General features: G+C 29.6%; 108 protein-coding genes and 3 tRNA genes (2 of these 111 only partly in view). 51 read left to right on the forward strand and 60 right to left on the reverse strand.

The features are described from left to right. Positions 1–616, reverse strand: the start of a protein-coding gene (locus J0H68_00375; protein ID MBN8827146.1) for an ankyrin repeat domain-containing protein. The gene continues 704 nt to the left of window position 1, outside the view; the window shows 616 of its 1320 coding nt (coding positions 1–616); it begins with the start codon at positions 614–616; its stop codon lies off the left edge, out of view. A gap of 88 nt (positions 617–704) precedes the next feature. Continuing rightward, complete coding sequence (locus J0H68_00380; GenBank protein MBN8827147.1) at positions 705–1382, reverse strand: glutathione S-transferase family protein; 678 nt, start codon at positions 1380–1382, stop codon at positions 705–707. A gap of 93 nt (positions 1383–1475) precedes the next feature. On the opposite strand from J0H68_00380, the gene rfbA reads away from it, so the two are divergent. The 7 genes from rfbA to J0H68_00415 all read left to right on the forward strand — a co-directional run bounded on the left by rfbA (position 1476) and on the right by J0H68_00415 (position 5599). Continuing rightward, on the forward strand, positions 1476–2360 hold the full coding sequence (gene rfbA, locus J0H68_00385) for a glucose-1-phosphate thymidylyltransferase RfbA (GenBank protein MBN8827148.1): 885 nt from the start codon (positions 1476–1478) through the stop codon (positions 2358–2360). A 7-nt stretch (positions 2361–2367) separates the two neighbouring features. Then, a complete protein-coding gene (gene rfbC, locus J0H68_00390; protein MBN8827149.1) occupies positions 2368–2910 on the forward strand; it encodes a dTDP-4-dehydrorhamnose 3,5-epimerase in 543 nt (180 codons plus the stop codon). Positions 2911–3067: 157 nt separating this feature from the next. Then, entirely contained in the window at positions 3068–3352 is a 285-nt protein-coding gene (gene rpmB / locus J0H68_00395) for a 50S ribosomal protein L28 (GenBank protein ID MBN8827150.1), read from the forward strand. A gap of 16 nt (positions 3353–3368) precedes the next feature. Then, positions 3369–3456: transfer RNA gene (locus tag J0H68_00400), tRNA-Ser, on the forward strand. A 308-nt stretch (positions 3457–3764) separates the two neighbouring features. Beyond that, positions 3765–4472, forward strand: coding sequence for a peptidoglycan editing factor PgeF (pgeF, locus tag J0H68_00405; protein MBN8827151.1), 708 nt, complete (start codon positions 3765–3767; stop codon positions 4470–4472). Continuing rightward, on the forward strand, positions 4465–5196 hold the full coding sequence (gene ccsA, locus J0H68_00410; GenBank protein MBN8827152.1) for a cytochrome c biogenesis protein CcsA: 732 nt from the start codon (positions 4465–4467) through the stop codon (positions 5194–5196). Before pgeF ends, ccsA begins: the two co-directional genes overlap by 8 nt. Before the next feature lie 76 nt (positions 5197–5272). After that, a complete protein-coding gene (locus J0H68_00415) occupies positions 5273–5599 on the forward strand; it encodes a ferredoxin family protein (GenBank protein MBN8827153.1) in 327 nt (108 codons plus the stop codon). Positions 5600–6042: 443 nt separating this feature from the next. On the opposite strand, the gene J0H68_00420 is transcribed toward J0H68_00415, so the two are convergent. From J0H68_00420 to rpoN, 5 genes are all read right to left on the reverse strand, one after another. After that, positions 6043–6267: an ankyrin repeat domain-containing protein gene (locus tag J0H68_00420; GenBank protein MBN8827154.1), complete on the reverse strand. Its 225-nt coding sequence runs from the start codon at positions 6265–6267 to the stop codon at positions 6043–6045. A gap of 136 nt (positions 6268–6403) precedes the next feature. Next, positions 6404–9790 carry a transcription-repair coupling factor gene (gene mfd / locus J0H68_00425; protein ID MBN8827155.1) on the reverse strand — a complete coding sequence of 1129 codons (3387 nt, stop codon included), beginning with the start codon at positions 9788–9790 and terminating at the stop codon, positions 6404–6406. Between the two features lie 92 nt (positions 9791–9882). Further along, positions 9883–10884, reverse strand: a complete 1002-nt coding sequence (locus J0H68_00430) for a hypothetical protein (protein ID MBN8827156.1) — start codon at positions 10882–10884, stop codon at positions 9883–9885. 118 nt (positions 10885–11002) lie between these two features. Further along, positions 11003–11590 carry a ribosome-associated translation inhibitor RaiA gene (gene raiA, locus J0H68_00435; GenBank protein ID MBN8827157.1) on the reverse strand — a complete coding sequence of 196 codons (588 nt, stop codon included), beginning with the start codon at positions 11588–11590 and terminating at the stop codon, positions 11003–11005. A 48-nt stretch (positions 11591–11638) separates the two neighbouring features. After that, the gene (rpoN, locus tag J0H68_00440) at positions 11639–13015 is read right to left on the reverse strand and encodes an RNA polymerase factor sigma-54 (protein MBN8827158.1); all 1377 of its coding nucleotides are present in this window, start codon (positions 13013–13015) and stop codon (positions 11639–11641) included. Positions 13016–13245: 230 nt separating this feature from the next. Here rpoN and J0H68_00445 point away from each other — a divergent pair, with 230 nt between their 5' ends. After that, complete coding sequence (locus tag J0H68_00445; GenBank protein ID MBN8827159.1) at positions 13246–14436, forward strand: hypothetical protein; 1191 nt, start codon at positions 13246–13248, stop codon at positions 14434–14436. A gap of 92 nt (positions 14437–14528) precedes the next feature. Here the strand turns inward: J0H68_00445 and tolB are convergent, their stop codons facing one another. Beyond that, the gene (gene tolB, locus J0H68_00450) at positions 14529–15860 is read right to left on the reverse strand and encodes a Tol-Pal system protein TolB (protein ID MBN8827160.1); all 1332 of its coding nucleotides are present in this window, start codon (positions 15858–15860) and stop codon (positions 14529–14531) included. A gap of 9 nt (positions 15861–15869) precedes the next feature. Beyond that, a complete protein-coding gene (locus J0H68_00455; GenBank protein MBN8827161.1) occupies positions 15870–16829 on the reverse strand; it encodes a TonB C-terminal domain-containing protein in 960 nt (319 codons plus the stop codon). 217 nt (positions 16830–17046) lie between these two features. Here J0H68_00455 and J0H68_00460 point away from each other — a divergent pair, with 217 nt between their 5' ends. After that, positions 17047–17586, forward strand: a complete 540-nt coding sequence (locus J0H68_00460; GenBank protein MBN8827162.1) for a hypothetical protein — start codon at positions 17047–17049, stop codon at positions 17584–17586. Between the two features lie 41 nt (positions 17587–17627). Further along, positions 17628–18110 (forward strand): hypothetical protein, encoded by a 483-nt coding sequence (locus tag J0H68_00465; protein ID MBN8827163.1) that lies wholly within the window; start codon positions 17628–17630, stop codon positions 18108–18110. 35 nt (positions 18111–18145) lie between these two features. Here J0H68_00465 and J0H68_00470 read toward each other — a convergent pair whose 3' ends face one another. The 8 genes from J0H68_00470 to J0H68_00505 all read right to left on the reverse strand — a co-directional run bounded on the left by J0H68_00470 (position 18146) and on the right by J0H68_00505 (position 26100). Continuing rightward, a complete protein-coding gene (locus J0H68_00470; GenBank protein ID MBN8827164.1) occupies positions 18146–19132 on the reverse strand; it encodes a hypothetical protein in 987 nt (328 codons plus the stop codon). 138 nt (positions 19133–19270) lie between these two features. Further along, on the reverse strand, positions 19271–19783 hold the full coding sequence (locus J0H68_00475) for a GNAT family N-acetyltransferase (GenBank protein MBN8827165.1): 513 nt from the start codon (positions 19781–19783) through the stop codon (positions 19271–19273). Between the two features lie 10 nt (positions 19784–19793). Then, positions 19794–20231, reverse strand: a complete 438-nt coding sequence (gene tolR / locus J0H68_00480; protein MBN8827166.1) for a protein TolR — start codon at positions 20229–20231, stop codon at positions 19794–19796. Positions 20232–20236: 5 nt separating this feature from the next. Further along, positions 20237–20980, reverse strand: coding sequence for a protein TolQ (gene tolQ / locus J0H68_00485; GenBank protein MBN8827167.1), 744 nt, complete (start codon positions 20978–20980; stop codon positions 20237–20239). Positions 20981–21066: 86 nt separating this feature from the next. Then, on the reverse strand, positions 21067–22122 hold the full coding sequence (locus J0H68_00490) for a hypothetical protein (protein ID MBN8827168.1): 1056 nt from the start codon (positions 22120–22122) through the stop codon (positions 21067–21069). 45 nt (positions 22123–22167) lie between these two features. Continuing rightward, positions 22168–22896 carry a DUF3298 domain-containing protein gene (locus J0H68_00495; GenBank protein MBN8827169.1) on the reverse strand — a complete coding sequence of 243 codons (729 nt, stop codon included), beginning with the start codon at positions 22894–22896 and terminating at the stop codon, positions 22168–22170. A 17-nt stretch (positions 22897–22913) separates the two neighbouring features. After that, complete coding sequence (locus tag J0H68_00500; protein ID MBN8827170.1) at positions 22914–24272, reverse strand: DUF2748 family protein; 1359 nt, start codon at positions 24270–24272, stop codon at positions 22914–22916. Beyond that, complete coding sequence (locus J0H68_00505) at positions 24265–26100, reverse strand: ABC-F family ATP-binding cassette domain-containing protein (protein MBN8827171.1); 1836 nt, start codon at positions 26098–26100, stop codon at positions 24265–24267. The genes J0H68_00500 and J0H68_00505 overlap by 8 nt, the downstream gene beginning before the upstream one ends. 105 nt (positions 26101–26205) lie before the next feature. On the opposite strand from J0H68_00505, the gene J0H68_00510 reads away from it, so the two are divergent. Further along, a complete protein-coding gene (locus J0H68_00510; GenBank protein MBN8827172.1) occupies positions 26206–27468 on the forward strand; it encodes a dicarboxylate/amino acid:cation symporter in 1263 nt (420 codons plus the stop codon). Then, the gene (locus J0H68_00515) at positions 27461–28183 is read left to right on the forward strand and encodes a GNAT family N-acetyltransferase (protein ID MBN8827173.1); all 723 of its coding nucleotides are present in this window, start codon (positions 27461–27463) and stop codon (positions 28181–28183) included. The genes J0H68_00510 and J0H68_00515 overlap by 8 nt, the downstream gene beginning before the upstream one ends. A gap of 51 nt (positions 28184–28234) precedes the next feature. On the opposite strand, the gene J0H68_00520 is transcribed toward J0H68_00515, so the two are convergent. Continuing rightward, positions 28235–29053, reverse strand: coding sequence for an SDR family oxidoreductase (locus J0H68_00520; protein MBN8827174.1), 819 nt, complete (start codon positions 29051–29053; stop codon positions 28235–28237). Positions 29054–29144: 91 nt separating this feature from the next. Here J0H68_00520 and J0H68_00525 point away from each other — a divergent pair, with 91 nt between their 5' ends. After that, positions 29145–30026 (forward strand): hypothetical protein, encoded by an 882-nt coding sequence (locus J0H68_00525; protein MBN8827175.1) that lies wholly within the window; start codon positions 29145–29147, stop codon positions 30024–30026. Positions 30027–30116: 90 nt separating this feature from the next. Next, positions 30117–31856 (forward strand): hypothetical protein, encoded by a 1740-nt coding sequence (locus J0H68_00530; protein ID MBN8827176.1) that lies wholly within the window; start codon positions 30117–30119, stop codon positions 31854–31856. Positions 31857–31881: 25 nt separating this feature from the next. Here J0H68_00530 and virB11 read toward each other — a convergent pair whose 3' ends face one another. The 14 genes from virB11 to J0H68_00600 form a co-directional block, all read right to left on the reverse strand. Further along, positions 31882–32865 carry a P-type DNA transfer ATPase VirB11 gene (virB11, locus tag J0H68_00535; GenBank protein ID MBN8827177.1) on the reverse strand — a complete coding sequence of 328 codons (984 nt, stop codon included), beginning with the start codon at positions 32863–32865 and terminating at the stop codon, positions 31882–31884. A 10-nt stretch (positions 32866–32875) separates the two neighbouring features. Beyond that, the gene (locus J0H68_00540) at positions 32876–34201 is read right to left on the reverse strand and encodes a hypothetical protein (GenBank protein MBN8827178.1); all 1326 of its coding nucleotides are present in this window, start codon (positions 34199–34201) and stop codon (positions 32876–32878) included. Between the two features lie 14 nt (positions 34202–34215). After that, complete coding sequence (locus J0H68_00545) at positions 34216–34662, reverse strand: TrbG/VirB9 family P-type conjugative transfer protein (protein ID MBN8827179.1); 447 nt, start codon at positions 34660–34662, stop codon at positions 34216–34218. Next, on the reverse strand, positions 34634–35338 hold the full coding sequence (locus J0H68_00550; GenBank protein ID MBN8827180.1) for a virB8 family protein: 705 nt from the start codon (positions 35336–35338) through the stop codon (positions 34634–34636). Before J0H68_00550 ends, J0H68_00545 begins: the two co-directional genes overlap by 29 nt. An 81-nt stretch (positions 35339–35419) precedes the next feature. Continuing rightward, positions 35420–36433, reverse strand: coding sequence for a tRNA (adenosine(37)-N6)-threonylcarbamoyltransferase complex transferase subunit TsaD (tsaD, locus tag J0H68_00555; protein ID MBN8827181.1), 1014 nt, complete (start codon positions 36431–36433; stop codon positions 35420–35422). A gap of 446 nt (positions 36434–36879) precedes the next feature. Then, positions 36880–37746: a GTPase Era gene (gene era / locus J0H68_00560; protein MBN8827182.1), complete on the reverse strand. Its 867-nt coding sequence runs from the start codon at positions 37744–37746 to the stop codon at positions 36880–36882. A 103-nt stretch (positions 37747–37849) separates the two neighbouring features. Then, on the reverse strand, positions 37850–38545 hold the full coding sequence (rnc, locus tag J0H68_00565) for a ribonuclease III (protein MBN8827183.1): 696 nt from the start codon (positions 38543–38545) through the stop codon (positions 37850–37852). Positions 38546–38551: 6 nt separating this feature from the next. Further along, entirely contained in the window at positions 38552–39277 is a 726-nt protein-coding gene (gene lepB / locus J0H68_00570; GenBank protein MBN8827184.1) for a signal peptidase I, read from the reverse strand. An 8-nt stretch (positions 39278–39285) separates the two neighbouring features. After that, positions 39286–40815 (reverse strand): 2,3-bisphosphoglycerate-independent phosphoglycerate mutase, encoded by a 1530-nt coding sequence (locus J0H68_00575; GenBank protein MBN8827185.1) that lies wholly within the window; start codon positions 40813–40815, stop codon positions 39286–39288. Continuing rightward, positions 40815–41513: a phosphate signaling complex protein PhoU gene (phoU, locus tag J0H68_00580; protein MBN8827186.1), complete on the reverse strand. Its 699-nt coding sequence runs from the start codon at positions 41511–41513 to the stop codon at positions 40815–40817. The genes J0H68_00575 and phoU overlap by 1 nt, the downstream gene beginning before the upstream one ends. A 12-nt stretch (positions 41514–41525) precedes the next feature. Next, on the reverse strand, positions 41526–41978 hold the full coding sequence (locus tag J0H68_00585; GenBank protein MBN8827187.1) for a 23S rRNA (pseudouridine(1915)-N(3))-methyltransferase RlmH: 453 nt from the start codon (positions 41976–41978) through the stop codon (positions 41526–41528). A gap of 16 nt (positions 41979–41994) precedes the next feature. Then, positions 41995–42582 (reverse strand): hypothetical protein, encoded by a 588-nt coding sequence (locus tag J0H68_00590; GenBank protein MBN8827188.1) that lies wholly within the window; start codon positions 42580–42582, stop codon positions 41995–41997. Beyond that, complete coding sequence (locus tag J0H68_00595; protein MBN8827189.1) at positions 42579–43262, reverse strand: ABC transporter ATP-binding protein; 684 nt, start codon at positions 43260–43262, stop codon at positions 42579–42581. Before J0H68_00595 ends, J0H68_00590 begins: the two co-directional genes overlap by 4 nt. Beyond that, a complete protein-coding gene (locus tag J0H68_00600) occupies positions 43255–44502 on the reverse strand; it encodes a lipoprotein-releasing ABC transporter permease subunit (protein ID MBN8827190.1) in 1248 nt (415 codons plus the stop codon). Before J0H68_00600 ends, J0H68_00595 begins: the two co-directional genes overlap by 8 nt. A 254-nt stretch (positions 44503–44756) precedes the next feature. On the opposite strand from J0H68_00600, the gene J0H68_00605 reads away from it, so the two are divergent. Both J0H68_00605 and J0H68_00610 read left to right on the forward strand, forming a co-directional pair. Next, entirely contained in the window at positions 44757–45632 is an 876-nt protein-coding gene (locus J0H68_00605) for a hypothetical protein (GenBank protein ID MBN8827191.1), read from the forward strand. A 152-nt stretch (positions 45633–45784) separates the two neighbouring features. Beyond that, on the forward strand, positions 45785–47059 hold the full coding sequence (locus tag J0H68_00610; GenBank protein ID MBN8827192.1) for a hypothetical protein: 1275 nt from the start codon (positions 45785–45787) through the stop codon (positions 47057–47059). Here J0H68_00610 and J0H68_00615 read toward each other — a convergent pair. Beyond that, positions 47049–47708 (reverse strand): phosphatase PAP2 family protein, encoded by a 660-nt coding sequence (locus tag J0H68_00615; GenBank protein ID MBN8827193.1) that lies wholly within the window; start codon positions 47706–47708, stop codon positions 47049–47051. The genes J0H68_00610 and J0H68_00615 overlap by 11 nt on opposite strands. After that, complete coding sequence (locus tag J0H68_00620; protein ID MBN8827194.1) at positions 47680–49104, reverse strand: glycosyltransferase family 39 protein; 1425 nt, start codon at positions 49102–49104, stop codon at positions 47680–47682. Before J0H68_00620 ends, J0H68_00615 begins: the two co-directional genes overlap by 29 nt. A 54-nt stretch (positions 49105–49158) precedes the next feature. Here J0H68_00620 and aroQ point away from each other — a divergent pair, with 54 nt between their 5' ends. Together aroQ and J0H68_00630 are read left to right on the forward strand one after the other, a co-directional pair. Beyond that, positions 49159–49593 carry a type II 3-dehydroquinate dehydratase gene (gene aroQ, locus J0H68_00625; protein MBN8827195.1) on the forward strand — a complete coding sequence of 145 codons (435 nt, stop codon included), beginning with the start codon at positions 49159–49161 and terminating at the stop codon, positions 49591–49593. Position 49594: 1 nt separating this feature from the next. Next, positions 49595–50668, forward strand: a complete 1074-nt coding sequence (locus J0H68_00630) for an anhydro-N-acetylmuramic acid kinase (GenBank protein ID MBN8827196.1) — start codon at positions 49595–49597, stop codon at positions 50666–50668. On the opposite strand, the gene J0H68_00635 is transcribed toward J0H68_00630, so the two are convergent. After that, entirely contained in the window at positions 50625–51323 is a 699-nt protein-coding gene (locus J0H68_00635) for an alpha/beta hydrolase (protein ID MBN8827197.1), read from the reverse strand. The genes J0H68_00630 and J0H68_00635 overlap by 44 nt on opposite strands. Before the next feature lie 120 nt (positions 51324–51443). On the opposite strand from J0H68_00635, the gene J0H68_00640 reads away from it, so the two are divergent. The 11 genes from J0H68_00640 to J0H68_00690 all read left to right on the forward strand — a co-directional run bounded on the left by J0H68_00640 (position 51444) and on the right by J0H68_00690 (position 63918). Continuing rightward, positions 51444–51869, forward strand: coding sequence for an Rrf2 family transcriptional regulator (locus J0H68_00640; protein MBN8827198.1), 426 nt, complete (start codon positions 51444–51446; stop codon positions 51867–51869). Then, complete coding sequence (locus tag J0H68_00645; GenBank protein ID MBN8827199.1) at positions 51862–53001, forward strand: cysteine desulfurase; 1140 nt, start codon at positions 51862–51864, stop codon at positions 52999–53001. The genes J0H68_00640 and J0H68_00645 overlap by 8 nt, the downstream gene beginning before the upstream one ends. Before the next feature lie 11 nt (positions 53002–53012). Further along, positions 53013–54230 carry an IscS subfamily cysteine desulfurase gene (locus J0H68_00650; GenBank protein MBN8827200.1) on the forward strand — a complete coding sequence of 406 codons (1218 nt, stop codon included), beginning with the start codon at positions 53013–53015 and terminating at the stop codon, positions 54228–54230. A gap of 54 nt (positions 54231–54284) precedes the next feature. After that, positions 54285–54704, forward strand: a complete 420-nt coding sequence (gene iscU, locus J0H68_00655) for a Fe-S cluster assembly scaffold IscU (protein ID MBN8827201.1) — start codon at positions 54285–54287, stop codon at positions 54702–54704. A gap of 2 nt (positions 54705–54706) precedes the next feature. Then, on the forward strand, positions 54707–55045 hold the full coding sequence (locus J0H68_00660; protein ID MBN8827202.1) for an iron-sulfur cluster assembly accessory protein: 339 nt from the start codon (positions 54707–54709) through the stop codon (positions 55043–55045). A gap of 5 nt (positions 55046–55050) precedes the next feature. Beyond that, complete coding sequence (gene hscB / locus J0H68_00665; GenBank protein ID MBN8827203.1) at positions 55051–55548, forward strand: Fe-S protein assembly co-chaperone HscB; 498 nt, start codon at positions 55051–55053, stop codon at positions 55546–55548. A 3-nt stretch (positions 55549–55551) separates the two neighbouring features. Then, positions 55552–57348 carry a Fe-S protein assembly chaperone HscA gene (hscA, locus tag J0H68_00670; protein MBN8827204.1) on the forward strand — a complete coding sequence of 599 codons (1797 nt, stop codon included), beginning with the start codon at positions 55552–55554 and terminating at the stop codon, positions 57346–57348. A 107-nt stretch (positions 57349–57455) separates the two neighbouring features. After that, a complete protein-coding gene (locus J0H68_00675; GenBank protein ID MBN8827205.1) occupies positions 57456–57794 on the forward strand; it encodes a ferredoxin family 2Fe-2S iron-sulfur cluster binding protein in 339 nt (112 codons plus the stop codon). Position 57795: 1 nt separating this feature from the next. Beyond that, positions 57796–58968 (forward strand): hypothetical protein, encoded by a 1173-nt coding sequence (locus tag J0H68_00680; GenBank protein MBN8827206.1) that lies wholly within the window; start codon positions 57796–57798, stop codon positions 58966–58968. 15 nt (positions 58969–58983) lie between these two features. Next, positions 58984–61599, forward strand: a complete 2616-nt coding sequence (gene alaS, locus J0H68_00685; protein ID MBN8827207.1) for an alanine--tRNA ligase — start codon at positions 58984–58986, stop codon at positions 61597–61599. A gap of 105 nt (positions 61600–61704) precedes the next feature. Beyond that, the gene (locus J0H68_00690; protein ID MBN8827208.1) at positions 61705–63918 is read left to right on the forward strand and encodes a hypothetical protein; all 2214 of its coding nucleotides are present in this window, start codon (positions 61705–61707) and stop codon (positions 63916–63918) included. Between the two features lie 28 nt (positions 63919–63946). Here the strand turns inward: J0H68_00690 and J0H68_00695 are convergent, their stop codons facing one another. From J0H68_00695 to tadA, 7 genes are all read right to left on the reverse strand, one after another. Further along, positions 63947–66568 (reverse strand): hypothetical protein, encoded by a 2622-nt coding sequence (locus J0H68_00695; protein ID MBN8827209.1) that lies wholly within the window; start codon positions 66566–66568, stop codon positions 63947–63949. 10 nt (positions 66569–66578) lie between these two features. Next, positions 66579–67367, reverse strand: coding sequence for a prepilin-type N-terminal cleavage/methylation domain-containing protein (locus J0H68_00700; protein MBN8827210.1), 789 nt, complete (start codon positions 67365–67367; stop codon positions 66579–66581). A 153-nt stretch (positions 67368–67520) separates the two neighbouring features. After that, complete coding sequence (locus tag J0H68_00705) at positions 67521–69560, reverse strand: ComEC/Rec2 family competence protein (protein MBN8827211.1); 2040 nt, start codon at positions 69558–69560, stop codon at positions 67521–67523. Between the two features lie 3 nt (positions 69561–69563). Beyond that, positions 69564–70196, reverse strand: a complete 633-nt coding sequence (locus tag J0H68_00710; GenBank protein ID MBN8827212.1) for a hypothetical protein — start codon at positions 70194–70196, stop codon at positions 69564–69566. A gap of 74 nt (positions 70197–70270) precedes the next feature. Next, positions 70271–72649 carry a prepilin-type N-terminal cleavage/methylation domain-containing protein gene (locus tag J0H68_00715; GenBank protein MBN8827213.1) on the reverse strand — a complete coding sequence of 793 codons (2379 nt, stop codon included), beginning with the start codon at positions 72647–72649 and terminating at the stop codon, positions 70271–70273. Position 72650: 1 nt separating this feature from the next. Further along, positions 72651–73853, reverse strand: coding sequence for a type II secretion system F family protein (locus J0H68_00720; protein ID MBN8827214.1), 1203 nt, complete (start codon positions 73851–73853; stop codon positions 72651–72653). A 3-nt stretch (positions 73854–73856) separates the two neighbouring features. After that, positions 73857–75584, reverse strand: a complete 1728-nt coding sequence (tadA, locus tag J0H68_00725) for a Flp pilus assembly complex ATPase component TadA (GenBank protein ID MBN8827215.1) — start codon at positions 75582–75584, stop codon at positions 73857–73859. 141 nt (positions 75585–75725) lie between these two features. Between tadA and J0H68_00730 the strand changes: the two genes are divergently transcribed. From J0H68_00730 to J0H68_00750, 5 genes are all read left to right on the forward strand, one after another. Then, positions 75726–76154 carry a GNAT family N-acetyltransferase gene (locus tag J0H68_00730; protein MBN8827216.1) on the forward strand — a complete coding sequence of 143 codons (429 nt, stop codon included), beginning with the start codon at positions 75726–75728 and terminating at the stop codon, positions 76152–76154. 5 nt (positions 76155–76159) lie between these two features. Continuing rightward, a complete protein-coding gene (locus tag J0H68_00735; GenBank protein ID MBN8827217.1) occupies positions 76160–76477 on the forward strand; it encodes a divalent-cation tolerance protein CutA in 318 nt (105 codons plus the stop codon). A gap of 34 nt (positions 76478–76511) precedes the next feature. Continuing rightward, positions 76512–76586: transfer RNA gene (locus J0H68_00740), tRNA-Gln, on the forward strand. A 158-nt stretch (positions 76587–76744) separates the two neighbouring features. Further along, positions 76745–77050 carry a hypothetical protein gene (locus tag J0H68_00745; protein MBN8827218.1) on the forward strand — a complete coding sequence of 102 codons (306 nt, stop codon included), beginning with the start codon at positions 76745–76747 and terminating at the stop codon, positions 77048–77050. A gap of 143 nt (positions 77051–77193) precedes the next feature. Further along, positions 77194–78213, forward strand: a complete 1020-nt coding sequence (locus J0H68_00750) for a hypothetical protein (protein MBN8827219.1) — start codon at positions 77194–77196, stop codon at positions 78211–78213. On the opposite strand, the gene J0H68_00755 is transcribed toward J0H68_00750, so the two are convergent. Further along, complete coding sequence (locus J0H68_00755) at positions 78210–79382, reverse strand: NAD(P)/FAD-dependent oxidoreductase (GenBank protein ID MBN8827220.1); 1173 nt, start codon at positions 79380–79382, stop codon at positions 78210–78212. The genes J0H68_00750 and J0H68_00755 overlap by 4 nt on opposite strands. Before the next feature lie 103 nt (positions 79383–79485). Further along, positions 79486–80538, reverse strand: coding sequence for a prolyl aminopeptidase (pip, locus tag J0H68_00760; protein MBN8827221.1), 1053 nt, complete (start codon positions 80536–80538; stop codon positions 79486–79488). A gap of 119 nt (positions 80539–80657) precedes the next feature. Here pip and J0H68_00765 point away from each other — a divergent pair, with 119 nt between their 5' ends. Continuing rightward, on the forward strand, positions 80658–81704 hold the full coding sequence (locus tag J0H68_00765) for an acyltransferase (GenBank protein MBN8827222.1): 1047 nt from the start codon (positions 80658–80660) through the stop codon (positions 81702–81704). Here the strand turns inward: J0H68_00765 and J0H68_00770 are convergent. The 4 genes from J0H68_00770 to J0H68_00785 form a co-directional block, all read right to left on the reverse strand. Then, the gene (locus J0H68_00770; protein ID MBN8827223.1) at positions 81675–82853 is read right to left on the reverse strand and encodes a multidrug effflux MFS transporter; all 1179 of its coding nucleotides are present in this window, start codon (positions 82851–82853) and stop codon (positions 81675–81677) included. The genes J0H68_00765 and J0H68_00770 overlap by 30 nt on opposite strands. Positions 82854–82971: 118 nt before the next feature. After that, a complete protein-coding gene (locus tag J0H68_00775; GenBank protein ID MBN8827224.1) occupies positions 82972–83076 on the reverse strand; it encodes a lipoprotein in 105 nt (34 codons plus the stop codon). 41 nt (positions 83077–83117) lie between these two features. Continuing rightward, positions 83118–83366, reverse strand: coding sequence for a hypothetical protein (locus tag J0H68_00780; protein ID MBN8827225.1), 249 nt, complete (start codon positions 83364–83366; stop codon positions 83118–83120). Beyond that, positions 83367–83939, reverse strand: a complete 573-nt coding sequence (locus J0H68_00785; GenBank protein ID MBN8827226.1) for a hypothetical protein — start codon at positions 83937–83939, stop codon at positions 83367–83369. 130 nt (positions 83940–84069) lie between these two features. Between J0H68_00785 and J0H68_00790 the strand changes: the two genes are divergently transcribed. Continuing rightward, positions 84070–84564 (forward strand): DUF3576 domain-containing protein, encoded by a 495-nt coding sequence (locus J0H68_00790; protein MBN8827227.1) that lies wholly within the window; start codon positions 84070–84072, stop codon positions 84562–84564. 148 nt (positions 84565–84712) lie between these two features. Continuing rightward, the gene (locus tag J0H68_00795) at positions 84713–87220 is read left to right on the forward strand and encodes a leucine--tRNA ligase (GenBank protein MBN8827228.1); all 2508 of its coding nucleotides are present in this window, start codon (positions 84713–84715) and stop codon (positions 87218–87220) included. Between the two features lie 23 nt (positions 87221–87243). Here J0H68_00795 and J0H68_00800 read toward each other — a convergent pair whose 3' ends face one another. Next, the gene (locus J0H68_00800) at positions 87244–87960 is read right to left on the reverse strand and encodes an alpha/beta fold hydrolase (GenBank protein MBN8827229.1); all 717 of its coding nucleotides are present in this window, start codon (positions 87958–87960) and stop codon (positions 87244–87246) included. 159 nt (positions 87961–88119) lie between these two features. Here J0H68_00800 and J0H68_00805 point away from each other — a divergent pair, with 159 nt between their 5' ends. Together J0H68_00805 and holA are read left to right on the forward strand one after the other, a co-directional pair. Further along, positions 88120–88614: a hypothetical protein gene (locus tag J0H68_00805; GenBank protein ID MBN8827230.1), complete on the forward strand. Its 495-nt coding sequence runs from the start codon at positions 88120–88122 to the stop codon at positions 88612–88614. Further along, on the forward strand, positions 88611–89654 hold the full coding sequence (holA, locus tag J0H68_00810; GenBank protein ID MBN8827231.1) for a DNA polymerase III subunit delta: 1044 nt from the start codon (positions 88611–88613) through the stop codon (positions 89652–89654). The genes J0H68_00805 and holA overlap by 4 nt, the downstream gene beginning before the upstream one ends. A gap of 335 nt (positions 89655–89989) precedes the next feature. Here holA and J0H68_00815 read toward each other — a convergent pair whose 3' ends face one another. Genes J0H68_00815 through J0H68_00825 form a run of 3 tightly spaced genes read right to left on the reverse strand, consistent with a single transcriptional unit; the run spans position 89990 to position 94157 of the window. Beyond that, a complete protein-coding gene (locus J0H68_00815; GenBank protein ID MBN8827232.1) occupies positions 89990–91447 on the reverse strand; it encodes an HlyD family type I secretion periplasmic adaptor subunit in 1458 nt (485 codons plus the stop codon). Further along, on the reverse strand, positions 91440–93161 hold the full coding sequence (locus J0H68_00820) for a type I secretion system permease/ATPase (GenBank protein ID MBN8827233.1): 1722 nt from the start codon (positions 93159–93161) through the stop codon (positions 91440–91442). Before J0H68_00820 ends, J0H68_00815 begins: the two co-directional genes overlap by 8 nt. Before the next feature lie 27 nt (positions 93162–93188). Then, entirely contained in the window at positions 93189–94157 is a 969-nt protein-coding gene (locus tag J0H68_00825; protein MBN8827234.1) for a GDP-mannose 4,6-dehydratase, read from the reverse strand. 176 nt (positions 94158–94333) lie between these two features. Here J0H68_00825 and J0H68_00830 point away from each other — a divergent pair, with 176 nt between their 5' ends. The 6 genes from J0H68_00830 to J0H68_00855 all read left to right on the forward strand — a co-directional run bounded on the left by J0H68_00830 (position 94334) and on the right by J0H68_00855 (position 99661). Continuing rightward, positions 94334–95287 (forward strand): hypothetical protein, encoded by a 954-nt coding sequence (locus tag J0H68_00830; protein MBN8827235.1) that lies wholly within the window; start codon positions 94334–94336, stop codon positions 95285–95287. A gap of 118 nt (positions 95288–95405) precedes the next feature. Beyond that, complete coding sequence (locus J0H68_00835) at positions 95406–95831, forward strand: group III truncated hemoglobin (GenBank protein ID MBN8827236.1); 426 nt, start codon at positions 95406–95408, stop codon at positions 95829–95831. Positions 95832–95842: 11 nt separating this feature from the next. Beyond that, positions 95843–96472 carry an alternative oxidase gene (locus J0H68_00840; protein ID MBN8827237.1) on the forward strand — a complete coding sequence of 210 codons (630 nt, stop codon included), beginning with the start codon at positions 95843–95845 and terminating at the stop codon, positions 96470–96472. A gap of 324 nt (positions 96473–96796) precedes the next feature. Then, positions 96797–98122 carry a hypothetical protein gene (locus tag J0H68_00845; GenBank protein ID MBN8827238.1) on the forward strand — a complete coding sequence of 442 codons (1326 nt, stop codon included), beginning with the start codon at positions 96797–96799 and terminating at the stop codon, positions 98120–98122. A gap of 8 nt (positions 98123–98130) precedes the next feature. Continuing rightward, positions 98131–98832, forward strand: coding sequence for an OmpA family protein (locus J0H68_00850; GenBank protein MBN8827239.1), 702 nt, complete (start codon positions 98131–98133; stop codon positions 98830–98832). Continuing rightward, positions 98819–99661, forward strand: coding sequence for an HNH endonuclease (locus J0H68_00855; GenBank protein MBN8827240.1), 843 nt, complete (start codon positions 98819–98821; stop codon positions 99659–99661). The genes J0H68_00850 and J0H68_00855 overlap by 14 nt, the downstream gene beginning before the upstream one ends. 635 nt (positions 99662–100296) lie before the next feature. Here J0H68_00855 and J0H68_00860 read toward each other — a convergent pair. The 3 genes from J0H68_00860 to rbfA all read right to left on the reverse strand — a co-directional run bounded on the left by J0H68_00860 (position 100297) and on the right by rbfA (position 101633). Beyond that, positions 100297–100373, reverse strand: a tRNA-Arg gene (locus tag J0H68_00860). Between the two features lie 121 nt (positions 100374–100494). Further along, on the reverse strand, positions 100495–101247 hold the full coding sequence (locus tag J0H68_00865; GenBank protein MBN8827241.1) for a hypothetical protein: 753 nt from the start codon (positions 101245–101247) through the stop codon (positions 100495–100497). A gap of 14 nt (positions 101248–101261) precedes the next feature. After that, positions 101262–101633 (reverse strand): 30S ribosome-binding factor RbfA, encoded by a 372-nt coding sequence (gene rbfA, locus J0H68_00870; GenBank protein ID MBN8827242.1) that lies wholly within the window; start codon positions 101631–101633, stop codon positions 101262–101264. A 239-nt stretch (positions 101634–101872) separates the two neighbouring features. Between rbfA and J0H68_00875 the strand changes: the two genes are divergently transcribed. The 4 genes from J0H68_00875 to infB all read left to right on the forward strand — a co-directional run bounded on the left by J0H68_00875 (position 101873) and on the right by infB (position 107877). Continuing rightward, positions 101873–103345 (forward strand): sodium:solute symporter family protein, encoded by a 1473-nt coding sequence (locus J0H68_00875; GenBank protein ID MBN8827243.1) that lies wholly within the window; start codon positions 101873–101875, stop codon positions 103343–103345. A 143-nt stretch (positions 103346–103488) separates the two neighbouring features. After that, positions 103489–104739 carry a HAMP domain-containing histidine kinase gene (locus tag J0H68_00880; GenBank protein ID MBN8827244.1) on the forward strand — a complete coding sequence of 417 codons (1251 nt, stop codon included), beginning with the start codon at positions 103489–103491 and terminating at the stop codon, positions 104737–104739. A 38-nt stretch (positions 104740–104777) separates the two neighbouring features. Next, positions 104778–105227 carry a cupin domain-containing protein gene (locus J0H68_00885; protein MBN8827245.1) on the forward strand — a complete coding sequence of 150 codons (450 nt, stop codon included), beginning with the start codon at positions 104778–104780 and terminating at the stop codon, positions 105225–105227. A gap of 154 nt (positions 105228–105381) precedes the next feature. Continuing rightward, positions 105382–107877, forward strand: a complete 2496-nt coding sequence (gene infB, locus J0H68_00890; GenBank protein MBN8827246.1) for a translation initiation factor IF-2 — start codon at positions 105382–105384, stop codon at positions 107875–107877. 54 nt (positions 107878–107931) lie between these two features. Here the strand turns inward: infB and J0H68_00895 are convergent, their stop codons facing one another. The 3 genes from J0H68_00895 to J0H68_00905 form a co-directional block, all read right to left on the reverse strand. Further along, the gene (locus tag J0H68_00895; protein MBN8827247.1) at positions 107932–109515 is read right to left on the reverse strand and encodes a hypothetical protein; all 1584 of its coding nucleotides are present in this window, start codon (positions 109513–109515) and stop codon (positions 107932–107934) included. Positions 109516–109615: 100 nt separating this feature from the next. Beyond that, entirely contained in the window at positions 109616–110938 is a 1323-nt protein-coding gene (locus J0H68_00900; protein ID MBN8827248.1) for an ammonium transporter, read from the reverse strand. A gap of 129 nt (positions 110939–111067) precedes the next feature. Beyond that, a complete protein-coding gene (locus J0H68_00905) occupies positions 111068–111736 on the reverse strand; it encodes a hypothetical protein (GenBank protein ID MBN8827249.1) in 669 nt (222 codons plus the stop codon). Positions 111737–111914: 178 nt separating this feature from the next. On the opposite strand from J0H68_00905, the gene J0H68_00910 reads away from it, so the two are divergent. Then, positions 111915–112298 carry a hypothetical protein gene (locus J0H68_00910; protein MBN8827250.1) on the forward strand — a complete coding sequence of 128 codons (384 nt, stop codon included), beginning with the start codon at positions 111915–111917 and terminating at the stop codon, positions 112296–112298. A gap of 3 nt (positions 112299–112301) precedes the next feature. On the opposite strand, the gene J0H68_00915 is transcribed toward J0H68_00910, so the two are convergent. Both J0H68_00915 and ssb read right to left on the reverse strand, forming a co-directional pair. Continuing rightward, positions 112302–113687, reverse strand: a complete 1386-nt coding sequence (locus J0H68_00915) for a UDP-N-acetylmuramoyl-L-alanine--D-glutamate ligase (GenBank protein MBN8827251.1) — start codon at positions 113685–113687, stop codon at positions 112302–112304. Positions 113688–113711: 24 nt separating this feature from the next. Then, the gene (ssb, locus tag J0H68_00920) at positions 113712–114164 is read right to left on the reverse strand and encodes a single-stranded DNA-binding protein (protein ID MBN8827252.1); all 453 of its coding nucleotides are present in this window, start codon (positions 114162–114164) and stop codon (positions 113712–113714) included. Between the two features lie 177 nt (positions 114165–114341). Here ssb and uvrA point away from each other — a divergent pair, with 177 nt between their 5' ends. Next, on the forward strand, positions 114342–115343 hold the beginning of the coding sequence (gene uvrA / locus J0H68_00925) for an excinuclease ABC subunit UvrA (GenBank protein ID MBN8827253.1). Its footprint extends 1878 nt past the window's final position; the window shows 1002 of its 2880 coding nt (coding positions 1–1002); the start codon lies at positions 114342–114344; its stop codon lies off the right edge, out of view.

Below are 115343 nucleotides of genomic sequence, written 5' to 3' on the forward strand. Positions count from 1 at the left end.
TACTATTTGGGTGATTAGCTAATTTAGAAGAAATACGATGACCAATTTTTTTTACTGTATTAGTAATTGTATTATCAAGTGTTTGAATTGTTAAATCAGGAAAAGGTAATTTTAATCCTTTAGGATCAGAACTTGCTATATGATATAAAACTAATTCCAATGGTGAAATAGAGCAATCTTCAGTATTTAAGTTAGCTCCTTTAGCTTCAATTAAATATTTCATTACATCAAAGCTTCCACGGTGAGCAGCTAGATGTAAAAGCGTAAAATTTAATTTTACGCTTGCTGTAATAAGCTTTTCAGGATTTAAAATGGATAAATTAGATTTAGCTACTTTATAAAGATGCTTAATCGAACCGCGAGGAGTGTTAATTACAATAAATTCAAAAAATTGTATATCCCCTTTTTCGTCAGTATCTGGATACCACTCAAATATAGCATTAACATCTTGTGAGAAATCTAAATTTTGTAAAGTGTTTAGATCATTTTTTGCTATAGCCTTTTTAATTGGATCGGATTCCCAATATTTAAAACTACTAAGCAAATTCTGGCCAGTTTTTATATATCGCGTCACGCGATCTATGCCGATATCAGGTAAATAGCTATCTAAACTCATTATATTACCATAATTTAAATTTGGATGATATTAACCAATTGTTAAGAATTTGTCAATGTGCAACCGGCTTATAGTCTTTAAGCATTAATTAAAAATCTAATTCGGCATATAATTCAGTAGGATGGAAACCGCTAATTTTTTCATTTAAAATGTTTTTAAAGCTTGGTCTAGATTTAATAAGCATATACCAATTTTTGACAGTTTTATGATACTGCCAATTAATCTCTCCTAAGTAATCAAGTAGCGAAATATGAGAGGCGAGGGCAAGATCAGCAATTGATAAGTCATTAGAAGCTATCCAATCTTGATTTTCTAATAAAAACTTAGCGTATTCTAAATGAAATTCTAAATTATTTTTAGCTACGCGAATTAGTTGTGAGTTTGGCGAATTTTGTTTTAAGTAAAAGCATATAATTTTTTCTTGGATTATTGGCAAAGTTACTTCTTCATAAAATTTAACGTTAAACCATTCAAGTAATCTTCTTATTTCAGCATTTTCTTTAATTTCTTCGCTAAATAAAAAATGAACTCCATATTTTTCTTTTAAATATTCGATTATTGCATAAAAACCTGAAATAATAACCGGTTCATTATTTTCTTTTTCGATTAGCACAGGTAAATCACCGCTAACGTTTATTTTTAAAAAAGTTTCTCTTTTTTTCCAAAATTCTTCATTGCGTAATTCATATTCGAGTTTATATTCTTCTAAAAGAATTCTAATTAAACGCGCTTTAGGGCAAATTGTATGGTAATATAATGTTCTCATATTTGTGTAAGTTTAATTAAATTATTTACTTATTATAATGTTTATGTAATTGATACTAAAGCAAAATTTATTATTTGGCAACGTGAGGTGAAAGTGAAAGGAATTATTTTAGCGGGAGGAAGTGCAACGAGGCTTCATCCTATTACAAAAGTAGTAAATAAACATTTATTACCCATATATAATAAGCCAATGATATATTACCCCTTAGCAAGTTTAATGCTCGCAGGTATTAGAGAAGTTCTTATAATTTCGTCACCCGACGATTTAGAAGATTTTAAAAATCTTTTTGGTAGTGGGGAAGATTATGGAATAAATATTAGCTATAAAATTCAACAAAGACCTAACGGAATTGCTGAAAGCTTTATAATTGCAGAAGATTTTATAGGTGAAAGTAACGTTTGTCTGATACTTGGTGATAACATTTTTTATGGCGATAATTTTAATGTTATTTTATCTAAAGCTAATAAGGCAATGAACGAAGAAGGTAAAGCCTTAGTATTTGGTTACCACGTTAGAGACCCTGAAAGATATGGTGTAATTGAATTTGACGAAAATCTGAATGTAAAATCAATTGAAGAAAAACCTAAAAACCCTAAATCAAGTTATGCAGTTGTAGGTCTTTACTTTTTTCCAAATGATGTAATTAAAATAGCAAAAACTTTAAAACCTTCTAATAGAGGGGAATTAGAGATAACTGATGTAAATTCTAATTATCTAAAAGAAAACAGGCTTAAAGTGGAAATATTAAATAAAGGATTTGCTTGGCTTGATACAGGTACTCATGATTCATTATTACAAGCGAGTAACTTTATTCAAACAATAGAACTTAGGCAAAACCTCATGGTAGGTTCGATTGAACAAATTGCTTATGAAAAGGGATATATTACTTCAGACAAACTTATTCAGATTGCTTCCAAAATGCAAAACATTGCTTATGGCCAAAATTTAATTAAAATAGCTCAAGAAACCTTAATTTGAGATTTATATGAAAATAATTAAAACTGAAATTGAAGGACTTGTTATTATCAAACCTACAGTATTTGAAGATTCTAGAGGTTATTTTTTTGAATCATTTCGAGAAGATGAATTTAAAGAATTAAATTTTAACCCTATTCAAGATAATGAATCTTTTAATTATAATAAGGGAACATTGAGAGGTTTGCATTTACAACAACCTCCTTTTGCGCAGGCTAAATTAATAAGATGTATTAAAGGCGAAATTATTGATGTAGCAGTAGATTTAAGGCCAAATAGCCCTACTTTTGGTAAGCATTATAAAATTATTTTAAATGAAAATAATAAGTTTAGTTTTTTTATTCCTAAAGGTTTTGCCCACGGCTACATTACTTTATCTGATGAAACTATAGTATTTTATAAAGTTGATGCGCCTTATAATAAAAGCGCTGAACTTACTATTAAATGGGATGATGAAAAATTAGGAATTAATTGGGATATAGTTCCCCTTATAATTTCAGAAAAAGACCAATTAGGGATAACTTACTGGGATTATAAAAAAATAATAGAATAACTATTTAAAAGTATTATTTTTCAAATAATTAACGTAATAGATTTATTAAAACCAAAGCTTATTGCTTGACTTTATTTAATTTAAGTCTTAAAAAGATATGCTTAAAGTAAATACTCCTAGATTTGAATTAATCGTTAAATTTTTAAGGAATAAAAAAATGGCTAGACGTTGTGAATTAACAGGTAAAGGGGTTTTAAGTGGGAATTTAGTTTCGCACTCAAACCGTAAAACTAGAACTAGATTTTTACCTAACGTAAAAAAAATTACCTTTAAAAGTGATTTAACAGGTAAAACTTATGTACTTTCAGTTTGTATGAGTACTCTCCGCACTATTGAACATAATGGTGGTTTTGATAGCTTTTTATTAACTACGGCTAATACTAAGTTAACTACTCTTGCTCAAAAAATTAAAAAAGAAGTTAAAGAAGCAAAATCTGCTTAAATATTTTCTAAAAATAGGAGAGGTGGCCGAGTGGTTTAAGGCGCACGCCTGGAAAGCGTGTTTACGGAAACGTATCAGGGGTTCGAATCCCCTTCTCTCCGCCATGATAAATCAGATTATGAGTCAATGGATAAATCTAATCATTGCCATTTAATCTGATTTATCATAATTAAATCCATTATTAAAAGTTTCTATTTCTTATTATATCTCCATTTTTTGTGCAAACAATTAAAGGTTTAACGTTCTACTTAAGCAATATTAATTAAATTAATATTGCATCTAAATTACATAATATTTAATATCATTTTTGAGTTAAAAAGATAAAAGCTCTATAAAATATTTTAATGCCTTTGTTTATAGGGGATGTATTCATAAAGGTAGATATTAATAAAATATTGTTTAGAAGGTAAAAGTGAAAATAGCTAATTTAAAATTTCCAAATTTTGATTATGGTTTTATTCCAAAAGCAGCTTCCAGACCGCTTGAAGATAAGGATTGGCCAAAATTTACAGATGAAGTTGCTTATAAAATTGGCGTAAATAGCGATAAATTATCTATTTTAAGACAAATACATTCTAATAAATCTATTTATATTGATAAAGTTACTAATTTAGAATTTAAGGCTGATGGGCATCTTACTGATAAGGAAAATATACATTTAGTCATTCTTACAGCTGATTGTGTACCAATATTGTTATTAGACCCACATAATAAAATTATAGGTGCAATTCATGCTGGGTGGAGAGGGGCAAGATTTGGTGTAATAGAAAGTACTATCCAAGAAATGTTAAATAAAGGTGCAATTGCTAAAAATATAATAGCAATAATTGGACCTGCAATTTCACAAAAAAATTATGAAGTAGGTGATGAGTTTTTAGAAAGTTTTTTAGAAGAAAGTTCTAATAATCAGAAGTTTTTTAAAAAACTAACAGATAAAAATCATTTTGATAATATTTCTTATGTAAAAACTAAATTAAATAAGCTTGATATTCATCATATTTTTGATATAGGTATTGATACGTTTGAAAATCACAATTTTTATAGCTATCGTAGGCTTACAAAAGGTATTGATAAAGAATATGGAAGTAATGTTTCATATATTGTAATAAAAAATGATTAATTTAACTCCCGCTTTTTTTCATAATTACTCTAAAAAATTAGCTTCTATATTTGCTATAGTATCATCAATATTATTTGTAATTGGGACTTACATAGCTTTTTATGTTGCCCCTTTAGATTACCAGCAAGAGGATGCTGTTAGAATAATGTATATACATGTTCCCAGTGCATGGCTTGCATTAAACATATATTTTGCAATGGGAACATTAGGAATTACATACATAATCTGGCGTAATCATTTAAATATTATTATAGCTAATGGATTAGCTCAAATAGGGGCTATATTTGCTTTTATAACCCTAATTACAGGCTCGCTTTGGGGTAAACCAATGTGGGGGACTTATTGGGTATGGGATGCTCGCTTAACCTCAATGCTAATAATGTTTTTATTTTATATTGGATATAATTTATTTAACTATTACCAAAGTTTAATACATACAGATTATATGGCTCTAGCTATCTTAGCAATTGTTGGAGCAATAAATGTCCCTATTGTTAAATTTTCAGTAAATTTATGGAATAGCCTCCATCAACCTGCAAGTATATTAAGAAAAGGTGGAATAGCTATTCATAATGATATGTTAATACCATTATTTATAATGTTTATAGCATGTATTTGTCTAGTTATTACTATTAGTTTAATTTATACCGAAAAAGAACTGTTAAAGCGCAAGAAAATCAAAAATAAAATTAGATTTATAAAAAATTTAGAATCAGTTAAATAGTACTTGTATTAATACTAAAATATTATTAATTTAAACCTTGATTATAATTACAGTTCACTTTCAAATAGAGAAAATCATGACATATGTTGTAACAGATGCTTGTATAAAATGTAAATATACAGATTGCGCAGCGGTTTGCCCTGTTGATTGCTTTTATGAAGGGGAAAATATGTTGGTAATTAACCCTGATGAATGTATTGATTGTGGGGTATGTGAACCTGAATGTCCTATTGAAGCAATTAAGCCAGAATCTGAAGATTTATTAGAATGGTTAGAATTAAATAAAGAATATGCTGCTAAATGGCCAAATATTAATTCTAAAAAAGACCCATTGCCAGAAGTAGACGATTATAAATTTGTAAAAGATAAGAAAAAATTCTTTAGTCCAAATCCTGGAAAATAAGTTTAGAGAAAGTGATTAGTTTAAAGCCACCTCAAATTACTGAAGAGGTTTTTGAGCTTTAAAATACTGTTATTAAACCTAAGGCTACTTATTTTCTTCCATTTCTTGAAACACTTGAAACACTATTAAAGGTGCATTGCCAACCTCATTACGTAGGGATGAATTTCATAGGCTACTCATTATTATATTAGAAGAATCTAAGGTGTAAGGTTTATCTCGTAATTTTTTGATTATCTGAATTGCTTTATAATAATATTAATATCTGCTAATACCGCTATTAATATTAATTCCAGTTTCTTTTTTTATTATGAAAATCAATAATAGTATATCTAATTCAAATTAATTATTTTTTATCTTGAACATATTGTGAAGCTAAATATTTGTCTATTATATCTAAAACTGTTTTGCCTTCTTTATTCTTCACAGTATAATCTGCACCAGCTTCAAGTGAAACTATTAAGGTAGCCAATATTTGACATACTCCATTTTACTGCATAGTGTATAGGAGTATTACTATTTTTTGGGTTTCTAATATTTGCATTTCTACTAATAAAAAATTGCGCTATTTCAGATCTTCCGTAAATGGCACAAAGATGAAGCGCAGACAGACCACTTTTATTTATATAATTTACATCAAGATTTGAAAGTTTAGAAAAGAATTCCTTTATTCATTCTGGTAGGCCCTATGAAATTAAAATTCCAAAATGTTTTTCATGCTTATCTAGCATATAAAATTCCTTATATAGATTTAATTAAATTATTTTTAATGATTTAACATTTAAAAGCCTATATTAAAGAAAATGATCATGCAATTGCATTTATGAAATTTTTGATAACAGAAATTTTTTGTTGATCATCTTTAAATTCACGCATTAAAACCATTTTACCATCTGGCCTTAATTTAGAATTATTTGGATCTTTAGCTAAAAATTGCATTAATTTATCTGCATTTTTAGGAGTATTTTTATAAAAAGAAAATACAACACCTTTAGGTCCAGTATCAATTTTATCAATGCACGCTTTTAAACAAAGTTGTTTAAGTTCAATAATTAAAAATAGATGTTTAACACTATCTGGCATTGGACCGAAACGATCTACCATTTCAGCATAAAAACTATTTAGTTCTTGTTCATTTTCAATTGAAGCAATTCGTCTATATAAACCAAGTCGAAGGTTAATATCTTCAATATAATTATCCGGAATTAATACAGATAAACCAATATTAATTTGCGGACTATATTTTTCGCTCACAACTTCTTTAGTATCTTTTAGTTCTAAAATAGCTTCTTTTAACATTTCCTGGTAAAGCTCAACGCCAACTTCACGAATATGTCCTGATTGTTCATCGCCTAGTAAATTACCCATGCCACGAATATCCATATCATGGCTTGCAACGTTAAAACCGGCACCTAAGCTATCAAGTTTTTGCATTACTTCTAAACGCTTTTTAGCTGTTGGAGTTATCATATGATTTTTAGGAATAGTTAAATATGCAAATGCACGAATTTTACCACGACCAACTCTTCCACGTAATTGATAAAGTTGTGAAAGACCAAACATATCTGCTCTATGAATTATCATAGTATTAGCTGATTGCACATCTAAACCCGATTCTACTATTGTAGTTGATAGTAAAACATCGAATTTACCATCATAAAATCCATTCATAATATCTTCTAATTGTGTGGCAGGCATTTGACCGTGAGCAACAGCAATTTTTGCTTCTGGGACTAACTCTTTTAATTTTTCATGTACTTCATTTAAATCGCTAATTCGAGGACATACATAAAAAGTTCTGCCTCCTCTAGATTTTTCATTAATAATAGCTTCTCTAATTGTGACTGCGTCATAAGGTGTAATAAAGGTTTTAACAGTTAGCCTATCTACCGGAGGTGTGGCGATTATACTAAGCTCTCTAAGCCCCGATAAAGCCATATGTAAAGTTCTAGGAATAGGTGTTGCTGTAAGAGTAAGTACATGAATATTTGCTTTTAACTCTTTCAACTTTTCTTTCTGTTTAACTCCAAAATGTTGCTCTTCATCAATAATTAGAAGTCCTAAATTTTGGAATTTTATTCCACTTCCAAGTAAAGAATGTGTGCCAATAATAATATCAACGCTACCATTTTCTATTTCTTTTTTTACCTGTGCTGCTTCTTTAGCGGATACAAGGCGAGAAAGCATTTTAATTCTCACAGGCATATCATGAAAACGAGTTTGGAAATTATGGAAATGTTGCCTTGCAAGTAAAGTTGTAGGAACTATTACTGCAACTTGCTGTCTTGCGCCGTTTGCATCTCCTGCTCCAAAAACTGAAACGAAGGCAGCCCGCATTGCAACTTCTGTTTTACCAAATCCAACATCACCACAAACAAGCCTATCCATTGGCATGCCTGAATTTAAATCATTTATGATTTCTTCGATAGCACGTAATTGATCATCTGTTTCAACATACGGAAAACGAGCGCAAAATTCATCATAAAGACCTGCTGGAGGTACGAGGTGAGGAGCAGTTTTTAAAGCTCTTTCAGCAGCAATTTTTAAAATAGCTTCAGCTTGTAATTTAATTCTATTTTTAAGTTTAGCAGTTCTTGCTTGCCATGCGGTATGACCTAATTTATCAAGCTCTACTCCATCATCAGGACCGTAACGTGATAAAATATCAATATTTTCTACGGGTAAATAAAATTTATCATTCCCTGCGTAAAGAATTTTTAAACAATCATGATCCACGCTTTGAATTGAGAGAGTTTCTAAGTTCATGAATCTTCCAATTCCGTAATCTTTATGAACTACAAGCTCTCCTTCAATTAAATTTCCTGCTTCTTTGATAAAATTTTCGGCTTTAACTGAAGAAATAGTTTTCTTCTTACGCTTTATTTTAAAACCTAGTAAATCCTGTTCGCTTATTATTAAAATGCTATCGTATTTAAACCCTGTTTCAAGGGATAATTTTAATAATCCTATATTTTTACTTGATAACTTAGTAGTTTCAATAAATGAGTTTAATTTAAAACTGTGAAGCTCATGTGTTAGCAAAAGGTCATGCATTTTTTCAAGAGAGCCTTCACTTTCACAAGCCACTATAATTTTGATATTTTGCTGCTTTCTATAATGTTTAATATATTCAAAAGAATTATAATTTGTAGGAACTTTGAAATCACTATAATTAATTAATTGAAAGCTTTTTAAATCAGATTTAGAGGTTTCAAAACTAGATAATATAATTTGGTTAAATCTATTTAATTGATTTTCAAATTCATCTATGTCTTGCCATAATAAGTTCTTTTTAATTGGATAAAAAGGTGTTTCATCTTTCTTTAAAAAACGTAATCTAAGCTCATAATTTTCATCAATGTTTTTATGAAAACTTTCATAAACTTTATTATCTTCTTGAAATTTTATAATAGTAAAATTTTTACAATAATCGGTTAAATTTGCTAACTCATTATTATAAAAAAGTGGTAAAAAATGCTCCATTCCTGGAAATTTTTGACCATTACTAACAGCTTCATATAATGGATCTGATTTAGTTAAACCATTTGAAAGTTTTCTATAATTACTTCTAAAATTATTAAGATAATTTTCTTCTAAAATAACTTCATTTATTGGCTTAAGATATAAGTTATCGATTGTTTCGTTAGTAATTTGAGATAATGGATCAAATATTTTTATAGAATCGATTTGGTTACCAAAGAAATCTATACGAATACCTTGAGTCTCGCTTACAATAATATCTATTATGCTGCCTCTTACGGCAAAGTCACCTATCTCGCTTGCAATACTTGCTCTGTTATACCCTATTGTAATAAGAAATTTAGTAAAATTATCTCGCTCTAAATTATCATTTATCTTAATATGTTTTGTAAATTCTTTTAAAACATTCGAAGATAGAGTTTTTTGAATAATAGCCTCAGGATATGTAACGATAATATCTGATTCATTTATGTTAGCCAGCACTTCAATTCTTTGAGCTAATATGCATACATGAGGTGAGGAGCGATCATAGGGGGTGGTGTCCCAAGCTGGAAAAAGAAAAATCTTTTTTTCAGGCAATAAGGCATGGAGCTGATCTAATAATAAATCTGCTTCCTGTTCATTTTCGGTAATAACTAATAATTTTTCTTTTAAGTCTTTAATTATAAAACTTAAGCTACTCCGTGGAATAGCAGAGTAATATTCAGTGTTCATAATAGAGATTAAAGATATAATAAATAAAAATAATGCCTAAACCTAGTATGTTTCCTAAGTTTAGGCAAGAGTTTTTTAATAATTAATTAATATTAGACAGTAATTAAAGCTTCTTTAACTGCACCTTTAATAGCTGATTCCCTAAATTCACTCGCTGATTTTTCTGCTAATTCAGGGGCTTTATCTTGAGCTATTGTATAAATAGCGGTTCTTTCTTGGCTATTGGTAGCTTTTTCATTAGTTGAAGCAGTGCTGCTTAATGTAGTCATTATAATTGCTACAAGGCCTGTATTTTTTCCTATAGTGCCTGTAAACATTCCTACAAATGTAAAAGTAACATTTAACACAAGAGGTAAAAAATCATATTTTATAAATTTATGTAAATAAGGATGTTTTTCATTATCTAATAAATTACTCAACCAAGAAAGGCTTTGGTTATTTTTAGCCTCTTCCTTAATTACTTCTATAGCTTTAAGAGCTGCATCATCACCTTGTTGTTTTTCTAAAAATTCTTTTATTTCATCCGGAGTAATACTTGCGGTAGTTTGAAGTTCATCATATTTAGTTTGCTTTTGTTTTTCTCTAATCATTCCCCATGCTTCTACAGCTAAGCTTGCTAAACCTAAAACTCCATAAATTGCATAGAATGCAATTCTAGCAATACCCATTTGCGCGGCAGTTAAAATTGTAGCAATGCTTGAACCATATTCTAATAATTTTTGAATAACCGCGATATGGCGTGAAGCTAAAATTACATTAAATACATTTCTAAAAAAGTTTAAAATTTTTGAAGGATTTTCTTCTTGTTGAGCAGAAGTTTGATTAGAATCAATTATAACATCTTTATTTTCTGTTTTTTGAACCTCAGGAGTTTTTGAAAGTAAGGTTTTAGCAGAATATACTGTACTTGAAATAATACCTAAAATTGTCATCCCTTCCTTAGTAAATATATATTTACGTAGTGTATCTACTAAATTTAAAAAACTTTTTAAAAGGTCTTGATAGTTACTTAAATTGATTAATTTTGATAATCCCAAATTTCTTATAAATTCATCGATTTTCACAAAATTTAGTTTTGATAATAATGTTATCATTACGTATCCTTTTATTATTAATTGAAAAACTTTTTAACAGACGAATTAATAGTTTAAATTAACAATAAAATTTATGTAAAGCTAAATTATTATCAAAACCAACATTTTGCTTAAAAGATTAGTTTTTTGGTTCTACCCAAGAAATATTACCGTCTTTTCTGTAATATACTATATTCATTTTACCAGAAGCTTTATTAGTAAAAATAAGTGCAGGAAGATGTGCTAGATCCATTTTCATAACTGCTTCCGCTACTGTAAGTTCTTCGATATGAGTAGGTTTTTCAGCAATGATTACAGGGTTGTTATCATCCTTATGTTCTTCATCATCATATGGAGATAATACATATTTTGTAGCTGTAATAAGTTTTCTTTCTTCATCTGAAAGATCAGCATGTGATTTTTTATGGTGATTTTTAATTTTTTGTTTGTATCTTCTTAATTGTTTTTCAATTTTTGCTAAACAGAAGTCAAATGAAGAATAAATTTCATCTGATTCACAATCCGCTTGTATTAGCATATGATTGCCTGTTCCTTCGTTTACGCGTATTGTACAGCGGAATAAGTATTTAGCATTACGTTCAAAAACTACATTTGCACTAATTGCTTGATCAAAAAATTTATGAACACTTTTTTCAAGTCTTTCTTTAACGTATTCACGAAGAGATTCACCTAAAGTGATTTGGTGGCCGCCAATATTAAGTTTCATAGGTCCTCCATTAAATTAATGATTAATATATATAATTATTATTTTCAGTTATTTAAGCTTTGCTTGCAATTTATTTTTTGCTAAATTTTGTTTTCTTTCATGAGAAGATGGAATATGTAAGATATTTCGGTACTTTGCAACTGTTCTTCTTGCAATTTTTATTTTTCTTTTTGAGAGTATCTCTACTATGTCATCATCAGATAGAATATTATCTTGAGCTTCGTTATTAATTATTTCCTTAATTAAATTACTAATCATCTTATTAGAATATTCTTTTCCAGTTTCATTATTTTCAATAGCTTTTGAAAAGAAAAATTTAAATGGTAATAATCCGAAAGGAGTTAAAATAAATTTATTAGCGCATACTCTACTGATAGTACTTTCATGCAAACCAACTTGCTCTGCAAGTAATCTAATTGACATAGGTTTTAAACTGGTTATCCCATACTCAAAAAAACTAATTTGATTAATAACAATTTGACTAGCTACTTTTAATAATGTTCTTGCTCTCTGATCCAATGCTTGAATAAGTGCATTAGCATTATGATAGTAATCTGTAAAAGTTTTATATTCCTGCTTATCACTAAAATTTGTTTTAATTAAATTATAATATTTTCTATTTATAAGAATTTTAGGTAAGTAACTATTATTAAGTTCCACTACCCATTCACCTTTAAGGTTTTTATTCATAAATACATCAGGACCCACTACAAGAGTAGGTTCAGAGCTAAAATTTGCTCCTGGTTTAGGATTAAGTTTTTTAATATTTCCTATGTATTCCATTACCTTCTTTGGATCTAACGATGTTAGTTTAGAAAGTTTTGTAATCTCACCTTTTGCTACTAGTTCTAAATTGTTTAATATTATTTCATAATTGTTATTATAAAGTTTTTGATCCTTCAATTGAATTTTTAAACATTCTTGTAAGTTTCGTGCAAAAACTCCAGGCGGATCAAATGTTTGAAGCTTAGAAAATATTGTATTAATTTCAGTATTTTTAAATCCTAAAGCTCTAATATTAATAAGAATTTCTTCTTTAATGTAACCACTATCATCAATATAATCTGCTAAATTAAAAGCAATAATTTTTTCTTTTTCGCTATGAAAATTAATATAGATTTGTTCAATAATATGCTCTTTTAAAGTTTTTTCATAAGCAGGAATATTTTCAATATCAAACTCCCCTGATGTAGGAATATATCCTAATCTTTCTGTAACAAGGTTTTGCTGGGGAGAGGTATCATTTTTTTCATTTTCATCCTCATTATCTTCCTGTAAAAATGGATTATTAGCGAGTTCAGAAGATAAAAATTCACGTAATTCAATATTAGAAAATTGTAAAACCTTCAAAGAGGTTTGCATCGATTGAGTTATACTCAATGATTGTGAAACTTTTTGTACCTGTTTTTGCTCTAAATTTGGCATATGTTATAAAATAATGTATATATTAATAATTATGAATTAAGTTAATACATTAATCAAGATATAAACTAGGTAAAAAAATTATATTTTTAAATTGACTTTTCAAGAAAGTAAATAACAAGATTTTTAGATTTTTTTACTCGAATTTTCAGTAATTTATTGTAATTCCCTTTAAATTTTTTTATAAAAAGTAGATTTTTCAATTTTAAAGTTAACTTATATAGGAAAAGGAAATGCAAAGTAATTTTAGAGAGATTCGTGATCCGGCAACTTTTTTTGAGGAGATTATAAGAGATGTAATATCTTCACATTCAAATACTGAAAAAAATAATTCATTATATGAAGCTTTATCTAGCAACTTTAACAATTTTAAATTTATTATTGATGATAATAGAAACTTAAATAATAAATTGTTAATTAGTAAGCTTAAATTATCAAGCGATATTAATCTTACAATAGGAATATTAAGTATTTTAAATACAAGAAAAGTTTCTTATCCTTTTTCCCAAGGCACAATAATCAAAATTTTAGAAAATGAAGAAATTGGATTGAAAAATGAAACTTCAACTACTCGTAATCTACTTTTACATTTAATAGCAGATAGTGACCCTAAATTTTTCTATGAAACCATTAAAGAGTATAAGATTAACTTAGAAACAATTGCACCAAGTAATTTAAAGCTATTAATGGCATTAGGGGCGAGTAAAATTTCGTCTTTAAAAAATATATCTTTTACCCTCCAAAATAATATTCCCTGTTCTGAGTACGATAAATATTTATCTGATAAAGTGATTTTTAATGTGTTTTTTATGTTATTAATTATGGAAAAAGCTAATTTAGCTGATAATGCAATTAATAAAGTACAAACTGTATTAAAAGAGCAAACAATTAAAAAAATGAGTAATATAGAAAAAGCTAATCTAGCCTATGGTTATCATTTGATGTCTGAAATTGTCAGTGCAAATATTGATCAAAAAGCACGTAATGAAATAAAAGAAACTTTTGAAAATTTTATAAAAAAAATGCATCCTGAAATAGACATTAAAGCCGATAAGCAAATGGATTCATGGTTAGTAATGGAAAGAATGTTAAAACATATGCAAAACGGTTTGCACAATGAAGCTTTAGCTAATCTTAATCAAATCATTGCTCTTAGAAGCCGTGCCTTTAATCAATTTGAAAATAACAATTTAATCTCTCAATTACCATCAAATACTTCGTTAGAAAACGCTTGTGAGTTATATTCACAGGAAGAAACCAAATATTTAAAAGGTGAAGTATTGCCTACCATGTGCAAAACATTATATGCGTATGTACTTAATAAAAAAATTGAAGATAAAAAAGAAAATAATACTCATCGTAGTGAAAGAGATGCTAAAATAGCTCTTGAAGAAATTTTAGGAGGTTTACTTAATTTAAGTTAGCAATTAAGTAAATAATATTTAAGTCTTAATTTAAATAAAAAAATAGGCTACTAAACTGTAGCCTATTTTTTTTATTCAAATAAATTATTATCTTAATTTAATGAAAGTAAATTTGACCATGCTGGATCCGAACCTTCAGCAGGTGTTGGAATTTCTCTTTCATTATAACCTGTAAGATCAATTGCATAAATTTTAGCAGGTGCAATTTGGCGTCCACTAGGTGACTCTTGTTTAGCATACATAATTACTCTGCCATTAGGTGACCAAGTAGGACCTTCAACTAAATAACCACGTGCTAAAATTCTTTCGCCGCTTCCATCTAATCTCATGACACCTATAGAAAATTGCCCACTACCATCCCCCCATTTGGTGAAAGCAACTAAATCACCACGTGGTGAAACTACAGGAGTTGCATAACGGCCATTACCAAAGCTAATTCTTTTAGCTTCTCCACCCCATGCTGACATAATGTAAAGTTGCGGTTTACCACTTCTATCTGAATTGAAAACAATTTGTTGTCCATCTGGTGTATAACATGGAGAAGTATTAATTGCATTCCCTTCTGTTAGCTTCTTCATTTGGGATGTAGCAAGTTCTAAAGTATGAATTTGTGTATTACCATTACGTGCAATAGACATGATTACAGATTTTCCATCTGGTGAAAAACGAGGTGCAAATGACATTCCAGGGAAATCACCAAGCAACCTTTCTCTTCCTGTTTCTAAATCACGAATAAATACTTTTGGAATTTTTCTTGCATAAGACATGTAAAGAATATGATGTGCAGCAGGAGAAAAACGAGGAGTTAAAACTAAATTTTTACCACTAGTAAGGAATTTATGATTAGCACCATCATAATCCATAACAGCTAAACGTTTAATACGTTTTGTACCAGGACCACTTTCTGCAACATACACAATTCTTGAATCAAAGAAACCATCTTCACCTGTTAAGCGTTTATAAATTTCATCAGCAATCATATGCGCTATACGACGCCAGTTTGAATCAACGGTATTATATGATCTACCAGCGATTTGAGCGCCTGCATATACATCCCATAATCTAAAATTTACTTCAATTTGGTTGCCATTTTTTTCAATTGCACCAATGCTTAAAGCAGTTGCGTTTACTTGTCTCCAAGAGGCAAAATTGGGTACAGTATTTTTACCATCTTTAATATATTCAATAAATGCATTAGGAGGAATTGCTCTAAATAAACCTGAGCTTTCTAGATCATTAGCAATAACTTGAGCCATGTTATTACCTAATTCTTTTTCTTGAAAATTATTCCCTGTAAAATCAGGAATAGCTATCGGCATCGGATCAACGTTTCCACGATTAATTTCAATTTTAGTAATAGCGAGTGCCTGTGTTGACATGAAAACGCTAATAATAAAACCAAGTTTAACAATCCATCTTTTCATTTTTTCCTCTTAATAAAGCATTTGACTTGGGTTAAACGTAAGTTCAATTTCTTTCCAATTACTGTATTTATCAACTGGTAAATTTTTCAGTGGGCTAGCTTTATAAACTGCACGCACTGCGCTATCTACCGCTGCTTTATACATTGGAGTTCCCGAATTGTATTTATATTGATCAACTATTTTTACGTCAATAACAGATCCATTAGATTCAAGTAAAATATTGAGAATAATAAGCATATCTTTTGCATCTTTTGCGCCCGCAGGTACATTCCAATGTTTTTCTATTTGTGATTTAATAGCATCTTTTTCACTTAGACTTAAAGCTTTAGTAGGGTCAAATTCACTACTATCAGATTTATCATTTAATTCATTTTCAAGCTCGTCTAAATCTTTTTCAATTTTTGGGCTATGCTTTTTATTATGCTTTTTATCAACTGTCGAATCTTCGAGAGTTTTTAAAAGTGAATCAAAGTCAGTGTATTTCTTTTTTTTCTCTTCTTTCTTTTTATCTTTTTTCTTATCTTCCTTTTTAGCTTTTTCTTCTTGTTTTTCCTTTTTAATTTGCTCTTTTTTTACGTCTTCTTTTTTATCTTCTTTTTTAATTAAAGAATCTTTTGTATCTTTTACTGTGTCCGCTTCTTCGACCTTTGGTTTTTGTTCAGGCTTTATTTCTGTATCTTCGCTAGGTTTTTTCTTATCTTCTATACTTTCTTTTGGTTTTTCAATTTCAGGCTTAGGTTCTTTTTGTTCAGCAGCTTTTTTGACTTCTTGTGTTTTTTCAGCAGATTTTGCTTGGGTATTTACTTTTCTTTGCTTAACATTAGATTTACCTGTTACAGGTAAGATATCAACTGTAATCGCATATTCTTCTGGAGCAGGATGCCAAAGTGAAGGTAATCCAATAAATAACAATAATAATATTACAAGGTGTAATATTATAGAATATAATAATCCGCGATCAGGTCTCATTAGTTAATATTTATCTATCTAAAAAGTTAATTCCCTAAAAATTAATACTTTATCAAGTAAAAATCAATCTAAGTTTAAACTAATTAAGGTAAAAATTCTATTAAAATTTTAACTAATTATTACAAAATATTACCAAGCTTGCAGTGTTTTAATAGTTATGTATAATATATCAAATATTAATTACCTATTAAGAAATATGTAATAAAGGTTTAACTCTATGAAAAAGATAGTTGCTATCACATTAATTATAATATTATCAGCATGTAATAGTATAAATAAACAGGCTAATACGTGTACTCAAGGTACTATAATTGCAGTACAAGAAGTAGAAAAAGGAAAAAAATCCACAATTGCTAAAGGCGCGGGTATTGGTGCGGCGAGTGGGGCTGGTACTGGAGCAGTAGCAGGTTTAACATACGGCAGCCTTGCCTGTGCATCAGTTGCTATGTTTTTCTGGATTGGAGTACCTTTATGTGCTGCAGTAATTACAAGCAGCGTTGCGACAGGTGGTTTAATTGGAGCAGGGGTTGGAACCGTTGCAGGTGCAGGGACAGGGTACCATTTAAAAAAGAAAAAAGATCAAAGCAGTGAAGAAAATTTCGTTTATACAGTAAAAACATATAGTAATGAACTCTTTAGTGCGGAAAAGCCTAAAGAATTCTTTAAATTAAATGAAGAAGTGACGGTAATTTTAAAAGACAAAAAGCTGATTGATATGATCCCTTTTACAGAAAATTTTGCATGTCCACAAAATTAAAAAAATATAGCTTTAAATAATAACTATTATTTATAATCAAAATGAATAAAAAATTAAATATAGTAATCTTTACATTATTACTTTCATCATGTGTTCATAAAACCCCTCCTACAATTTGTAGGAAAGCAACAGTTATTACGGTGGAAGATGTTAAAGATGATCCTAAAAGGAAATTACTCTTAGGGTTAGAAGTTTTAGCTACAGCATTAGATGCAATAGTTGCATATGAATATGCAAGTACACCATCGCTTTTTGTACCTTTACATCAACCATACGTAATTAATACCTCTGGTTTAGCGTTGCAAGCAGAATTATATCAGCAACATCAAGATGATAAAAAGAATAAATTTGTTTATACAGTTCAAATTCTAAACGATAAAAATGCTTATAGAATCCTTAAACCTAAACATTTCTTTACATTAGGGGATTCAGTAATTGTTTTAATTAAAGGTAATACAATAATGGATGTTACATTACTTGATGAAACAAGAAATGTATGTGAAGTTTATGCATTTAATAAGTAACTATCATTAATTTTAATGATAGTTACTTTGTGTAATTAAAATCTACCTTTATCTTCTTTTTTAGATTTATTTTTGTTATCAATAGAAGATTTTTTTTTTTCTGGCTTATTTAAACCATCTAATGTGTCATTAAGTTCCTTTAATGCAGAATCAAAATCATCGTTCTTATTTGTTTTTAAATCTCTAACTTTTTCTATTTTTTTATCTTTATCTTTTGTTTTATCTAAAAAAATAGGTAAAAGTTTACTATTATTTATCACTTCAATATCAATTCCAGCTTTCATTAGAGTGTATATTGCATGGGCCATGTAATTATATTTTTCAACCATAACAGAATCATTGTTAAGAGGTGCATTACCTTTAGTAATGTAAACACCAGGTATTCCACTAACATTTTCTGTTTTGTAACAATCTTTTTCTAATAAGCGTTGTATAAATCTTTTAACCTCAGAAGCTTTATCTCTTCCAAAATCCTTTTGTATGTTATGAACCATGAAATCAGCTAAATTAAGAAGTGTTTTAGCATTATGTTCTTGTACATGAATATTGTAATTAGGAATCGATTTACCAGTGGTTATAGAATTTGCTAGATCATCAATTATTGGATCCGGTAATTTTAATTTCACATACCCATTTTCTGGAAGTTTTTTTGTATCAAAGTCCATAGTGGTTAGGAAGCTAGTCATAGCTTTACTTGTCTCTAATTTGTATGGCTCAATTCCTTTAAGTAGTAGCTCTGCCATCATATTATATCTATCTATATTAATATAATTACCTTCAGGAGAGATTTCATTTGGAGTAATGTAAATGCCACTTGGCGTAAAATGATTGGTAGGATCACTTGGAATATATTCAGTTTTGAAATCATGCATATTTAATAATTTCTCTATAAAATCACGCGCTTTTTGAGCGGAATCTGAACCATATGATTCTCGTATAGCATAATAAAAATTATCATAATTAATAAATGGTCTACCTTTCCAGTAACCAATGCTAAGTGTAGGGCTAATGTTATTTTTCATATAACTAACCAATTATTTCAATTAATCAATAGTATATTAATTATATATTAAGTTATTAACTAATGCAATGAGGATTGTTTAATATTAGTTATAGAAGATATGAATTATAAACAAAACTTTAACTATCAACTATTTACTTTAAAAACTAAAAATAAGCATAGGATGAGGGATAGGATACTCAACAGTTTTTCTGCTTTCACTGAAATTGTTATTTGTATAATCAAATATTATTTTACGCCAAAATTGAAGGGCAGGTTTGTTTTCAGGAATAACTGCAACTTCCCATTTACCTTTAAATTTATTAAAAATTTCAAAGGCTATTTTTTTTCCAATTCCTAACCCTTGAAACTTTGCTAAAATAAAAAATTCACCTATATTCCAATCTACTTCGCTTGTAGAACCAATTTTATTTAGTAAAATAAAACCTGCTTTTTCATTATTAATTTTTATTATAAAAGCGTAGCGATCAGAATCAGTTAAATAATTTTTTAAATCAAAACATTCATAAAGGCCATTTGTAGGTAATTCCCAACCTGGTAAAAAACCGCAATAGCGAGAAATATCATAAACATAGAATCTAGCCATATTTTGAATAAGTTCGTAAGAATCAAGATTAGCTGGAATTAATAAATATGAGAAAGAATCTAACATTTATAAAATGTTATTTACTTTTCGTAGTAATTTGCGTAACTAAAGCAACTTTAGTAAAGCCTGCATTATTAATTGCGCTTACAGTTTCCATAACTCTACCATAATCTACTGTTTTATCACCACGAACGAAAATACGAGCATCTTTTTTTTCTTTAGTAATAGCAAGTAATTTTGTGGTTAATTCATCAAATGGTACTCTTGAATCTTGAATGTAAACTGAACCTTCTTTGTCTACAGTAACAGATAGTGGTTCGTCATCACCTACTATAGGTGATTCACCAGTTTCTGGTAAATCAACATTTACGCCTGAAACTAACATAGGAGAAGTTACCATAAAAATGATGAGTAGCACTAACATAACATCCACAAATGGAGTAACGTTGATATTACTTACAAGCTCACCATGTTTTCTTTTCTTTTTACTACTTAATGAAATTTCAGCGCCCATTTAAATTACCTTTGATTATCAAGTTCACGTGATAAAAGAGTTTCAAGTTCTGCTGCAAAATCTTCTAATTTATCAGATAAATTATTTAACTTTGAACTTAATAAATTATAAAAAATTACTGCAGGAATAGCTGCGAATAATCCAATAGCTGTTGCAAGTAATGCTTCTGCAATACCAGGAGCAACAACTGCTAAAGTAGTATTTTTAGAAGCGGCAATTGATTGGAATGAATGCATGATTCCCCAAACTGTTCCAAATAAGCCGATAAATGGTGCAGATGAACCTACTGTTGCAAGTACTGAAAGATGTGAACCTAAATTGGTTATCTCGCGGCTTATAGCTACATTCATAGCTTGTGTAATCCTTTCTTTAATTCCTTCTTTTAAATCAGGATTAACGACTGTTGCACTTACATTGTTTTTATTCCATTCTCCCATAGCTGCGCAAAATACTACAGCATGTGGATGAGAAGGGCGTATACGTAACTTTTCATAAAGTTGATCTAAAACTTGACCAGACCAAAATTTCTTTTCAAAATTTGTAGATTTGCTATGAATATTTTTATATTTAAGCCATTTTTCAAACACGATAGCCCAACACCATATAGAAGCAATTATAAGCATAAGCATTACAAGTTGGACTACAAAGTCTGCTCTTGTAATAAGTGACATAACAGACATATCCATTTGTGCAACAGAACCTGCAACTTCTGCTGCGTTTACTACAGGCGAGTTCAAACCTTCAGCCATAATCAAAAAACCTCATGCAAAAAAATTAATATTTTATCTTTTGTAAAAATATACTTGAGATTAGAGTTTTTGCAAGGGGGATCAAGCTAAATTTCGTAGAATTTTAAAAAGGTGTGACTTATATGCTTATTCGCTAAATGAATATTATTCAGATCCATATTAAGTCTTATTTCAATTAACATATATCGTAGACTATCTTTATTGCTAATTTCATCAAATATTTCTTTAGCATCTTTAAGTAAATTTTGGTTTAAACAATAATTAACTATTAATAATCTAGCATCATCGAAGGATTTCGTTTCTTTAAAAAAATCATATAAGTTTTTTACTTTTTTTTCTAACGGTAGGTCATCTATAAGAATTAAATAAGCGTCAAAAGCTTCTTTCGTAGCTTTAATGTCAAAGCTCTTATTAATTAAATGCTCTAGTTTTTTATATTGTTTTTTATGTAAGTGAATATCAATTAATAATGGAATCAACTCTATTTCATTATAAAAATCACTATTCAAAATTACTTTTTCAGCTTGATCGAAATTAGCTAATGCAACTAGTTCTTTAGCCTTGACTATAGTTAGCCATTTCTCGATTTCTTTTATAATCTGGTATCCCTTATAATTCTTTTTAAGAAGATTATGCACTTCTTCAAGCTTTGTTACTTTTTGATTCTCATAAGCATCTTTTGCTATTTCAACAAATTTAATAATAGCGGATTCACGAAATTTATTGAAAAAATCTGGTAAGTTTTCATGATCATGAGCTAGAACAATACCATCTAAAAATTCTACAAATTCATTATTTTTATCTAATGATTTTAAAGCGTTCAAATCTTCATGAGCTTTCTTAGAATCGTTAAGTATGATGCTTGTGAATGCTTCTCTTGTTAAAGATTTTATACGGTTTTTACGAATTATTTTTATTGAGCTAAAAATTTGAGAAGGGGCTTTTAAAGCTTTAACAAAAAATTTTATGATAAAGGTAGATAGTAAAATTAAAGTGACAATTAAAATTAAAATAGCAAGAGCATTAGCTTCAATTTTATATTCTTTAAAAATCAAAATTATATTTTGATCGTAAAATGAAAAAGATACAGCTATAAGTACGCAAAGGCCATAGATTGCACTTAGTATTAGTAATCTTACCATGAGCTTTATCCTAAAATTATTTTTAAGTATTTGATTCTAACTGTTTTATTTATATTTTTTCAACAATAAATTCATAGGAAGTTTTATTTCTATTACTCCCGCATAGTAAGGTGCTATTGCATAAGGATTAAAACTAATTACTATATTATTTTTAGTTAGAAAAAATTGATAATTAACTAATTCTTTAGTATTATTAGCAGGCAATAATTGCAATTTTTTATCAGAAGATCTCTCGTAATCATAAAAATAACTATCTTTATTTTTTATAATTTGATCCCAGAGTAAATCGTTTAGTTTTGAATAATTTTCTTCTGCGATAACATCTTTAAGCTCAACTAATTTTTGTGCTTTGATATCGAAATTAAAAGTTGTTGTTGCATTGTAACCGTGAGCTCCTCCTGAATAGGTACGCTCTTGGAGAAGGACGCTTATAATATCTTTATAACCTTCTATTTTAAATTTTACATCACGCTCTGCAACTTCTCCTTCTTTTAAACAAACTTCATTTTTTTTGATATAATCAGAGATTATTTTATTAAATTCTTTTAGCGAAGGGTGTTTTATAATATCAAACTCTGGATATTCAACATCTTCTTTACATATACATTCATTATTGAGAGTTAAAAAAGCTGAGGGAATATTATTTTCATTACATACTTCTTTATTAGGTTTGCTTAATAAATTTTTCTTATCGCTAATTATTTTATAATTAAATTCGTGAGCAAAAGCTGAATTTATAAAAATATAAAATAGAGCTAAAAATATTAATTTCATAAAAATCTCCAAAATATTTACTTGTTATTATCACGAAATTTAATTTTATAGTAATATTTTTTAAATAAATTTTTAAGTGTATTTTTTAATTTTTTTAAAATCCAAAAATTTGGAAGATGAAGCTTATTAACGTACTTTTTATTACCTAAAGTTTCATAAGCTCGTACACAACCTGGAATTATTTCGCTGTAATAAACCTTATATAAGTTTGGCATAAAAACTTTTGTTTCATTTCTACCCCATTTAATAACTTGCTGAGGAACTCGAGCTAAAGCTTCTATGCAAGCAATGGCCTCTTCATGTTCGGGATTCTTTCTTTTATAAACTTCAGCTTTAGGGTCTAGGTTAAATAACATATCATTTATCATTAATTTTATATGTGAGGCAAACCATTTATGCTTACGAGAAAATTTTTCGATAAAAGGATATCCTATTGTTGCAGCTTTAAGGATAAAGGTCATTTTTTTAAAATGATAATAAATAAAATACCAAATAAGAGAAAAAAATCTTTTTTTTACTTTAAGATAGAATTTATAACTATTTTCTATTTGAATGATTTTTTCTAGACCAATTTTATTAAGTTTTTGAGCTATATTTTTGCTTGTATCTATATCATTTTTTCTACTCTCTTTAACATGAGGGGTTGCTCTTGTAGCTGTAAAGTTAGCAGAATAACGAGAAATTTGTCTTCCCAAATTATCACGTTTGATATCAGAAAAATGTCCCATTTCTTGTGCTCCAATAATCATCATGCGTGCAAGAGCTGGTTTTCCGTTACCGAAAGAAGGATTTTCTTTATCAGTTTCACCTAAAGGATCGCCCCCGCATGAAATAAATATTGCTGATTCTCTTCCATCTGTTGATTGCATACCTGAATTTGAACCAGAAGATTGCCAAGTGGGGATGTCAAGCATATCCCCTACAGAATGTCCATACGTTACAAAAATTTCTACTTCATCTATAATCATTAAATTTATAACTATAGGATGAATGGTTTGAGTAATTATTCTAGCAATTTTAATTTCAATTTCAGGCTTAAGAGGTACAAGTTTTTGCATTTCGAGGTTTAATTGGCTAAGTGTTTCGATAGCCTTTTTTTTAGCTTTTTCTTTATCGAAAACCTTATTCATCCAAAGTTTAAAAATAAAATTGAAAGTTCTTTTTTTTAATTCAGGATTAGTAAGTTCATGAGTACTTAAAGCAATGCTTATGTAAAGCTCAGGAATAGTTAAACGAATACAATTAGAAGCAGGATTGGCATCAATTCTAAGTTTTCCAGAGTTTACAATAGTATGTGCTAGTTGTTCAAGTTCAACAAATAATTCATCACCTTCAAGTATAGGATTTTTGTCAATTATGTGGTAAACACTACTCATGTAATTTTTCTTGTAACTCCAATACTTCTAACCAACGTTCTTCTAATTTATTTTTATTTTCTTTTAAATCTTCAATTTTTTTTGTATATGAAGTAAATTTATCCTTTGATTTACTATAAAGTTCAGGGTCACTTAATTCAAGTTCAAGTTGATTTATTTCATCTTCAATTGCAGTTAGTTGCTTAGGTATGTTTTCCAAATCTCTTTGATCTTTATAACTTAGCTTGTTATTTTTTTTATTTAACGAAGGTACTTCCTTTAATTTGTCTACCTTTTCAAACTGTTTTTTTATTTGTTTAAAAGATTTTTCATTATGTTTTTCATTTAAATAATCAGTGTAACCACCAATAAAATCTTCTATTGTTTTACCGTCAAGAATAATAGTTCTAGTAACAAGTTCATCTAGAAAAGCCCTATCATGGCTTACCACTAATATAGTCCCATTAAATTCAGTTAGCATTTCCTCTAACATTTCTAAAGAATCCATATCTAAATCATTAGTAGGTTCATCTAAAATAATGAAGTTTCCTGGGGTAGCTAAAGTTTTAGCCAATAATAATCTGTTAAATTCACCACCAGATAATGTAGAAGCTTTAGAATGTAACTGATCGTTTTGAAATAAAAATTGTTTCAGATATCCTGCCACATGCTTAGGTTTACCGCTAACTAAAATTGTATCACCACCATCTGGACATAAATTTTCCCAAAGAGTTTTATCAGAATCTATATCTTCTCTTTTTTGGTCAGCATATGAAATTTGAACGCTCGGTCCGATTTTAACATTACCACTTATAGGTTTTAATTGTCCTAAAAGAAGTTTAATAAAGGAAGTTTTTCCAGCACCGTTCCTTCCTATAACGCCTATTTTTTCTCCATGCATAATACGTAAGGAGGAATTTTTAAATAATATTTTAGGTGGATCAGTATCATTAAAACCGCAAGTCACATTTTCAAGTTCAAGAACAAGTTTACTAGCTTGATCTCCTGCTAAAGATGTAAGTATAATTGATTCTCCAGCTGTTTTAAAGCGGCCTTTTTCATTTTTGAGTTTTACTCTTAAATCAATTAAATCTTTTAGGCGGCGTTGATTTCTTTTTCGTCTAGCAGTAACACCATAGGCCAGCCAATGATTTTCTGCTTCGAGTTTTTTTGATAATTTACGTAATCTTTCTTCTTCTGCTTTAGTTAGTTCTTCTAAAAAATTATCGAAATCACCATATCCATTATTATGCATGTAAAATTGTCCACGATCTATATAGAAAACTTTATTAGAAATTTGCTTTAAAAATTCTCTATCATGGCTAATACATAAAATAGCTAAATTTGGTTTCGATAATATATAATTCTGTAACCACTCAATAGCTGTAATGTCTAAATGGTTAGTAGGTTCATCTAGTAGTAAAATATCTGGCTCTCCGACTAAAGCTTTTGCAAGAGCAACTCGTCTTATTTTCCCGCCTGAAAGATTAGTAAAACTTCTTTTACCATCAAGCCCAAGATGAGTTAGTATCATATCGGCTAAATATCTTTTATCTTCTTCAGGGTTTTCAATATCTGAAAGTACATATTCATATATGGTCTTATCATAAGTAAAATAATTTTCCTGAGGAAGATAACCTATTGAAAGTCCTGTTAATTTTCTTATTTCACCTTTATCTAATTGCTGTGCGTTTGCAAGTATTTTTAAAATACTTGATTTCCCAGAACCATTTCGTCCGACTAAACATATTTTATCCCCTTCATTAATATATAATGAAAGATTTTTAAATATATTTTTATTACCATATGATAGTTCTGCATCAATTAAGGATAAAAGTAATTTAGACATAACTTTGTAAATTTTTTATTATATAACTTGACTTTTTGAGTAATTTTTTAATTATTTGATTAACAATATAATATGTATCAATAAATATAAGTGTAGTAGTAGTCAATGAAATTAGGCAAAATTTTTAATTTTTTTAAACGTCCCCTTTGGCAGCAAGTCATAGTAGCTGCAGTTTTAGGTATAATAACAGGAATATTATTTGATGATAAATGCGAAAATCTAAAATATTTAGGAATGGTTTTTATTAATCTTATTAAAATGGTAATTATACCATTAATTGTATTTTCCTTAATTTCTGCTATCACAAGTTTAGAATCTTCTGAGAAAGCTTCCTATATAGGGGTAAAATCGATTTTAAGTTTTTTAGCCACTTCTTTAATTGCAGTTTTAATTGGGCTAATCAGCACCTTAGTTTTAGAGCCGGGTAAAAACGTTGTAATACCTTATGTAAGTAGTACAAAAGCTGTAAACCATGATATAAAAATATTAGACTTTTTAGTAGGGTTTATTCCGGAAAATGCTATTTCATCTATGGCGCAAGGCAATATTATTCAGGTAATAGTATTTTCAGTACTTGTAGGAATTGCTATTGTTTCAATTAAAAATAAATGTCCCACCTTAATTAACCTTGCAAATGAAGGCTCACTTGTAATATTTAGAATGATAGAAAATATTGTTAAACTTGCACCTATAGGTGTGTTTGGTTATATGGCGTGGTCAATCGGTACCCAAGGAGTAGAAGTATTAATTAGCCTTGTAAAACTTGTTGGTATAATAATCTTTTGTTGTATCCTACAATATATACTGTATGGGCTTTACATCATAATTTTTGCAAAAATGAACCCTATACCCTTCTTTGTTAAAATGTTAGAGCCGCAAGTTTTAGCTTTCTCGACAAGCAGCAGTAAAGCTACTTTAACTACTACAATGCGTGTAATGCATGAAGAAATTGGTGTGTCTAGAAATGCTACAAATTTTGTGCTTCCAATTGGCACTTCAATAAATATGAATGGCGGGGCTATATATTTAAGTGCAACTTGTATATTTTTTGCGCAAGCTTTCGGAATTGAGCTTGATATGTCAAAATTAATGGTACTCGCTTTCACTTGTACAATTGGATCGATTGGTGCTGCTGGTATTCCAAGTGGTATTCTCTTATTTTTAGGTATGTCGCTTGAAGCTGTAGGGCTTCCTACCGAACTAGTTGTACTCGTTGCAGGGGTTGATCGTATTTTAGATATGTTTACGACCATGATTAATGTTACAGGTGATGCTTGTATTACCATGATCGTTGATAAAACTGAAAATACCATGGATTTAAAAAAATATTATTCAAAAATTTCTTTTGCGAGTCAGCCAAGTGAATAATTTTATTGTTAGAGATAATTTATTAGATTTATGGGAAGAGCTTAGTAAGCTTGATAATAAATGGAAGGTTAAGAATCAGGGAGATATTATTGCTCTTAGAGCTAATGTAAAGATGCCTATTAGTTTTTGCTTTGGTGTTAAAACTGAGCAAGAATTAAAAGAAATTGAAAGTTTTTTTGAAGATTACAAATTTTGGGTAGTAACAGAAAATAATATTTCAGAATGGGAAATAATTAGAGAAAAATATATTTTAGATTCTAAAGATTCTGTAATGTATTTAGATACGAATAAATATATTTCAATTAATTATGAAAATATTGATATAAGGCCATTAACAAAAGAATGGTTAAATGATTGGGTAGAAATAGGGGCTAAAGTATTTAACCTTGATAGGCAAATGACTTATGATTTTATATCTCCTAGCTTAGACATACCAAGACAACAATTATTTATGGCTTTTGATAAAGATAAACCTGTTGGAACTTCACTTGTATATATAGATAAATTAGGTAATGCTGTTCTTCAATTTATTGCAGTTTTAGAAGAGCATAGAAATAAAAGAATTGGAAATGCATTAACTAGAGTTTGTATTGACCATGCTATAAAACATGGAATAAAAAATATTGCTCTTTATTCAAGTCATGATGGAGAAAAAATGTATACAAAGATAGGTTTTAAAACTATCCAAAAACATTATATGTACACAAATATGTAACAGGGAATTTAGCGTGTTACTCTGCTACTTTCTATATTACCTACCTTTAAACTAATAGCTTGTGGTAAAACCACCATCTATTACTAAATTTTGTCCATTGATTTGATTAGAATCATCGCTTAGTAAAAATGTAATAATTTTAGCTATTTCTTGAGGGGTTGAGTACCTACCGCTTGGTATGGCTTTTGTTTCATTTTTTAACTGTTGATCATAAGATATTTTCTTCTCTTTAGCTCTTGCTTCTACTTTGCTTTTATTTGTTTCAGTTAAAGTTACGCCTGGAGAAATTGTATTAACTGAGACATTTTTTCGCGCTAATTGGAAACTTAAATTTTTACCTTGAGCTACCCACATGCTACGTAAAATATTTGAATTAGGGTAAGATGAATTATATTGGACAGAAGTCATACCTGACATTAAAACTATTTTTGCGCCAGGTTTAAGTGATTCTTCAAGTTGTCTAATAACTTCAAAAGGATTAGAAAAACTAATTTTAAACATATAATCCCATTCATTACTATTTGGTATGTAATAACTGCTTATAACAGAGCGAGGGGGCATAAGAACTATTCCATCGATTTTCTTATTTATTTGTTTCAAAGCATTATTAACGCTTTCACTATTTCCAAAATCAATCTGAATATTTTGATAATTACCTTTATAATTTTTGCCTAAATGATTTTTAAGATCATTTAGTTTTTGCGAATTTCTGCCTAGTAAAATTAAATCATAGTTTTGTTTGGCAAGTTCTTCAGCAACGCTTTGGCCAATTCCACTGGTTGCAAGTGTTATTACAATAGTTTTTTTATTATCAGCATAAGCGCTAGTTACTAAAATTATGCAAAATAAAAACTGTAAAATAATTCTCATAATTTTCTCCTAAGCTAAATATAATAGATATTATAAAAAGATTTATATAAGCTATGTTAATTAAGTTTTAATAAATAATCTAGAGGGAATTATGCTTAATTCAAATGAAACCCAAGAATTATTAAATGAAGAATTTGCCGAAGCTATCTCTTATAGAGATTTTGAACGTGCAAAAGAACTAATCGAAAAGGGCGCAAATGTTAATACACCATCTGAGGCGGTAGGTGTTAATAGAGAAATATTTCAAGAGCCACCTTTAGCTATTTTATGCGATGCAAATTTAGAATTTGTGAAATATCTTATAAGTAAAGGCGCAGATCCGCATATACCTTATAAAGTAAAAAGAATTGAAGACGAGGATTTTGTACCAACTTCAAATTTATTACAAAGAGTAGGAGATGAGTTTAAGGCTACTTTATTTTTACTATTTAATGGATTTGATAGAAATTTAATCAACTCTAACGGACAGACACCTCTTCTTGAATCAATTCAATATATGTGTTGCTATAATAAGGCAAAAGCACTTTTATTATATAAATTACTAATCCACGATGATAATTTGCTTGATCTGGAAAAGGAGTATATTAATAAAGCGGCTATTTATAACTATGTTGAATATGCAAAAGTTTTAAAAGAAATTATAGAAACTTATGAGAAAATAAAGGAAATCATTTCTCCATGGCCATATGAATTACGTAAAGAATTGGTATTAAATTTTGATAAAGTACAAAATCAAATTAAAGCGCACCCTAATCAAGAAAAGAAGATATTAGAAACCTTTAGACGTTATAAATTATTTGGTGAAGTATGTTACTTAAGTACAGCAATTCCTCAATTTTCAGTAGAAAATGAGGAAGATAAAAAAATTATTTTACCTAAGGAATTAACTTCCAAAATTATGTCTTATAGAGCAAATTTTGAAATCTCTGAAAATGATGTAGAAAAATTTTTATACCATAAAACAAGGTACTAAACTTTATTACTGTAAAATAAATTGACGAATGATTAATATTAATATAAATTATTAACTAATTAATATATAAAGCACAATTATAGGTTGCATATGACTACTTATCAAATTTATCTGCTGGAAAATCAAACGCAAGTAATTATGAAAATAGTTGATACAGGTGAAGTAAAACTTATTATAAACATGCGCTTTGATTCTAAAAATTTTAAATTTAAGGAGTTTGTCCAAGCATTTGCAGGGCAATTTAACCTTTCGAACTCTAATATAAATGAAAATTTAGGTGAAAAAGCTTATCGGATAGCTGAATTTCTTGAGAATGAAGGAAATTTCAACAATATTTTTGTAGTTAGAGAAGAGAGTCGTCCTTATAATAATTTAGAAGAAATAGATGATTTAGTTAATGAAGTTAAATGGCCGCTTATATACTTTCTTAAAAGTTTCAAAGGTAAAACTGATGAAGAAGTAAATGTAATGGCTAATTTCATTGGCGATTTTATGGCTTTTAATAATGTCAGCAATAAAGCTATTAGCGAATCTGCTTATATATATAATACTTATTACTTAAATTTTTTAATGTATAAGGAGTATTTTGCTTCCTCAATTAATAATTATTTTAACGATAATAATACATATGGCACACTAGAAGAAATGGTGGGGAATGAATTTTTAGATAAGTTCAAAAACTTGCTAAATATTCTTAAGAATGATTTACAACTTCAATTTTTACCAAGCGATGTTAGAAAGAAAATAAAAAATGTTAATGAAACTATTTTGAACTTTTCAAATAATATTTCTAATCCAGTTAGTGTAGAAAAAAATCGTGAATCTAAGTTTGATTTTTGGGGTAATTTTTGGAATATAGTTCAATCAATAACAAAGACATCAAATCGCGCCAAGGCTAGAACTGCTGAATATCATATGCATTATCATTATCACGCTCCTTATTCTGCAGGTATAAATAATAATAATGTTGATTTAGATAATAAAAATAAAAAAGATAAAAAAGATAATAAAAATAAAAAAAGAGAGAAAGTTAAACCTACTCCGAAACAAAAGCTATCAGAGAAGGATGATAAAACTACTAATCCTGTATTCTATATAGGAGCTATTGGGATTGCTATAATACCTGCGATTTGGCAAGCTTTTAAAGCAAAAATGGCAGCAAATTTACGTGAAAAATATGAAAGTCGTATTTTACATTTAATCAATGATTTAGAGATAATAAATACCGGACTTATACAAGTTCCTTATAATTGCACTTTAAATAACAAATACAGTGTAGCTAAAGGTACGGCTGATTTTGTTAAAAGAAATACTATATTAACAGATTATTCTTTTAACCAAGTTGTTGAACTTGCTAGAACGTTAGATAATCCGCTTGATATTAAAAATATTGGCAATATGTTGCTTAACAATTTTAGTAAGCGTGTTGATTGGAAATATACATTTACTTTAATCGGATCAATAGCAGGAAGCTTCACGTTAGCATTTTTTGGTAATGTTCCATATAGTCCATTACTTGCTGCAAATTTTGTTGGAATGAGTATATTAGGAATAGGCAAGTACTTGTTTAATTTTAATAGTTTAGGTTATTTCAAATTTTTAGATGGTTATCATCATATTAAAGATATTAATATACATGCTGATAATTTAAAAAAATATAGTAAAATTGAGGCAATTTTTGATATTTTACCTATTAATCCTATAAGTTCTATTAGAAGCGGTGAATTTAGGGGTGGGTCATTTAAATATGAAAGAAGCGAACCTAAAGAGCTTAAATCAATTAGCGAAGAAGAGATAAATTCACTTTACACAACATATACAAAATCATAATCAAATGTTTATTATAGAGGGTTTATTATTCCTTAAATCCTCTGTAATAAATTTCTGAAACGTAACGTTTGCCACCTGATCCACGTTTTAATTGAACAACAACATCAATTACCGATTTAATGTATTCTTTAATTTCAGCTGGTGGCATTCCTAGACCTGCTTGCATAACCATAAGCTTTAATTGTTCCATAGCCATTTGTGGTGTGTCAGCATGTAATGTAGATATTGAACCTGGGTGACCTGTATTAATCGCTCTTAGAAAGCTAAAAGCTTCTGCACCACGAATTTCACCAACAATAATTCTATCAGGTCTAAGCCTTAAACAAGCTTCAATTAAATCTTGAGTAGTGACTTTAGCTCTACCTTGACCACCTTTTGAAGCAAGTAAATGAACACGATTTTTATGATTAGGTAACAACACCTCACGTGCATCTTCTACAGTAATTAAACGTTCTTCAGTAGGAATTTCGAGTAAAACAGCATTGGTAAAAGTTGTTTTACCGGTAGAAGTACCACCGCTAATAATAAGATTTTTCTTACCTTTAATGGCGGTAGATAAAAACTGCTTAATATTTTTTGCTTTAAGCAAATTATTTAATTCAATATCAAGCGGATCAATTTTTTCAGAAAGTTCAATTTCTTCAAAAGCCCCACGTTCTTGGTAAGTATCTAATGTATATCGTTCAGTGGAACCCTTACGAATAGAAATTGCAATAGTATTTGCTTCACAAGCAGGTGGAAATACTACCTGAATACGATAGCCATTTGGTAAAGTTGCTGAGAGAAGTGGGTTTTCTTCGCTAACTTTTTGTTCAGTTGATTGTGCAACTAATCTTGCTAAGGATTTTAAATGTTCCAAATCAAGTTCAGGAATAATTTCAAGTCGCATGTCGCCGCGCTTTTCAATCCATACTTCCTTTGGAACGTTAACTGAAATTTCCGATACCCCTTCTTCATCGAAAATTCGATTAAAAGGGGTAAGATATGTTTCAAGAGCTGTAAATGACATATAAAAATTTCTAATGTATTATTTTAGCGCCTTTATTATATTGAGCAGGGAAAAGTAAGTCTTTTCTTACAAATACTTTAATGCGAGTACCCTGATCAACTGTAATAGTTGGACGTTCGTCTAAACTGTCTTGTACCATCTTTTTAGCAGCATCGTTAATATTTTGCATTCCATCTTCAAACGCTTTTTGAACTGGAGTTTTTTGCTGCTGTTGAGTAGTAACAGATACGTTACCCTGTGTAACAGTTTGGGTTGTTGTATTGCTACCTTGGTTATTATTGAATCTTGCAAGCTCAGCTGGACTAAGTTGATTTTGAAGTTTTTGTTCTGCTTGTGCTCTAAATATTTCCCCTTGATATGTTATACCAAAAGTTACAGCACTTAAGAGAACAGCATTTGTTAAAATTTCAAAATATTTATTATCTACAACGCCGCTAACGCCAGCTCTACCTATTTGATCTACCCCAGGTGAATCTACTTGGATGTCAATTCCGTCAGGTCTTATAATTCTGTTCCAAGCAATAAGTACTCTATTTTGTCCACGTTTAATGTCAGCTGCATAAGTGCCCACTAATCTTGAACCTTTTGGGATCATAACACCTTTGCCTGATTCTGCATAAACATCGCGGCTAATGATTGCGCGTATGTATCCTTGTAAATCAGTGGTAATAGCTGTTTCTAAAATTGCATCAATAATTTTACCTTGAGCAACCACAGAAGTTAAGTCACCAATTTTTGTAGCTTGAACTTGTTCAGTAGATGTTCTTTCTGGTCTAAAATTACTTGATATAACTTGTTTTCCTAATCTTTCTTTTTCAGATTGTTGTTTTTCTTCCTTACTACCTTCACCACCTGCAATCATAATAGCAGATTTTCTTCTTTGATCTAATTGTGATCTATCAATCCTTCTAGTCGGTGCCTCTGGAATCTCTGGCACTAGCGGTATAGCTTGTACAATAGGTTGAGGAGGTAAAGAAGGTAATTCGACAACTTGAGGTTGTATAGGTGGTAATTCTGGAGCCTGAGGAGCCTCAATTTTTGGTGGTTCAGGAAGGCTTGGAGCTTGTGGTAAAGGATTTGCTACATCCTCAGCTGGCCTAATTGGCTTTAAGTTTTCGGTTACATTAGGTAAATCTTTTTTTTGCTCTTCTTTAGGACTTGAAAAGAAAAAGTTATATACCATTATTCCCATTAAAACTGAAAAGATAACTATAATAGCAATATTTTTAGCAGGGACAGAAGCTACTTTTGACAAACCATGTTCCACTTCAGGCTGATCAATATCGTCCTCAAAATCTATATTATTATTCTGGCCATTATTTTTATTTTTATCCATGGCGTTTGTCCTCTTTAATCTTCGTTAGAGAATTTTATTTTATTATCTATATCTGGATAATAAAACCTTACAACATATGCTAATTGGTCATCAATTTCATACTCAGGTTCTTTAGATAAAACTTCAAAATTATAAGTATGTTTATCTGTAATTATTGAGAAATTGGTATGAATGTTTTCTTGGTGCGGCTTTATGAATATTCTGCGACCTACTGGAGTAATTGTCCAAGCGTAGGGGCTACCAAGAGAAATTGTTTCTATTTCTTCATTTCTAGCAAGTTCAATAGTGGTTTGAAAACCTTTATGAACTACTATTTTATAAATATCACTTTCATCGTAAACAAAAGTTTTTATACGACTGTCAGCTTTTGCTGTTTGGTAACTAGCTTCCGCATTTAATGTAGCGAGGATTAGCCCAATAAATGCAAAAATACTATTTTTTATTATCGTCAAATATCTCATCGTCAACCCTATATGAAGTTACTTTAAAGCCAATCGGATTAATAAAACTTTCTTCTCTTGTTACAGACATAGTTGATAACTCAAATTGTATTGTAGCAATCTTGTTATAAATCCCGGATTTTGCGCCTTGTTCTTGTATTTTAAATCTTACTGTCGCCACATCACCTTTATCATTATATTGAATAGACCTTATTTGTAATACTGTAGTAGCAATATTACCGTATTTACTTATAGGGCTATTTTCTTTATCTCTTATACTTTTACTAAAATAATTATATACATTTTGGCTAGAAAGGAGCCTTACTATTGTATTATAATTATATTCATAATCCGCATTATTATATGTTTCACGAGCACGTAAATATTTTACAATGAAATAATTTTTAATAGATTCGTTTCTCGTAACAAAGTTTGAGTTATTAACACTATCTACTACAGTAGTAATACCTGTATTTTCTTCAACTTGAATTACAAAGGGTTTAATAGTTCTAGTTAAAGTTATTTCTTTTATAAATAACAATCCAATTATACATCCAATGGTTAAAATGAATATAAGAAGTAATAATAAATTGCGTTGCGCAAGAATAGTGGCGTAGCGATCATAATACCAGCTTCTGACCTCACTTACGACGTCATTTCCTTTTAAATTTATAACTTCTTTATTTTTATCTTCCATAAGCACCTAAGTTTTATACTATTTTTATAATATATTAAAAAATTAATATTTTCAACAAAAATTAAAATCTTAACTAAATTTTTACATAAGGGGCCAAGTTGCTTTAGGTTCTGTTACTAAATCATTAGTAAATCCTAGGCTCATTCGTTCTACTCCTACCCATGCAATCATCGCTCCATTATCCGTGCATAATTTAATAGGAGGGGATTTTATAGTTAAATTATTAGAATCAGTAATTTCTTTTAAACAACTAATAATATATTTATTTGCAGCTACACCACCTGCAATTACTAAATTTTCGATAATAATATTATTTTGTTTAACTAATTTTATAGCATTGCTAATTCTATCCTTTAAAATTTCTCCAACTGTAAATTGGAAAGAAGCGCATAAATCTACTATAATCTGCTCATTTAAATTATCAATTTTATCCAATGTTCTTTTTACTGCAGTTTTTAGACCTGAAAAGGAAAAATCACAATTATCACGTCCAACCATTGATTTGGGAAAAACATAAGCGTGTTTATTACCTTTAAGAGCGGCTTTTTCCACAGCCGGTCCGCCGGGATAACCTAATTGTAGCATCTTTGCTACTTTATCATAGGCTTCACCAACTGCATCATCAATTGTACTTCCAAGCTTAGTATAACTACCCACACCATGTACAATTAATATCTGACAATGTCCTCCAGAAACTAGAAGTAATAAGTATGGGAATTCTATTTTGTCAGTTAAACGAATTGTTAAAGCATGGCCTTCTAAATGGTTAACCGCTATTAAGGGTTTGTTTAAAGAAGCAGCTATTCCTTTTGCTGTCATTAAACCTACAAGAAGCCCACCAATTAATCCTGGGCCTGAAGTTACGGCAATTCCATCAATTTTGCTAATATCAATTTGAGCTTCAGATAAAGCTTCTTTTATAAGGTTAGGGAGATAATTAATATGAGCGCGAGCAGCAATTTCTGGCACTACACCTCCAAAGGGCGTATGTTCTTCAATTTGAGATAAAATTTTATGAGATAAAATATTTTTATTATTATCGACAATAGCTATCGATGTCTCATCACAACTTGTCTCGATTCCTAAAATATACATAATTTCCATATAAGCTAGCTTTCGTATAACATACAAAAATCACTTAAAATTGTAAAATTAATTGTTTAACTAAACAAGTAATTTGAATCCGAGTGTTGCTAAAATGTATTAATTTTATTTTAATTAATATCTGATTTATTAAATCAAAATTATAAAAATTAACTGAAATACGTGGTTATGCCTTATAAAAAATTAGATTTTGTTAGTGCAAAAAAAAGACCATATAGATAGTTAATGAAATTTATAACTAATTTATGGAGCGACTTTTAAGAATATTAATTAATATAAGTTTTTTAAGTTTAAATGTTAGAATATTTATAAAAGTACTAAAAATATAATTGCTAATTTTAATGTAAATAAGGAGTAAAATTTGCACATAATGAAATCATTATATTATATACAATTTCTTATCTATAAGTATTTATCATTTAAAAGTAAAATTTACGTTACATGCATAATTCAGGAATATCTACCCAATTCTCTTTTATTTTTACAAATAAATATAGGTGAACTTTTTTATCAAGCAGATCGGCGATATTTTTTCTAGCTTCCATACCAATCGTTTTAATCATTTCCCCACTTTTACCTACAACGATTGCTTTTTGGCTAGGTTTCATAACATAAATCACTTGATTTATCTTTAAAGAACCGTCGGGCTGTTCTTCCCAAGCTTCTGTTTCTACAGCTACATTATAAGGTATTTCTTTATGAAGTTTTAGAAATACTTGTTCACGTGTAAATTCTTGAGCTAAAAATTTTGATGGAGCATCAGTTATTTCATCTTCGCTAAAATGCCATTCACCTTCAGGCATTTTATCAAATAATATTTCACTAAGCTCTTTTACTTTTTCACCTGTTAAAGCAGAAATCATAAAAATTTCTTCAAATAAACTATAGTGAGCAAGTTTATTTGTAAGTTCTAATAATTTTGGTTTATCTACTTTATCAACTTTATTTAAAACTGCTGAGCAGGGTATTCCTTGGTTTTGTAGGTTTTTAATAATTATAATATCATTATCTGTAATTCCTTTAATAGAATCAAATAACATTAAAATATAATCAGCTTCATGAAGACCATGCCACGCAGCTTTTACAATAGATTTTTCTAATTTCCGGAAAGGCTTAAAAAGACCTGGAGTGTCAAAAAACACAATTTGCGTATCTTTAGATATTGCAATGCCTCGTATAACACTACGAGTAGTTTGTACTTTGGGAGAAACAATAGATATTTTTTCCCCTATTAAATTATTGAGCAATGTTGATTTTCCTGCGTTAGGTGATCCAACTAATGCTACTGTTCCAAATCTAGTCATACCCTTTACCCTTTACACTAATAAGAATTTATGTGTTTTACTCATAAATTTTGGTTTTCTATCTTCTAAAATTTTAGTTTAAGCCTGGTTAAATTAAAATGCATTATAATAAATTCAAAATTTTTAACATCTGCTCAGCGGCTAATCTTTCTCCTGCTTTTCGTGAGCCCGCTGAAACAACAATAGGTTCTATTCCTTCTACTTCAAGCTGAATTAAAAAAATTGGCGAGTGACCAGGACCCGTTTTTTCTTTAATTATATATAAAGGAATTTTTTTACCATTTTGTTGTGTCCATTCCTGAAGTTTACTTTTAGGATCTTTAGGTGGAGATTGCATGTTATCAAACATATCATCATAACATTCTAGAATAAATTTTTTAGCAACTTCAACACCACCATCTAAGTATATCGCACCTATTACAGCTTCAAAACAATTTTCTAAATTATTAGGCTTATTTTTTCCACCTTGAGATTCTTCACCATTAGATAATAATATTTGCTCGTTTAAATTGATTTTTAAAGCTACTTTATATAATGATTCGCTACATACTAATGCAGCTCTTCTTCTTGCTAAGTCACCCTCATTTTCATTTAAAAATTTGGTGATTAATACTTCGGAAACTACCATTGAAAGTACCGTATCGCCAAGAAATTCTAATCTTTCATAATTTTTAATTTTTTTATTATCACCAGTAACGCTTGGATGGGTAAGTGCTTTAATGATTAATTGATCATTTTTAAATTGGTATTTTAATACTTCATTGCACCACTTATGTATTTTTTGTATATCCGATTTCATAAAAAATTATAATAAATTCAATATTCTATTTATTCTAATACTATTTGGCCATTCCCAAAATTTCAAAAACGAATCTGAAATTGAGAAAAATATTACATCAGCTCTACCTACAATATTTTCCTCAGGTACGAAGCCAATATCTAATCTGCTATCATTTGAAAAGTCACGATTGTCACCCATCATAAAATAATGGTTTTCAGGAACGTTATATTTTTCAGTATTATCTAAAGCTCCGTTTTCATAGACATCCAAAACATAAAACTCTTTTCCATCAATTTTTTCAATAAATTTTGCAACGTTTTTATATTCTTCATCTGAATACACATCCTCAAATCTTTTTGGGACGGGATTATTATTAATAAATAAAACGCCACCGCGCATTTGAATTTTATCGCCTGGAAGACCTACGATTCTTTTTATATAATAGGTAGAATCATCATTTTTTTTGTGAAAAACAACGATATCTCCTCTTTTTGGCTTGCCAAACTTTAACACTCTTCCATCCCATAAATTAGGTGAAAAAGGAAGAGAATGTTTGCTAAAGCCATAAATATATTTATTTACAAATAAAAAATCCCCGATAAGCAAAGTTGGTTTCATTGAGCTTGAAGGTATTCTAAATGGTTCATAAGCAAATGATCGAATAAGTGTAGCTGCAATTAAAGCAAAAAGTAATGAATTGAGATTTTCAATTAATACTTTACGAAAATTATTATTATTTTTTTTTGTCATTTTGTTTCCTAGAATTGTTCAGTAATCAATGATTTTCCTGTCATGTCTGATGGTTGTTGTATACCCATAAATTTTAAAATGGTTGGAGCAATATCGCATAATCTACCATTGTTTAATTGTATATTGTGATATTTAGTGTTTTCTGAAATAACAATAAAAGGTACAGGATTTAATGTGTGAGCTGTATGAGGTAACCCGTTATTCTCCATTTGCTCTACATTGCCATGATCGGCAGTAATTAAGATTACATAATCTTTTTTTAAAGCTTTAGATATTACTTGAGAAAGGCAATTGTCTAATACTTCAACAGCTTTTACAGAAGCTTCGAAATTACCAGAATGACCAACCATATCACCGTTAGCATAATTTACTACAATAAACCCATATTCATCTTTTTCAATCTCATCTATAAGTCTGTCAGTTAACTCAAAAGCCGACATTTCAGGACATTGATCATAGGTCATAACTTGAGGGGAAGGTATCAAAGCTCTAGTTTCTCCATATACCGGTGCTTCAATTCCACCATTAAAAAAGAAAGTTACATGAGCATATTTCTCTGTCTCTGCAATTCTTAACTGCTTTATTCCATTCGTTGACACTATTTCTGAAATAGTATTATTAATAGGTATATTTTCAAAAATTGTATTCATTAATTTTGAAAGCTTATCAGAATATTCCATCATTCCGACTGCAATAGAAAATTTAATTTGTTTACTTCGTGGAAAATTATCAAATTCAGGTTCAAGCAAAGCTTTTAATATTTGTCTTACTCGGTCAGCTCTAAAATTACACATTAGAATGGCATCGTTATCGTTCATTCCTACATAACTTTCATGTACAGTTGGAACAATGAATTCATCAAAAATACCATTTAAGTAGCTTTCTTTTATTTCATGTAAAAAATTATTACTCTTTTTAGCATGAGCTGAGACTATGCAGTCATAGGCTGCTTGTATTCTTTCCCATCTTTTATCGCGGTCCATTCCATAGAATCTTCCCATAATGCTTGAAAGTTGTATGTTAGGTAATTCACGAATTTCATTTAATAAAATCTCAACATATTTTGTAGCGCTTTGAGGGGAAGTATCTCGTCCATCTAAAAAAGCATGAATATTTACTTTAATACCTTTTTCTGAAAGTAGTTTCGCTAAATAAATAATGTGATTTTGATGAGAGTGAACTCCTCCATCTGAGAGTAAACCTATTAAGTGGCAGGTACCATTAGTAATTTTTAATTTACTAACTAATTCCTCAATTGCTTTATTTGTTTTTAATTCATTATTTTCTATAGCTTGGTCTATTCTAGGAAGATCTTGTAATATTATTCTTCCACTTCCAATGCTCATATGACCAACTTCTGAATTTCCCATTTGACCTTCAGGTAAACCTACAGCTAAGCCTGAAGTTTCAAGAACTGAATGAGGAAAGTTTGAAAATAAATAATCAAAATATGGAGTGTTTGCTGAATGAATAGCATTATTTTGAGTAGAATGATTATGCCCAAATCCATCTAAAATGCATAACAAAACTTTTTGCATTAATGTTCCTCTACTCTAACTCTATACTGATGTTTACCTAACCTTTCGCCAGTTTTAATATAATGACATATACGGGCTATTTTAGTAATACAATCACCTACACGTTCAATATTTTTTATTGTAAATATAAAATTCATGTATATTTCTATACTTGACTTATCGGTACATGCAACCATTTTATCTTCAATTTTTTGAATAATTAATCTTGTGATCATATCAACTTCATCATCGAATTCACAGATTTGGTTGTAAGGTACGTTTTCTTTTTTTAAATTTAAATTCTGGCTTATGCTTTCATGCATACTGATAATTTTTTTCATTAAATTTTCAAAATCATTTAATAGATCAGCATCGATTTGTCTTGCGTAATTACAAGCTCTTTTAGCAGTGTTTTTAGCTAAATCGCCCATTCTTTCAATAGTAATAATTAATTTTAATGCAGAAACTATAAATCTTAAATCTATTCCCATAGGTTGTCTGAGAGCTAAAAGATTAGTTGCTCTTTGTTCAATTTGTGTATCTAATTTATTAACTGTTTTATCTATTTCTCTTGCTTCAGTTACTGCTTCTACTGTAGGCGTTTGCCAATTATTTCCTGCTATTACTAATTCTTCATGAACGTGATTCATCATTTCATTCATTGCATTCACTAAAAGATCAAGATCATGATCATATGAATGTACAGTATGTTTTACCACAAATTGCTCCGCCTAAACTCTATTGTTATTTCCACGATGGTATGGGTGATTATGTAAAATACTATAAGCTCTGTAAAGCTGTTCTGCAAGCAATATGCGAACAATTTTATGTGGCCAAGTCATTTTGCTTAATGATAAAACAAAATGCGATTTATCAATTATTGTTTGACTTAAACCGTCTGCTCCCCCTATTAGAAAGCTTATATTATTATAACTCATTTGTTTTTCATTTAAATAGTTTGCAAATTCTTTACTTGTAAGCTCCTTGCCAATTTCATCAAGAGCAATAATTAAAGAATTATTAGGTATTGCTTCTAATAAATTTTTTGCCTCTTTTTCTTTAGTTTCGTCATTAAATTCATTTATTTTAATATTCCACTTAAGTCTCTTCGTATATTCTTCAATTAAAAAATATTCTGAAGATTTTTTATTAATTTTACCTATGCAATTAATATATATATTCATTTTTTTAAATTTATTTTTATTTAGAAAGATTTTTACCTTTACGTTCTATAAACTCAATTTTTTCTTTCCCCTCTAATTCAGGAAGTTTTTTAAAATATTTTTTATCTAAAAAATAAATTTTAACTCCAAATTTTTGCATAGTTTTTAGTGTTGAAGAGAAATTTAGCTGATCTAATGGAACTACAGGAATATTAGTTGTCCATTCATAAATTCCTAGCCCTTTATTCTCATCGTAATAAAAATCTTTAGCGGGAAGTAAATAGATTGCTCCACCTTTATCCGCTTTATAAAATTTTTCTAAATCTGAAATTATTAAATATACATCGAAATCTTTATTTTCTTCATAGGATTGAATGAATTGGTGAACCCAAGAATCATCCCAACGAAATAAAAAACAGCTAGCTAGTTTTAAAGAAGGAGTAGCGAAAATAACAGCACCCTCTTTTTCATCTCTTACATAATGTGATTGTGGTTTAATAACCTCTATTTTGCGAGTATTAGAACCATGAAATAAAACATCAAAAGGAGCTTGTTTAGTTTCTGCATAAGCAATGTTAATAGCAGTAACTAATATTACTAAAAGTAAGTTATATAATATTCTCATATTATTTCTTCTAATTTACCGTTAGTAATAGAAAATTTTCTATCCAATTTATTTGCAAGCTCAACGTTATGGGTAACAATAATTGCCGAAGTATTATTTTTATTTAGTGTCGAACGCATTATTTGAAATACATTTTCAGCAGTTTGAGGGTCGAGATTACCTGTAGGTTCATCGGCAAGTAAGATTTTTGGATTATGTACAAGAGCGCGAGCAACAGCAACACGTTGTTGTTCTCCACCAGAGATTTGACTAGGATAATGAGTGATTCTATGGCTTAAGCCAACTTGTTCTAAAATATTTACCGCTTTTTCCTTAGCATTATTTGGGCTTACATTATTTAACAGAGAAGCCATCATAACATTTTCTAAAACAGTAAAGTCTTTTAAAAGATTATGGAATTGATATACAAATCCCAATTTTTCAGCTCGAATATTGGTTTTGATATTATCGCTTATTTCATTACAAATAACATTATCTATTATTATCTCGCCACTATCCGCAGTGTCCAACAATCCTGCAATTTGGAGTAAAGTAGTTTTGCCGCAGCCAGATGGTCCAACAAGTGCAATCATTTCACCCGCGTTAAGCTCAAAGGTAATATTATTTAATACATTGATTTTGATTTCACCTGCCTGAAGATAAGTTTTGTATATATTTTTTAATGTTAGTGTTTTACTCATTTCTTAATGCCTCCGCAGGGTTGACATTTGCAGCTTTGAGTGCAGGGAAAATTGTAGCTGTAATACATAAAATTAAAGCTACAATAATTATTTTTCTAACATCGCCATAATCAACCTTAGCTGGAAGATTATGTAAATAATATACTACAGGATCAAAAAGGTCGGTGGAAGTTATAGATTCTAAAAACCTTCTTACGCGCTCAATATTTTTAGCGAATAATACTCCAGTTATTACCCCAAAAGTAGTACCTCCAAAACCGAGTATGGTCCCCATGTAAACAAATATTCTTATAATCATTGATTTAGGTGCGCCAATTGTTCTTAAAACCGCTATATCATATTTTTTGTCATAAACAAGCATATATAGGCTTGAAATAATATTAAAGGCAGCGACAATAATTATTAAAGTTAGAATTAAAAACATAACAGCTCTTTCAATTTCTAAGGCTGAAAGAATTTGAGAATTCTGATATTTCCAATCTTCTACGCTGTATCTTCTATTAATTTTTTTAGCAATAATTTTTGTCATTTTATCGCTATTTGTTGGGTCAGTAATCATTAATTCTAAATTACTAATTTTGCCGGGCATTTGAAAAAGAAGCTGGGCGCTGTCCATTTGCATAAATGCAAGAACGTTATCATATAAATATGACCCTGAGCGAAATATTGCCGCCACTTTAAATGTTTTAAATCTTGGTACTCTTCCTAAAACAGTGGGGATACTATTAGTAGTTACTATTTTTACTTCATCACCTGGCTCAACGCCAATACTTTGAGCTAAATTTTCTCCTAATAATAAAGAATTTTCATCAGTTAAATAGTCTTTAATATTTCCTTGAACTATATTATTATAGATTTGATTTTTAGTTTTAAGATCTTCATTTGAAATTCCACGTATTAATGCCCCTGCAGAATTTCCTGTATTAAGCATCATTACTTGTTTTTCGATAAGCGGAGTAATTTTAGTAATTTCTTTTATTTCTTTAATTTGGTTAATCACTTCCTGTGGGTAACTAATGCCTGACTGGCTACCTTTTACAGTAACGTGCCCTGCAACTCCCAAAGTAATTCTTGTAAGTTCATCTCTATAACCATTCATTACAGACATAACTACTATTAAAGTTGCTACGCCCAGTAATATTCCAATAGTAGCAAAAGCTGAAGTTATGGAAATAAATCCACTTTTGTGTTTGCTATGTAAGTAGCGTAAAGCAATTTTTAATTCTAATTTAATATTCATTGGATTTAAAAAATTAACAAAAATGTTATATAAAGGTTAATATTATTAATAAAATACCAGTATTTGCTAAAAGATCAAGCCTGTTAAAATTAAATATTTTTAAAATTAGTTTAACGTTAAAAAGTTTTTATAATATAATTTTTCTTTATAAATCAATAAGTTATAGCAATAGTTAATAAATAGTTAGTAAACATATTGACTTTTACTATTATTTAATACTATTTTAGTGGTAAAATTTATATAGGAATTTATAAATGAGTTTAGAAAAAACTTACCGCGCAGGTTGTGAGGCAAAGAATAAAGTAGTTTTAGAAGTAAATGGCGGAATTGATATTACTTTTGATGAAGGAACCGTAGAAAAAGTATGGGATAAATTTATAAGTAACAAATTATTAACGTGTAATGAATATAAATTTCTTATAACAAATCTTGATTATTTTACTACCGTATATTTTGGTGATGTTGGGGCTGGCAGTAGCTCAGAAAATATTGATAATCAAAAAGAATGTTTACGTGATGAAATTAATTCATCATTTTATGAAATGTGGTTTTCCTTTTTAGCTCGTTATTCGCTGTTTTTAAAAGAAATAAATAACGCAATAGAAAGTGCAGATGCTAATAAATCAAAAAAGAATATACCGATAATTTCTTTAGCTGAAGAAAATGAAGAAGTGCATATTTCTCAAAATGCTGTTACAGAGAATGATAATATTACGAATAAATACTTGGAAATATTTCAGTCAACAGTGGAAAATTTTAATGAGTTAACAGAGCAACTTTCTAGCTTACTAATTGAACAATCAAAGTTGTATAAAAAATATTTAACAAACCCCGCAGCATATATCTTAAAAGAATTAAATGATGAGGAAAGAAAGGCTATATCTAACCTAGAAGATGTAGGCGAGTATAATTTACTTTATATGAAAGATATATTAAGTAAATTACCTACAATTTTAAATATGGAGCTTAAGGAAGCTCAAGAATTTTTACTTGAAATAAAAATATCTGTGGCGAAAGCTCAAATTAATTACGAAAGCTTTAAAGTAAAGTGTGATAAATATAATGAACTTCAAGATAAAATAAAAGATCTAGAAGATTCTAAAAAATATAATCAAGGTCCTCAGCTTTAAATTTATATAAAGCTCAAGTATCTTTCGAAACTATTTGAGCTTTATTACTCCACTTTTTTGATTTAAAGATATAAGATTATAAAATCATTGCTACATTAAGTATTTGTTAAATACCTCATGATAAAGTAATATTAAAAATAGGGGTGTTTTTAATGTCACTTTCATCCAATAAAGAAAAAACAATTCAAGGCTTTATTTTCGAAATAGAAATAATCTATAATTTAATAAAAAAACATACTCAATTAAAAGTTTTTAAAAATTTGTTTGAAGCGCTAGAAGCCATAGAAGTAACATATATAAAACGCTTTCAAGGTCAAAGTTTTGCTAAAAGTTATTTGATAAGTAAGGGGGTAGATCTTAAAAATAAAACCTCTTTCACTTACGGAAGTTATGAAACGAGCAAACATAAAAAATATTACGAGATTTTATTTAAGGAAAAAAAAGATAAATTAGATTTTTTTTATCTATTTAAAGCGTATTGTAAAGAATTTAATATAACCGCAGCTTTATTTAAAAATGTCGGGTACTCAATAATTTTACAATATCCAGAAGATGAATCTTTTATTATACCTATCTTAAATTTAGTAAATAAATCTTTAAAAAATAGTCCTGAAGAAATATTTGCATTATATCATTATTTGTATAACTTTTTTAAAAATAATCAAACCAGTTATAATGCGCAATATATTTATAGATTAGCCTTAGTAAAATTAATAAGTCTATCATGTAAAAATAGAAGTTATCAAAATGCTTTTTTGTACTGGGGTGAAGTCGTTAGCAATAATATAGATATGCAATTGTTAGAGATTAAAGAAATAATAGAAGCGCTACATTTTGAAAAAAATTGTCATTATAATAAAGATAAAAGAGAAAAATATGACTTATATAAAAGTATATATAATTTTGTAGTACCTCAACTTATTAATCCTCACTATTATATATATTATAATATAACGTTAGTTAATCTAATAAATTTAGCTTGTTCAATAAAAGAATATAAAGAAGCTTCAGAATATAGTGATGAATTAATTAGTAAAAAAATACCATTTTCCATTGAAACCGCTTTAAATATAATTAAAGCATTTTATAATTATTCAATAAATAAAGAAAATAAAGAAGATTATTTATTAAGAATAAAGTTAATAATAACTTTTGCTGTAAAGAATTCTCCTTCATTTCCAAAAGCAATTGACTTATATTTTTCTAAAGATAAAGAAATAATTAAAATTAAAAATGATTCTTTAATAGAATTGCAAAAACATCAGAAAGAAAAAGAAGTGTTTATTCAATATGATTCAAATGATGTTAAAACAGGTAACTTAAGAGCTGTTAATAAGGTTAATGTATCAGGGGTAATAGCTCAAGGTGAATTTAGAAATTTAACTACTATTTCTATTCATACAAATACGGTAACATCTAAGAAGTAAAATTTTTAATTTTTTTCTTAAAAATAACATAGACAATTATGTTAGTCAAAATTACTACTAAACCACTAAAGAATACATCACTTACAAAATGCCCACCTTGTGCAATTCTTCCAATACCAAAAATAATTCCAAGTAATATACCTATAACCATTCCTGATACGCGAAGGCTAGGTGAAATGAAACTTAAAGCTGTGAAATAAAATCCCATTGAAGCATGACCTGAAACAAAGGAGCAATTATTTTTACATTCGTTAGAATAATGCCAAGCTGGCATAAAGTTTTTTTCACCCCCAAATGTTATGATTTGGTTTGGTCTTGGTCTTCCCATATTTTCTTTAAGGGCAGTATTAACTATTAAACCTGGTCCTAATGCCATACAAATAGTTAAATATAATGCTTTATATAAATACTCATTCTTTTTAAGAAAAAAATAAATTATACTAACTAGTAAAGTCGCTATTACTATGTAAGAAAGTACCGGAACTAATTTATGAAAAAATAAAGCTACGGGGTGATTTTTTAAATAAAACCCTTGCTCTTTTTCATAAACATAATTTGCAATAAATAAATCTATTTCAGGGTAAAAAATTAAAAGTAAGCTTATTATTACTAATAAGCAATTAATTATGAGTTTTAAATAATTTGGCATGATAAGCGCATATTTTTGGTGATTTTATATGATTAGCTAAAGGAGTGATTTCTTTTAATAATTGTACATTGCTCTCTTTCATATCACAATTTTTTGAAATTATAATTGCATTATTATACTCGCCATAGGCTTTTTTGGTAAGATCATAATGATCTTTAATCTCACTTTTAGCGGATAATTTTAAAATTTGCTGGTGCGGAATATTGCAATAATATAAGCACCATGAAAGTAATTTTCTTTCATCTATTAGTACGAATGGTTTTTCATATTTATTATAAAGTTCATGAACTTCTTTACCGAAATTATTCCATCCCTTGATACGATAAAGTGGGGATTGAGTGGAAATTGGTAAAAGGTTTATTCCAAACCAAACGGTAATTATAAAAACATTGAATAAAACGCCAGAATTTAAAAGTTTTTTATTAGTTTTATTAAATATTATAGAAATTAAAATTATAAAGCCAATAAATGAAGGAGCTGCCCAATTTATATTTGCTCCGGAAATCAGACTTAATAAAGATATAAATAATAAAAACGTAATTGATATTATAAATAATAACCTATATTTAGGATTGTTTTTTACATTACGAATAAAGTCTTTATTGAGAAAGAGTAATAGAAAACATATAAAAAGTATTGGGCCAATAATTAGTGATTGACCTAGAAAAAATTCAAAAAATTTATTTGGGTATATAAAAGCCCTATCAAGTTTACTAATATCTTTAGTATGTTTAAAGCTTGCAAAGTGATTGTTATAATTCCACCACAAATTTGGTGCGAAAGTAATTAAAGAAACTATTCCTGAAATAACTAAATGCTTAAAATTTTTAAGTAAATCTTTTTTTTCTAAAGTAAGAATGAATATAAAATATCCAATATAAAAAAGACCAGCATTATATTTGCTTAGTAAAGCAAATCCTATAGTAATACCTAAAAGTATTGTTAATGAAATTGTTGGTTGCTCAAAATTTTTTAAAAGAATATAAGTTCCTAAAGCCCAAAATAAAAGCAATAATACATCAGTTGAAATTACTACTGAGGAAACGCAGATTGCAGGGAGTGTAAGATAAATAAAAAAAGAATAAATTGCGTTTTTATCAATTTCTTTATGGGTTAAGTATATTATCCAAGCTGTTAAAAAGTGAATTACAGGTGCAAAAAATCTAACCCCAAATTCATTACTTCCAAATATGTTAGTACTTAGCCAAATTATCCAGGCAATTAATGGTGGTTTTGAATAATAGCCAAAATCTGGAGATAATGACCAAAAGTAATATTGAGCTTCGTCTGCATATAAATTTAAATCAGTAAAATATAAAAAAATGAGACGTAAAATTATTAAAAGAATACTAAATAATAAAATAAATTTATTCGAATTAATTTTTAGAGCTTGCATAAAACTTAATATTAATAATACTTAAATTAAATAAATAAACAAAAGAGCAATAGAATGAGCGCTAAAGTTTTAATAATCAACGGTCCAAATCTTAATATGCTTGGAACTAGAAATCCAGAAGTTTATGGTTTTAACACAATTTTTGATATTGAGCAAAATTGCCATGATTTTGGTAGTGTGCATAATTTAATTATTGATTTTCGTCAATCAAATAATGAAGGTGAGATAATTGAATGGATTCAAGAATCAGAAAAATTTGATGCTTTAATCATAAATGCCGCTGGTTTTACTCATACATCTATAGCCATTCTTGATGCTTTATTAATGCTAACAAAGCCAATTATTGAAGTGCATATTACAAATATTTATAAGCGTGAAAAGTTTAGAAGAAAATCACTTGTATCACGTGCAGCAACAGGAGTGATTTCAGGTTTTGGAGCTAATAGTTATATATTGGCTCTCCACGCAGTTTTAGAATTAGTAGAATAATATGCAAAAATTTAAAATATTAGGTACGATGAGTGGTACCTCTTTCGATGGAGTTGATCTGGCTTTCATTGAAACGGATGGTGAACAAATTTTTGAATTGGGTAATTATAGACTTTATGAATATCCAGAATCTATTAAACAAACTTTAAAATGTCAGAATTTATCAATAAAAGAATTGTTGTGTCTAGAAAAAGAAATTTCAGAGTTTTATGTTAAAGCAATTATTGATTATAAGATTCAAGAAAAACGTGAAATAGATTTAATTGGGTTTCACGGGCAGACTATAATACATATTCCTAGAGATAGTCTCACCCTTCAAATAGGTAATCCTTCCTTGATTGCTGCAAAAACTAAAATAGGAGTAATAGCAGATCTTAGAAGATTTGATATGGCGTTAGGTGGACAGGGTGCGCCAATTGTTCCAGTGTATCATAAAGCATTATTTAAAAAACAAATTAAAGAACCGTTTTGTGTGTTAAATATTGGTGGAGTTGCTAATTTAACTTATATTGATGATGAAAATATTATAGCTTTTGATACAGGGCCGGGCTCTGCTTTAATTGATGATTATATTTTAAAATTTTTTAATAAGCCTTATGATAATGAAGGAAAAATAGCAAGATCAGCAGGGTTTTTAAATATGCAAATCCCTGAATTGACTTCCTGGCTTGATGATGAATATTTTTATAAATCTTATCCTAAATCTTTAGATCGTGAACATTGGCATAATTTAGTTAAAAATACAGAATTAAATGGAGAATCGTTAATTGCTGTTTTAACTGAATTCACTGCTTTAACAATTGAAAAAGCTATAAATTTACTTCCTAATAAACCAGCTAGAATTATTACCTGTGGTGGTGGTAGGAAAAATAAATTTATGATGGAACGAATTGAAGCTTTAACCTCAATTAATGTAGAAAATATCGATAGTTATAACTTAAATGGTGATGCCATTGAAGCGCAAGCAATAGGTTTTATTGCTGCGCGTATTAAAAATGGCTTGGAATATACTTATCCAACTACTACTGGGGTTACTCAACCGGTTGGCGGCGGCGCCTTCTATCAACCTTGGTAATAGTATGATCTTGGATTTCTGAAAATCTTTTCTTAATATAATCATCGATAGATTTTACTAAATCATCCATGGTCAATCTGTAAAAATGATCGGCGCCTGGAATTACTTGATAATCAATTTCAGTATTCTTTTGTTTAGAGATTTTAGATAAAAGTTTACTTATTGATTCCTCAGGAGCTACTGAATCCTTTTCAGCTCCTACTACAAGTCCTGAAGAAGGGCAAGGAGAAAGAAATGAAAAGTCGTATAAATTTGCTGGAGGAGAAACTGCTACGAATCCATGAATTTCTGGTCTACGCATAAGTAATTGCATAGCGATCCAAGCCCCAAATGAAAAACCTGCAATCCAAAAATTATTTGAAGAAGGGTTTTGTAATTGTAACCAATCTAATGCAATTGCAGCATCAATAAGTTCTCCAACTCCATTATCAAATGTGCCGCTCGATTTACCAACGCCACGGAAATTAATACGTAATGTAGAAAAACCGTTTCTTACAAAGGTATGGTAAACATTATAAACAACCTTATTATTCATGGTACCACCATGTAACGGATGAGGGTGCAAAATTAATGCTGTCGGTGCATTTGGTTCTGCACTATGGTTATATTTACCTTCAATTCTTCCTTCCGGACTACTTATTATTACTTCCGACATAAATATTTTGCTCCTAATACTTGACTAAAATAGTGGGTTATTATATGTTACCTATATATTAAAACGAAATAACATTTTTTGCAAATAATAACCCACTAAACTTTAATAAAGAGATGTTTTATGATGCTAACCTCACGAGGTAGATATGCAGTAATGGCTATGGTCCATATGGCTAAAGCTGCTGATAAAACTATTCCTATCTCATTAGGTGAAATTTCAGTAGAACAGAATATACCTCTTAATTACTTAGAGCAAATATTTGCAAAACTTAGAAAAAATAACTTAGTTACTTCAACAAAAGGTCCTGGTGGCGGGTATAGACTTAGTCGTAAACTTAAAGAAATTAATGTAGGGGAAATTGTCCAAGCAGTAGAAGAGCCAATAAAAATAACTCGTTGTAATAATGAAGAAAAATTACGCTGTATGCCAAATCAAACTAAATGTCTTACCCACAATCTTTGGGAAGAACTAAGTAAAGAAATAGAAAAGTATTTAGACTCAGTAACTTTAGATGATTTCAGTAATGGAAGGTTTGTCCATGTATAATGGTAGAATATATTTTGATACTAATTCTACTACACCATTAAATTCATCTGTTATACAGAAAATGAATGAAATGGCAGGTATCCCACTTAACCCTTCCTCTATTCATAGTTTTGGTAGAGAAGCGAGGAAAGTATTAGAAGAAGCTAAAGTTAATATTTGTAAGTTATTGAATATTGATCAAAAAAAATATCATGTTGTGTTTACAAGCAGTGGGACTGAAGCAAATAATTGGGTGTTTAAAGGTTTAGAAGAATTTATTCCTGTAATTTCTGCGGTAGAGCATATTTCTGTTTTAAGTAGCGCTGGTGAAAACAAGCTGATTATAAAAGTAGATAGTAATGGAATTATAGATTTAAAGCATTTAGAAGAAATATTACAGACTTTAAAGAATGAAAATCATAAAAATGTAATTATATCAGTTATTTATGCAAATAATGAAACAGGTGTTATTCAACCTATAAACGAAATAATTGAAATAGCTAAAAAATATGGCGCTATAGTTCATTCTGATATGATTCAGGCAATAGGAAAAACCTATGTTAATTTTAATGAGTTAGATCTCGATTTGTTTACAATTTCAGCTCATAAAATTAATGGTCCTGTTGGTATAGCAGCGCTTTTCATAAAAAGAAATCTACCTATCAAACCAATGTTTGTAGGTGGAGGACAAAATCAGGGTTTAAGAGCTGGAACAGAAAATGTAATAGGTGTTATTGGTTTAAAAACAGCTATAGAAGAAGCGATTAGTAATTTAAATGAATATATATTACATTGTAAAAACCTAAGAGATTATATAGAAGAAAATATTTTTTCAATTACTAAGGATGCTAAATTTATTGGGAAAAATGTAGAAAGGCTTCCTAATACCTCAAGCATTTATATGCCAGGAGTAAGTAATGAAACACAGCTTATTAGTTTTGATATGGAAAGCATATCTGTAAGTGCAGGGTCAGCTTGCTCATCAGGAAGAATAGCTGCGTCTCACGTATTAATCGCATGTGGTATTGGAGAACAAGAAGCTAAAAATATTATTAGAGTTAGTTTAGGAATACAAAATAATAAAGACGAAGCGGATAAATTTATAAATTTATGGCGAAAAATATACGAAAATAATCAAAGAAAAGTGGCTTAAAGGGACAAATTATGACATTAAAATTACCTATTTATATGGATTATCAAGCAACTACACCTGTAGATCCTAGAGTGTTAGAAGAAATGTTACCGTATTTTACTGAAAAATTTGGCAATCCTCATTCTAGATCTCATACATATGGGTGGGAAGCAGAAGAGGCGGTGGAAAAAGCTCGTGAACAAATTTCAAGTTTAATAGGTGCAGATCCAAGGGAAATAGTATTTACTTCTGGGGCTACAGAATCAAATAATTTAGCAATTAAAGGGGTGGCTAATTTTCATAAAGAAAAGAAAAATCATATAGTTACCGTTGTAACTGAACATAAATGTGTACTTGATGCTTGCAGGCACCTTGAACAACAAGGATTTAAAGTCACTTATTTGCCAGTAAAAACTAATGGTCTTATAGATTTAAATGTACTTGAAAATGCAATTACTGATGAAACTATTTTAGTTTCTGTTATGGCTATTAATAATGAAATTGGCGTTATACAACCATTAAAAGAAATAGGAGCGCTTTGCCGTAGAAAAGGTGTATTTTTTCATACTGATGCAGCACAAGCTTTTGGTAAAATTCCCCTCAATGTTGAAGAAATGAATATCGATTTGCTTAGTATTTCAGGGCATAAAATTTATGCTCCTAAAGGAATAGGGGCGCTTTTTGTTAGAAGAAAACCTAGAATAAGGTTAGAACCTTTAATCAATGGTGGTGGCCAAGAAAGAGGGCTAAGGTCAGGAACGGTATCACCCGCACTTGTAGTAGCTTTAGGTAAAGCTGCAGAAATTGCTAAGAATGAAATGCAAGAAGAATATGCTAGATTAAAAGCAATTAGTAAAAAGTTTTACGACGAAATAGTAGAAAAAATTCCTGATATATTTTTAAATGGAGATCTTGAGCAAAGATACCCAGGTAACTTAAATTTAAGTTTTGCATATATAGAAGGAGAATCAATGCTTATGTCAATTAAAGACCTTGCGGTTTCTTCAGGTTCAGCTTGTACTTCTGCTTCACTCGAGCCTTCATATGTTTTAAGAGCTTTAGGTGTGGAAGATGAACTTGCGCACACTTCAATTAGATTTGGTTTTGGTAGGTTTACAACAGATGAAGAAGTAGAATATGCGCTTGGTGTAGTTACAAAAAATATTGATAAATTAAGAGCTTTAAGTCCACTTTGGGAAATGGTACAAGAAGGAATAGATCTTAAATCTATTAAGTGGACAGGACATTAATTATAATTTAATTAGGAATAATTTTAATATACGCTTAAGGATTATGGAGGAATTATGGCATATAGTAATAAAGTGATTGATCACTATGAAAACCCAAGAAATGTAGGTTCATTAGATAAAAATGATCAAACAGTAGGAACAGGGCTTGTTGGAGCTCCTTCATGCGGTGATGTAATGAAATTACAAATAAAAGTTAACGAGCAAGGACTTATAGAAGAAGCAAAATTTAAAACTTTTGGTTGCGCTTCTGCTATTGCTTCTAGCTCTCTTGCAACAGAGTGGATTAGAGGTAAAACTTTAGAAGAAGCACAACAAATCAAGAATTCTGATATTGCTAAAGAATTATCATTACCTCCAGTTAAAATTCATTGTTCGATTTTAGCTGAAGATGCTATTAAAGCAGCTATTCAGGATTTTAAAAATAAAAAATCGTCTGATGGTGATTGTGAAATTGAAAAATTAGCAGATGTATAAATATGGCTTTTCCTCAAATTATAACTATTACTGAAAATGCCAAAGCGCGGATTGAACATTTATTATCTCTCCGCAATAAACCTTCAGTAGGTATTAGAATAGGTATTAGATCAGGTGGATGTAACGGACTTACCTATACCGTAGAATATGCTGATAATATAACTGAATTTGATACAATAGTTGAATATGAAGGTGTTAAAGTTTTAATTGATAGAAAAGCAGAGCTTTATCTTCTCGGTACTCAAATGGATTATGTCGAAGGTAAAATGAAATCAGGGTTTACTTTTACAAATCCTAATGTAAAAGGCCAGTGCGGTTGTGGCGAATCATTCCACGTTTAAAATTTATGTCTAAAAATTATTTTGAAATATTTGACTTAGAATTAAAACTTACAATTGATCTTGTTAAGTTAAGACAAAAATATTTTGAACTTCAAAAAATATATCATCCAGATTCCCAGAATCACAATGATTTGGAAATGTGCTTAAAAATTAATGAAGGATATAGAATATTATCCTCCGATATTCTAAGAACTTCATATTTATTAGAACTTGAAAATATCTTTATTAATAAAGAAAATACTACTATAAAGCCAAAGCCTGAAATATTAATATTAGCGCTTGAAAAAAGGGAAGAATTAGAAAACGAATCTGACATAAATAACCTTCGTAAAATTCAAAAAGATGCGCAAAATAAATTTAATGATTTAAAAGATATTTTTGAAAAATTATATTTGCAAAAAACTTTTAATAAAGCTGCAGAGATTGCTATTGAAATGCAATATATGAATAAATTGATTGAGGAAACAATCAGTAAGATAAACAAAATTTTGGAAGAGATATAAATAATGAATTTATATGATATTTATGAGCCAGGGCAAACTCCCTTACCTCATCAAAATGATGATATTTTAGCTCTTGGAATAGATTTAGGTACTACCAATTCTTTAATAGCCTTAGCAAAAGATGGTAAAGTAGAAGTTATATGTGATGAATTTGGTAATAGCATATTACCCTCAATTATACATTTTAATGACAATGGAGACATTGACCATTATGGAAAAAACTCAGTTTCTTCAATAAAAAGATTTATTGGGAAGAGTTACGAAGAAGTAAAAAACTCTAATATATATAATATTATTGATTGTTATGAAGGTAACCCTGGAATTAAAATTGGGTCAAAAATATATACACCAGTAGAAATATCAGCTGAAATTTTAAAACAGTTAAAAAAAAGAGCTGAAAAGGCTTTAGGCAGAGAGGTTAGTAAAGTTGTAATTACAGTACCTGCATATTTTGACGATGCCAAAAGACTAGCTACTAAAGATGCAGCTTTATTAGCAGGATTAGATGTTTTAAGGCTGATTAATGAGCCAACAGCTGCTGCTGTAGCCTATGGATTAGATAAAAAAAAGCAAGGGCAATATCTAGTATATGATTTAGGTGGGGGTACTTTTGATATATCTCTCCTTAAAATGGAAAATGATATTTTTCAAGTTGTTGCAACAGGTGGAGATAGTGAATTAGGTGGCGATGATTTCGATAAGCTTATTGCAGAAGAAATGCTAAAAACTATAGATGGGCTACTTTATAAAGAAGCTTTAAGAATCGCTCGTAAATTAAAAGAAGAATTAACTGATAAAGAAAAAGCAGAATATGAAAACTTTACTTTAACTCGGGAGCATTTTGCTAGTTTAACTAAAGATTTAGTAAATAAAACTATAAAATTAACTAATAAAGTTATAAATGATTCTAGGCTATTACCAAATGAAATAAATGGAATAGTGCTAGTTGGTGGTTCAACTAGAATGCCTGTAATAAAAGAAAAGCTTAAAGATATTTTTCCTATTACCATTTATGATGATCTTGATCCGGATAAAATTGTAGCAGAAGGGGCCGCTATTCAGGCTGAAAGCTTAATTAAAGGCTCTAATCATTTATTAGTTGATGTAAATCCTCTTTCAATCGGACTTGAAATAATGGGTGGAATGGTTGAAAAAATAATTCCTCGTAATTCAACAATCCCTGCAAGTTTTATTCAAGAATTCACTACATATCAAGATGGGCAAAGTGGAATGTTATTTCATATTGTACAAGGGGAAAGAGAACTCGCTAAAGATTGCAGATCACTTGCGAAATTTGAATTAAAAGGAATTCCTTCAATGAAAGCGGGTATTCCACGGATTAAAATTAAATTTGTTATAGATGCGGATGGATTGCTCACAATTTCTGCTTGGGAAGAAACTTCAAGTGTTAGGCAAACTATACATGTTCAACCAAGTTATGGTCTTCCTCATGAAGTAATAAGGACTATGTTGTTTGATGCGATTAGTCATGCTGAAGAAGATTTAAATGCTCGAAAGCTTTTAGAAGTAAAAAGTGAAGCTGAAAGATTGATTTATCAAGTTAACCAGGTTAAATCAGAAATAGAAAATTATCTGGAAAAAGATTTAAAGGAAGAAATATCTTTAGGGGTCGATGAATTAAAAAGATCGCTAGAATTGAATAAGCAAGATCTTATAAGCACAGAGATGAAAAAATTTGAAAATACTATAGAAAAACTTGCTGAAAAGCATTTAGAGCTTAAATTTTCATCAAAACTTCAAGGTATTAAAATAGAAGATTTAGAAAAATTATCTAAATAATTCGGTTAGTAATAAATAAATTTACTCTAAAGTAGAATTAATAGGTTAAAAAACAGTTGATTCTATATTAGTACTTATGTAATTTACGTTTGTTTTAGGAGGAATATATGGTTGAAACAGTTAAAGTTAATTTTTTAAACGCTGATGGCTCAGAGGTCACAGTTGAAGCTCCAATAGGTATATCTTTATTAGAAGTTGCGCATGCAAATGACATTGATCTTGAAGGTGCCTGTGAAGGCTCTCTTGCATGTTCAACATGTCATGTTATAGTTGATGAAGATTGGTATGATTTATTATCACCAGCTAGTGAAGATGAAGAAGATATGTTAGATTTAGCATTTGGTTTAACACATACTTCTCGTTTAGGGTGTCAAATTATTTTGACAGAAGAATTAGATGGGATAACAGTAAGATTACCTTCAGCAACTAGAAACATGAGTTTATAATATGGCCCTTAATGTTAGAAGAGTTTTCTCACTTTTTGTAGTATTAGTTATTTCTTATACAATGATTTGGTATTTTATTGAATCACAAATTGTAAGGAATGTACTAGATGGTTTGAAGCGAGTTCAAGCTGATGTAATATACTCAAGAGTAGAATATAGTGGGTTTCCATTTAAATTCGGAGTTTCTTTTCATAACATTAAAATAAAGGCTAAAAATGTCCTTGAAGGTTCTAAGATTTTAGAAATAGAAGGTGAGGGTGATTTTAAAATTAATACTAATCTACTTATGTCAGATCTTCAACTTACCTTACCAAAAAAATTGAGAATAGAAATTGATAATCGAGATAGATTGATAGCAGAAGCAGTAAATAATAGTGTAATGAATCTATCTATGGCCTTTGATAGTACATTTTTCTTTAGAAAAATTGGTAAAGATGGTGATATAAATCAGCTTATAAATGATCATGCAACATATTATAAAATTGAAGGAAGTGAACCGCGCAAAGTAGAAGTTTATATTGCAAGAAAGAAAGTAGCAGAAATTAATTCCAAAAATATGCTATATGAGGTTAATTTAAAAACTTCAAATAAAGATGAAGGTTATGCTAAAACTGTCAATAATTTTAATATAAAAGGCGAACCAAGTCTTTTAACTGATAATAAATACATCATTGATATTATTAGAGAGTTTAATAAGACTGGTGGGTTAAATATTGAATTAGATTATAATTTTAGATTTAAGAAAAACAATTTCGATGTCAAAGAAGGTAAAGTTGAGAAATTAAAAGTTTCTCAAAATAACTTAAAACTTAGTGCTACAGGAAGTTTTAAAGATCAGGGGAAAACTCCTAATATAAATCTCCAGGTTGAAATAAATAATCTTGATCTGTTATCTAAGGTAATAGGTAAAGCCGTTAAATTTGATGATATGATAGTGGAAAGCTTTTTAATCGCTTGTGCAGATTCAATTACTGAAAAGGGCAATAATAAAATAGGTAAATACAAAGTTGTATATAATGAAAAAGAATTATTGGTAGGTAAGTTTGATAAAAATGCATTAATTACTTATTTTTCATATTTGATGAAAAAAATACCTACAATTAAAATACCTTTACCTAAAGATTTACCAATTCAATTACCTGATATTCCGTTACCGTTTTTAAAAATAAAATAAACTTTATGGTAAAATATGTTTACTACTAACGACATTAGAAAATCTTTCATAAATTTCTTTGTAAATAATAATCATGCACATGTGGAATCGAGCCCATTAATCCCACATAATGATCCATCATTGATGTTTACAAATTCAGGGATGGTACAATTCAAAAATTATTTTACAGGGGTTGAGCAATCAAAATTTAAAACTGCTACTACTTCCCAGAAATGTGTAAGAGCTGGCGGTAAACATAATGATCTTGAAAACGTAGGTTATACAGCGCGTCACCATACTTTTTTTGAAATGTTAGGTAATTTCTCATTTGGTGATTATTTTAAAGAACAAGCAATTTTTTATGCATGGAATTTTTTAACTAAAGAAATTGGATTGGATAAAAATAAACTTTATTTTACAGTTTATCACACCGATGATGAAGCTTATAATTTCTGGAAAAAAATGGGAGTTGAAGAAAATAGAATAATAAGAATTTCTACTTCAGATAACTTTTGGTCAATGGGTGATACAGGTCCTTGTGGACCTTGTTCAGAAATATTTTACGATCATGGAGAAGGTTTAACTGGCGGTTTGCCAGGTCAGCCAGATGAAGGTGGTGAAAGATATGTTGAAATATGGAACCTTGTATTTATGCAATATGAGCAAAAGGCAAATGGTGAAATGTTACCATTACCAAAGCCAAGTATAGATACAGGCATGGGTTTGGAACGCTTTGCAGCAGCAATGCAAGGTGTTTATGATAATTATCAAATTGATTTATTTAAAAATTTAATGCAAGCAAGTAGTGAAATTACTAAAACTAAAATCACTACCGAAAATATAGCTTCTCATAAAGTTATAGTAGATCATTTACGTTCTACAGCTTTTTTAATAGCGGATGGAATCATTCCTTCAAATGAAGGAAGAGGTTATGTTCTTCGTAGAATTATGCGTCGAGCTATGAGACATGTACATCACTTAGGTTGTAAAGAGACGGTAATTAATAAATTGATTCCGTCACTTATCCATGAAATGGGTGGAGCTTATCCTGAATTACTTCGTGCAGAAAATTTTATAACTGAAACAATAAAGCAAGAAGAAGAACGTTTTCAAGAAACCCTTGATAGAGGTATGAAGTTATTATCTCAAGAAGTTAATAATTTGAAAAAAGAGCAAGATTTACCAGGTGAAGTTGCATTCAAATTATACGATACATATGGTTTTCCATTAGATCTTACAATGGATATTATGCGTAAAGAAGACCGTAGTGTTGACGTTGTAGCTTTTGAAGAAAATATGAAAAAGCAAAAAGAAATGGCTAGAAAATCTTGGCTAGGTTCTGGAGAAAATGCAACAGAAGAATTATGGTTTGATATTAAAAATGAATATGGGTCTTCAGAATTTTTAGGATATAAAATGCATAGTGCAGATGCAATTATCCAAGAGATTATTAAAGATGGTCAAAAAATTGATGAAGTAAAGTCAGGAGATAAAGTTTGCTTTATAACTAACCAAACTCCATTTTATGGTGAATCAGGTGGCCAAATGGGAGATATAGGTATTGGTAAAACTTCTACAGGTGAAATAGTAATTACCGATACTAAAAAACATCTAGATTTGCATGTTCATTATGCTGAGGTAAAAAGCGGTAGTATTAAAAAATCGCAAACTATTACTCTTACAATTGATGAAGAAAGAAGAAAGAAATTAAAAAGTAATCACTCAGCAACTCATCTTTTACATGCGGTACTTAGAAAATTTTTAGGTAGTCATATTACTCAAAAAGGCTCGCTTGTAGCTCACGATCGCTTAAGATTTGATATTAGCCATAACAAACCGCTAAGCCACTTTGAAATTAAAAGAATAGAGAATGAAGTAAATAAAATAATTAGAGAAAATCATTCTGTTACTACAAAACTTATGGCTCCAAAAGATGCTATTGAAAGTGGGGCAATGGCTTTATTTGGTGAAAAATATGGTGAAGAAGTAAGAGTAGTTTCAATGGGTGGATTGCTTGAAGAAAAAGATTATTCGATTGAACTTTGCGGTGGCACTCACGTTGAAAGAACTGGCGATATAGGTTGTTTTAAAATAATTAGTGAAGCTGCAATTGCATCAGGCGTTAGAAGAATTGAAGCAGTTTCAGGTGAAGATGCAATAAATTATATTCACTCGCGTGATGAAATATTAAACGAATTATCAGCAATTTTAAAAGTTCCAACAAATGAATTTCCAGCTCGTTTAGAATCATTAAATAGTGAAAGTAAAAGATTAGAAAAGGAATTATTAGAAGCCCGTAAAATTATTCTTGATTCTTATTTAAATAAATTTGAAAGTTTTAATAAAGCTGATCTTTTAGTTGTTGAAACTAAAGGTATGAATTTTAAAGACCTTAAATCATGGCTTGATAATAATATAAAGAAATTTGAAAAATCAATAATTGTAGTTATTAATGAAGACATAGGAAAGGGGGCTGTAGTTGTTGCTGTAAGTAACCCTGACATTATCAAAGCTACTGAAATTGCTGAAAAGTTTGTAAAAGCCTTAGGAGGAACAGGTTCTGGTGGTTCACCGAATTTCGCACAAGGTGGTATTTCTAACGTAAACAACCTTAAAAATGCAATTACCGAATTAAAAAATCAGCTTAATTAAATTATCAATTAATACTCTTCTATTTTATGAAATGGGAGAGTATTATCATAAAAAAGTTAATTTTCTACTAGTAAATAATATTTAATTAATAAGACGCGAGGCGTTATGTTAAGTCAGCAAGCTCAACAATCAAAAGAAAATTTAAACCCAAAAAATAAAAAACCTTTTATCGACTTAACAAAGCGAGAAAGTGAAACGCAAAAGATAAAATTTATTGATTTAAATAACGAAATACAATTCACTTCTTTAATTAATTATATGAATAAATTGCGTGAAAAAATAAAGAATTTAAAAGAAGATGATGGAATAATGATTCCTGTCCCAATGATTCAGGGAATTTTGGATTTAGATGATAAAAATAATGATCTCATCGATGAATTAAGCATGGAAAAAAGTAATGATTTAAATATTGATTTACCAATTTCTCATATGATAAAGGATTTATACAATCAAGATACTGATACTGATGAATCAAGTTGGGAAAGTGATGAAGAGGGAAAAACTAATGAAAAAAGGCATAAAGAAGATAGCAGTATCACCCAGTTAAATATAAAAGATAAAGAAATTGAAGGATTAAAGAAAGAGCTTAGTAACGCTAAAGATTTAGAAGAAAGAATAGATACTCTCTCTAATAACATAAAAGATATGAGTACTAAAAACGGTGAATTAACTTTATCAATAGAAGGAAAAACTGTTTTAACTAATAAATTATCTATTGATCTATTAACTTTAGGCGAAAAAATAAAAGAATTAAGTGATACATTAGTACAAAGAGATGAAGAATTAGGCTTAAAAAATAAAAAAATTGAGGTACTAGAAAAGCAACTTAGTGAAAAACCTAGAGCTTTAAATATTAAAAATTTAAAAGATGAAAATGAAAGATTAGAAAAAGAAAATAGTGATTTAGTGATTAAAAATAATAGTTTGGCATGGTCCAATGTAAGTTTAAAATCACAATTAGCTACCAAAATGGGTTTATGCGATGAATTAACTACTAAAAATCTTTCGCTTGGCTCAGATCGTAAAGAGCTTACTGAGAAGAATAATGCTTTAAAAGAAGAAGTTTCAAGACTCACAACTCTTGTTATGAAATCAGAGAATGAGTTTAAAAAAGAAATAAAAAAGAAAATTAGAGAAGAATTTGAAACAGAATTAAAAGGTTATAAAACTAAGTTAGAGAATAAAGAAACAATAATAGAATTATTTAAGAAAAAGGTTTCTGAACTTGAGCAAACCATTAAAAATAATAATAAAGAAAAAGAATCTTTAGAAAAAGAGCGCAAAGCAAATAAACAAAGAATAGTCCTTCTCGAGGATGAAAATAAGGATTTAAGAGAAGTAAGTAAACTTGCTATAAAAGAAGAGACTGATAAATTTGAAAATTTAGCCACTTCTCTTATCACCTCCGAGGCCCTACATTTTTTACAACCTATTAATTCAGAAGCTCTTGAATTGACAATTAAAAAATTAACTAAGGAAATAGAAGAAAATGTCAAAAAATATAAAGAAAATTTAGAAGCAAAAGAAAATTTAATTGTCGAAAAGTCTAAAAAAATCAAAACAAAAAATATTAAAATTCAAACTTTAGAACGAAAAATTGCAGATTTAAAAAAAGAAATAAAAGAAAAAGAACGCAATTTAGAATCTTCTATAAAAAAGAATGATGAAACTATAAAAGAATTAAGCCAACAGGTTAGTAACTTAAAAACAGAAATTGAAAGTAAAAACTCTCAAAATGAAGAATCGAGAAAAAAGGACAAAGAAACTTACGATACAAAAATTAAAGAATTAGAAGAATTATTAGAATTAAAGGTTAATGAAGTTAATAAGAAACAAAGTGAATTAAAGTCTTACGATGATAAAGTTAAAGAATTAAACCAACAAATAGAGAAATTTAAACACGAATTACATAACAGTAATAGTGAAAATATAAAATTAAATGAAAGTATTAAAGCCTCTCTTACTGAAAAAGAGCAATTAAAGAATGAAGCTCAAAATTATGATAATGAAATAAAGAAATTGCAAGAAGATTTGAAGTTAAAAGAAAAAAAATGTAAGCGTTTAGAAGAAGACAAAAAGAAATTAGATAAAGAAGCTCAAATTTATTTTGATGAAAAATGTAACTTAGATGATCAAATAAAAGTTATTGAAAAAGAAAGAGAACATTTCAAAATATTAAGCGTTTACTGGTATAAACAATATGAAAAAACACATAAAAATGGTAATGAGCAAAATAATTTATTACAATCTGGTTTTAGAGTAGAGTACGAATCTGAAACTAACAATATTACAGATAAAATTGGTCATACTAGATATTAAAATTTAAGGGAGGTAGTTTCCTTTAATTTTAATATCTACCCCAATTATAATTTGTTCCATCAAATGTGTTTCCAGCAGCGCCATATTTACATGGATTTATCCACCACCATGAAAATCTGGATTTATCATTTGTAACCCATTGATAACCCCAGCAATCATCTTCATACCAGCCATAGTCTTGTCTAAACCAATATCTGTGAGCCATTACCCAATAATCTTCTAAAGTTTTTTGTCTTTCCATGTAGAAATTATTTGTAACTGATACACCAGAGCATATATTGTAAACGCCATTGGCTCCTCCAGAATTGTACCATCCCCATGAATTACCATAGGTTCTATCATAAAAATATCTTGGAGGCTGATCATCATCACTGCCATTGACTTGCCATTTCATAACAATTGCTGAATAAAATTTATGTTTTACCCCAACATCTCCAATCATAATACCAGGTTTCTCTTGCCATGATCTCCAGTTTTGATTGCCAAGCGATTGGCCATTACACCATGAATTAGGTTTTTTTAAAGTTCCGTTAGTTTTAGAAACCTGGATAGGTGAAGTTGTTAGCCAGTAGCAATATCTGCATCCCTCTCTATAACATGAATTATATTCATTAGCTAAGCCAGTACTAAAATTAGGTACTTCCCAAATTCTTGCCATAACTCTAGTATCTTGCATTGTTGCAACTTCTGGGTTACCGCTTCTAAAGTATGTGTCCGTATGATTTAAAGCGCAACTTTTTCCATTATCCCATGAATTATAAGGTCCTCCACGATACAAATACTGAATATCGTAAGTGCCGTCATTTCTAATTGAGGTGTCTATACCAAAACCTGCATAAAGATTATTACCAGTGATAGTAAATAAATTTTGTAAACCACTGACGGTTTTATTAGTAACATCAAAATTATGCACAATAGCAAATCTATTATTCATCCACCATGTTGCCCATATATGGAAACCGTATTGTGGTGAATTAGCGTTACCAGGTTTAGTAGTTACAGGATTATAAGCAGTGGTGCCGTCTATTTCTAAGTAACCATTTCCTGCTGTACGCCAATATGCATTCGCACCACTTAAATCAACATCTTTACCTTTAACGCTTAAGTCGATTAAAGATAAAACTCTGTCTCCATCGTTTGGCCTTTTATCCCACCCTCTACCAAATGGGTTTCTATGAGAATAGTATGCTTGTACTCTTCCATAATCTCCACCTTGCCAGCTATTAGGATCAGGTGAACCTCCAGGATTACCAATAAAACCATCAATTCTTCCATACCAATTCCAATCAGTCCATTTGTCATTGTAGCGACCTGTAATAGGCCCGCAAGTCCCAGCACTTCCTGAATTTGCAGCAGCAAAATTTCTAGAACCATTAGCTCCGCTAGGAGTTGCTAAACAACTAATTCTTGTTGATTTGTCTAAAATTTCACCATTGTTGGTACATGCCGCATAGTCAGCACCTAAACTTCTTCCCTGATCAGTTTTAGTATAAATATTAGATGGATACCATTGTTCTTGATGGTTCCACATTGCAACCTCTTTTCTTGAACCTGCATGATAAGTTATTGATTCACCTTCATATAAAAATGGAGCGTTGAAACCATTTCCAGTTACAGCAGGACAGGATTGTTTACATCCATCACCACTAACTGATGACCAAGTAGCACCACCGGTATTAGGATCAATACTACAAGTTCTAGAAGTTGAATTCACTAATGTACCTCGTGTACACATACTACTAGTTGCATTAACTGTTGTAGAAGATGTTCCACTTGTTGTATTACCTGCAGAGGTTTTAGGCCAATTAACATTTGCAACAGTTTCTGCTGCGCATTCCGGAGGAGTTACATATACTAATAGGGGTGTATTACTAGAATTTCTGATAATTTTACTTGTTAAGTTTGAAGTAGAATTTGCTCCTGTTGGCGAAACAAATAAATTTAACTCATCCCTTGAACTAGATTTACTGTAATTCTTTATTTCAGCTGAGTAAGATTTATATGCTGAGGGAATCAAAGTGTGAGATTCATAAAGTATACTATTAGCTGAATTATCCTGTGATGTACAAATAGTTCTTAAAGTTTGATCAGAGTCAAAGTTATTATTCGCTGTCACAATATTATTTCCAGCTTTAGTATTTCGTAAATTTGTTACGAAGAAATAATATCTGCCAGGAGTAGATGGAACTCTAAAATAATAATTTTTATGTAATGTTATAGGTGCTTCATTATTTAATAAAGCTGAAGGATTTTTTATACATCTAAAGTTAACTGTTTTTGTTGTATTTCCATTTATAACAGTTTCATAAGGAAGAAAGCCTATAATTAAAGCATTATCTGCATGAGTGTCTTTAAAAAAGAAATTGCCACCTACATATAAATTCGTTGCAGCCATAATGCCAACACTAGAAGAAGTGCCGTCTTTATAAACAAGACTTGGTGCAGGAGTATCTTTACGTTTTCCATAATTTTCTCTTTCGCTAGTTAAATCGTAATTATAAAACCATATTTTTCTTTCTGTGATTACTTCTTTAATATTAAGCATTTTAAAGCTAGCAGGCTCTACAGCTTTAGAGATTTTAGGGTTAAGTAAAAGTAAACTTGGCGAAAGTAATAAAACTTTACATATAGTTTTAATGAACGTCTTCATTGTATACCTATTAATTCATTCTAATAACAACTCTACATAATAGTGCTGGGTTTTGGTTATTATATACATCTGGGTTTGGGGTTGTATTTACGCAAACGTTTGCTGCAGCACCACCTGCACCAGAAGAAGCAGCGCCGGCAGGACTACCTGCAGGTGAAGCAAGAACTATCCCACTACCTGGCATACCATCGTCTAATTTACCGTCAATATAATAAGCATCAGAAGGTGCTAAGCTGTTAAATGTAGTATAGGTGCCACCGGCAACACTACTTAAACCTATAAGTTCATAATAATTTACGCCATTTATTGAATACACTATAAAGAATGCACCTTTACCAACTTTAGCTGGAGGGAAAAAGTTTTCTAATGTTGCAGTAGCGCTAGTTGTTACTGCAGATGCTGCAGTTGTATAAGAGCTTGTATTACCTTCAATCAAGTTTGCTGCCCATAAATCATTCCAAAATAATGCTGTTTCACCATCTGCATTTGTACTAGCAGCGGCACCACCTTCGATTAACCCATTACCATCACCTTTACCTGTAGTACCATCTCTTGTGGCAAGACCAAAAGATGTCGCAATACTACTTGGAAGATCACCAGGTATGCCGTTATATTTAATTCTAAAAGCAGAAACGGCAGTGTTAAAGTTTGACACCTGTCTTATTGTTGCGCTAAGTTCTGCAGTTCTTATAAGGCTTTGACCTGTCAAAATTCCACCTACAATTAATCCAATAATTACTAATACGATTGAAAGTTCTACTAAAGTAAAAGCTTTTGATTTATTGTATATGTAAGACATAATGTGCCTGCATTAATTTATTTTATTTTTACAATTATAGTACAATATTATACTTTATGTAAATCATTGTCAAATTTATAAATTTATTAATATATTTGTTAATTTAGGATTAATACGTATATTTTTGTAAAAGAAAATTTTATAAAAGGTTTGTTAATCCCAAATCCTTTTTTTTAGAGAAAAGTTAGAAGCATTAAATAAAAAAAGATTTTTATTATATTCCGAGATATTTAAGATATTTTTACAGGAAGGGGCTAGGGGTATATACGTTAAATTAATTATAACTTTATAATTTTTGCAATAGTCTTCATTTAGGATATTTAAAATTGGATCAAAAATTAAAAGATATTTATATTTTAATTTAATAGTACAGGCGAGATTATCACACGATAAATTAGCAGTATTTACTAATTCAAAACTCTGAATTTCTTGTTTACCATAATATTTGTGCCAATTTTTCACTATACTATTTCTTTTACTTTTAACGTTTGAATAAAGATAACCGTTTATATTAATTATAAAATTTTTAGGCTCATTTAAGACAATTAAAAAAGCTTTTTCATGAATAAATATTTCAAATAATAGTGAAGAAATTATAAGCAATATACCAAATATTTTAATTTTTGTTTTCCAAATAGTGAGCCATATAAAGCCTAAACTTAATAAACATAAAGTTACTGAAGAAATTGAAGAAATATTAATTACAGAACCTGGTAGTGCACTTGTTAAATCAGCAATTTTTGTAAGTAAAATTATTCCGTATTTTATAAAAGGTGAAATTAAATATTCAATGTTAACAAAATATAAAGTTAACCAAGAAACAGTTAATGGCATAATAATAAAGCTAACTAATGGAATGGCAAATAAATTAGCTAAGATCCCATAATTAGCATAAGAATTAAAGTGATAAAGAGAAAAAGGGCTTGTTGCAATACCAGCTAGTAATGAAGTAATTACTATACCAAAAAAGTAAAATATAATGCGTGAAAAATGATTTTCAAAGTTAATATAAGGAGTAACTTTTTTTGTATATATTTCATAAAAACTAATTAATGCAAGTACCGCCGCAAATGACATTTGAAAACTGGGTTTTAAAATTACATCTGGCATCATAAGTAAAATTATGAAAGCTGCGAGCGATAAAGATCTTATAGGATGTGGAGATCGATCGAATATTATGGATAATACTATTAAAGTACTCATTATAAAAGCACGAATAGCGGCAGTATGTGCGCCTGATAAAAACAAATAAAATAAACTAATTAAAATAGATATAAATCCTGAGAGTTTTTTAAGATCAATTCTTTCAGATAAATTTGGAATTAAAGCTAACGTATTTCTAAATAATAAAAAACATATAGCGACTACTAAACTTAAATGCATTCCTGAAACTGCAAGTATATGAGAAAGACCTGAATTTCTCATATTATCAAAAATGGTTACGGGTATAGTAGAAGTTTCTCCAATTATAAGAGCAGCAAAAACAGGTCCGTATGTTTTCCCCATTTGGTCATAAATTCTGTTTGCAATTGCTTGTCGCAAATGTTCAATTTTTTGATTAAACCAGTTAATTTTTTTTTGTTTTATTATAGTTACATCAGATATGGCATAACCAATAGCGCTAATCTGCTGAAAATACGAAACTCTTCTTAAATTATAACCTCCTGGAACCGTATTAGAAGAAGGAGGAGAGAGATTAGCTTTAAACTTTATAATGTCACCTACTTTCGTATTATCTATTTTAGTTCGAAAGGAAACTTTAATATTTTTTAGTTTTCTATGGTTGCTGATTTTATCAATAGTGAGAGGTTTAATAGTTAACCTTGCGCCAATTGTTAGGTTAGTAATTTCATTAACTTGACCTACTATACTTACATTACTAAAATTATGAGGAATAATATAAGTTGAGATCAAATTAGCTTTTATAGAAGTAAATACAGTACCGAAAGATATTATAAATAAAGTAATAAAAATTATTCTTAAAAAAAAATTTTTATATAAAAAATATAATGCTAATAAATTGACGATACAAATTGCGATTAGAGTAAAAATAGATGGTTCATAATTTAATGAAAAATAATATAAAATACCGCTTCCAAATAATACTGGTATCCAAAGAATCCATTGAGTTTGTTCTTCGTAGAATAGGCTTATTAATCTATTAGAAATAGAAGTAACTTTTAGATTTTTCATTGATTAAATGCCAAGTGTATGAGAAGACTTTCTTTCACCTAATTCTTTAAAATCTTTAGCTTCTTTAATCTCTTTTCGCTTAAGTTCTTCTTGTCTTTTATCCAATTCTAATCTTTCAGATTCATATAAAGAATTTTTAATTATATTGTCAACAGCTTGCACATAGGCAATTTTATTATTGATTTGCTGTATCATAATAATTTTAGTCAATTCGTTTAATATGTGTTTTGTAACAACATTTCTAATATTGTTTAGTTTTTCTGATTTAATAAAAGATTTATTTTCTTGTTCTTGTAATTTTTTAGAATATTTTTCAGAAAAATTCTGATGTATTAAGCTCATTATAAATTTTATAACATCTTGAGCATTTACATTTTTGCCTTCTTTTTTAAGTTGTATTATTAAACCTTTAATTGAATTTTCCAAACTATGTCGTTCTTCAGTATTTAATTGGTTAATTCCAGACTCAATACCATGTTTTGCCATTTCGCTAAGTAATTTATAAATTAGTGCAAGTAATTCATGTTCATGACCAGAAGCTTGTAATAAATTATCTAGATCATCAATTACATCGTTATTTTCTAACTCTTTGATTAATCTATCTTTTAAATTATCTTCGCGGAAATTTTTATCCATAACATTGTCTTATTTATCTTTTTTTAATAAATTTATACAATATTATTATATAAGTGTAAACATTATATTAATTTTTAGTGGAAACAAATGAACTCACTATTGCAAGCTGAACATCTGTTACCTGGCCCACCATTTTCAGCAGGAGAAACTTCACTCGGGGAAGCGCCTGAAATATCACATATTTTGTTATTATCTAAATCATTGTAAAAATGTAGATATGCACTATTATTCGACATAACAAGTCCATTACTTGGATTTGTATAATTACTTGTAAGAGCATTGACAGCTGCAATTCGGTTATTATCCGTTGTAGTAATAATGCCAGCAGTCGAACACATATCAACCCATATCCCTCTTGCATTACAAATTAAATTTGCATTATTTCCTCCACCTGGATTTGCAGTACTAGATGTTATTAATTCGCGGGTAAAACCACTACCCGAAACATCAGTTTGATCACAATAAGGTGAACCTGCAACAACGGTTGAAGCAGGAGCTGTCATAGTTAAAATTGTATATTCTCCGTGTTCAGGAGCAACGGTTTGAGGCCATCTGCTATAATATGTTAAATTAGTTTCTGTTACATCAGTAGTATTATTCCAATTAAGTTGAGCGCAATTTCCTGCAGCGCAAGCTCCGTTTCTCGCTTGCCATGTCCCATCAAACCCGCATCTTCTGGTTGCTGAAGTATTATTATTAGAAGTATTAGTGTAAGGTGCTGTAGCGCAAGTAACTTGCGCAAGTGTTGAATTAGAATGAGCTAAATAAGTACCTTGTGCCTGGTTGTAATTGCCCCAGCCTGTATTTTGCGAAGGTACTTCTGTTCCTGAACCAGTGTTCGACATACAGGCCCTTCTGCTACAATTAAAATGTAATCTCCATGTTCCATCAGAATGACAAACTTCATACACTTCGCCTGTTTCATTTTGATTACACGTGATGTTTTTGGATAACCTAAATGCACCAACAGGCTCTCCTCCACATGTAATTGGTTTGCATTCATCACGAGTTGTTAAATAATTTCCTGTTGATACACAAACTTGAATATGACTGCCTGTATAGCCAGTAGGACATCCTATGTCACGTGTAACCCCTGGAGTACAAGCAGCTCCAGTATATATTGGTAAACAATAACTATTCTGTTGAGGGCCAAAAGTTACATAAGTACTTGTACCACCAGGGTTGTTACCTGGAGTAGTTAATTGACATGTGTTTCTAATTACACCAGCTGCAACCATTGTGTAATTGCCATTTACACAATTATTAGATCCGCCGGCTGCCATGCTACCAATGCTAATAGCTCCAGTGCAATTAGGTAAAGCACTGCAAGCATTTGTTACGGTAGTCCATTGTTTAGGGTTAGCTCCTGTATTAGGACATTGTTGAATAACATAGCCACTTTGGCCAACAGGACAAGATAAATTTCTTGTTACAACATTCGCTGAATCATTACTATGAGGTATTCTACATTGAGCAGTAGTATCTATAGAACAGCCTGAGGTATTAATGGAAAAATAGCCGCTAGTTTGACAAGTTAAAACGACATTACCGCTCCAACCGAAAGGGCAAGGCCAATTAATAGAAGAACCGCTTGAAACACCAAATCCGCATTTTACTGCTTCGCAACTATTTTTTGTAACAACCCAAGCAGCTCCTCCACTTGTTTGTACACATTCCTCTATAATTTTTCCTATTGTCCCGGCAGAACATGCTTGAGTTGAGCTTTGTCTTACAGAGCCAAGTGGATAGCCACCTGTACATGTTTGTTTAGTTCCACTAATATTACTTTTTAATTCTATAAAAAATGCCATTCTACATGCTAAATTAGTATTAGCTGAATTGTATTGACCACTAGCAAGAACACATGAATTTAAAGCAACGTTACTTCCATCATATCCTCTAATTTTACCAACATTAGGTAAGCCATCATCATATTTTAAATCAATTTGATTTGCTTCTGACGGAGTTAAAATTGCTAAGTCATTATTAGTATTTGAGTAACCGTCAAAAGATATAAGTAAACCGTTTGGATCATTTAATACTCTAAAGCCTGAACCTTCAATAGGGCCAGCAGGTACTCCTCCTATCATACTTCCTGAAGTTGCTTTATATCTATCAAGTGCCGAGCCGCTAAAATTCCCCAGAATTAAATTAGCGTTTGATAAATGTCTCCAGAATAAAACATCTTCATTGCCATCTATTATACCATTCGCATTTCCTTGTCCTCCTGCGGTTACAGAAGTTGAAGAATCAGATATATCTCCCGGTATATTTTTATATTTAGTTTCAAAAGTATTTACAGCATTTTTAAAACGTTCTATGTCGCTCATAATTTTTGTAATTTTAGCAGATCTTACCAGTTGATTTCCAGCAGTTATTCCACTTGCAATTACTGCAATAATTAAAATAACTACGCTCATTTCAAGAATGGTGAAGCCTGTTTTTTTTGCCATATTAGAATCTTAATTTTGTTAAGCTTGAATAAAGTGGCCCAAACACTGCCACAGATACCCATAACATGATTCCACCTAATATTAATGTTAAGGTTGGTTGGATCATTCCAATCATGCTATTAACGGAATCATTTACCTCTCTATCAAAAAAATAATTAACATTTTCAAGGGTGGAGTCAATTCTACCACTTTCTTCTCCAACTTTAATCATTCTTATTACCATTGACGGGAATTGATTTGATAGTACCATAGATCCTGTTAAACTATTACCCTCTGAAACTCCTGTTTTAACATAGCCTACTGCTTCTTTAATAACTAAATTATTAACTACATTTTGAGCAATATCTAAACAGTCTAAGATATTAATTCCACTACGATATGTGATTGATAAAAATCTACAAAAGCGTGCCATTTCAATTTTTCTGATAGTTTCACCTATTTTTGGAATTTTAAGTAATAACGCATGCACTGAAAACTTAAATTCATAAGAGATTTTACAGCCTATTTTAATAGTCGTAAAAAATACTATTGGTACTATAAAAATAAGAGGCCAATTACTTTCAAAAAATTTTGAAGTTGCAATTAATGCAAGAGTATATATTGGTAAATCAAAACCTTGAGCTATCAAAAATTTAGATAGCTGCGGTATTACAAATAACATCATTACGCTAATAACGCCAATCATTAATAGAACTAGAAATACAGGGTAATAACTGGCTTTTTTAATTTTATTTCTAATTTCATCTACCCATTTTAAATGTTCTGCTAAATGATGAAATACATCTCCTAAATTACCAGTTTTTTCACCAGCTGAAACTAACCCTACAAAAACCTGATCAAATATATTTGGATGTTCACTTAATGCTTGTGAAAGCATATTGCCTTGGCTAATTGAATCGTAAATACTTGCCATTAAATTTTTTACTGGATGACTATCAGAAGTATCGCGCATATCTCCTATAGCATCAAGTAAAGGTACGCCAGCTTTTTCTAATTGCTCTAGCTGAACGCACATAATTATTAAATCATGCATAGTTACAGTTTTGCTTTGCATAAAAGTAGATTCTGTAACTATAGTTTGATCTACTAAATCTAAGCCGATAGTTTGTAATTTATGTTCTAATTCTAATTCGCTTACTGCGTTTAGTACACCGCTAACTGATTTACCTTTTGCATTTAAAGCTTTATATTTAAATTGTGGCATGGTTTATAACCTCGATGTAATATCAACAGCGCCAATTAATGATTCTAAATCAGTAACGCCTGCTATCACTTTTAAAGAACCATCATCTAACATACTTTTAAATCCTTTGGATGTTGCGTAATCAATCATGAATTTACGTGTGGCATTAGTGGCGATTAATTCATCAAATCCCTTATCAATTTCTAATACTTCGCTAATAGCTATTCGTCCTTTGTAACCTGTGAATCCACAAATTTCACAACCAACTTTTTTATATAAAGTTAGCGGATTTGCGGTATCTACACCTAAGATTTTACATTCTGCTGTATCAGCTGTATAAGGTTCTTTGCAATGACTGCAAAGTTTGCGGGCGAGTCTTTGAGCAATAATACAAATTAAGTTACCGGATAATAAACTGTTATCAACCCCAATGTCCCTAAGTCGTGCTATAGCACCAATTGAATCATTTGTATGTAAAGTGGTATATACTTGATGTCCTGTCATTGCAGCTCTTAAAGCCATTGTAGCAGTTTCATGATCTCTAACTTCACCTACAAATATTACATCAGGATCTTGACGTAGTAATGATTTAATACCATCAGTAAAATCTAAACTTGCACCTTCACGAATATTTGTTTGTCTAATTAAAGCGAGTCTATATTCCACTGGATCTTCCAGGGTCATTATATTTTTTTCTATAGTATTTATATGATTTAAGATTGAATAAAGAGTAGTAGTTTTACCGCTACCGGTAGGACCAGTAACAATAATAATACCCTCTGGTCTTAAAATAAGTTTTTTAAGTAAATGACTGTTTTGTTCGCTAAATCCAAGGTTTTCAACAGGAACTAAAGATTGTTTACTATCTAAAATTCTCATAACAATATTTTCGCCGTGAATAGTTGGCTGAGTTGCTACCCTAAAATCGATTTCTCTTCCTAAAACGTTGTAATTTATTCTACCATCTTGAGGATTTCTATTTTCGGCTATATTCATCTTTGATAAAATTTTTATTCTAACAACAATAGCGGGCCAATATTCTTTGTGAAATGATCGTATTTGTCTTAATTTTCCATCGATTCTATAGCGGAGTCTTACAAAAGATTCCTCAGGTTCAAAGTGCAGATCGGAAGCATTATTCTTAATTCCATCAATTAAAAATGCATCAACTAACCTTACAGTAGGATTTACATAATCGTTAGTATTTGTGGTAAAGTTTTTATTTTCACCAACCCCAGTTTCAATTTCTTTTAAAATACCCTCAATAGACATTTCGTATTTATAATATTGATCTATAGCTTCTAAAATTTGACCTTCTGCAGCATAAAATGTAATTATTTTTTGATTTTTACCAAAATATTTTTTAAGTTGATCAATTATAAGAATGTTATAAATATCGGCTACTGCGATCGTTACAGAATCTTCAGTTGAGGTAACTGGTATAGCTTTACATCTAATAGCTACATCCTTAGGAATCTGGTTAATAAGCTTCGGATCTAAAACTGTAGCTTTTAAATCTAAATTTTTAACGCCGGAAGTTTCTGCTAAAATTTGACTTAAAGAGCTTTCTGTAATGAAACCTAATTCAACTAAAATTTGTCCAATTAATTTATCTTTTGAACGTTCAGTTCTTTGTTCACGTAAAGCAATTTCTACTTGATCCTTTGAAACTAAACCTTTCTCGATGAGTACTTCACCCAGTTTCAAAGAAACTTTATCATTTTTTTGTGGTGGTTCGTTTTCAAATGTCATAGCACAACTAGTTTGTGATTTAATTAAATTTTACATCTTTTTTAAATAAAATTAAAGAGTTTAGTTGCTATAAATTTTATAAAAAGCTATATTTAGTTAAAAATTCCATTTTTAATATTAACATTTAGTTAATTACCTGTTATGGAACAAATAAAAAATATTAGGGATTGTCTTTATAATGATGAAGTGCAAATTCTTTTTAGAGATGTAGTAGGCTATCCGAGCCCTGAAAAAATTTCATTAGTAATCAAAACTTATACCTTTTCAAAAAAATACTTTATTTTCGGGTATTTTAACCCTAACTTACAAGGATTTATTGGAGGTTTAATTAAAAGAAATTATATAATAATTAACCACATTGTAGTTAATAAGAATAAAAGAAAAAAAGGTGTTGGAAAAAAATTAATAAAGTTTGTATTCTGTAACTTTGGAAAAACATTTGTATATGCGGAAACTGATACTGATAGTATAGGTTTTTACAAAAAACTTGGTTTTAAGTGTATGAAATATAAAGCAAAGTTTGCAAATAGATATAAATGTATTAAATTGAATTATAAGTTTAAAAGGTAAAACTTATGGCAAATGAATTAGTTTTAATATATTCGACAGCACCAAATATTGCAGAAGCAAGAGTAATTGCGCATGAATTAGTGAAAAGTAGGTCTGCAGCTTGTGTAAATATTGTGCCTAATATGACATCCGTTTACTATTGGAATAATGAAATTCAGGAAGGTAACGAGGTTATATTAATTATAAAAACCCTAAGAAAGCGTTTTTCCGAGGTTGAAGATATTATAAAAGACTTTTGCTCATACGAGGTACCTTGCATAATAGAGCTTACTCTTGGTGAGGTAGAAAAAAATTTTGCAAAATGGCTTGCCAATTATTCATGAGGTGTGTATATTCTCACATGCTTTAAACAAGTATTGGGGTGTAGCCAAGTGGTAAGGCAACGGATTTTGATTCCGTCATTCGAAGGTTCGAATCCTTCCTCCCCAGCCATTCAAAGTTATAATAATCTTAAAATTATATAATCTGCATCGACTTTCATAAATTAATTCTTTTTTATATAACTAATTTTCTTTATTTGCTGAATTTAAAAAATAGTTTATAGTCCATTCTAAATTTAATGTTCGTTTAAAGCTATAAGGGATAAATTTATGAGATATAATAATAATATAGTTTGGGATATGGATAGCACTAACCTTAATTTTTCTTCTGATAGTAAGGGGTCAAAAGGCTTTGATCCATCAGAAGATCTAGCCTCTACCTCAAACAAAGAATTTAATTCTATTGATGAAACACATAGAAATATAATTTCTAAAGAGGGTTTCAGTTCTGTAAAGGGTGAACTTCTTAAAACTTCTCCTGAAGAAGAAATAACAGAAAATAGTTATCATTACGAGGGTGATTATGAAATACCTGTTAGCGATTTCTCACATTTAATAAACGATTATTTGATTTAAAATATTTGGTTGGGAGCTTTTTCCAACCTTTCTCAATTACAATATGTTTATAAAGATTAACAAAACTTAAAATAACAATTTTTTAGAGAATTAATTGAATGAAAAAAGTTATAAAATATATTACCTTTATTTTTTTAGTGAGTATGAATTTATCTTTAAACTCATATGCTCAAACTTCTGATCAAAATATTTTAGTTTTTCCTAATGAAAATATTCAATCAATTATAAATTTAATCGATTCAGCTAAAAAGTCAGTTGATATTACCGTATATAAGATAAACGATAAACGTATTGTTAAAGCGCTTAAATCAGCTAAACAACGTGGAGTTGGAATAAGGGTCATATTGCAAAAACCAGGGCTATATGCAGAACCTTTTGCTATAACAAAAAATTATGATGTTGAAAAATCATTAAAAGAATTTAATGTGCCAGTAAGTTATTTAGAAGATCATAAATACATACTTACTCACTACAAATTTATAATTATTGATAAAAACCTTGCTTTAATAAACACCTTTAATTTTGACGAAAACCATTTTCATAAAACTCGTGATTTTTCCGTAAAAATTAATGACAAAGAAAAAGTGCTAGCTTTACAAGAAATATTTGAAAATGATTTTTTTGGTAAAACTTTTCTTAATGATGGAAAATCAAAATATTTGTATGAAAAATTTAACCTCATTTTAGGGCCTAAATTTCAAAGACAATATATAACAGATCTTATAAAATCAGCTAAGAAATCAATTTACATTTATCAACAAGATTTTACTGACCCTGTAATTGCAAAAGTTATAAGAGAAATGGCAAAAAATGGTGTAAAAGTTAATGTGATTATGTCGCCTGTTCCATTTGGAGGAACTGATTTTAATAGAATTAATCAAATTCAAATTAAAGAAGCTGGAGGGGAATTTAGGTTTTCACCAAAAAACAAATTATATATCCATACAAAAATTATAATTATTGATCCTGAAAGTAATGATGGAAAAGTTTATTTAGGCTCATGTAATTTTTGGACTCAAGCCTTAGAAGTGCAAAGAGAATTAGGAATAATAGTTAAAGATTCAACGCAAATACGAAAAATATTTAACGTATTTAAAAAAGATTGGACTAGTTCTACTACTTATGAAGAAGCACTTAAAATAGAGAATTCAGGAATAAATTAAGCGTATGTGCCTGCTATAAACCCAGATGACCATGCCCATTGGAAGTTATATCCTCCAAGCCATCCTGTAACATCAATTACTTCACCTATAAAATATAAATTTGGGACTTTAATTGATTCAAGTGTTTTAGAAGAAAGCTCTTTTGTATCGATTCCACCAGTTGTTACTTCTGCTTTTATATAGCCTTCGGTACCTTCAATATTCATTGTAAATTTATGCAAATCTTCTGCAATTTTATCTAAATCCTTGATTTTATAATCTATAATTTTCTTAGGCTCATAAGAAAACCAATTGTCTACAAACCTTTTGGGCAAATATTCTTTAAGAAAATTTGTTATTAAAATTTTACTATTTTTCTCTTTTAAAAATAACTCTTTCAAATTCAAATGGGGAAGTAAATTTATTACAATTTTATTAGGTAAACTTTCTAAATAAGAAGAGATTTGTAGAATAGCAGGCCCGCTAAGCCCTCTATGTGTGAATAAAATATTTTCTTTAAAAGAAGTTTTTTTGTAATTTACAATTGATGGTATAGAAACTCCGCTTAATTCTTTAAAGGTTTTTAAATCGTCTTCATTAAATGTAAGAGGGACAAGAGCAGGTTTAGGTGGTATGATTTTTAAACCGAATTGATTTGCTATACGATATCCAAAATCAGTTGCCCCAAGCTTTGGTATTGAAAGCCCACCTGTTGCTATAATTAATGATTTGGAAGTGAAATCACCTAAACTTGTTCTCAAAGAAAAGTTTTCAGGTTTAGTAACTGAATTAATTGCACAGTTTAATTTGATTTCTACGTTCCCTTTTTTGCATTCTTCAACAAGCATATTAATTATTTGCATAGATGAACTATCGCAAAATAATTGCCCTAAAGTTTTTTCATGATAGGAGATCTTATAACTTTCAACTAGTTTTATAAAATCATGTTGAGTATATCTGGTAAGGGGGGAAATTACAAAATGTAAGTTATTTGATAAATAATTTTTAGGGCTTGCATGTAGATTAGTAAAATTGCATCTTCCACCGCCGGAGATTCTTATCTTTTCACCAATTTTATTTGTATGCTCTAGTAAAAGAACTTTTTTACCACGCTTTCCAGCTTGGCTTGCTGCCATAAGCCCTGCAGCTCCTGCGCCAATTACTAATACGTCGTAATTATTTTCCACTATTGAACCAAAATAATATTAATTCCACGAAACCTAACAATATAATCTTTCTGAGTCAAAAGTTTTATTAATTAGAATTACTAGAGCAACAAATAAAAGTTAAATATCAGTGTTTTATCAGTTTTTTCATTTTCTCTGTAGCTTTCACCAGTTCTTTTGCCACACCAATTTCACTAGCGCTATGTCCTGAGGCGTCAGCAAAATGAATTTCTGAATCTGGCCACATTTTATGTAATTCATAAGCAACTTGAGGTCTGCATATAATATCATAACGACCATGAACTATAATAGCTGGAAGATGAGTTATTTTAGGTAAATCATCAATTAATTGATTGTGTCTAAAAAAGAAATTATTCATATAATAATGAGTAAAGGTGCGTGCAAGTGAAAGCGTTTCCTTATCATGTTTATTTGTTTCTTTTTCAATTTTTTTATGATCGGAAACAAGTACAGCAGCGATGCTATCATATTTTACAAATTTACGAGCAGCAGGTAAATGAATTTCAGGATTTGAATCTACTAAACGTTTATAATATGCAGCGGCTAAATCATTTCTTTCATTTTCTGGTATAAAAGTTTCTAACTCCTCCCAAACTTCAGGGAAAATGTCTTTCATTCCGTACCATAATTGATCGCCTTCTTTTTTTCTTCCGAGGAAAATACCCCGAAGAATAAAACCTAATACTTTGTCAGGGTGAGTTTCGCCATATGCAATCGCAAGTGCACTTCCCCAAGACCCACCGAATACAACCCATTTATCTATTTTCAAATGTTGGCGTAAGGATTCAATATCGCTTATTAGGTTTTGGGAATTATTATCAGTCATATCTGCATGAGGTTTAGATTTTCCACTGCCACGTTGATCGAAAAGAACTATGCGATAAAATTTGGGATCAAAATATCTCATTGCGTATTCTGTGCACTGAGATCCGGGGCCGCCATGTAAGAAAACTACCGGCGTGCCTTTTGGATTTCCATATTCTGCATACCAGAGATTATGTAAATCAGAAACTTTAAGATAGTCTTCATAATTTGCTTTAATTTTAGGAAATAAGACTTTATCCAATGTTTGCTTAGAATTATAGAAAAATATAAAGGCAATCAAACCTATTATAATAATAAGTAATATATAATTTAAGGCGCAGTAAGAAATTTTCATATCATCCTCTTAAAAGGAATTGTAATAAATAAGGTTTTAATTGTAGCAACTTACTTAAACTTTTCAAGTTGACAGAATAATTAATAAAATCTAAGTTCGTTTTTTTAATAAGGTGGTTAATGTTACATAAAGCAAATAATAACTTTGATTTTACAAGGCTAATTGCAGCTTTTGGTGTAATAATTGCTCATTCTTATGCGCTTTATGGTAATGAGCATCCATTTTATTTTAAAAGACTAGGAGAATACTCTGTTAGAACATTCTTTGTCATTAGTGGTTACCTAATTATAGCTAGTATTTTAAGAAGTAAAAATATCCAAGAATATGCTAAAAAAAGATTTTTAAGAATTTATCCTGCATTATTTGTTTTAATAATATTTTCAATATTTATTTTAGGTCCAATTTTTACTGTTTTGCCCTTAAAAGAATATTTTTCTAATGGTTTAACGTGGAAATATTTACGAAATTTAGTTTTTACTATTAACTATAGTTTACCGGGAGTATTTGAAAAATTACCTCTTGCCGAAACAGTTAATGGTTCATTATGGTCATTAGTGTATGAAGTAAAATTTTATTTTATACTAGCATTTATTCATATATGTAAATGGACTAATAAAAAGAGTTTTTTATATATATTTATTACAACTCTATGCATATTTACATGCCTTTCTCTAAGTATTGATATAATAGTTTCTAATAACCTTATTACTATTAAAGCAATTGGAAAAATATCAAGATTTATGCAAGGTACAATAGCATTTTTTATAGGATGTCTAATTTATCTTTATAGAGATAAAATTAAGTTTAATTATAAAAATGCAATATATGCAGTTTTAGCGTTCATAATATCCGTATTGTTTGATTTGTCGATTATTAGCTTTATTCTTGAATTTACTTCATTTAGTTATCTAGTAATATATTTTGCTCGATTAAATATACCATTTATCTCTAATTTTTCACGATTCGGTGATTACTCTTACGGCGTTTATTTATACGGATTTCCTATACAGCAAGCACTAGTAGCCCTTAACTTAAAATATAATTTAAAGATAGGTTTTTATCATTATATATTTTTATGCATAATTGCATCATTAGCATGTGCGTTTTTTTCTTGGCATTTAGTTGAAAAGAAATTTTTAGTTAGAAAAATTAATTTGTTTCAGTAAAATTTTAGTAAATATAATGCATAGAGTTATAATTATTAAAATTACTATTGCTACCATAATTGGCTCTCCACTAAATAAATAACCTAATAACCCTATAAAGGAAGCGTTTAATAAAGCCCTTAAGCTCATATTGGCTGAAGAAGCTATTCCTTTAATGTCAGGAAAAATTTCAAGTGAAATTGTAAAAATAACCGGATAGCATAAAGCAAATCCAATACAAAATATAATCATTGATAAAGTTATTAAATAAGGTGAATGAGGAATAATTATACTTATCGCAATGAATAAAATGGATGCAAATGTATAAAAAATTGTACCCAAAATTATTGAATTATTATTGCCAATTTTTTGAATAACTTTATTTGAAAAAGCATTTCCAATTGATAGAGAGGCCACAATTATAGCTTGATGAAAAGCATATGTTAAAATGGGTAAATTGAAGGTTTCCATATATAGAAATGAGGCCGAAGAAACAAATACTAAATAAGCCGAATATAGTAAGCTTGGGATGAAAGATGAACTTATAAAATACGTATTGAATAACAACTTTTTATAATCTTTATAAATTTGTTTGAAGTTAAATTCTCTAAAGTCAGAATTAGTTTCTGGAAGCATTATAAATAACAAGATCCATGAAAATAAAGTAATTATAGCAACTATTCCATAATTTCCACGCCAGCCCAATACTTCGGTAATCAAACTACCAATGATTGGGGCAACAGTCATTAGAATTGTAAATATTGAATTCATAATACCAATTAGTTTTATAGATCGTTCGCCTTTATAAACATCAGCGATCATTGCGAATGTAATTACGGCTGAAGTAGCAGCACCTAGACCTTGAATAAAGCGAGAAATTAATAGTAGAATTATTGAGTTTGATATTACACAACCAATAGCTCCAACAAGCATTATTCCATTACCTATAATCATTACTTTTCTTCTTCCAAAAACTTCTGATAATGGTCCATAAATAATTGAAGCTAAGCAAAAACCTAAAAAGTTGAATGCGATTGTAAGCTGAATTATTCCATCTGATACTTTAAAATAGTCCGATATATCGGGGAAGCTTGGTACAGAGATATCAATTTCAATACAACCGGCAATTAGTGAAATAATAAATAAAAAAGGTAAAAATTTAGTATTCATATTAAATCCCTGAAATAATAAGATAAAATAATTTTAAAATAAAAGTTTTATTAAGCTTGAGTGTTTGAGAAAAAAGATAGGAGGTTTAAGAGAAGTTATTAGCCTGTTTTATAATGGCTTATTCTTTAGTAACCGTAGTTTCTTTGGTAGGCAAATATAATGGGCCTTTAACACCGCATGAAGTGAATGAAAATAATAAAAAGATTAAAAGATATTTGCTCATAACATTTATAAATATAACTTTTGTAAATTTAAATCAATTATTTATTTAATATTAAATTCATTTTTAAGTTTCATAGCTATCTCTTCAGGTGGGTTTTTCCCCCAACCAGAATATAAGACTTGTCCAAAATCGGTAAGTTCAATTTCATTTGATTGAGCTTCTTTTATAAATATGGGAAGTTTAAGCTTATCAACTAATATATAATACCATGCTTCTTTATTAGCATCTATTCCTCGAACTAAATAAATATATTTTTCAAAAGAACACTGAATTAGTTCAATAAAAGACATTTACTTCTTTCTTTCAACTTCAAGTTTAAAAGGTTCAATTTTAGGTTTTTCTACTTTAGTACTAGGTTTGTCTAAAGAAGTTAAATGCTTATCTAAAATTCCAGAAATTTCTTGAATGTCGAGGAATTCGACTGTTAATTGAGTAGGGTAATTAAGTTGAGGATTTATATTATTGTTTTGTAATGGCTGAGGTATTTGAATATTTAACAATATTTTAGCCTGTTTAATTTCTTCCTTTGTAGCTTCTCTTATAAATAATCCACCACATTCTTTTAAATTATCTTTATTAATTTGGCGAAATATAGGTTTTGAAGATTTTACAGCCAACATACCAGCTATAAAAGCAGGGGTAATTATATTTTTTATAATGGGGCATAGGCAATATATAACGCCTGTAACCACTGGAATTTCCTTAATAATTGCTATACTTAACTTATTACTATCTATTTTAATTGAAATATCTTCACCAAATAATAAGGAAGGTAATTTTTGATTATTATAATTTACTGAGGTGTATACTATTACTTTACCAGAAAATTGTTTGATATGCTCTTCCTTTGATATTTTCTTCATAATATTTACCTTTCAATTAAAAGTTAACTTTTCTTATATAACTCTTAAACAGAGACGTCAAGTTCACATATTATTTGCATTTTTAAACGAGTGTAATATAGTGCTTATTACAGAATTATGGAGATAACATATGAAGAAATATATTTTAATTGCATGTCTTGCGCTTGTAATGAGCTCGTGTGAAAGCGGAAATGTAAAGCATAGCTATCCTAAAACGGCTCAGGAAAAAAGAGAAGAGGAAATGGGAAGAATTCTAGGAGATGAAGGAGTTGTTCTTGCTGGTAAAAAAAGAAAAGTCGAATCGGTTGGTATTACTGTAAATAGTTATTTATGGAGAGCGGCTTTAGAAGCTGCAAGTGAACTTCCAATTCAAATAGTTGATCCTTTTTCAGGCGTTATAACAACTGATTGGTACCAAGTTACTTTAAATGATAATGAACGTTTTAAATTAAGCATTGTTATTACAAGCGATGTTTTAAGAGCTGATGCAGTAAAAGTAAATGTATTTAAGCAATATATATTAAAAGGGCAGTGGACTGATGCTCCGAGTAATAAAGCTATGGTAAGAGAAATTGAAGACCGTATTTTAACAAGAGCAAGGCAGTTAAAAATTACTAGTGAATAAATCCTAGAAATTTTAATAATTAGATGAGAAAGTATTTAGTTTTTACTATTTAACTTTCTCATCTATTATATGAGTGATTTGAAAATTTGTAAGTATTACTGCTTATTATCATAATAATTTAATAATTTTTATTACCTGAAGGTAGTTTATGCAAGACTATGACCATAAGAATATTGAATCAAAATGGCAGAAAATCTGGGATGAAAAACAGATTTTTAAAAGTAAAACCGATAAATCTAAAAAGAAATATTATGTTTTAGAAATGTTTCCTTACCCTTCAGGAAAAATTCACATGGGGCATTTGAGAAATTACACCTTAGGCGATGTTGTTGCTCGTTATAAAAAAATGGAAGGGTTTAATGTCTTACACCCGATGGGATGGGATGCTTTTGGTTTACCTGCTGAAAATGCTGCTATTGAACGTAAAACTCATCCAGCAAAATGGACTTATCAAAATATCGAGAATATGCGTGCAGAATTAAAGAAAATTGGATTTTCGTACGATTGGTCACGTGAGATTGCTTCTTGTTCTTCAAATTACTATAAACATGAACAAAAAATATTTTTAGATTTTTATAAAAACGGCCTTGCATATAGAAAAGAAGCCGAGGTTAACTGGGATCCTGTTGATAATACTGTTCTTGCAAATGAGCAGGTAATTGATGGGCGTGGTTGGAGATCTGGAGCGGTTGTTGAGCGTAAAAAACTTACTCAATGGTTTTTAAAAATTACAGATTTTGCTGAAGATTTATTAAATGAATTAAAAAATCTTCCAAACTGGCCTGAACATGTAAGGCTTATGCAAGAAAAATGGATTGGTAAGGTAAATAGAATTTCTTTACATTTTCCTATACCTAAATTAAATCGTGAGCTTGAAGTTCATACAAGTCGCCCTGATGCACTTTTCGGTGCAACTTTTGTTGCTATTGCGCCAGATCATCCGTTAGCTGAAGAGCTTGCAGCAAATGACCATCAACTAGCTTTATTTATCAAGGAATGTAAGCAAGGTGGGACAGCAGAAGAGGTGATTGAGAAAGCTGAAAAGAAAGGTTATAAAACTACTTTAGAAGCAATTCACCCATTAGATGAAAATATCAAATTACCAGTTTATGTTGCTAATTATATTTTATCATCATATGGAGCAGGAGCAATTTATGGATGTCCTGGTGATGATGAAAGAGATAGAGAACTTGCGACTAAATATAATATTCCTATAGTTGAAATAATTGATGAAGAAGGAAAGCTAATTAATTCAAGCTTTTTAAATGGTATGTCGCCTGAAGAAGCCATTCCTCATATGACAGATTATTTAGTAAAAAATAATCTTGGTAAGCAAGTTACTAATTATCGTTTAAGAGATTGGGGTGTGTCACGTCAAAGATATTGGGGTTGCCCAATTCCAGTTATATATTGTGATGCGTGCGGCGTGGTTCCAGTACCTGAAAAAGATTTACCTGTTGAGATTCCTGAAGATGTAAGTTTTGAAAAACCAGGTAACCCGCTTGTTCATCATCCAACATGGTCAAAAGTTAAATGCCCTGAATGTAATAAAGATGCAAGAAGGGAAACGGATACTTTCGATACTTTCTTTGAATCATCTTGGTATTTTGGCAGATTTTGTAATCCAGACGTTAATGATCCGATAAGTAAAGAAGATTGCGATTATTGGATGTCTGTTGATCAATATATTGGTGGTGTTGAACATGCAGTACTACATTTACTTTATGCTCGCTTCTTTACGAAAGCAATGAATAAATGTGGATATTGGAATGTAAAAGAGCCATTTTCTGCTCTTCTTACTCAAGGAATGGTATGTCATGAAACGTATAAAGACCAAGACGGAAAATGGTTGTACCCAGAAGAAGTTATTATTGAAAACGGTAAAGCGCGTCATAAAGATACAGGCCAAGATGTAATTATTGGACGTATTGAAAAAATGAGTAAATCAAGGCGTAATACGGTGGACCCTGAACATATTTTAATGAATTTTGGTGCTGATACTGCAAGGCTATTTATGCTTTCTGATAGCCCGCCAGAAAAAGATTTAATTTGGAGTGAAAGTGGAATTGATGGGGCATATAGATATTTAAAACGTCTTTACTCTTTTGCTGTTAAATTACAAGGCTATAAAAAAGAAAATGAGCTTGATATCAATGATAAAGATGTGAGTAAAATAATTACTTCTTGTCATAAATTAATCCATAATATTACTAAAGATCTTAAGGAATTTAATTTTAACAGGTCGGTTGCAAGACTTAGAGAATATAGTAATTTATTATTTGAATACGAATTTGATAAAGCTTCTCCTAAAGTTAAAGATGCAATTTTTGATGGCTTTAGTAACTTTGTTAAACTTCTTTCTCCATTAGTTCCACATATTGCTGAAGAAATTTGGCAAATATTTGGCTTTAATTCTGTTCTTACAGAAGAATCTTGGCCAATTGCTAAAGAAGAATATTTGGTTGAAGATATTGTAACGCTTGCAGTGCAAGTAAATGGAAAACTTAGAGCAACCATTGATATTAAAAAAGATTTACCAAAAGAAGAGATTGAAAAGCAAGCTCTTTCGCAAGAAAATGTTGTAAAACATGTAGAGGGTAAAGAACCAAAGAAAATTATTATTGTACCTAATAAAATTGTTAATATTGTAATTTAATTATCGAGAAGCAAAGTAAATTTTTACTTTGCTTCTTTATCTAAAATTTGTACTAATTTTTTTGGGGTAGAAAAGAATGGGGAGTGATCTGTTTCTAATGAATAAACTTTGCAAGGTTGTTCCTTAACCATTTTACGTTGTACTTCTATAGGAAGGCCACCATCAAAAATACATTCAATATAAATTTTTGGAATAGAACCATATTTTTCTTTACTTAGTTTAATTCGTGCAGCAAATGGCTCACTTGATTGGGGGCGTAAAGACTGTTTCGAAAAATCAATATCTTCTATATTACATTTATTGTAAAAACTTGGAATCAAAAGGTGATCTTTTACACTTAACAATTTCCCATTTTCGTAAAAATCAAATTCTAAAATATTTTTACAAATATATTTATTATTAACAACATCTTGTATTGATTCATTATTTTGTACGTAAAAAGCGCATAAATAAATAAGTTTTTTGATCTTATCAGGAATTGCTTCAGCTACACCAGAAATAATGACTCCTGCAAGGCTATGGCCAACTAATATAACTTTTTCATGTTGGCTATTAACTATTTCACTTATAAAATTAATATACATTTGCATTGTGACGGATGATGAAGAAGTTTTATCTTCACCAAGGCCAGGTAAATCTGGCGTAATTACTATATGCCCTTTCTCTTCTAATAAAGGCTTAATATATTTCCAACACCAAGCTCCATGCCAGGCGCCATGAATAAGAATAATTACACTCATAAACTTTTTACATTTTTAGTTAATTCTTAAGATTTCATTATACTAGTTTTTAATTATGTCTTAAAGAAAATTTATTATCACACATCTCTTGAGCTCAAAGGTATAATCAGCTACAATCTGTTGTCCAAACCATTAGCCATTAAATTTATTATATAAAATATGCAAAAAAATATTATTTTCTTAGTAATTATTCTTTTAACTTCATGTACATTGCGTCCACTTTATGGAACGCTTGATCACAATGCTTCTTGCGCCTTAAGCCAAGTTGATTTTACATATCCTATAAATTCAGAAGAAGCTCGAGCGCTTGCAAGACATTTAGATGTTTATTTAAATGGTTATTGTCGTCAGGATTTACCTAAAAAATATACTTTAACAGCAAATGTTAAAAAAAATGAAGTAGGAGTGTTATTTATAAAAACAGGTGAAGCAACTCGTAAAACAATTGTTCTAAATGCACATTTAAAGTTGGTAAATAACATTACAGGTAAAGTGTTAATTGAAGAGATGATAGAAAATACTGATTCCTATAGTAATCTTGATTCACCATATAACGAATATATAACGCGTAGGAATTCTGTCGATAATGCAGCTTTAGGTTTAAGTACTATTATTGTTAATAAATTACTTAGAGCACTAGTTGAGGAAAAATGAGAATAACTTCTAATCAAATTGAAAGTTTTTTACAAACTGCTTTGAATAAAGGAAATGGGTTGTTATTGTATGGCCCTGACTATGGTTTATCCTCAATACGAATGAATAGACTTAAAAAGCAATTTTTTGGTGAGAAAATTGATCAATTTAGGTACTTTGAATATTATTTTGATGAATTGAAAGAAGATGAAAATAAGCTATTTAATGCTATTACATCTGCTACCTTTTTCTCAGGTAGAAAACTTATTATAATAAAAAATGCTCCTAATTCTATTCCAATGTGGCTTAAGAAAGCATTAGAAATGATCTCCAATAATGAATTTATAATTATTATTGCTGATGATCTTCCACCAAATAGTAGTTTGAGGAAATATTTTGAAGATTCTCAAAGTTTTGCAGCTATCCCTTGTTATAAAGATGATGCAACTCAAATAAAAGTATTTATTCAACAATTTTTCAATAAACACCAAATTAAAGTTTCAAATGAAATAATTGAATTTTTAGAATCAAGATTAAATGGTAATAGGCTTATTGTTGAAAATGAGCTAAATAAACTGTTATTATTAACGAAAAGCCACGAAGTAACTATAGAAAATATTGAAGAATTAATTGGTTCAGAAACTGATATAGCTATAGATAGTTTTATATATGAATTATTTAATGGTAATTTACCCTATGTTATTGAACGATTTGAGCAAGCCATTTTAAATGAAAGTTTAATTAGTATAATTCGTTTTATGCTTAATCATTCTTTTAGATTACTTGAATTAAAAGAAAAAGTAATGTCGGGAGCAGCAGTTTTCGATGCTATGAAAACTTTAAGACCACCAGTTTTTTTTAAGCATCAAAAAACTATAGCGACTCAGGTTAATAATTTGACTGTTGAAAAAATACGTAAGATAGTAATGATCTTAAATGAAGCTGAAAAGCTTTTTAAAACTACAGGAACCATTCATATAGTGCTTAAAAACAAAATTTTCTCAATTGCAGATATTGTTAATGATAAAAACACTTTACCTGAAATGATTAAGTTAAAATAAATTTTTTGTACATTTCTAAGACTTTGAATATTCAATATAAAAAGTTAAAGTTGAAATTTGACAGAAAATTTTTAGTTTATTAATATGTAAACCATGTATAAGCTTTTACTGGAATTTGAGCTTATGCATAAATCTTATCTATAATTTCTGCGCAGAAAAAGAATTTAGGATTTTAATTTAATTAAAATAGGCTAGCCTATACTTAAACTTCTACTTTTTAAGTTATTACTCATAATGGTAAATTTAAATTATCTAAAGCTTTAATTTTAATATCTTTATATTATAAAATCTCTAAATGTTAGTTTCTAATAAGCTAATAAACCAAATAGCATGCATTATTTTTCATTAAATGCGTGCCTTAAACTATTGGTTATTGGGCTTAAGAAATATTCGAGGAATGTTCTTTCGCCAGTTACAATGAATACTTCAGCAGGCATACCAGGTAAAAGCGTTTTACCAAGTTGCTTTACTTCCTCTTGATTAATTTCAACTCTTGCTAAGTAATAAGCTTGATTTGATCTTTCATCAGAAATTCTATCAGCAGAAACATATTTTAATGTACCAGAAATTCTAGGAGTAAATCGTGCTTTAAAAGCTGTAATCATAATTTTAGTTTCCTGTCCTTCACGAACAACATCAATATCTTGAGGCATTACTCTCGCTTCAACAATTAAAGTTGCATTTGTAGGAACAATTTCCATAATCGGTTGGCCAGGAGGAATTACTCCACCTTCGGTATGATATCTTAGATGTGTTACAACTCCATCTTCAGGAGCTGTAATTTTAGTTCTTGTTTCAATGTCTTGCGCTGCATCAAGTTCTTCCTTAAGGGAAGCCAAGTGTTGTTCTACTTCCTTTAATTCAGAAGCGAGTTCCCTTTGTCTGTTTTGCTTAATTTGTTCAATTTTAAGTTTAACTTCATTAATTGATTCACGGCTTTTATTTATTTGGGAATAATATTCTGTAATTCTAATATCAAGCTCTGAAAGATTTTTCTGTAAAGAAAGTAAGCGAGTTTTTTGCACTAATTGCTTGTTAAACAATATTTGAACATTAGTTAATTCTTCATTTACTAAGGTTTTTTGATGCTCAGTTGCTTTTACTTGCGACTCTAAGCTTTTAATATGGTCTTCAGCTATTGAAATCTGTTGTTCATAAAGTCCAATTTGACCTTTTAAACTATCTTTATTATTTTTAAGTACGCTTTTTTCAGCATCAAAAAATTTTTTAACATCTTCGTTTTCCATATCAATTTTCAAATCATATGGTAAAATAAGCTCATCTTTTTCTTCTTTCTCACTTAAAATACGAGCTTCGGAAATTTTCTTTGCGGTATATTGATTTATAACAACTTGTAATTTTGCTTTTGCTTGAGTTTTAGAAAGTTCAATTAACGGGTCACCCTTCTTAACAATATCACCCTCATTGACTAATATTCTTTCAATAATACCGCCTTGCAAATGCTGAACTACCTTTAAATGCCCACTTGGAATAATGGTACCATGTGCAACAATAGCGCTATTAATTGGTGCGAAACCACCCCATAATAAGAAAAATGCAACGAATGCTCCAACAATATATAATCCATATCTAACTCCGGGAGTAATTAATTGGATTAATGAAAGAGATTGTTTATCATTTTCAAATTTTTCTAAATTAAATATATTATAACTTTCAAGGTGAGACTTTACTAAAAAATAGGTTTTTCTTAAGAAAATAAATACTTTATTTGCTATTCTATTCACTTGTTGTTTATCAATTTTTTTAAGATCAAATTTCTTCATATTATCCATTCTTAACTACAATTTTCTCTAATATTTTATCTCTTTCGCCAAAATCGACTACCTGACCTTCTTTTAATATCAAAATTTTATCTACGGCTTGCAAAATTGAATATCTATGAGAAATAAGAATAGTTGTAATACCTTTTTCTTTTACTTTTTGAACTGCTTTAAATAAAGCAGCTTCACCACTTTGATCAAGATTCGCATTTGGCTCATCAAGAACTAATAATTTAGGATTACCATAAAATGAACGTGCAAGTCCTACTCTTTGTTTTTGACCTCCTGAAAGGCTAGTGCCTTCAAAGCCAATTTTTGTATTGTATCCTTCAGGCATTTTAACAATCATATCATGAACTTCAGCCATTTGTGCTGCTTGAATAACAAGGTCATCATCAGGCTGCGCTTCCATTCTTGCAATATTAGTTTTTATAGAGCCATTAAATAACTCAATATCCTGTGGTAGATAACCAATATATTTACCGCAACTAAATTCACCAGGAGCATGATTCCATTTAAAAATATCAATACCATCAAGCATTACATTGCCTTGAAGTGGTGGAAGAACACCAACTAAAAGTCTTGCTAAAGTTGATTTTCCTGCAGCACTTTCCCCAATAATTGCAAGTACATCACCTTGGTTTAAGCTGAAACTCACATTTTTAATAATAGGTCTATGGTTAGGCGAAGGAGAATAAACTAAATTAGTTACATCTATTTTTCCGGTGGGCTCAGGTAAGTTTATACTTTGACCAATAAATGGATTTACAGCTAAAAAGTTTTTTAATTTTTCGTAAGATTTTCTAGTTAAAATAACATTTTTCCATGATGCTACAATTGATTCAAATGGTGCAAGTGCACGACCTACTAAAATTGAACCTGCGATCATTCCACCTGTTGTCATTTCACCTTTTAAAACTAAAAAAGCTCCAAGGCCTGTTACTGCAATTTGAATTAAATAACGCATAAATTTAGTAATATTACCAAGGAAATTGGCTCTATCTGCTGCTAATTCTTTTAAATTTTGTCCTTTATTAGTTCTATTATGCCAATATTTATATATATTTTCCATCATGCCCATGGCTGTAACTATTTCAGAATTACGTGAAACAATATCCATTTGCATCATACTTCTATTGAAGTTTTCATTAGCGCTATCAAATAGCTGTTTAGTTGTTCTTTCTGAATAGAGAGCAAGGCCAATTAAAACAAACGCGCCAAAAACAGTTAGAAATCCATTTACAGGATGAATTACAAAAAGGATTATAACAAATATGATAGCCCAAGGCGCATCAATTAAAATTGTTAATCCATTACCACTAATAAAGTTTTTAAGATTTTCTAATTCTCTAAAGAAAATTGAGGTTGAAGCACCGCGATTAGAGATTGTAAAATGTATGGCTCTAGTAAATATTTCTTTAGATAATTGCTGATCTAACCAATTTGCAACTCCCCTTAAAGTAACAGTACGGGCAGAATTTAACATTACCATTGCAAGGACTGAGCTCCCAACTACAAGGGTAAGCATTAATAAAGTATCGTAACTACCACTGGAAATAACACGATCAAGTACTTGTAATGAATAAATTGGTAAAGCAAGCATAAGAAGATTGCTTACAAATCCAAATAACAAACAAAAGGAAAGGGCAACTTTGGCTTTTTGTGTTAAAATTACAAGAAGGTTATTAGAGTCTTTATCGTTATTTTTGGGCTGACTAGGATTCATACATATACTACTTAAACTATTACAATACTAATATTTAAAATCTTTATACCATTCTACAAACTTATTTATTCCTTCTTTAAGTGAGGTTTTTGGCTCAAACCCTAATTCCTTTTTTGCCTTTTTTATATCAGCATATGTCTCAAACATGTCACCTTTAAACATAGGTTTAAATTCTATAAGAGCTTTTTTACCCAATGCTTCTTCAATATATCTAACCATGTCTTTTACGTATTCACTTTTATTATTACCTAAATTATATACGTCAAAAGGAACGGTTTTTGTATTTGGTATTTTAGGTATAACCTTAATTATACCATTGATTATGTCGTCTATGTAAGTAAAATCTCTTTTAAGATTTCCTTTTTCATATAATACAATAGGTTCTCCTAAACTTATCGATCTTGTGAAGGAGAAAACCGCCATATCAGGGCGTCCGAATGGGCCATATACTGTAAAAAATCTTAAGGCAGTAATCGGAATATTATATTGGCTTGCATAGCAATAACCCATTGATTCTCCAGCAATTTTAGTAGCGGAATATAAAGAAGCAGGAGAGGTTAGTTTAGCATCTTCTTTAAAAGGAACCGGGTTTTCTAATCCATAAACAGAGCTAGAACTTGCAAATATTAAATGTTTTAGTGTTTTTAAATTACGAGCAACTTCTAATATGCATAAATGTCCATCAACATTTAGCTTAGAATATTCGAAGGGTTTTTCTTTAGAATAACGAACACCAGGTTGGGCAGCTAAATGAATTATGTGAGTTACATTATGTTTTTCAGCGATTTCTTCTATTTTATCAATATCTCTAATATCAACTTCATAGAATATAAAATTATTTTTTTCTTCTAAGGGAACTAATCTTGCGCGTTTTAAGTTAATATTGTAGTAATCGTTAAAATTATCAATACCAATGATCTCATTATTAGAAGCGCATAAAGTTTTACAAAGATATGAGCCTATAAAGCCTGCGGCTCCTGTAATTAAGTATGACATAATTTTTATCTATTAATTTTTATAACGCTTCATTGTTACACGATAATTTGTTATTTTTAAAGGAAAAATGTAGTAATTTTTTTATTATATCTTTTATCCAATTGTTAACGCTTGCAAGTTAATAAATTGTTTGTTAGCTTTCGTGTGTAATTTAATCTTTATAAAAAAAATAGAAGATGCAAAGCAAAAACATTCAGGAATCGATACAAGGAAAATATTTTCAAATTAAAGGTGATGAAAATTTTAAAGCTGCTACAAGCTTAATTGTAAATTTTGAAACGATTTTTTCTCTCACTTTAGAAAATCTGACCGATTTAAGTGCCTTAACTAATTTTACAGAATTAAAAAAATTAACTTTAACCAATTGTGAGATTGATAATTGGGAAGTTTTAACTGGATTAAAAAAATTGGTTAAACTGGAACTTACTGATAGTAATTTTTCTAATTTAGAGATTATTAAAGAGTTATCTAATCTAGAAACTATAATTCTTAATGAAACAGATATTACCGATTTTGAAGTTTTAAATAGTAGTAATTTCCCTAATATTAAAATTTTAGGCTTAGAAGGTACAGACTTTACAAGTTTTAAATCAATTTCAAGTCTTAAAACTTTAGAAGAATTATATATAACTAGTTGCGTTTTACTTAATGAAAATGATTGGAATTATTTAAAAGACCTTTCCAATTTAAAAGTAATAAAACTAAGTTTTGATGATATATATATTGAAAGAGAAAAGGCAGAGAGATTTCTCGTACCAGAAATTATTCTTCCAACAGCTTCACCTAATATTTTTACAATTATGCCAGCTACACTGATTGAAAGACCTGTATATCAATTATTTAAATATTCTGAGAATATCGTTGTTAAAGTTGCAAATATTTTAGCGGAAATGCATATTTCACAAAATTTAAAATTTAATTTTAAAGAGATATCGGATAATAAAATTTTTGTTGAAGCTTTTAGTAGACGACTTAACGAATTAAAGATAATTAATCAAGAAGTGCTTCCTGATTCAACTCCTGCAACATTCAGTGAAAGAAATAAAAGACCAGCTGAGTCTGAGCTTAAAAGATCACAAGAAGAAGTTAAAAAAGCTAAAATTAGTACTCTTGAAAATAGTAAAATGTAGTAATATTTTGTAAAATTATTCTTTACTAATTATCTGAATGATTGATCTAAATTATTTAATTTGCTATACTTAAATTATTAATTAAAGTAATAAAGCTTTATATTTAAAATTTAAGCAAATGTCTGATAAATTAAGTAATTACTCTAACTTTCCAATTATAACTTCTAAGTTAAATATTACAGAAAATATAATTACCAATCTAATCAACAGTTTCTACTCAAAAGTTAGAAATGACAAAATTTTAGGGCCAATTTTTCAAGATAAAATAGGTGATAACTGGGAAGAGCACTTAAAAACTATGCGGGACTTTTGGTCAGGAATTGCTATTGGAACTGGCCGTTATAAAGGTCAACCACTCCTAAAACATATTAATTTACCTAATCTTCAAGAAGAACATTTCAAAAGATGGTTAAGTCTGTTTACAGAAAATGCATATAATACATGTTCCAAAGAAGTTGCTGAATTTTTTATTGATAGAGCTAAAAAAATTGCAAATAGTCTTTTGCAAGGAATTGAATTTTATCGTGGAAAAGAAATTTTATAGAAGGTTTACTTATGAGTAATATTAAGGTTGATTTATCAGTTCATCATACTCCAGCTAATTTTTCCGACAGGTTTGCTAGGGGTATGTGTAAGCTTCTACGCTGGATTGCTGATTCATTTTTTAAAAAGCGCTATGGCCATAGAGCTGTAGTTCTCGAAACCGTTGCAGGAGTACCAGGAATGGTCGGCGGAATGCTGATTCACCTTAAATGTTTACGTAAACAATGCCATGATAAAGGTTGGATTAAAAAATTATTAGATGAAGCCGAAAATGAACGTATGCACCTAATGACATTTATTGAAATTGCTAAGCCAAATTGGTTAGAGCGTGCAATAATTTTGCTAACCCAAGGGGTATTTTTTAACGCTTTCTTTGTATTGTATATAATCTCTCCTAAAACTGCACATCGGTTAGTTGGTTATTTTGAAGAAGAGGCTGTAATAAGTTATACAAGTTATTTAGAAGATATTGATAATGGTCTTATTGAAAACATTCCTGCTCCCCAAATTGCAATAGATTACTGGAAATTACCAAGTGATGCTAAATTGCGTGATGTAGTGTTAGTAGTGCGCGCTGATGAGGCAGAACATCGTGATGTTAATCATATGTTTGCAAATGAATTGTTAGAAGATAATGCTTAAATAAAGTGTTAATGGTGGGACCGGCGCGATTCGAACGCACGACCCTCAGATTAGGAATCCTATAAATTATATTTCATCATTACCCACAAACGTTAATAACAAAAATTTATAAGGTTTTTAGGATATCTTTGTATTATAGAGTTTTGTGTTTTTTTTGTAGATATTTATAGATTAGTGTCTTACAAAGTGTCCTACAAAAAGTATAAAAATCTAATTTTTACAAAATATAGTCATATTATTAACTTTTAATAAAAACAAAGCTATTGACATTTTATTAATATGTGATAGCGCTTTAACTATTTTCTATTAAAAGGGTAATTAAAAATGGCGGTTCATATATTTGTAGAGATAATAATAGCATTAGCTATTGCTTGTTGCTGTTTCTCATACTTCAAAAAATTTGATAAATTTTCTATATCCTATGGTCCAGAAATATCAACAACTCTAGGTATACTAGGTTGCTTTATTTCAATAGTTTTTGCGTTATATAACCTTGATACTGGTAACCTTGCAGATACTATGCCTGCATTATTAGATGGAGTAAAATTTGCCTTCATATCTTCAATCGTCGGGATTAGTGGTGCTTTAGCTATTAGATGGAAACAGCAAAAAAAATTAAACTTAGCAGATGACAACTCTGAGAATTCCACCGCCAATGATAACAACATAATAACTATATTACAATCAATAAAAGATGGATTAATTGGTTCGGAACAAGATACATTACTCACTCATCTAAAACTTATGAGGCAAGAGCAAAAAGACAATAGCAACGAATTGATAAAAGAGTTCAAGGATTTCGCAGCTCATATGGTTGAAAATAACCAAAAAGCTGTTATTGAAGCGCTTAAAGAAGTTATAAGAGATTTTAATCAAAATCTAACGGATCAATTTGGTGAAAACTTTAAACAACTTAATAATTCGGTTGAAAAGCTGGTTGTATGGCAGGTTCAATATAAAGACGAGTTAGAGAATATCAAGAACGCCCAGCAACAAACAGCTGATAATATGAAAGTTGCAGTAAGTGAAATGAAGAGTTTTGTTAATAATTCTGAAACATTCAGCAAAATTGCTGAGGATTTGTCAAACCAAATTCGCTTCTTAGAAAATAACAGAGATATATTACTTAAACAGCAACAATCACTTTCTGAAGTACTCAATAAACTAAAAGACGTTACGCCTGAGTTTTCTGAAAAAGCAAATAGAATGCTTGATGATGTTAAAAACGGCATGAATCAAATATCTGAAGAAAGCATAAAAATAACTAATAAGCTTAAAGATAACACTGAAAAGAACTATAGTGACATGCAAAAAACTGTAGAGTACTTAAGTACCACGTTCAATAGTTCAATCACTCAGGTGGCTAAAAACCTTGAGAATCAAATTTCACAATTTAACATCCAGCTAAAAGACCTGTTAATTGAGACAATGAAAGAAAATAACGAAGAAATTAATAAGGCTCTCAATGAAAACTTAAATATAATTAAAGGTGGCGTAACAACATTAGACGCAGCGCTACAAGAAGAGTTAAATAAGGCTTTAGAAGGACTTGGAAGACAACTTGCGTCATTAAGTGCAAAATTTGTTGAAGATTACTCTCCACTCACAGATCGTTTACGTGAAATAGTGCGTATAGCTGAGGGTGCGTAATTATGACTATGGCAGCAAAAGGACAAGGTTATTGGATTCCCTTAGCAGACCTTATGACAGGACTAATGATGTTATTTATGCTTATAGCTGTATCTTATATGGGTATGGTAGAGCAAACCACTACACTTATAGTAAAAGAATATGAAAAAACAAGGGAAGATTTAAAAAGAGCATTACAAGAAGAATTCGCCGATAAACTTAAGGAATGGGATGCTGAAATTTTAGGAGATATGACTTTAAAATTTAAAAATCCTGAGGTTTTATTTGATACAGGTAAAGCTACACTTAAGCCTAAATTCAAAGAAATACTCAACGAATTTATACCCAGGTATATAAGTATCTTAACTAATGAAAGGTTTAAAGATTATATTAAAGAAATAAGAATTGAAGGTCATACATCCCCAAGATGGGAAAATGCTACTTTAGAGCAAGCATATTTTAAAAATATGAAACTTTCTCAGGAAAGAACCACTAGCGCCTTAGAATATGTATTGCAACATAACTCGGTTAAACAAGATATTCAATGGTTAAGAAGGTTAATTACCGCTAATGGACTTTCATCTTCAAGACCTGTATTTAAAGATGAACATGGTAGAATTATTGATGAGCTAGCTTCGCAAAGAGTTGAATTTAAGATAATAACCAACTCAGATGAAAAAATTTCACAAATTGCTAAATCTATATCTCAGAGTAAAAATGATAAATTTTAAGCTTAACAATCCAATTGAGTTTGAATTTTTAAATAAGCTTAGAAATAGCATGGGGGCAAGGCTGATTGAATCCACTGGAGAGCAAATAATCACCAGACTACTTGACCCAGTACTAATTGAAAAGCTTGGCAAAGAGGGTATAGAATTAAACGACTTTGCTGAAATAATATCTGAAGCAGACGGTACATTAGGTTATAAAGGCCAAAGGGTAGTTGTATATATAAGAGATGTAATGTTTAAAAGAGACTTACCTCGATTCCACATAGCATTTTGTGATAAATTAACCGAAATGAAATCCAATAATAGATTCCAGAGATATGTTGCATCTAATCAAAACTATAAAAAATTTGTTATTAATACAAATGGATATGAAAAATCTGAAGAGTTAGATGTATGTAAAAAGTGTTTAAGTCAATTAAAATGGAAAGGGTACTCATCACATGATAGTTGGATATTAAAAAATAAAATAGTTAAAGAATTTTCACTTATAGATTTCTTTAAGGTCTATCCTAAAAATTTAATTAAAACCTTACCAAAACATACAACCGATACTGCACCAGTAAATGAATATACTAAAGATTTTGATGAAGTTCGTAAAAAAATTATTGAAAAAAGAGGGACAAATTGTGAAGAATGCAACTTAAATCTTAGATATGATTTAAAAAATCTTCACGTTCATCATATTAATGCAATTCGATATGATAACTCTGAAGAAAATTTAAAACTACTATGTTATTATTGCCATTCAGAACAATATAACCACGTTCATATGAAAAATAGCAAAGATTATGAAGCTTTTATTAAAAAATATTGTCCCTGGTTAATTTAATATAAATATATGAGAGAATAATATCTAAATTTACCATATAAAATACAAGTACTAAAAAAATTTGCTATGTAATTATTTGTTAGTTTTCTAGCAGACTTATTAAGTTTTATTGCCCTCTTAACCGTTTTCGTGTTAATTAAATAAAACTATAGAGGTTGGTGTTTTTGAGTATATGAATTTTATATTCCAATTTTTGCATTATTTTTTACATTTAAATTTTTTATAAAATTAATTTACTTTTATATAAGAACATATAAAAGTAATGTTGTAAAATCAAATAGCTTACTTATAAGTCGTCATTTGGGATCATTTAATTTTAAAGCGCAAATTATTGCCTTAGTACTCAGTTTAGGCTGCCTTTAAGGTTTTCCTAAACTCCTATAGTACAATTGTTTTTTATTATTCTACAAGCCAGCTTTTGCTAATTTTCGACAACAATAAATAGTTTGTCATTACTATACTTCATAAAACCAATGCTATACAAAAAGTTTTTAATTATTCAAGCTTCGCGTATGCCTCATTACAATAAAACTGCACTTACGATTCTCTATTATATTTATATTTGCTCTAATAGGTAATTTTTAGCTTCTTTGTTAAGACAAATGAATTTAAGGTGTCTACTAAACTCAAGTCCTTGGTGGGACCGGCGCGATTCGAACGCACGACCCTCAGATTAGGAATCTGATGCTCTATCCTGCTGAGCTACGGCCCCAAAATATAAAGGTTAATTAACATAAAATTATTTTTTAAACAAGAAAAAGGTAATTTAAAGTAAAATAGCTTATTATATTATTATTATAAAAACGAACACATTGTTTTATTTAAAATAGAATTTATCTACGCAAACTACTTGGAATATAAGGCGGCTCTAAAGTAGGTTCAGCAGTTAACCTAAAATTGAATATTTCAGTGTCTTGATATGATAAATGAATTGATTCAGCTTGTAAAAAACGTTTACCAGCTTCTTTAATAATTTTATTAGCGAATTTATAACTTTCATTCTCATTAAATCCTAATTCCTCTAACAAATTTTCTATATATATTTTAGAGTTTTGTGCTAAATCTTTTTCTAAACTAAATGAAGAAGTAAATAGAGAAATAAATAAACCTAATGTTGACATTAAACCCCAAAAAACCGTAGTGGCAAAATTTTTCTTATATGAGCATATAAATGTATGTACCAGCAATCCTACATAAGTAAGTGGTCCAATAAAATATCTAAGCCTTAACCATTCATATTTTGGTAAAGGGGTAAAATTAATTTTTAAATCAGGTTTAAAGAATTTTTCTAAAAATAAATTTTTAGCCTCTTGAGAAGTAAATTGAAAAATCCAGGGAATATAAATTTGATAATCTTGATCTGGTAGCATAATTGTAGTTGAAAGTTCTTTGTTTTTAAATTTATTCGCTATTAAAGAATAGGCACATATTTGAATAATATAAGGTATTTCTTCAAAGCTTAAATGAACGCTACGTTCTAAAGAATTGCTGGCAGAATAGAATTGTTCTATAGAAAGTTGGTTGTCTGCCTTTACAGAAATAATAAATTTATTATATGGATTAAGGAGTTTAGGTGTATGTCCCATAAAATAAATTACTTTTAATTTTGAATTTCTTTAATCACTTTTGCTATAATTTCTGATTTTTCCATGCCTCGGTCAGCTTTAAATGTTAAGTTAGGCAATCTCTTTAAATAGATTTTTTTAGCTAAAAGCTGCCTAATTCTTGGGACAGATAAATTAAGGGATTCTACTAATTTTTCTTCATCATTATCTTTTTTAATTAATTGAGAGACAAATATTGTGGCATTTTGTAAATCAGCGCTAATTGTAACATTGCTAATAGTTATTGATTTTTCAAATAAAGCTTCATCAATAAACATTCCGCTGTTAAATATTTCGGCTAATGCTTTTCTAATATTCTCAGACGCTTTAAGTTGCCTAGAAGAATAATTTTCGAGTTGATAAGTCATAACGTAAAACCTCTGAAAAAATTAATTGCAAGATAAGCTTTTTCCCAGGATTTGTCAAGGATTTTAACGTTTTACTATTGATTTAAAATAAAGTTTTAAAGCATATGCATTAAAAAAGAATTTTAATATATTTTTCAGCATGTTATTAATAAAATATTAAACTTGTGATATCTAATTATTGATTAATTCATTAAATTGTTTTAGGCTCAGGATAATATTTAATTTTCCAAGAGAATTTTATGCAAATGCTTAATGTTGATTCCATAATAGTATTTTTGTATCTATTACTTACCTTAATTGTAGGTATGTATAGTGGCCGAAATATCAAAAATATGAAAGAATTTGCAATCGGGGATAGAAAATTTTCCACCTCAGCTTTAACAGCTACATTTACTGCCACATGGATTGGGGCAGGAGTAACTATAGGCATTCATGAGAAAGTCTATCAGCATGGTATTATATGGATGTTTATCTTCATGGGTGAAGTAGCAGAAATATTTATTTATCGACTTTTTGTACCGTACATGGGCAAATTTAAAGGAAATTTCAGCGCGGCAGAGATTTTAGGTAAATGGTATGGTCCGAAAGCACGACTTATTACAGGCTTATGTACTGCGCTTTATTGCATGGGACTTATTGGAGCGCAATTAGGAGCGGTTGGATATTTATTTAAAGAGTTTTTCAATATTTCTCCTGAATTAGGAATTATAATAGGTGCAGGCATTGTAGTAATGTATTCATCTTTTGGTGGTATTAAAGCAGTAACTTACACTGACGTAATTCAATTTGCCTTCTTTATTGTAGCGATTCCGCTAATTGCTAACGTATTATTAGGTCATGTTGGTGGATATAAAGAACTTATAACAAGGGTTCCATCGGAACATTTTAAATTATTACCTGAATATGGAAATTCGACCCAGTATTTGCTACTATTAATAGTCTTTTTTGCAATTCCATCATGGGATCCAAGCTTTGTACAAAGAATATTGATGTCAAAAGATAAATATCAAATGGCAGGTTCATTTAATGGAGCTACTTTAGTTTTAATTCTTTTTTACCTTGTATGTACTCAAATAGCTTTATCTGTACTTGTACTTAAGCCGGATTTAGATCCAAATAATATTTTATACTATGTTATTAATAACTATCTACCAACTGGTATAAAGGGTTTAGGAATAGCAGGCTTACTTGCAGTAATTATGTCTACCGCGGATTCTTATTTAAATACTTCAAGCGTAGCGTTAATTCACGATGTTATTAATCCATTACGTAGAGAGTCATTAAATAGTAAGCAGGAACTAGTAACTACCAAATTTACTTCCTTAATTATGGGTATAAGTGCAATACTTGTTGCAGTAAGTTTTGAAAGTATTGTTGATATAATGCTTAAAACTTGGGTGCTTTGGGTGCCAATTGTAGTAGTACCAATGACCGCTGCAGTAATAAATATTAGATCAAACAGTCAGACTTTTGTGATTAGTTCAATTGTTGGAATTAGTACAGCAATATTATGGACTGCACTTGGTTATGAAGATAAAACTGAGATTGAGCCTGTAATTCCAGGACTTGTTGCTAATTTAATAGTTTTCACGCTTCTTTCATATTATTATCATAAATTTGCAAGAGATAAATTATATATTCCTATAATTAATGAACAGGAAGATGGAGCAACTGATTTTTTGCCAACCAATAAAAAAAAAGTCTTAGGCTAAATTTATCTTTTGAAAATTATTATAAATATCTCCCAACCTTAGAAAATCTAGCTAGATTTTCTAATAGAAGGGTAGCTTATTATGGAGCAAATTATAAGCTCTATGGTGTGTTTGCTATAACCTCATTCTTCATACCATATTTTATGTGGTCCGATAAAAGTAATATTACTTTTTTGAATCAAGATATTTCTATTTTACTTAGATTTACGGCAGGAGTCCTATCTTTTGGTCTTATAATTCACGATATGTGGTCAAAAAAATTTCAATATTATCAAGCTTTATATTGGCATTTTACTTTAATGTATTCTTTGTCATTCTTTACCTCATTTTTATTTCTATATAATAATGGCTCGCATGAATGGCTTATCAACATGGCTTTATCGCTGTTTTTACTTGCAACGCTTGTAGATTGGGTAAGTTTTGTTGTTTTATTAAGTATAGGATCAAGTTTAGGGTATTGGTTAAATAAGCTTTTACTTGGAGAAAACCAATTAAAAATTATATTTGGTGATACACATAAATTATATTTATTCTTATATGTAGCTTTCTTTTCAACTCTTATAGGTATGTTATTTTCTAGAAACAGAGAACATATACAAAAATCAATTGTAGATTTTTTAGAAAAAAGGGTTAAAGAGCGAACCATAGAACTTGAAGAAGCTTTAATTTTAAAAAAAGAATTTTTAACAAACCTAAGCCATGAAATTAGAATTCCTATTACAGGTATAATAGCCTTTTGTAAGGGGCTTTATGAAAATTGGGGTAATTTAAGCGAAGAAAAAAGGTTGATAGTCCTTGAAAAGCTGAATAGTGCAGTTGATAAATTTTATACTTTTGTAGATAATATGTTGGATTTATCGAAATTGGATTCAGGCAAAGTAAATTTAAATCTTGAACGAATAGATATCGAAGAGTTGATAAAAGAAGTGTTAGAGGAAACAGATACTTTACTTAAACTTAAAAAAGATTTGCAAGTTCAAATTAAATTAGAAGCAAGTTCTAATACAATTGATGGAGATAGGTTTAAAATAAAACAGGTTATTAGAAACCTAATTTCAAATTCTATAAAATATTCTAATAATGGTGATATAATTATTATTATAAAGGAAGGTAAAGAAACTCGTGATGATGGAAGTATTATTAGAGGTTTAATAATTAGTATTTCTGATGAAGGTGTAGGATTTCCTGAGGAAGAATTGGATTTAATTTTCAATCCTTTCACTCCAAATTCACATATTAAAAGTCATTTAAATGGACGAGGTCTTAGTTTATCGGTATCTCGTAAAATAGTGGAGGCGCATTTAGGAAAAATGTGGGCAAGTAATAATAAAAATAAAGGAGCAACATTTTATTTTGCAATTCCAAAAGATTTAAAATTTGAAGTTGAAAATTAATAGTTTATTATATTTATATAAAACTAAGGAGAGCTACAATGTTATTAATTACTCGATCACTTGCTATATTTACCATTCTTTTGACTCTTTCAAATTGCGCAGCAAATAATTATCAAAATAATAAAATAGTGAAAAATGAAAAAATGCAAATGATAGGGTTATATAATGATAACAATAATCAATCCTATTTTAAAGATATTGATATAAACGTTACCCCTATTGGTATTAAAGCTATGACTTCAGGTAATTATCCTATTAATCATTTGAATTTAATGGAATTTGATGCTGGATTTGAAACTAGTTATCATAATTCTATAAATCAACAATATATTATGGTTTTAGAAGGTGTAGCAGAAATTACAGCAAGTAATGGCGAAAAAAGAATTATTAAAGCTGGCGATATTCTATTTGCTGCAGACAACGCTGGAAAAGGGCATCGCACTAAAACTTTAACTAGGGTTAGAATAGCGGTGGCGAATGTTAAATAAGTACTAATAAAAGTAAAGTATTTTAAAGGTAAAGTCTAATTTTCTCATCATTAAAAGGTTTTACTTTGTAATTAACATATATTTTACTAGTATTTTTTTAAAATTTTGCTATCCTATCTCATTAATAAAATTAAGTAAGATTATACGAGATAATATGACAGATAATAAAGGCAACGACAAACCTAGATTAACATTGAAATTAAATCCTGAAAAAGTTGGCATCGCACCTTCATCAGGAAGCAATGAAGTAATTAAAAAAAATATTTCTGGTGCTAAAACCATTACGGTTGAAGTTAAAAAGAAGCGTGGTTTAGGTAAGAAAGATGAAACACAAGAGCAAGATAATAAAAAAGCCATATTATCTGATTTAAATCTTACTGAATCAGAACTTAGTTTACGTATGAAAGTTGTTCAACAAGCAGCACATGATGAACAAAAACGTAGAGAGCAACAAGTTGAACAAGAAAAAGAAAATCAGAAAATAATAAAATCTAGTGAACAAGAAAGTGAATTAGAAACAAAATCTACTTCTACTGTTATGGAAGAAAATAAAGCTCAACCAAAGGCAGTAGCTAATAAAGAAGAAGAAAAACCAAAATCAGGTGTTTCACCAAAATTACCTTTAGTTGAAATTAGATCGCCTAATTTTGAAGAAGAAGAATTAAAAGTAAAAGCTAAAGAAGAAAAAGCTCGTGAAAAAGTAGAAGTTAAAGAAAAATATACTGAAATAAAAGGTCTCCGTGGAAATAAATTAGACGTTAGATTTATTTCAGATGAGGAAGATGAAGAACAACCTGTAAGAAAAAGAAGCTTATCTTCTATAAGAAGAGCGAGAGAAAAAGCTAGACGTCATGAAATTCAAGCAAATCAAAAACAAACTGAAAAAATTGTTAGGGAAGTTACAGTTCCAGAATTAATCACAGTGCAGGAACTTTCTTCTCGTATGGCTGAAAAAAGTTCAGATGTTATTAGAGAATTAATGAAGCTCGGTATGATGGTGACAATTAACCAGTCAATCGACGCAGATACTGCAGAACTTATTATTGATACTTTTGGTCATAAAATTAAACGTGTACAAGAATCAGATGTTGAAAACGTTTTAACAGACGTGCCTGATGATGTTAATACAATGGAAAAACGTGCACCTGTCGTAACAGTTATGGGGCATGTGGATCATGGTAAAACCTCACTTCTTGACGCTTTAAGATCAAGCGATATCGTGTCAGGTGAAGCAGGGGGCATTACACAGCATATTGGTGCGCATTTAGTTCATGTTAACGAAAAAGATTCTATTACATTCCTAGATACTCCAGGCCATGAAGCATTCTCTGCAATGCGTTCACGTGGAGCTAAAGTAACGGATATAGTAGTTTTAGTAGTAGCTGCAGATGATGGTATTATGGCTCAAACTGTAGAAGCTATTAACCATGCTAAAGCTGCTGAAGTACCAATAATTATTGCAGTAAACAAAATTGATAAACCAGAGGCAGATCCTTATAGAGTAAGAAATGAACTCTTAAGTCATGGATTAGTAGTGGAAGATCTTGGTGGTGATATCATGGCTGTAGATGTTTCTGCTAAGCAAAAATTAAATCTAGATAAACTTATAGATGCTATTTTACTACAAGCAGAAATGATGGAGCTTAAATCAAATTATAATCGTTTAGCATCTGGTACAGTAATAGAAAGTAAAGTTGATAAAGGCCGTGGTGTTGTTACAAGTTTACTTGTTCAAAAAGGTACTTTAAAAATGGGTGACATTCTTGTAGCTGGTGCGACTTCAGGTAAAGTTAGAGGAATTATAAATGATAAAGGTAAGCATATAGATATTGCTACTCCTTCTATGCCAATTGAAGTTGTAGGTCTTTCAGAAGCACCTATGGCTGGCGACCTTTTTAACGTAGTAACAAATGAAAAACAAGCACGTGAAATTACAGGATATAGAGCACGCAAGCTTCGTGAGCTTAAAAATAATATTATGAATCGTACTACTACCTTGCATGAAATTTTTGCACGTGCACCAAGTGAAGGTATCAAAGAATTACCTATTATTGTTAAAGGTGATGTACATGGTTCTGTAGAAGCTATTGCAGGTTCTTTACAAAAAATTGTAAGTAATGAAGTAAGAGTTAAAATTCTTCATAGTGCAGTTGGTGGAATAACTGAATCAGATGTAACTCTTGCAAAAGCTTCAAATGCGATAATTTTAGGATTTAACGTAAGAGCAAATGCTACAGCTCGTCAAATGGCGGAAGTTGATGGTATTGATATTAGATATTACTCAATTATTTATAACCTTATTGATGATGTTAAATTACTTGTTAGTGGTATGTTATCGCCAATTCTTAGAGAAGAATATATTGGAAATGCAGAAATCAGACAGGTGTTTAATACTAGTAAATATGGTAAAATTGCCGGATGTTATGTTACACGTGGCATGATTAAACGTGGTGCTGGCGTAAGGCTTATTCGTGATAATATCGTAATTCATGAAGGTAAACTTAAAACACTTAAACGTTTCAAAGATGATGTGAAAGAAGTTAAAGAAGGCTTTGAATGTGGTGTAGCCTTTGAAAATTATGATGATATAAGAGAAAAAGATACTCTTGAAGCATTCGAGATTATTGAAGAAAAACAAATTTTACAATAGTTTTATTGGGGTTAAAAATAACTTTTTAACCCCAATAATTTTAATTAAATAAATTTATTGCCAATTTTTTTGACTAAATCTATCAGGTCCTTTCCGAGTTCTTTTTGAAGCACGAAAGGTCTCAACTTCAGTTTCGTTATTAAAATTTTTTTCTTCTGCACTTTCTTCATTTTCTACATGTTTTCGTTTTGAACCTACAGAAGGGTTTAATACTTCATTCTCTTTTCTAAAATCATTAGTAACATTTTCATTAGAATAATAAGTGATGGGCGCGTTAACATTGCTAGAAGGAGTTAATAAAGATAATTCGTATATTTTTTTAAGATAATCAGTGTTTTGTTTAGTGTAAGATTTAAGTTCCTGTAAACTTTGATGTATATTTTTTAATACCTGAAGTGATTCAGAAAAAGCTTCTTCCTTATTTTTATTTTCAGTAGCATGTTTTAAAAATAATGTTAACTTATGTAAAATTGTATTATTTAAAAATAGTGGCTGACCTTGTTCCTGATTACTGTTATTTCTATATAAGGAAGCGGAATTTGCTAAATGTGAACTAGCGTTTGGCTTTATTTGACTAATTAAATCATCTAATTGATAGGGAGCAAAATTATTAAATTTATTTTCATTTCTATTTTTTTCAAAAAACGTTAAATCTCCTTTATATGTCCAAATATTATTTGGTAATATTTGAATTAAATAATTAATGGTCTCATAATTACCTTTTTCACAAATTTCTTCAATTACTAAGGGTATTAAATTTTCATTACCGTGCATTTTATCTTTAGTTTTATTTTTCAAAACTGTATAAATACATTCGTTTAAAGTTATTTCATGTGGATTATTAGATTGCGGTATAATAAATATTTTAAAAAAATTTAATCTTTTTTCTATAACGTTAGCTACTAGCATATTATGTAAACTTAGATTTTTAGAATTTTTATAATATCTTGAATTGTTAAATGTTGAAGGTTTATTAGTTAAATAATGTTTAACATTTTTGATTAAATTTTCATCGCTCTCCATCATTTCCAACAATTGATTTTTAATAAATTTAAGGAATGCTTCATCGTTAAAATATAAAGCTTCTGAAAAAAATGAATAAACAGATTTATGTTTTTGAAAAATTAATCGTAGTTTTGTAAAATGATCATCTCCTAAATAATAGAAAATATCTGTAATAAAATTAAATTCCTTATTAGAAATGCATTCTATAAAAAATTTTTTAATATCATTTAAAACTGAAGTAACTTTATTATTTGATTCTTTTATAGTAATAATTTGAGCTAAAGCTTTAAACTGTTCTTCATTTAAATTTGTAAAAGTTTTTTTTTCTAAAATTTCTGCAGCTTCTTCACGTGTAAAATCACCAGTAATTTTTTTTACTATAACCTGAGCTATATCTTTATGATTATCGTATTTATATTTAGGTTGTTTGGGAGGTTTGTTATTAAAAGGAATTTCAAGAGAAGCTGGGTTTTCATCGTGAGGAATATGAGATAAATGTTCATACCCATTATTTTGAACATTTGTGAATCCTCCAGTTTCTTCGTAAGCACCTATAAGTTCTTCTTCATAAGAAGTGGGTGAAGCTTCATTTAACATAGAAGAGTAAAAAACGGTTGAATTTTGATATAACATAAGACCTAACTTTAAATAATTTACAACATTATTATAAAGTTAACAAAATTTATAGGAAAGGTCTTTAAAATTTTTAGGTTTAAAATTATTATGTAATAAATTAATAAATAGTATAGCCTTCTTCGCCATGTTCAAGTTTATCTAAACCTTTTCCTTCTTCAGAAGAACTCATTTTTATTTGCATAAAAACTTTTAAACTAGCCAAAATAAGGAAAGTCATAACGGCTGAGTAAGCGGCAATAATAAATATTGCTAAAATCTGATTAACAACAACATCAATATTTCCATGAATAAGTCCGTTTAATCCATGAGAATTTACACTCTTTGAGCAAAATATTCCTGTAGCGATAGTACCCCAAATACCACCCAAACCATGAATCCCAAATACATCGAGTGAATCGTCATAACCTAATTTTGGTTTTAAATAATTAACTCCCCAGTAACTCAGTAAACTTGCTACAATGCCTATTATCATAGCATATTTAACAGCTACAAAACCTGCACCCGGAGTAATCGCAACAAGGCCTGTCACTGCACCGTTTACTACTCCAATTAAATTAACTTTTTTCTTAAATGTTTTTGAAATTATTATCCACATAATAGCACCAGAAGCTGCAGCAATATGTGTGTTTGCAAGTGCAAGTCCTGCAATTTCATTTGCGGCAAGCGCACTTCCTGCGTTGAAACCAAACCAGCCAAACCAAACTAGCCCGCTTCCTAATATAGTTACTGGCAAATTAGTGGTTTTATAGACTAATGCTTCATTAGTTTTTTTTCCGATTACAATTGCAGCGATAAGGCCTGCAACTGCTGCATTAATATGGACAACTGCACCACCAGCGAAATCAATTGGTGATAAAGCTTTATGAACCCAACCACCAGCCCATATCCAATGAGCTATAGGGGCATAAACTAAAACAGTCCAAATTCCTGCAAAAATTATTATCGGGATTAATCTAACTCTTTCAGCAAAAGATCCAGTAATTATCACGCTTGTAATTACTGCGAACATTCCTTGGTATATAGCAAATACATAATGAGGGATTTTGGTTGTTGCGCTTGTAACTTCCATTCCAACATTCTCGAAAAATGAATATTTTAAACTACCGAAAAATCCATTAACTGTTTCTTCACTAAAAGCTATTGAATAAGCGCAAATAAACCATATGACGGTTACTACAGAAAGCTTAATAAAAGAATGGGTAAGTGTTGCTATCGGGTTTTTATTTTTTACCATTCCACTATAAAAAAGAGCAAGACCTGGAGTCATAAGCATAACTAATGCAGTACAAATAATTGTATATGCAGTATCGCCTGCATTGATTGAGGTCATTTTATTAGTTACGTCTGCTAAACTTACATTTGAAGTAACAATAAATAATAAGGTAATAAAAACTTTAGAAAGTAAGTTTGGAAAGAACATGGGCTACCCTTATAGCATGATATAAATGAGTGTTATTATATGAATATCAATAGTAAATGCAAATATATATTTTTAATAAAGTTAAATGTTTTATGTAGATATTAACTGCATATATTAAAGGTGTTACTATTAAAGAAGTTTATTAAGCGCTAGTTTAAATAAAAGTAAAAGTTTATGGTTTTTAAAATTGTGATTTTTTAAAAGATGAATAGAACAAACAATTAAGTTACTTAAAAAATCTATCTTGTAAGGTAATTTTTTTAGTATTGAATTATTTGTACGAAGGTTCTTAATGTGAAACTTCATTTCATCTTTAGAATATAAATTTGAGGGATTAATACCATGTAACCATGCAAAAGCAAGAGATTGAGGAATAGTAGTATGCAGTTTATATTTATAAATTTGAGAAATTATATTTAATATACTTGTAAAACCATTATCAATTTTTTCTTTATTATCCTTATTTTCAGGGTCAAAAATTGTTGAGTATAATTCGATAATATTTATTAAATCTTTTTCCTCTAATTTGTTTGTAGTAATAATTTCTTTTAAGCTTTCTGTGCTAGGAGATTTAAGAGCGTCTAAATTATTCTGATAAATTGCCTTTATTGCTTCCCGCCACCATGTAAGACGAATAAATGCAAGAGTTGTTTCACTAGTTTTAACTCTAATAGCCTCTAATTCAGAAATAAAATAACAAAATTGTGCGATTTGGGTGTAATGCACTTTATTAGTAAATAGAAGAGAAATGAAATAAGGATAATTATAGTTTTTTATTAAAGAATAATCTATATACATTATATTTTACTTGATAAAACGCTAAGTTTAAAAGTTAAATAAGTTAATTTTCTAAAGTTTTACTTTTATATTATTATCTACATTTTACAAGCTTTTTGAGTGTAGTTGGTAATAAATTTATATATAAAGTAATTACTTCCTTAGTTTGGAAACGTAAATAAAATTAAAGGTGATATTTATGGAGACTATACAACAATTAATAAAAGTTGAAAAAGAGGCTAGAGAATATGGTTTTGATTGGCCTAATACTGAAATGATTTTTGAGCAAATCATCAGTGAATGCGAAGAAATTAAGAATAGTATTAAATTAGAGGAAGGGGTTAAAAGAATTCAAGAGGAGATAGGTGATTTAATGCATGCAGTTTATTCCTTATGTATTTTTATGAATTGTGACCCAATTGAGACTCTAAAAATAACTACAGATAAATTTGAAACAAGATTTTCAATATTAAAAAAATTAGCTCAAGAAGAGGGTTATAATACTTTAAAAGGGCAAAATATTGATGTGCTTATGAAATTTTGGAATGAGGCTAAGCATAAATTAAATAATAATGAAATTTAAAAATTACATTGCAGCGCTTATTATTTCTTTATGAAATAAAAAAATTTTGCGGAAAGTCTCGCCTCTATCTTCAAAATTTTTAAATTGATCGTATGAAGCAGCTGCAGGCGAAAGTACTACGTAGGAAGTTCCTTTAGCTCTTTCAGAATCATTCTTAGCTAGTAAAAACGCATTATCTAAAGTTTCAGCCATTACATATTCTACACCAGCATTTTTTAATGTATTAGAAAATTCATAGCTTGCTTCACCAATTAAATAAGCTTTTTTGATATTTTTAAAATAGGGTTTTAAAGCTTCTATACCACCATCTTTTGCAACACCACCTGCAATCCAAAAGATATTATTAAATGAAGCAAGGGCTGCCATAGAAGCCTCAGCGTTAGTTGCTTTACTATCATTATAATAATGAACATTTGCAATATTTCCTATATATTCCATCCTATGTTTTAAAGGAGAAAATGTAGAAATAGATCTAATGATATTTTGTGGACTTAAGTTATAAGTAAGTCCAACGGCAAAAGCGGCAGCTATATTTTCCCTATTATGTCTACCTGGTAAATGAGCCATTAAAGGAATTGTAGTAACACCTTTATGATCATGAACGTTAAAGATAATGCTTTCTTCTAAACAGCTTACTCCATAATCTAAAATTTTATTTGTAGAAATTGGAATTTTACGAGATTTAATTTGAGAATTTTCAAAAATATTTGCCGTAATTTCATTATCTACGCTTATTATAGCTATGTCTCTAGGGGTTTGGTTAGCAAATAATTTGCATTTTGAATTTATATAATTCTCCATATTACCATGACGATCAAGGTGATCTTTAGTAATATTTAAAAGTACGCCTATACCAAATTTTACATTTCTTAATAAATCAAGCTGAAATGATGAAAGCTCTAAAACATACGTTCCTTGTGTAGCAAATGATTCTAATTCTAAAGCTGGAGTGCCAATATTTCCACCTACTTGGCTATGAATGCCATTAGTATGTAAAATATGATGAGTTAAAGCAGTAGTAGTTGATTTACCATTAGTTCCAGTAATACCTACAAACTTACTTTGTTTATTAGCATCATAAAGAATTTCTATATCAGAAATAATAGGGGTATTACTAATTTTTGCGAGCTTTACAGTATAGTGAGGTTCGGGATAATAAAGAGGGATTCCTGGAGATAACACTAGGTAATCCAATTTATCCCAATTTATTTCCGCAGGATGTTTTAATAACTGTTTTATACTTAATGGCAAATTCATTGTATTAACATTATCGTCCCATGCATAGACTATAGCAGAACTAGCTTTTAAAGATTGAATAATTGCTATTCCACTTTTACCAAGCCCAAAAACCAAACATTTTTTACCATGAAGTTTGCTATTAATAATCAATTAAATCCCTCTATATTTTCCAAATTAAAAAGGAAGGTCGTCATCAAGCCCGACGTCTTGTTTAACTAGCATATCATTGTGATCACTAGTATTATTTGAGAAGTTTTCACTACTGCCGCTTCCTTGTGGTCTATCTAAAATAGCTAGAGCTGAATTATAACCTTGAAGTACAATTTCAGTTGCATAGCGCTCTTGTCCACTATTGTCAGTCCATTTTCTAGTTTGTAAAGCACCTTCAATATATAATTTAGAACCTTTACGTGTATAATTTTTTACTACATTAACTAAACCTTCATTAAACACTACTACACGGTGCCATTCAGTTTTATCTTTTCTTTCACCACTTTGTTTATCGTACCAATTTACAGAGGTAGCAACGACTAAAGAGGCAATTTCCTTACCATCTTGGGTAGTTCTAATTTCAGGATCTTTCCCTAAATTACCTACCAAAATAACTTTATTTATACTAACTGCCATATTTTAACCTCGCTTTTTATTGAAAAATAGAAAGTATATCAATATACTTTCATAAGCTTTCATTGCAATAAATAAATTATCTATCTATAATTACAACCTAATATAATAAAAAATTAAAAATAATTTTAAACTAAAAATTTGTTTTTATCAAATAAAAAGAATTTGAGAATAGAGGCTATGACAGAAGAATATATCTCCGTAAGAGGAGCAAAACAGCACAATTTAAAGAATATTAATGTTGACATCCCACGTAACAAATTAGTGGTAATAACAGGACTTTCTGGATCAGGAAAATCATCTCTTGCTTTCGATACTATTTATGCAGAAGGACAGAGAAGATATGTCGAAAGTTTATCAGCATATGCAAGGCAATTCTTGCAATTGCAAGATAAACCGGATGTTGAGTCTATTACAGGACTTTCACCAGCGATTGCTATTGATCAAAAAACTATTTCAAAAAATCCACGCTCAACTGTTGGTACAATTACTGAAATATATGACTACTTAAGGTTATTATATGCAAGGGTTGGAATACCTTATTCACCAGCAACTGGTCTTCCAATTCAAAGTCAAACTGTTACACAAATGGTCGATGCAGTTAAGAAATTACCTGAAAATACCAAGCTTTATATTATCGCCCCAATGATTAGAGGCCATAAAGGTGAATATCGTAAGGAATTTTTACAGCTTAAGAAGCAAGGATTTCAGCGAGTTAAAATTGATGATATTTTATATGAATTAGATGAAATACCACAAATAGATAAAAATAAGAAACACGATATTGATGTTTTAATTGATAGACTCATTATAAACGATAGTTTAGGTAACAGACTTGCGGATAGTATTGAAACTGCATTAAAGATTGGTAATGGAGTTATGCATGTGGAGATTTCAGGTCTTCCCGAGGATCATAATACTTCTTATAAAGATGGTGAAATTATTACTTTCTCAGAAAAATTTGCCTGTCCAATTTCAGGGTTTCATTTAGATGAAATAGAGCCAAGATTATTTTCATTTAATAGTCCATATGGAGCATGTCCAGTTTGTGACGGAATAGGTAAAGAATCATATTTTGAGCCAGAATTAGTAGTTCCTCATCCTAATAAAACCATTAAAGCAGGAGCAATTGAACCATGGTCATTAAATCAATCAAGATTTGTGACTCAAACATTGGAAGCT

The organism is Sphingobacteriia bacterium, assembly GCA_017304685.1.
GTDB lineage: Bacteria > Pseudomonadota > Alphaproteobacteria > Rickettsiales > 33-17 > JAFKLR01.

Bases quoted from the DNA above. Each gene is read 5' to 3' on its own strand.
- J0H68_00380 (MBN8827147.1), bottom strand. From the start codon at position 1,382: ATGAGAACATTATATTACCATACAATTTGCCCTAAAGCGCGTTTAATT.
- rfbC (MBN8827149.1), top strand. From the start codon at position 2,368: ATGAAAATAATTAAAACTGAAATTGAAGGACTTGTTATTATCAAACCT.
- rpmB (MBN8827150.1), top strand. From the start codon at position 3,068: ATGGCTAGACGTTGTGAATTAACAGGTAAAGGGGTTTTAAGTGGGAAT.
- ccsA (MBN8827152.1), top strand. From the start codon at position 4,465: ATGATTAATTTAACTCCCGCTTTTTTTCATAATTACTCTAAAAAATTA.
- J0H68_00415 (MBN8827153.1), top strand. From the start codon at position 5,273: ATGACATATGTTGTAACAGATGCTTGTATAAAATGTAAATATACAGAT.
- mfd (MBN8827155.1), bottom strand. From the start codon at position 9,790: ATGAACACTGAATATTACTCTGCTATTCCACGGAGTAGCTTAAGTTTT.
- J0H68_00430 (MBN8827156.1), bottom strand. From the start codon at position 10,884: ATGATAACATTATTATCAAAACTAAATTTTGTGAAAATCGATGAATTT.
- raiA (MBN8827157.1), bottom strand. From the start codon at position 11,590: ATGAAACTTAATATTGGCGGCCACCAAATCACTTTAGGTGAATCTCTT.
- rpoN (MBN8827158.1), bottom strand. From the start codon at position 13,015: ATGCCAAATTTAGAGCAAAAACAGGTACAAAAAGTTTCACAATCATTG.
- J0H68_00445 (MBN8827159.1), top strand. From the start codon at position 13,246: ATGCAAAGTAATTTTAGAGAGATTCGTGATCCGGCAACTTTTTTTGAG.
- tolB (MBN8827160.1), bottom strand. From the start codon at position 15,860: ATGAAAAGATGGATTGTTAAACTTGGTTTTATTATTAGCGTTTTCATG.
- J0H68_00455 (MBN8827161.1), bottom strand. From the start codon at position 16,829: ATGAGACCTGATCGCGGATTATTATATTCTATAATATTACACCTTGTA.
- J0H68_00460 (MBN8827162.1), top strand. From the start codon at position 17,047: ATGAAAAAGATAGTTGCTATCACATTAATTATAATATTATCAGCATGT.
- J0H68_00465 (MBN8827163.1), top strand. From the start codon at position 17,628: ATGAATAAAAAATTAAATATAGTAATCTTTACATTATTACTTTCATCA.
- J0H68_00470 (MBN8827164.1), bottom strand. From the start codon at position 19,132: ATGAAAAATAACATTAGCCCTACACTTAGCATTGGTTACTGGAAAGGT.
- J0H68_00475 (MBN8827165.1), bottom strand. From the start codon at position 19,783: ATGTTAGATTCTTTCTCATATTTATTAATTCCAGCTAATCTTGATTCT.
- tolR (MBN8827166.1), bottom strand. From the start codon at position 20,231: ATGGGCGCTGAAATTTCATTAAGTAGTAAAAAGAAAAGAAAACATGGT.
- tolQ (MBN8827167.1), bottom strand. From the start codon at position 20,980: ATGGCTGAAGGTTTGAACTCGCCTGTAGTAAACGCAGCAGAAGTTGCA.
- J0H68_00490 (MBN8827168.1), bottom strand. From the start codon at position 22,122: ATGGTAAGATTACTAATACTAAGTGCAATCTATGGCCTTTGCGTACTT.
- J0H68_00495 (MBN8827169.1), bottom strand. From the start codon at position 22,896: ATGAAATTAATATTTTTAGCTCTATTTTATATTTTTATAAATTCAGCT.
- J0H68_00500 (MBN8827170.1), bottom strand. From the start codon at position 24,272: ATGAGTAGTGTTTACCACATAATTGACAAAAATCCTATACTTGAAGGT.
- J0H68_00505 (MBN8827171.1), bottom strand. From the start codon at position 26,100: ATGTCTAAATTACTTTTATCCTTAATTGATGCAGAACTATCATATGGT.
- J0H68_00510 (MBN8827172.1), top strand. From the start codon at position 26,206: ATGAAATTAGGCAAAATTTTTAATTTTTTTAAACGTCCCCTTTGGCAG.
- J0H68_00520 (MBN8827174.1), bottom strand. From the start codon at position 29,053: ATGAGAATTATTTTACAGTTTTTATTTTGCATAATTTTAGTAACTAGC.
- J0H68_00525 (MBN8827175.1), top strand. From the start codon at position 29,145: ATGCTTAATTCAAATGAAACCCAAGAATTATTAAATGAAGAATTTGCC.
- J0H68_00530 (MBN8827176.1), top strand. From the start codon at position 30,117: ATGACTACTTATCAAATTTATCTGCTGGAAAATCAAACGCAAGTAATT.
- virB11 (MBN8827177.1), bottom strand. From the start codon at position 32,865: ATGTCATTTACAGCTCTTGAAACATATCTTACCCCTTTTAATCGAATT.
- J0H68_00540 (MBN8827178.1), bottom strand. From the start codon at position 34,201: ATGGATAAAAATAAAAATAATGGCCAGAATAATAATATAGATTTTGAG.
- J0H68_00545 (MBN8827179.1), bottom strand. From the start codon at position 34,662: ATGAGATATTTGACGATAATAAAAAATAGTATTTTTGCATTTATTGGG.
- J0H68_00550 (MBN8827180.1), bottom strand. From the start codon at position 35,338: ATGGAAGATAAAAATAAAGAAGTTATAAATTTAAAAGGAAATGACGTC.
- tsaD (MBN8827181.1), bottom strand. From the start codon at position 36,433: ATGTATATTTTAGGAATCGAGACAAGTTGTGATGAGACATCGATAGCT.
- era (MBN8827182.1), bottom strand. From the start codon at position 37,746: ATGACTAGATTTGGAACAGTAGCATTAGTTGGATCACCTAACGCAGGA.
- rnc (MBN8827183.1), bottom strand. From the start codon at position 38,545: ATGAAATCGGATATACAAAAAATACATAAGTGGTGCAATGAAGTATTA.
- lepB (MBN8827184.1), bottom strand. From the start codon at position 39,277: ATGACAAAAAAAAATAATAATAATTTTCGTAAAGTATTAATTGAAAAT.
- J0H68_00575 (MBN8827185.1), bottom strand. From the start codon at position 40,815: ATGCAAAAAGTTTTGTTATGCATTTTAGATGGATTTGGGCATAATCAT.
- J0H68_00585 (MBN8827187.1), bottom strand. From the start codon at position 41,978: ATGAATATATATATTAATTGCATAGGTAAAATTAATAAAAAATCTTCA.
- J0H68_00590 (MBN8827188.1), bottom strand. From the start codon at position 42,582: ATGAGAATATTATATAACTTACTTTTAGTAATATTAGTTACTGCTATT.
- J0H68_00595 (MBN8827189.1), bottom strand. From the start codon at position 43,262: ATGAGTAAAACACTAACATTAAAAAATATATACAAAACTTATCTTCAG.
- J0H68_00600 (MBN8827190.1), bottom strand. From the start codon at position 44,502: ATGAATATTAAATTAGAATTAAAAATTGCTTTACGCTACTTACATAGC.
- J0H68_00605 (MBN8827191.1), top strand. From the start codon at position 44,757: ATGAGTTTAGAAAAAACTTACCGCGCAGGTTGTGAGGCAAAGAATAAA.
- J0H68_00610 (MBN8827192.1), top strand. From the start codon at position 45,785: ATGTCACTTTCATCCAATAAAGAAAAAACAATTCAAGGCTTTATTTTC.
- J0H68_00615 (MBN8827193.1), bottom strand. From the start codon at position 47,708: ATGCCAAATTATTTAAAACTCATAATTAATTGCTTATTAGTAATAATA.
- J0H68_00620 (MBN8827194.1), bottom strand. From the start codon at position 49,104: ATGCAAGCTCTAAAAATTAATTCGAATAAATTTATTTTATTATTTAGT.
- aroQ (MBN8827195.1), top strand. From the start codon at position 49,159: ATGAGCGCTAAAGTTTTAATAATCAACGGTCCAAATCTTAATATGCTT.
- J0H68_00630 (MBN8827196.1), top strand. From the start codon at position 49,595: ATGCAAAAATTTAAAATATTAGGTACGATGAGTGGTACCTCTTTCGAT.
- J0H68_00635 (MBN8827197.1), bottom strand. From the start codon at position 51,323: ATGTCGGAAGTAATAATAAGTAGTCCGGAAGGAAGAATTGAAGGTAAA.
- J0H68_00640 (MBN8827198.1), top strand. From the start codon at position 51,444: ATGATGCTAACCTCACGAGGTAGATATGCAGTAATGGCTATGGTCCAT.
- J0H68_00645 (MBN8827199.1), top strand. From the start codon at position 51,862: ATGTATAATGGTAGAATATATTTTGATACTAATTCTACTACACCATTA.
- J0H68_00650 (MBN8827200.1), top strand. From the start codon at position 53,013: ATGACATTAAAATTACCTATTTATATGGATTATCAAGCAACTACACCT.
- iscU (MBN8827201.1), top strand. From the start codon at position 54,285: ATGGCATATAGTAATAAAGTGATTGATCACTATGAAAACCCAAGAAAT.
- J0H68_00660 (MBN8827202.1), top strand. From the start codon at position 54,707: ATGGCTTTTCCTCAAATTATAACTATTACTGAAAATGCCAAAGCGCGG.
- hscB (MBN8827203.1), top strand. From the start codon at position 55,051: ATGTCTAAAAATTATTTTGAAATATTTGACTTAGAATTAAAACTTACA.
- hscA (MBN8827204.1), top strand. From the start codon at position 55,552: ATGAATTTATATGATATTTATGAGCCAGGGCAAACTCCCTTACCTCAT.
- J0H68_00675 (MBN8827205.1), top strand. From the start codon at position 57,456: ATGGTTGAAACAGTTAAAGTTAATTTTTTAAACGCTGATGGCTCAGAG.
- J0H68_00680 (MBN8827206.1), top strand. From the start codon at position 57,796: ATGGCCCTTAATGTTAGAAGAGTTTTCTCACTTTTTGTAGTATTAGTT.
- alaS (MBN8827207.1), top strand. From the start codon at position 58,984: ATGTTTACTACTAACGACATTAGAAAATCTTTCATAAATTTCTTTGTA.
- J0H68_00690 (MBN8827208.1), top strand. From the start codon at position 61,705: ATGTTAAGTCAGCAAGCTCAACAATCAAAAGAAAATTTAAACCCAAAA.
- J0H68_00695 (MBN8827209.1), bottom strand. From the start codon at position 66,568: ATGAAGACGTTCATTAAAACTATATGTAAAGTTTTATTACTTTCGCCA.
- J0H68_00700 (MBN8827210.1), bottom strand. From the start codon at position 67,367: ATGTCTTACATATACAATAAATCAAAAGCTTTTACTTTAGTAGAACTT.
- J0H68_00705 (MBN8827211.1), bottom strand. From the start codon at position 69,560: ATGAAAAATCTAAAAGTTACTTCTATTTCTAATAGATTAATAAGCCTA.
- J0H68_00710 (MBN8827212.1), bottom strand. From the start codon at position 70,196: ATGGATAAAAATTTCCGCGAAGATAATTTAAAAGATAGATTAATCAAA.
- J0H68_00715 (MBN8827213.1), bottom strand. From the start codon at position 72,649: ATGGCAAAAAAAACAGGCTTCACCATTCTTGAAATGAGCGTAGTTATT.
- J0H68_00720 (MBN8827214.1), bottom strand. From the start codon at position 73,853: ATGCCACAATTTAAATATAAAGCTTTAAATGCAAAAGGTAAATCAGTT.
- tadA (MBN8827215.1), bottom strand. From the start codon at position 75,584: ATGACATTTGAAAACGAACCACCACAAAAAAATGATAAAGTTTCTTTG.
- J0H68_00730 (MBN8827216.1), top strand. From the start codon at position 75,726: ATGGAACAAATAAAAAATATTAGGGATTGTCTTTATAATGATGAAGTG.
- J0H68_00735 (MBN8827217.1), top strand. From the start codon at position 76,160: ATGGCAAATGAATTAGTTTTAATATATTCGACAGCACCAAATATTGCA.
- J0H68_00745 (MBN8827218.1), top strand. From the start codon at position 76,745: ATGAGATATAATAATAATATAGTTTGGGATATGGATAGCACTAACCTT.
- J0H68_00750 (MBN8827219.1), top strand. From the start codon at position 77,194: ATGAATTTATCTTTAAACTCATATGCTCAAACTTCTGATCAAAATATT.
- pip (MBN8827221.1), bottom strand. From the start codon at position 80,538: ATGAAAATTTCTTACTGCGCCTTAAATTATATATTACTTATTATTATA.
- J0H68_00765 (MBN8827222.1), top strand. From the start codon at position 80,658: ATGTTACATAAAGCAAATAATAACTTTGATTTTACAAGGCTAATTGCA.
- J0H68_00770 (MBN8827223.1), bottom strand. From the start codon at position 82,853: ATGAATACTAAATTTTTACCTTTTTTATTTATTATTTCACTAATTGCC.
- J0H68_00775 (MBN8827224.1), bottom strand. From the start codon at position 83,076: ATGAGCAAATATCTTTTAATCTTTTTATTATTTTCATTCACTTCATGC.
- J0H68_00780 (MBN8827225.1), bottom strand. From the start codon at position 83,366: ATGTCTTTTATTGAACTAATTCAGTGTTCTTTTGAAAAATATATTTAT.
- J0H68_00785 (MBN8827226.1), bottom strand. From the start codon at position 83,939: ATGAAGAAAATATCAAAGGAAGAGCATATCAAACAATTTTCTGGTAAA.
- J0H68_00790 (MBN8827227.1), top strand. From the start codon at position 84,070: ATGAAGAAATATATTTTAATTGCATGTCTTGCGCTTGTAATGAGCTCG.
- J0H68_00795 (MBN8827228.1), top strand. From the start codon at position 84,713: ATGCAAGACTATGACCATAAGAATATTGAATCAAAATGGCAGAAAATC.
- J0H68_00800 (MBN8827229.1), bottom strand. From the start codon at position 87,960: ATGAGTGTAATTATTCTTATTCATGGCGCCTGGCATGGAGCTTGGTGT.
- J0H68_00805 (MBN8827230.1), top strand. From the start codon at position 88,120: ATGCAAAAAAATATTATTTTCTTAGTAATTATTCTTTTAACTTCATGT.
- holA (MBN8827231.1), top strand. From the start codon at position 88,611: ATGAGAATAACTTCTAATCAAATTGAAAGTTTTTTACAAACTGCTTTG.
- J0H68_00815 (MBN8827232.1), bottom strand. From the start codon at position 91,447: ATGGATAATATGAAGAAATTTGATCTTAAAAAAATTGATAAACAACAA.
- J0H68_00820 (MBN8827233.1), bottom strand. From the start codon at position 93,161: ATGAATCCTAGTCAGCCCAAAAATAACGATAAAGACTCTAATAACCTT.
- J0H68_00825 (MBN8827234.1), bottom strand. From the start codon at position 94,157: ATGTCATACTTAATTACAGGAGCCGCAGGCTTTATAGGCTCATATCTT.
- J0H68_00830 (MBN8827235.1), top strand. From the start codon at position 94,334: ATGCAAAGCAAAAACATTCAGGAATCGATACAAGGAAAATATTTTCAA.
- J0H68_00835 (MBN8827236.1), top strand. From the start codon at position 95,406: ATGTCTGATAAATTAAGTAATTACTCTAACTTTCCAATTATAACTTCT.
- J0H68_00840 (MBN8827237.1), top strand. From the start codon at position 95,843: ATGAGTAATATTAAGGTTGATTTATCAGTTCATCATACTCCAGCTAAT.
- J0H68_00845 (MBN8827238.1), top strand. From the start codon at position 96,797: ATGGCGGTTCATATATTTGTAGAGATAATAATAGCATTAGCTATTGCT.
- J0H68_00850 (MBN8827239.1), top strand. From the start codon at position 98,131: ATGGCAGCAAAAGGACAAGGTTATTGGATTCCCTTAGCAGACCTTATG.
- J0H68_00855 (MBN8827240.1), top strand. From the start codon at position 98,819: ATGATAAATTTTAAGCTTAACAATCCAATTGAGTTTGAATTTTTAAAT.
- J0H68_00865 (MBN8827241.1), bottom strand. From the start codon at position 101,247: ATGGGACATACACCTAAACTCCTTAATCCATATAATAAATTTATTATT.
- rbfA (MBN8827242.1), bottom strand. From the start codon at position 101,633: ATGACTTATCAACTCGAAAATTATTCTTCTAGGCAACTTAAAGCGTCT.
- J0H68_00875 (MBN8827243.1), top strand. From the start codon at position 101,873: ATGCAAATGCTTAATGTTGATTCCATAATAGTATTTTTGTATCTATTA.
- J0H68_00880 (MBN8827244.1), top strand. From the start codon at position 103,489: ATGTGGTCCGATAAAAGTAATATTACTTTTTTGAATCAAGATATTTCT.
- J0H68_00885 (MBN8827245.1), top strand. From the start codon at position 104,778: ATGTTATTAATTACTCGATCACTTGCTATATTTACCATTCTTTTGACT.
- infB (MBN8827246.1), top strand. From the start codon at position 105,382: ATGACAGATAATAAAGGCAACGACAAACCTAGATTAACATTGAAATTA.
- J0H68_00895 (MBN8827247.1), bottom strand. From the start codon at position 109,515: ATGTTATATCAAAATTCAACCGTTTTTTACTCTTCTATGTTAAATGAA.
- J0H68_00900 (MBN8827248.1), bottom strand. From the start codon at position 110,938: ATGTTCTTTCCAAACTTACTTTCTAAAGTTTTTATTACCTTATTATTT.
- J0H68_00905 (MBN8827249.1), bottom strand. From the start codon at position 111,736: ATGTATATAGATTATTCTTTAATAAAAAACTATAATTATCCTTATTTC.
- J0H68_00910 (MBN8827250.1), top strand. From the start codon at position 111,915: ATGGAGACTATACAACAATTAATAAAAGTTGAAAAAGAGGCTAGAGAA.
- ssb (MBN8827252.1), bottom strand. From the start codon at position 114,164: ATGGCAGTTAGTATAAATAAAGTTATTTTGGTAGGTAATTTAGGGAAA.